The organism is Nocardioides sp. NPDC092400, from assembly GCF_040684155.1.
GTDB lineage: Bacteria > Actinomycetota > Actinomycetes > Propionibacteriales > Nocardioidaceae > Nocardioides.
Genome location: NZ_JBFBFJ010000002.1, coordinates 300,902 through 415,289 on the forward strand (window position 1 = coordinate 300,902; position 114,388 = coordinate 415,289).

Genomic DNA, 114,388 nt, shown 5'->3' on the forward strand with positions numbered 1-114,388 from the left:
GTCGAGGCGGCGCCGCTGGAGCGGATCGCCGCGGACCTGCTGCAGGTGACGATCAGCCCGCGCTCGCTGATGCACGGCGTCGAGGTCGGCGAGCTGCGCCTGCCCAAGGGGGCGGTGGTCTCGATGGTGATCCGGGACGGGGAGACCATCGTCCCCGAGCGGCGCACGGTCCTGCGCCGGGGCGACGACCTGCTCGTCGTCACGCCGCGCAAGGTGCGCGAGCAGACCGAGCAGCGGCTGCGCCAGGTCTCCCTGGGCGGCCGGCTCGGACAGTGGCTCGGCGAGCACGACCACGCGTCCGGCGCCGCGGACCTGCCCTGACCCCGCCGGCCCCGACCAGACGCCGCTAGTCGGGCGGGCTGCAGACGACGGAGTCGCGGCCGACCCGTATCGAGGTGCGGTCGGGACCGGCGAGCTCCTGGAACCGGTCGCCGACCACCACGGTGACGCCTGGGTAGTCCGACTCGCGCCGGACGACCCGGGTGTCCGGCCCGAGGCGGCGGGCCAGGAGCCGGACGGCCGGGTTCGCCGGCCCGTCGGTCCAGACCTGGGCGTAGTCGACCCGGGTGCCGCGCGCCGCGTTGCCGGTGTCGCCGGCCACGAAGCCGTCGTCGGTCAGCAGCTGCATGGACCGCCCGGCGAGCCCCTCGCGGCCGCTCGCGTTGAGCACGCTCACGACGACCTGGTCGGCGAAGAGCTTGCTCCCCGCCTCGACCTCGACGTCGGTGCAGACCGGGGTGTCCACGGCGCCGGGGAACGGCTTGGTCACCGCCGACCAGCCCCAGGCGGCGCCGGCGAGCAGCAGCAGCGCCAGCACGCCGATCGTGAGCAGGGTGCGCACCCGTTGGTCGAGTCCGTGGAGCACCTAGGCCGTCCCCTCGATGCTGTGCACCCGGGCGTGGAGCACGTTGCGCTGCTGCAGCGCGGCGCGCAGGGCGCGGTGCAGGCCGTCCTCGAGGTAGTACTCCCCCCGCCAGAGGACCACGTGGGCGAACAGGTCGCCGTAGAACGTCGAGTCCTCGTCCAGCAGCGCCGCGAGCTGCAGGGTGTCCTTGGTCGTGACCAGCTGGTCCAGGCGCACCTGCCGCGGGGGCAGCGCGGCCCACGCCCGGGCGCTGAGCCCGTGCTCGGGGTAGGGCCGACCGTCGCCCACCCGCTTGAAGATCACGTGCCGACCATAGCGATCGCGGCCCCGGTGCGCCCCTGCCCGCGGGAGTGGCGGCACCTCCCGCCGTGGCGCAGGGGGCGCGCCGCGTTCCGGGCTGGCTACGCTCGCGCCATGGCCGGCACCGAGCAGGACCTCGTCCCGACCGTCCGAGCGGGCTACGACTTCGAGGGGCCGGCGCTCGAGCTCGGCCGGCTGCTGGTCGACGCGGAGACGCTGACCGACGTGCCGGTGCGCATCCCGCTGGCCATGCTGAACCGGCACGGCCTGGTCGCAGGCGCGACCGGCACCGGCAAGACCAAGACGCTGCAGCTGATGGCCGAGCAGCTGAGCGCGGCGGGCGTCCCGGTCTTCGCCGCGGACGTCAAGGGCGACCTGTCGGGCCTGGCGACCGCCGGTGAGCGGTCGGACCGGGTCGTGGAGCGGGCGGCCTCGGTCGGCCAGGACTGGACCGGTCGGGCGTTCCCCGTCGAGCTGCTCGCGATCGGGGGCCTCGGCACCGGCGTGCCGCTGCGGGTGACGATCAGCGCGTTCGGGCCGGTGCTGCTCTCGAAGGTCCTCGGCCTCAACGACACCCAGGAGTCGAGCCTCGGCCTGGTCTTCCACTACGCCGACGAGGCGGGCCTGCCGCTGCTGGACCTCGCCGACCTGCGTGCCGTGGTCGCGCACCTGCTCAGCGAGGAGGGCCGCGCGGAGCTCAAGACGCTCGGTGGGCTCTCCACCGCGACCGCCGGGGTGATCCTGCGCGAGCTGGTCGCGCTGGAGGACCTCGGTGCCGAGGCGTTCTTCGGCGAGCCCGAGCTCGACACCGCGGACCTCCTGCGCACCACCGACGACGGCCGGGGAGTGGTGTCCCTGGTGGAGCTGGCCCAGCTGCAGGACCGGCCGGCGGTGTTCTCGACGTTCCTGCTCTGGCTGCTGGCCGACCTCTTCCACGACCTCCCCGAGGTGGGCGACGTGGACCGGCCGCGGCTGGTGTTCTTCTTCGACGAGGCGCACCTGCTCTTCCGGGACGCCTCGAAGGCGTTCCTCGAGCAGGTGGCGCAGACGGTGCGGCTGATCCGGTCCAAGGGCGTCGGCGTCTTCTTCGTGACCCAGAGCCCGACCGACGTGCCGGACGAGGTGCTGGCCCAGCTGGGCTCGCGCGTCCAGCACCAGCTGCGCGCGCACACGCCGAACGACGCCAGGGCGCTCAAGGCCACCGTGTCGACGTACCCGCACTCGGCCTACGACGACCTCGGCCGGGTCGTCACGGGCCTGGGCATCGGAGAGGCGGTCGTGACCGTGATGGACGAGCGGGGCGCGCCGACGCCGGTCGCGTGGACCCGGCTACGCGCGCCGGAGTCGCTGATGGCGCCGACCGACCCCGCCGCGCAGGCGGCGCTGGTCGCGGCGAGCCCGCTGCAGGAGCGGTACGGCGCCGCCGTCGACCGCGACTCGGCCCGGGAGCGGCTGGCCGCCCGCCCTCGAGGAGGGCGCGCGCAAGGCCGCGCAGGACCAGCAGGACCAGCGGGACCGGGTGCCGGAGGAGCCGGCGCCGAGGCCGACCCGCCGGCGCACCGGCCGGCGCAGCACCCGGGGCGAGCCGGACCTGGTGCGCGACGTCGTGGAGTCGAAGGTCTTCCGCGACGTCGTGCGCACCGCGGCCCGGGAGATCGCCCGCGGGATGTTCCGCACCGGCCGGCGCTAGCGCCGGGTCAGGCCGACCAGCGCAGGGAGTCGTCGACGAAGTCGGCGAGCGCGTGCACGCCGCGCAGGTCGTCGCGCTCCTCCATCAGCCGGGCGAGGGCCTGGGAGTGGCGCAGGCGCAGGGCGACGCGCTGGGCTCGGATCTGCTCGAGCCTCTGGTCGATGGTGGTGGCAGGGTCGAGCGTGGTGGGCTCCATGACGGCCTCCTCTACGGGCGGAACGGGGTGGCACCAGCGTGGAGGAGCCACGTCGCGGGCGGGTTGACGCACGGTTACGGGCAGGTTTAACGACAGCGGACCGCGGTGTGATCTACGTTGCACCGGTGACCAGCGACGTGGACGAGATCTGCCGGCTGAAGTACCGCTACCTGCGCACGCTCGACACCAAGCAGTGGGACGACTTCGAGCAGTGCTTCGTCCCGGAGGCGACCGGGGACTACAACGGCCTGGCCTTCGCCGACCGCGGCGCCCTGGTCGGCTACATGCGGGAGAACGTCGTGGAGGGGATGATCACCCTCCACCAGGCCCACCACCCCGAGATCACCGTGACCGGCGACAGCGCCACCGGCCACTGGTACCTCCAGGACAAGGTGATCGTGGAGGCGTTCCGCTTCGTCCTCGAGGGGGCGGCGATCTACACCGACCGCTACGTCCGCACGCCCGCGGGCTGGCGGGTGGCGCACACCGGCTACCGGCGCACCTACGAGATGACGTGGAGCATGGACGACGTGCCGAGCCTCAAGGTCAGCGGCCCGGGCTCCCACACCCACGCCTGAGCCGCCGGGCCCGGCTCACATCGTCATCTCGGTCCAGGCCGCCTGCACCACGTCGACGCCGCGGTCGCGGGTGAGCAGCCGGCCGCGGCCGGCGGGCGCCGGGGTGGGCCGCAGGTTGCCGAGGATCGGCCCCTCGTCCGGGCTGCCCGAGAGCAGCAGGCCGGGCATCGCCAGGTCGCGCATCGACTGGATGACGGGCTCGTAGAGGGCGCGCGACGCGCCGCCGGACCGCCGGGCGACGACCACGTGCAGGCCGACGTCGCGGGCCTGCGCCATCAGCGGCTGCAGCGCGGTGACCGGCGAGGACTGCTGGGTCGCGACGAGGTCGTAGTCGTCGACCAGCACGAAGACCTCCGCGCCGGTCCACCACGTGCGGTTGCGCAGCTGCTCGGGGGTGACGTCGGGGCCGGGGATCCGGTTCTCCAGGTACGTCGCGAGGTCCCGCAGCGCCGGCTGCGCCTGGGTCGCGGAGGTGAGGTAGTTGAGGAGGTACTCCTCGGGGACCTCGCCCAGCAGCGAGCGGCGGTAGTCCACGATCGCGATCTGCGCCTGCTTGGGGCTGCGGGTGCGCATGATCTCCTGCGCGTAGGCCCGCAGCACCGAGCTCTTGCCGGACTGTCCGTCGCCGAAGACCAGCAGGTGCGGCTCGGTGTCGGGGTCGAGCGCGACCGGCGCCAGCTCCTTCTCGTTGATGCCGAGCAGGACCCGCTTGTCGGTGACGTCCGCGGGCTCGACCGTGGTGTCCACGCGGGCCAGGCGGCGGACCTCGGCCAGGTCGATCCGCTCCGGCAGGAGCCGCAGCTTCGGGCCGTCGGGGCCGGGCCAGGCGGCGGCGACGCGCTTGACGAGGTCGTCGACGCCGTCGCCGAGGCTCTCGGTGTCGGGCGTGCCGTCGATGCGGGGGAGCGCGCCGAGGAAGTGCAGCTTGCCGGGCACGAGGCCGCGGCCCGGGCGCCCCGCGGGCACCAGCTGGGCGATCTTGCGGTCGATCTCGGAGTCCATGGCGTCGCCGAGGCGCAGCTCGAGCCGGGTGCCGAACATGTCGCGCATCGCGGCGCGGAAGTCCGCCCACCGCGTGGCGCCCGCGACGACGTGGAAGCCGAACGTCAGGCCGCGGGTGGCCAGCTGCTGGATCTCCAGCTCGAGGTCGTCGAAGTCCGCGCGGATGCTGCTCCAGCCGTCCACGACGAGGAACACGTCGCCGTAGCCGTCGTCGACGCGGCCGGCCGCCCGGCGGGACCGGTAGGTCTCGATGGAGTCGATGCCGTTGGCGCGGAAGTACGCCTCGCGCCGGTCGACGACCCCGCGGACCTCGGCGAGGATCCGTCGCACCACGTCCGGCTCCGAGCGGCTGCCGACGCCGGCCACGTGGGGCAGCGCGGTCATCGGCGCGAACGTGCCACCACCGAAGTCGAGGACGAAGAACTGCGTCTCCAGCGGCGTCGTCGTGAGCGCCATGCTCGTCACCACGGTGCGCAGCAGCGTGCTCTTGCCCGAACGGGGGCCACCGACGACCGCGACGTGGCCGCCGGCGCCGCTGAGGTTGACGGTGAGGGTGTCGCGGCGCTGCTCGCGCGGGCGGTCGACGGTGCCCAGCGGGACCACGAGCCCGCCGAGGTCGCGCCACGCCGGTGCGACGAGGCCGAGCTCGGGGTCCTCGACCAGGCCGGACATCAGCTCGTCGAGGGTGTCGGGGACGTCGAGCGGCGGCAGCCAGACCTGGTGGGCGGCCGGGCCCTGCCCGACCATGTGCGACACCGCGATGTCGAGCAGCGACTCCTGGCTCTCGTGCTCCACGACCGCCGGCTGCTGCTCGGGCTCGTCGGACTCGGGCGCGTCGAGGGTGAGCACCTCCGCCACCGTGAACGGCAGGATGCCCTGGACGTGGCCGCCCTCGTCGCGGCGGACCCGCTGGCGCCCGGTCGGCGGGCCCGAGACGTACGCCGCCTTGAACCGCAGCAGCGTCGTCGGGTCGGGCTTGAGGTAGCCCAGGCCGGGGACCGGCGGCAGCTCGTAGGCGTCGGGCACGCCAAGGACGCCGCGGGACTCCTGCGCGCTGAACGTGCGCAGGCCGACCCGGTAGGACAGGTGGGACTCCAGCCCGCGCAGCCGGCCCTCCTCGAGGCGCTGCGAGGCGAGCAGCAGGTGCAGGCCGAGCGAGCGGCCGAGGCGGCCGATCGCGACGAAGAGGTCGATGAACTCCGGCTTGGCCGACAGCATCTCGGAGAACTCGTCGACGACGATGAACAGCGACGGCAGCGGCGCGAGGTCCTCGCCGGCGCTGCGGGCCTTCTCGTAGTCGCGGACCGACGCGTAGTTGCCGGCGTCGCGCAGCAGCTCCTGGCGCCGCACCATCTCACCGGACAGCGCGTCCTGCATGCGGTCGACGAGCGTGAGCTCGTTCTCGAGGTTGGTGATGACCGCCGAGACGTGCGGCATCGCGCTCATCCCGGCGAAGGTCGCGCCACCCTTGAAGTCGACGAGCACCATGTTCAGCTGCTCGGGGCTGTGCGTCATCGCCAGGCCGAGCACGAGGGTGCGCAGGAACTCCGACTTGCCCGAGCCGGTCGCGCCGATCACCAGGCCGTGGGGGCCCATGCCCTGCTGGGCGGACTCCTTGATGTCGAGGTGGACCATCGCGCCGCCCTCGCCCAGCCCGATCGGCACGCGCAGCCGGTCGCGCGCCGGCCGGGTGCGCCAGGCGGCGCTCGGCTCGAAGCGGCGCACGTCGCCGAGGCCGAGCAGGTCCATGAAGTCGGTGGGACCGGTGATCTCGCCGCTGGTCGGCTCGACCACGCCGGAGGCGACCGTGTGCAGCGGGGTGAGCCGCCGGGCGCAGGCCTCGGCGCTGGCCAGGTCGCACTGGTCGGCGCGGGCCGGGATGGGCTCCTCGCGCAGGCGCAGCGCCAGCACCGGCTGCCGGCCCTCGCGGTCGGTGTGGCCCTCGACCTGGATCCGCAGCCGGGTGGCGTCCTCCAGCTCGTCCCACCGGGCCGGGAGGTCGAGGATCGTCATGCCGTGCAGGCCGTCCGGCGGGACGACGTGGTTGCCCGGCGGCAGCTCGCCGCCGTCGACCACGAGCAGGATGTGCGGCGTCGCCGGCCGCTCGTCGGCGCCGAACCGCGGCCGGTCGCTGAGGTCGGGCGGCAGCAGTGCGGCCAGGTCGGCCAGGTTGGTGGTCACCATCCGCATCGGGCCCACCGCGTCGGACTGCTGGGCGCTCTGGGCGTGCGGCAGCCACTTGACCCAGTCCCAGTGGGCGAGGTTCTGCTCCGAGGCGAGCACAGCGACCAGCAGGTGCTCGGGGGAGTGGAACGTCGCGGCGGTGCAGATCATCGCCCGGGCCAGGGCGCGGGAGGGCTCCTCGGGGCCGCAGACCTCGACCCGGTCGAAGGCCCGCAGGTCCACCGAGGCCGGCAGGTCGGGCTGGAGCCGGTGGACGACCAGCAGCCGGTGCAGCGCCGAGGCGGCGGCCGGGTCGACCTGGTCGATCGGCGCGCTCTCCGGCGGCACCAGGTCGACCGCGAGCGGCTGGGCGCAGGTGCCGTACCGCACCTGCAGGAAGCGGGGGTCGCTCGCGCCGCGCTCCCACACCCGCGAGCGCTCCTCGGCGATGACCGGCAGCGCGGAGGGGTCGGGGTGGTGCCAGGTCAGCGCGCGGCGCTGCTGGTCGGCGGACTCGCGGGCGAGCTTGCGGACGGTGGCGAGGTAGCGGAGGTACTCGGTCCGCGAGCCGGTGACCTGCTGGGCGCGCTGCTTCCGCTGCCGGTCGATCTGGACGACGATGAAGCCGATGGTCGCGAAGAGGAACATGCCGGCGGCGATGAAGCTGCGGCTGGAGTTGCCGCCCGACTGACCCGCCATCGTGGCCACCAGGACGATTGAGCCGAGGCTGCCGAGCATCGGGATCGCGTTCATGAGCACGCCAGCGGCACCCTCGTGCGGCTCGATCTCCGGCGGCGGCTGGAGCACGAGCTGGCCGGAGGGCATCTCCGGCTCCTCGGCGCGTGCCCCACGAAGCGTCGTACTCACCCAGGCTCCTCGATGGCCGTTGCGCGTCGAGCCGCGGTCGTGCGGCCCCCGCGGCATCGTGCCCGGGAGGGAGTCGCTCAATCCTGCTCGTGGTCGCCTGATGATAGGCAGCGGGCACGACGCCGGCCACCGACCCGGATACTCTCCTCGCCACCGGGCTCTGAAGCCGCACGCGTCGACCACGGAGGACCGATGGCCGGGGGAACCACCGACGTCCTGGCGCTCAGCGTCCACGGCTCCGCAGGCGTGGTCGACCTGGTCGTCCCCGCCGAGGCCGTGGCGCGCGACGTGGCCGCGGCGTACGCCGAGCAGGCCGGCCTGGCAGCCGTCCCGCGCCTGGCCCGCGCGACCGGCGCGACACTGTCCGACGACGTGGCGCTGGCCGACGCCGGCGTCGACGCCGGGACGGTCCTCGTGGCCCTGCTGCCCGGTGAGGGCGCGCCGACGGCCCCGGCGGCGGGCGGCCGCGGCCGAGCCCGTGTCCAGACCACCGCCGCCCACGGCCCCGGCGAGCCGGGCCCGCTCCCGGTGCTGTGGTTCGGCGTGTCCTCGGCGCTCGCCGGGCTGGCCGGCTGGCTCGCCGCCCAGGCCGGGCCCGGCGACCTGCGCGACGCCGCCGTGGTCCTGCTCGCCGTGGCGGCGGTCGTCGCCGTGCTCCCGGTGGGACGCCACGCCGGGCGGCGTGCCGTCACCGCACCGGCGTTCGCCGGCGCCGCCGCCTTCGCCGTCCTCTGGGACCCCGCTCCCGAGCGGCTGCCGACCGTCGTCGGCACCGCCGCCCTCGTGGCGGCCGTCGCGGCCGCCGTGGCCCGGTCGCTCGACCGACGCTCCGAGGAGGCGCTGCGGACCTGGATGGTCGTCGGCGGCGGGGTCTTCGTGGTGTCGGTGCTCGCCGCGCTGGCCGGGTTCTCCGAGCAGGTGGTCTGGGCGACGCTGCTCGTGGCCGCGGTGCTGGCGGCCCGGCTCGTCCCCGGCTGGGCGGTCGACGTGCCCGACCAGCTGCTCATCGACCTCGAGCGGCTCGCCGTGACCGCCTGGTCGGCCCGCGACCGGCCGACCGGGCGGCGGGGCCGCACCCTCGTCCGGCCGCGTGCCGTCGCCGAGGTGGCCGCCCGCGGCGCCCGGATCATCACCGCGGCCTCGGTGGCGGTCCTGGCCGTCGCCGCCACCTCCGCGCCACTGCTGCTGGCGACCGCCACGGTCCCGCTCGACCGGATCGGCGCCCGGGTGCTCGTCGGCGCGGCCGGCGCGACGCTGCTGCTCGCGGCGCGCAGCTACCGGCACGTCGCCGCGCGCCGCCTGCTGCGGACCGCCGGCCTCGCGTGCGAGGCAGCACTGCTGGTGCACCTGCTCGACGAGCTCGGGGGCGGGTGGGGGACCACGGTCGCCACGGCCGCGATCGCGGTCGCCGTGCTGCTGGTCGTCGTCGCGGTGGCGACCGGTCGCGGCTGGCGCTCGGCGTGGTGGTCGCGCCGGGCCGAGGTGCTCGAGGGCGTCTGCGGCGCGTTCGCCGTGGGTTCGGTGGTCGTCGCGGTGGGTCTCTTCCGTGCCCTGTGGGAAAGGACTTTCTGAGGTTTAGGGGGTGGGGCGCCGGGTAGATCGTTGCCTGTCCGCCCCGCAGGACCGGGTGGGCCTCAGATCTGCAGAGCACCACCTCGGGACGTCCCGGGGCCATCAGGGAAGAACCCATCCGGCGGCGACTGCCGCTGATCTACGTGAGGAGATGCGACATGTCGCAGGGGATGTACGGACAGGGCGAGAACACTCTCTCCCAGGCCGCGGGGATGGTGTCGGACGCACACGCCGACTTCAACAACCTCGCCAACACGCTCACCGGCCAGATCCAGGGCCTCCAGGGCAAGTGGGTCGGCCAGGGCGGTCAGGCCTTCTTCACCCTGCACCAGACCTGGTCGGAGAAGCAGAAGGTGATCGTCAACGCGCTCACCGACTTCGAGAACTCGCTGCAGTCCACGGAGAAGGACAACAAGTCCACCGACGAGGGGAACAGCGGCAACCTCTCCAACCTCACCTCCCGCCTGAGCTGACCCCCCGACCAAGGACTGAGGAGACATCGACATGAACCTCGACGGCATCCGCGTCAACCACGCCGGCCTCGACACCGCGGCCTCCGACCTCATGCAGGCCGTGAAGAACATCGACGACCGGCTCAACCGCCTCGAGAGCGAGCTCGCCCCGCTCCGCAGCGACTGGGACGGCCAGGCTCAGCAGGCCTACACCGTCGCCAAGCAGAAGTGGGACGGCGCCATCACCGAGATGCGCGACATCCTGTCCCAGACCAGCCAGGCCGTCAGCCAGTCGAACCAGGAGTACGCCGCCGCCGACAAGCGCGGCGCCGCGGCCTTCGACATCTGAGTCGGCGACCGAGCCGACCGACCATCCGGCACGTCCGGGTGGAGACGACCTCGAAGGGGTCGATGCCTCCGGGCGTCGGCCCCTTCGAGGTCTCCCTGCGCGCCGCCGCGCCGGCGCTAGGCTTCGCGCGGCCAACCGGCACGACCCCCTCGAGGAGACACGATGAGCCAGGCGTCCACCAGCACGTCCGGACTGGTCCGGGTGACGGTGGCCTCGGGCACGCGGCGGGTGGACCTCGTCCTCCCCGGCGCGGTGCCGGTCGCCGAGCTGCTCCCCGAGCTGGCCCGCAGCGTGGGCCTGCTGGACCCGGCCACGGTCTACGGCGGCTACCGGATCGTCACGGCCGAGGGCCGTCGGCTGGCCGGTGACTCCGGCCTGACCATCCAGGGCGTGGAGGACGGCGGGCTGCTCACCGTCTCCGCGGGCGTCGACGACGAGCCGCCACGGGTCTACGACGACGTCGTCGAGGCGATGACCGACGTGGTCGAGCGGGACCTCAAGCCCTGGGAGCCGGCCTCCGGGCGACGTACCGCCCTCGCCGCGGCCGGGTTGCTGATGGCCCTGGGCGCGGTCGCCCTGCTCATCCAGCGCGGGTCGCTCCTCGCCGGCGTCGCCGCCGGCGTCGTGGCCCTCGCCCTGGTCGCCGGCGCGATCGTGCTCTCCCGCGCGCAGCGCGAGCCGGAGGCCGCCGTCGCGGTCGCCTGGATGGGCGCGGCGTACGCCGCCGTGGCCGGCCTGATGCTCGTGACCGACGACTACCTCTTCGGCCTGCCGATGGCCGCCGCCGGCGGTGGCGCGCTGCTCGCCGGCCTGGTGTCCCTGCTGGGGCTCGGCGAGGGGCGCACGCTCGTCACGCCGCCCGTGGTCGTGGGCGCGGTCCTGCTGGCGACCGGACTGGTGATGGACGCGGTCGACGTCGACCACCGGGTCGTGCTGACCACGACGCTGGTGCTGGTGGTGCTGGCCGGCTCGGTCTTCCCGTGGCTCGCGCTCGGCGCGACCGGCACGAAGACCGAGCAGCTCTACACGGTCGCCGACATCACCGCCGACCCCGACGACGTCGACCCGCACCGGGTCCGGTCCGATGCCCGCGTGGCCCACGAGATCCTCATCGGCATCTCCTCGACCGTCGGGCTGCTGCTGGTCATCGCGGCCCCGCTCGCGGTGTCCCTCGGCCTCTCCGGCACGCTCCTCGCCGTCGTGGCCTGCCTCGTGGTCATGCTGCGCACGCGGCAGTACCGCACCGGCTCCGAGGTCCTCGTCGGACTCGTCTCCGGCATCGCCGGCCTCGTCGCGGTGGCCGTCGCGCTGCTGTGGCTGCACCCGGACTGGCGCCCCACCGCCGCGGTCGCGCTCGCCGCGACCGGCGCGGTCCTCCTCGCCGCCACGCTGCTCCCCGGCGAACCGTCCCTGCGGCGCGGCCGCCTCGGCGACCTCGCCGAGTCGCTGTGCCTGCTCTCGCTCCTCCCGCTCACGGTCGTGGCGACCGGCGTCTTCGCGGCCGTGCGGGGCTAGCCGCCGATGGCCACCAAGAAGGACCTCGTCGAGGCCCACTCCTTCAGCCGCCGGCGCCTGGTGACGGCGTTCGTCTCCGGTGCACCCGGTGGCCGCGAGGTCGAGCCCACCCGGCCGGGCCGCACGGTCATCGGCGGCGTGGCGCTCGCCATCCTGCTGGTCGCCGGCGCCGCGATCGCCTCGATCCTCAACCCGCGGGCGCCCAGCGACTGGACCGACGGCGGGCTGGTGGTCTCCAAGAAGGGCGGCGCGTCGTACGTCATCCTCGAGGGCGGGGACGACCCCGAGCTGCGACCGGTGATCAACCCGACCTCGGCCCAGCTCATCCTCGGCTCCGACACCGAGCCGAGCTTCGTGGACCAGTCGGAGATCGACAAGTACGTCCCCGGGGAGCCGATCGGCATCCTCGACGCGCCGGCGACCGTGCCGGACGAGGACATGCTGCTGGACGCCGACTGGACGGCCTGCACCGCCGAGGGCCGGGGCATCAAGGTCGACGTCTCCGCCGAGCAGCTCGTCACGCCGACGACCACCGCCGGCCTCCTCGTCGAGGCCGGCGGGCGGTTCTACCTGGTCGCGGAGTCCGAGCGCGCCGAGCTGGGCGACCAGACCCGCGCCTACCTCTACGCCGTGCCGGACCAGGGCGCCAGCGACCTGCTGCTGCAGCAGCTCGGGCTCGGGATCCGCGAGGAGGCCGTGCGGGTGCCCGAGCAGTGGCTCACGTTGTTCCCTGCCGGCGGCCCGCTCAGCTTCTCCAGCTTCGGGCTCACCGGCTTCGGCGAGCGCTCGCCCAACGCCGGCCAGGACGGCATCCCGACCGGGGCTCGGATCGGCGACCGCTACGAGTCCGGGGGCATCGAGCTGCTGCTCACGGCCGAGGGGCCGGTCAGCCTCGACCCCTTCGCAGCGGCGGTCTACGCCAGCGTCGAGAAGCCCGCGGGCTACGAGCCCCGCACCCTCGAGCCCGAGGGCGACCCCCAGCTGACCCAGGCGGTGCCCGCCTACCAGCGCGCCAACTGGCCCGCCGGGACCCTCGACGCCGTGCCCGGCGAGCAGTGCGCCGTGCTGCTGCCCGAGCCCGACGGCGCTCCGGTCGTGCACATCGGGACCGACCCCACCGCCGACGCCTCCGTCGAGGAGGCCGCGACCCCGCGCGGCAAGGTCGACCAGACGCTCGACGCCGGCCGCGGCGCCTACGTGCTCAGCGCCGGGTGGGACGAGCGGCGCGTCGGGTCGCCGCACTTCATCGACTCCAAGGGCATCTCCTACGCGCTGGTGGGCCGCGAGGTCGCGGACCGCCTCGGGTACGGCGACACCGACCCGCCGATCGTCCCCGACACCTGGGTCGAGCTGTTCGACCCGGGCGTGGCGCTCTCGGTGGACGCCGCCCTGTGTCCCCCCGAGCTGCCCGACAAGCGCCGAGGGTCGACGACGTGCGAGTGAGCCGGGCCGCGGTCGCCGGCGCGCTGGTGGCCGGGCTCGTCCTGGTCCCCGGCAGCCCGGCGCACGCCGAGACGGTCGACTGCCTGAGCACCGACCCCGAGGCACCGGTGCCCTCCTCGAGCACGGACCGCAGCCTGCCCCTCGACGCCCTCGGCATGTCCGAGGTCGAGGACTGGCTGGACACGCGCGCCGCCGGCCGGCGGGCCCGGCCCGGCGCCGGCGTGCGGGTGGCGGTGCTGGACTCCGGCGTGGCGCCGCGCGCCGTGCAGGCCGGGATCCCCGTCGTCCGGCAGGTCTCGTTCACGCGCGGCGGCGCGGTCGTCGACGACGCGCACGGCACCGCCGTGGCCGGCCTCATCGCCGGGCCGCCACGGCAGGGGACCGGCGGCGAGGACCTGCCGGTCGGCATCGCCCCGGGCGCGGAGATCGTCGACGTCAAGGTCTACGACGCCGCGCAGCCCGACGAGGGGCAGGACGGGGTGGAGCCGGCCAACCTCGTCGCCGGGCTCAACTGGGTCGCCGACAACGCCAGGGCGCTGCGGATCGGCGTCGTCAACGTGTCCCTCGCGGTGGGGGAGTACCCCCCGCTGACCCGGGCGCTGCGCCGGCTGGCCGCCGCCGACGTGGTCGTGGTCGCCGCCAGCGGCAACCGCCCCGAGGAGGGCGACCCGCTGTACGCCGAGTTCGGGCTGGAGGAGGGCCAGGACGCCCCGCCGCCCGGGCAGGACGCCGCCGGGCAGGTGTGGCCGGCGGCGTACCCCCGGGTGCTGGCGGTCAGCTCCACCGCCGACGGCAGCGGCGCCCCCGACGCGACCGACGTGGTCCTGCAGAACAGCGACATCGACGTCGCCGTGCCGACGTTCGGCGCCATCTCCTACGGCCTCGACGGAGGGACCTGCGGCCTGCCGTCGATCTACACCTCGTGGGCGGCCGCCGAGGTGAGCGGCATCGTCGCGGTGCTGCGCTCCGCCTTCGACGAGCGTGCGCCGCAGATCGTCGCGCGGCTGGTGGCGACCGCCAGCGGCACCCCCGACACCGCCGCGACCCGCAACGTGCAGACCGGCGCCGGCGTGGTGCAGCCCTACGAGGCGCTCGTGCGGCCGCTGCGCCCGTCGAAGGACGGGGAGCTGCGCCGCAGCACCAGCGACGACCGCGACGTGGAGCGGGCGACGGCGCCGCCCGAGGAGGTCGACCTGCTCGCCGGTGCCAGCGACCGCGCGCTGTGGTGGGGCCTGGTGGCCGGCGGGGCGCTGCTGCTCGCGCTCGTCCTGCGCCCGGTCCTGGCGCGCCGCCGCTCCTGAGGTCCCCCGGACGACGGACGGCGCCGCACCTTGCGGTGCGGCGCCGTCCGAGTGGCGGAGGATAGGGGATTCGAACCCCTGAGGGCTGTTAACCCAACCCGCTTTCCAAGCGAGCGCCATAGGCCACTAGGCGAATCCTCCGCGGAGGAGCGTACCGGTCACCTGCGACGCCGGTGAAATCCCCTCCGGGTGCGGGCGGTGCAGCCTGGTGTTGGTGACCTCGCGCCCCTCACCTAGACTGCGGGGCAACCCCCCGTGCGGCGGCATCTCGCCCAATCCCCCAGGGCCGGAAGGCAGCAAGGGCAAGTGAGCTCTGTCGGGTGCATGGGGGGCCTTTTCATGCCCGGGGGCCGATCCGGGGCGCGACGTCCCCCGGCGGGTCCGGCGGCCTGTCGGGATGTCGGCGCCGGTGGTTAGTGTTCTGGCGTGGAGTCACCCCTCGCGCTGTACCGCCGCTACCGGCCGGAGACGTTCCGTGAGGTCATCGGCCAGGACCACGTCACCGAGCCGCTGCGTGCGGCGCTGGCCAACAACCGGGTGAACCACGCCTACCTCTTCTCCGGCCCGCGCGGCTGCGGCAAGACCACGTCGGCACGGATCCTGGCCCGGGCGCTCAACTGCGAGCTCGCGCCGGTCGCCGACCCCTGCGGGCAGTGCGACAGCTGCCGGGACCTCGCCCGCGGCGGGCCGGGCTCGATCGACGTCATCGAGATCGACGCCGCCTCGCACGGCGGTGTGGACGACGCGCGCGACCTGCGGGAGAAGGCGTTCTTCGCGCCGGTGCGCAGCCGCTACAAGGTCTACATCATCGACGAGGCGCACATGGTGACCACGCAGGGCTTCAACGCCCTGCTCAAGCTGGTCGAGGAGCCGCCGCCCCACCTGCGGTTCATCTTCGCCACCACCGAGCCCGACAAGGTGCTGCCGACCATCCGGTCGCGGACCCACCACTACCCGTTCCGGCTGATCCCGCCGCGGCTGCTGTCCACCTACCTCTCCGAGCTGTGCGAGAAGGAAGGGGTCGCGATCGAGCCGGCGGCTCTGCCGCTGGTCGTCCGCGCCGGCGCCGGCTCTGCGCGCGACACGCTCTCGGTGCTCGACCAGCTCCTCGGCGGCGCCGGTCCGGGTGGCGTGACCCACCAGCTGGCCACCGGGCTGCTCGGCTACACCCCCGACACGCTGCTCGACGAGGTGGTCGAGGCGTTCGCCGCCGGCGACGGCGCAGCGGTGTTCGGGGTGGTCGACAAGGTGATCGAGACCGGCCAGGACCCCCGCCGGTTCACCGAGGACCTGCTGCGGCGGCTCCGCGACCTCGTCATCGTCGCCGCGGTCCCGGACGCGCCGGCTACCGGGCTCATCGACGTCTCCGAGGACCAGGGTGAGCGGCTGGTCGCGCAGGCGGCACGGTTCGGGGCCCACGACCTCAGCCGGGCCGCCGACATCGTGGCCACGGGCCTCACCGAGATGCGCGGGGCCACCGCGCCGCGCCTGCTGCTCGAGCTCATCTGCGCCCGGGTGCTGCTGCCGGGCGCCGACCACGCCGTCGAGGGCCTCGCGGCCCGCCTGGACCGGCTGGAGAAGCGGGTCTCGATCACCGGTGTGCCGACGGCCGCCGCCGCACCTCCGAGCACCCCCGTAGCCCCGGCTCAGGACCGGCCGGCGCCGCTCGCCCACGAGCCGGAGCCGGTGGTCCCGTCCCGTCCCGCGCCGCACGTCGCTCCCGCGACCACCGTCTCGCTGCCCGCGAGCCCGGAGCCGACTCCGACGCCCGAGCCGAGCCCGACGCCCGAGCCGAGCCCGACGCCCGAGCCGAGCCCGACGCCCGAGCCGAGCCCGACGCCCGAGCCGAGCCCGACGCCGGAGCCCACCCCGGTGCCGGAGCCCACCCCGGTGCCCGAGCCGACCCCGGTGCCCGAGCCGGCGCCCGTCCAGGAGTCGGCCGGCCCGACCCCGGCGACCCCGCCCGCGGCTGCGCCCGCAGCGGCGGAGCCGGGCGGTCTCACGCTCGTCGACGTGCGCCGGCTGTGGCCCGACATCGTCGAGGCGACCAAGCTGCGCCGCCGGGTCACCTGGATCCACCTGACGCAGAACGCCCAGGTCGTCGCCGTCGACGCCCGGACCCTCACGCTGGGGTTCGTCAACGCCGGGGCGCGCGACAGCTTCGACAACGGCGGCAGCGCGGAGATCGTGCGGCAGGCGGCGATCGACGTCGTCGGCGCGGACTGGCGGATCGAGACGATCGTCGACCCGGGCGCCCGCGCGGACGTCCCCCCGCCCCCGCCGCCGTCCGCCCCCACCGACCCGGCTCCCTGGGCCCAGCCGGGCCAGCCCACCGTGCCTGCGGTCCAGCCGGGGGCGCAGCCGGAGCCGGCGTTCCAGGAGGGACCGCCGCCGGGACAGGACGGCCCTCCGGCCTGGGCCGACGAGCCGACCGGCGCCGGCGGCGCCGGCGGCGCCGACAGGACCGCCGGGACCGAGCCGTCGTCCGCGGCTCCGCAGGCGGCGCCGCAGCCGCCGTCGCGCCCGGCCGCCGACCCCCAGTCGATCGCCGCCGCCCGGGCCCGCATCCAGCAGACGCGGACCGGCGGACCGGAGGCGCCGCGCGAGGAGGACCGGTACGACCCGGACGCCGACGCGCGCCCCGACGACCTCGACGCCGACCACGACGGGCTGGCCGGGGCGGACCTGCTCGAGCGCGAGCTCGGGGCGACGGTCATCGAGGAGATCCGGCACCAGTAGGCCGCCGACCCCGAGCGACCAGCGCCGCGCAAGACTGGACCGGGCAGCGAGCGCCCCCGACACCTCGCAAGCGACTCCCACAGGCAAGGACACCCGATGAGCCAGAACCCCTTCGACGCCCTCGGCGGCGGCGGACTCGACATGAACGCCCTCCTCCAGCAGGCCCAGCAGATGCAGGAGCAGCTGCAGGCCGCCCAGCAGCGGCTCGCCGACACCACCGTGCAGGGCTCGGTGGCCGGCGGTGCGGTGAGCGTGGAGGTCAACGGCGTCGGCGACCTCGTCGGGCTCTCCATCCAGCCCGGGACCGTCGACGGGGACGACGCCGAGAGCCTCGGTGACCTCTCGGACCTGGTGGTCGCGGCGTACCGCGACGCCAAGGCGCAGGCCGACGCGCTCGCCGGCGAGGCGCTCGGCCCGCTGGCCGGCGGCGGCGCGGGACCCGGCGAGGGCGGCCCGCTGGGCCAGCTCGGCTTCTAGGGGACGTCCGCACTTGTACGAGGGTGTCGTCCAGGACCTGATCGACGAGCTCGGCCGGCTGCCGGGCGTGGGTCCCAAGAGCGCGCAGCGGATCGCCTTCCACCTGCTGCAGGCCGACCCGGTCGACGTCCGCCGCCTCGCGGACGTCCTGATCGAGGTCAAGGCGAAGGTGAAGTTCTGCTCGGTGTGCTTCAACGTCTCCGAGGACGAGCGGTGCCGCATCTGCCGCGACCCCCGGCGCGACCCGTCGGTGCTGTGCGTCGTCGAGGAGTACAAGGACGTCGTCGCCATCGAGCGGACCCGGGAGTTCCGGGGTCGTTACCACGTGCTCGGCGGGGCGATCTCGCCGATCGACGGCATCGGGCCCGAGCAGCTGCACATCCGTGAGCTGATGCAGCGGCTGGCCGACGGCGCGATCACCGAGACGATCCTCGCGACCGACCCGAACCTCGAGGGCGAGGCCACGGCGACGTACCTCACCCGGATGCTGAAGCCGCTCGGCTTGCGCGTGACGCGGTTGGCGAGTGGACTTCCGGTCGGTGGGGACCTTGAGTACGCCGACGAGGTCACCCTCGGACGAGCATTCGCGGGAAGGCGGAGCGCAGATGACTGACCAGCAGACGACCGGCGGGCCGGACCCGACCACGCTGCTCGAGCAGGCGGTCCTGGCCGGCGCGCTGCCGCCGATGGACGAGCACCCCATCGACGTCGACAAGGCGCTCGCCGAGCTCGCCCGGCCGCTCCCCGGCGCCGCCGCCGCGGTCGCCCGGGTCGACGTCGCCACCCAGGACCTCGCCCAGCAGGTCGCCGACTCCGCAGCGAGCTTCCTGCTCGCGCTGCGCGAGATCTCCCGGGACGCCGAGGGCGGTGGCCGGGCGATCAGCCTGCTGCTGCTCGAGATCAGCCAGGTGCTGCTGGCCGGGGCCCGCCTCGGTGCCCAGCGCGACTTCACCCCGCGTGCGGCGTACCAGCCCGACGTCGGCCCGGAGACCGACCTCGACCCGATGCGGATGCGGCTCGCCGCGATCCTCGAGCCGGTCGACACCTACAGCCTGGTCTTCGACCCCTACGACCCCGAGGTCGTCGAGAGCCAGCTCTCCGACGACCTCACCAGCATCGCCAGCGACCTCGAGACCGGCCTGCGGCACTTCCGCCAGGGCAACTCCGAGGAGGCGCTGTGGTGGTGGCAGTTCTCCTACGTCTCCTCCTGGGGGAACCTGGCCGGTGCGGCGCTCAACGCGCTGCTCTCGGTGGTCTCCCACGACCGCCTCGACCACGAGGTGCCCGGCGAGGACGACGTGCTGGCGGCGGCCGATGAGATGCTCGGCGGGGGCGTCCGCACCGCTCGGTAGACTCGGCCGCGCCTTTCCCCCTACTCCCGAGGACGTCGTCGTGGGCATTGTCGTGCAGAAGTACGGCGGATCGTCGGTCGCCGACGCCGCCGGCATCAAGCGGGTCGCCCAGCGCATCGTCAACACCCGCAAGGCCGGCCACGACGTGGTCGTCGTAGTCTCCGCGATGGGGGACACCACCGACGAGCTGCGCGACCTCGCCGAGCAGGTCTCGCCGCTGCCGCCGCCGCGTGAGCTGGACATGCTGCTGACCGCCGGCGAGCGGATCTCGATGGCGCTCGTCGCGATGGCCATCGCCCAGCTGGGCCACAAGGCGCAGTCGTTCACCGGCTCGCAGGCCGGCGTGATCACCGACTCCGCCCACGGCAAGGCCAAGATCATCGACATCACGCCCGGCCGGATCGAGGCCGCGATCCGCGACGGGGCGATCGCGATCGTCGCGGGCTTCCAGGGCGTCTCGCAGGACACCAAGGACATCACCACCCTGGGTCGCGGCGCCTCCGACACCACTGCCGTCGCGCTGGCCGCCGCCCTCGGGGCCGACGTGTGCGAGATCTACAGCGACGTCGACGGTGTCTTCACCGCCGACCCGCGGATCGTCCCCGCGGCGCGCAAGCTCGACCGGGTCTCCACCGAGGAGATGCTCGAGATGGCGGCGTCCGGCGCGAAGATCCTCCACCTGCGGTGCGTCGAGTACGCCCGCCGCTACAACATGCCGGTCCACGTCCGGTCCTCCTTCTCCCAGAAGGAGGGGACCTGGATCATCCCCGAGCCCCGAGAGGGAGAAGAGCCCATGGAGCAGGCGATCATCTCCGGCGTCGCGCACGACCGCAGCGAGGCCAAGATCACCGTGGTCGGCGTGCCCGACAAGGTGGGCGAGGCGGCTCGGATCTTCGAGACGCTGGCCGCGACCGAGGTCAACATCGACATGGTCGTGCAGAACGTCTCGGCGGCCGCCACCGGCCTCACCGACATCTCCTTCACCCTGCCCCGCACCGACGGCCAGGCCGCCATGGGTGCGCTGGCGCGGATCCAGGACGAGGTCGGGTACGAGAAGCTGCTCTATGACGACCAGATCGGCAAGGTCTCGCTGATCGGCGCCGGGATGCGCTCGCACCCGGGCATCACCGCGAAGTTCTTCGCCTCCCTCGCCTCGGCCGGGGTGAACATCGAGATGATCTCCACCTCGGAGATCCGGATCTCGGTGATCGTCGACGAGGCGCAGGTCGACGAGGCCGTGCGCGCCACGCACACGGCGTTCGACCTCGACGCCGACGAGGTCGAGGCCGTCGTGTACGGCGGTACCGGCCGATGACCGCGATCGGGATCGTCGGCGCCACCGGCCAGGTCGGCGTCGCCATGCGCCAGATCCTCGAGGAGCGGGGCTTCCCGGCCGACGAGGTCCGCTTCTTCGCCTCGGCCCGCTCGGCGGGGACGGTCCTGCCGTTCGCCGGCCGCGAGGTGACCGTCGAGGACGCCTCCACCGCCGACCCGTCCGGGCTCGACATCGCCCTGTTCTCCGCGGGCGCGACCACCTCGCGCGCGCTCGCCCCGGCCTTCGCCGAGGCCGGCGTGGTCGTCGTCGACAACTCCTCGGCGTTCCGCAAGGACCCCGACATCCCGCTGGTCGTCTCGGAGGTCAACCCCGACGCGATGCAGCCGGTGCTCGACGCCGGCCGGGGCATCATCGCCAACCCGAACTGCACCACGATGGCCGCGATGCCGGTCCTCAAGCCGCTGCACGACGAGGCCGGGCTGGTCCGGATGATCGCCTCGACCTACCAGGCCGTCTCCGGCTCCGGCGTCGCCGGGGTCGAGGAGCTGGCCACCCAGGTGCTGGCGGCCGGCGAGAAGGCCCGCGAGCTCGCCTACGACGGCGAGGCCGTCGCGTTCCCCGAGCCGCAGAAGTACGCGCGGCCGATCGCCTACAACGTCCTGCCGATGGCCGGCTCGCTCGTCGACGACGGCTCGCACGAGACCGACGAGGAGCAGAAGCTGCGCAACGAGTCGCGCAAGATCCTCGGCATCCCCGACCTCCGGGTCTCGGGCATCTGCGTGCGCGTGCCGGTCTTCACCGGGCACTCGCTGGCGCTGAACGTGGAGTTCGAGCGGGCCATGACGGTCGAGCGCGCCCGTGAGCTGCTCGCCGGTGCGCCCGGTGTCGAGCTCGCCGACATCCCGACGCCGCTCCAGGCGGCCGGCAAGGACCCGTCGTACGTCGGTCGCCTCCGGCAGGACCCGGGCGTCGACGGCGACCGCGGGCTCGCGCTGTTCATCTCCAACGACAACCTGCGCAAGGGTGCGGCCCTCAACACCGTCCAGATCGCCGAGCTGGTCGTCGCCGCCCGCTGACGGCCTCCGACAGCACGAACGCCTCCGACCCTCGGGTCGGAGGCGTTCGTCGTCGTGGCGGCGTCCCGGCCGGGACCGGCTCGCGCGCGACTCAGTCGGCGTCGGTCTCGACGAAGGTCGTGGTGACCCAGTGGGAGAGCGCGAAACAGCCCACGGCGAGCAGCGGGATCACGATGACCATCGTCCAGCTGAAGAGCACCTCGATGAGGAACAGCAGGACGAGGACGGTGAGCAGGCCGACCGCGAGGAAGCTGGTGGAGCCGGGGTCGGCCACGCGGAACGCCTTGAGCAGGGCGGAGCCCGCCAGCACCATCGCCACCAGGATCGCGAGGAGGAGCAGGAAGCCGGGGTTGCCGCAGGAGCTGGTGCCCTGCGCGACCTCGCAGGCCCGCAGGCCGGCCCAGGTCAGCGCGACGGTGCCGAGGCCGACGAGCGCCCCGACGAGGCAGGCGGCGGCCATGCCGGTGACGAACGGCTCCCAGGGCTCGCGCGGCGCGGCGGGCTGCTCGGGCTCCTGCTCGGCCGGGGCGTGGTCGGCCGGCTCACGGAGGGCCTGCTCGACGAAGAGCGGCGGGGCGGGCTCGGCGGGCGGCGGCGGGCTCGCGGGTGTCGAGACCGGCACCCGCCGCGCGACGGGCTCCCGCACGGGCTCCCGGACCGGCGGGGCGGCCGGGGGCTCCACGACCGGCTCCCTGACCGGCTCCGGGGCCGGCTCGGGCTCCACGACGGGCGCCGGCGCCGCCACGGGCGGCACCGCTGCGGTGGGCGTCTGGTCCGGCTCGACGACGGGCACGTCGACCAGCGTCGGCTCGGCGTCCGCACGGTCCTCGACCTGCGGGGGCACCACCTCGGCGGGCCGCTCGTCCTTCTGCCGGCGCTTGCGACCGAACAGGCGGGGCGGCTCCAGGCTCGGAGCGTCCTTGTCGCGGTCCTCAGTCATGCCCGCCAGTCTGTCACGCGGCGAGGGCCGGGGAACGGCGAAGGACCCGGATCCCAGGTGTTCCTGGGTTCCGGGCCCTCTGCTGTCGGGCTGACAGGATTTGAACCTGCGGCCTCCTCGTCCCGAACGAGGCGCGCTACCAAGCTGCGCCACAGCCCGATCCGCGAGTCCGGGATCACCGGGCTCACGAGCACCGGAGCATACCGGAGCACCGCCGGCCGGCCCCAATCGGGCCGGTGGTGGCCGCCACGTGACCTCCAGGTGACCGCCACCTCAGCGGCGGGGGGCCTCCTGCGGCACCAGCGTGAGCAGGGTGGCCTCCGGGCGGCAGGCGACGCGGAACCGGACGTAGGGGCTGGTGCCCAGGCCCGCGCTCACGTGCAGCCAGGCCGAGCCGGGGTCGCCGGGCCGGGAGTCCGCGGGGTGGCGGTGCAGGCCCCGGGCGCGGGCCGGCTCGAGGTCGCAGTTCGTGGTGAGGGCGCGCCCGCCCGGCAGGCACACCTGGCCGCCGTGGGTGTGCCCGGCGAGGACGGCGTCGCAGTCGTCGGTCGCGAAGGCGTCCAGGACCCGCAGGTACGGCGCGTGCGCGACGCCGAGGCGGACGTCGGCGTGCCGGTCAGCGCCCGCCACCCCCGTGACGTCGTCGAGGCGGTCGTAGCCCAGGTGCGGGTCGTCGACGCCGGCGAAGCCGAACGTCGTGCCACCCACGGCCAGCGTGCCGGTGCGGTTGGTCAGGTCCAGCCAGCCCGCGCCGGTGAAGGCGCCGGCGAGGTCTCGCCAGGGCAGCTGGGGGGTGTCCGTGTGGCGGCGACCGTCGTCGGGCAGCAGGTAGCGCACGGGGTTGCGCATCGTCGGCTCGAAGTAGTCGTTGGAGCCCATCACGAAGACGCCCGGCACGGCGAGCAGCGGGGCGAGCGCGTCGAGCAGCGGGCCCACGCTGTCGCGGTGCGCCAGGTTGTCGCCGGTGTCCACCACGAGGTCGGGGCGGAGGTCGGCGAGGCCCGCGATCCACTCCAGCTTGCGGCGCTGCCCCGGCGTCACGTGCAGGTCGCTGAGGTGGAGCACCCGCAGCGGGCGGTGCCCCGGCGGCAGCAGCGGCACCTCCACCCGCCGCAGGACGTAGGCCCGCGCCTCGCACGCGGCGTACGTCGCCAGGCCGGCGCCGAGGAGCGCGCCCGCCCCCGTCACGGCGGCCAGCGAGCGGCCTGCGGCAGGGAGCGGGCTCATCTGCGCAAGGCTGCCACAATGACCCCATGAGCCAGCTCAAGGACCGCCTGCGCACCGACCTGACCACCGCGATGAAGGCGCGTGACGAGCTGCGCTCCTCCACCCTGCGGATGGTGCTCACGGCCGTCACCAACGCCGAGGTGGCCGGCAAGGTGCAGCGCGAGCTGAGCGACGAGGAGGTCGTCGGGGTGCTCTCCAGCGAGGCGAAGAAGCGCCGCGAGGCCGCCATCGCCTTCGACGACGGTGGGCGCACCGACATGGCCGCCAAGGAGCGCGCCGAGGCGAAGGTCCTGGCCGACTACCTGCCCGAGCAGCTCTCGGTGGAGGAGATCTCGCGGATCGTCACCGAGGCGGTGGAGTCCACCGGCGCCGCCGGCGAGGGGATGAAGGCCATGGGCAAGGTCATGGGCGTCGTGCAGCCGCAGGTCAAGGGCCGCGCCGACGGTGCCGCGGTCGCCGCGGAGGTACGCCGCCAGCTCGGCTGACGGCGTACCCGCCGGGTCACTCGTCGAAGTCGTCGTCCCCGAAGTCGTCGTCCCCGAAGTCGTCGCTGGTGGAGTAGGTCGTCGTCGACGACGGCGGGACGAACGACTCGACCGGCAGCTCGTCGAGGATCCCGCGCATCGCGCCGCCCCAGACCGGTGCCGCGTACGTCGAGCCGGAGGCGCCGTAGATCGTCGTCGGGCCGGTGCTGACGCCCTCGAGGCTCAGCGGCGTGCCCGACTCGTTCGCGCCGGCGATCATCGCGGCGGCGGCCATGTTCGGGGTGTAGCCCACGAACCACACGGCCTGGCCGTTCTGCGTCGTGCCGGTCTTGCCGGCGGCGTCGCGGCCGAGGGCCTGGGCGGAGGCGAAGCCGCCCTCGATGACGCCGCGGAGGATGTCGTTGACTGCGTCGGCGGTGGTCTCCTCCATCACCTGCTGGCACTCCGGCTCGTACTCCTTGAGCACGTTGCCGCGGGCGTCCTCGATGGCGGTGACCGGGTGGGCGTCGCAGTGCAGACCCCGCGCCGCGAAGGTCGCGTAGGCCTCGGCCATCTCCAGCGGGCTGGCGTCGGGGATGCCCAGCACGAACGTCGGGACCCGCTCCGGCAGGCCGTCGCCCTTGCCCTCGGGGTTGGTCAGGTCGACGCCCATGGCCTTGGCGAGCTCGTAGGGCTCGCAGATGCCGGTGCGCTGCTCGAGCTGGGCGAAGAAGGTGTTCACCGACTCGCGGGTGCCGGTGTACATGTCCTTGTAGCCCGACGTCGTCGAGTTGCCGACCGACCAGGTGCCGTACCCGTAGGGCTCGCCGTCGCAGTCCTCGTAGGCCGACTCCGGGATCTCCATCTGCTCGGGGGAGTTGAAGCCGGTGTTGGTGGGCAGGCCCTGCTCGATCGCCGCGGCGAGCACGAAGACCTTGAACGTCGAGCCGGGCTGGAAGCCCGAGGAGCCGCCGTACTTGTTGTTGACGACGTAGTTCAGGTACGTCTGCCCCTGGGACCGGTCGGCGCCCATCGGCCGGGACTGGGCGATCGCGCGGACCTTGCCCGTGCCCGGCTCGACCATGGCGAGACCGCCGATCGCCTGGGACTCGGGGTAGACCGCGCTGGTGACCGACTCGTCGGCCGCCGCCTGCGCCTGCAGGTCGATGGTGGTGCGGATCGTGAGCCCGCCGGAGAAGATCAGCTCCCGGCGCTGCTTGGCGTTCTTGCCGAGCGAGGGGTCCTTGAGCAGGTAGTTGAGCAGGTAGTCGCAGAAGAACGGCGCCCGGGCGTTGACGCAGCCGTTGGGCGTGGTCTGGGTGTCCAGGCCGAGCTTCTGCTTCTTGATCTTGTCGACCCGCTTCTCCTTGACGATGCCGAGCTGGGCCATCCGGTCCAGCACCACGTTGCGCCGCTCGAGGGCGCGGTCGGGGGAGTTGGTGGGGTCGTAGCCGGTGGGGTTCTTCACCAGGCCGGCGAGCAGCGAGGACTGCTTGAGGTTCAGGTCCGAGGCGTTGACGCCGAAGTAGTGGCGCGCGGCGGCCTGGATGCCGAAGGCGCCGTCGCCGAAGTAGGCGGTGTTGAGGTAGCGCTCCAGGATCCAGTCCTTGCTGTGGCGCTGCTCCAGCGCGACGGCGTACCGCAGCTCGCGCAGCTTGCGCGCGTAGCTGTCGTCGGTCGCCTCCTGGCGCTCCTTCTTGGTCTTCGCCTGGTCGACGAGGGTGAGCTTGACCAGCTGCTGGGTGATCGACGAGCCACCCTGCACGACGCCGGAGTTGGCCTGGTTGGTGATGAACGCGCGCAGCGTGCCCTTCAGGTCCAGGGCGCCGTGCTGGTAGAAGCGGTAGTCCTCGATCGCGACGATCGCCTTGACCATCGTCCGCGACACGTCGGCGAGCTGGACGTTGACGCGGTTCTGGTCGTAGAGCGTGGCGATGGTCTCGCCGTCCTCGTCGAGGACCTGGGTCCGCTGGGCGAGCGCCTCGGTCTCCAGCTCCGCGGGCAGCTGGTCCATGGTCTCGGCGACGTTCTTGGCCCCGATGCCGACCACGCCGGCGAACGGGATCGCCAGCCCGGCGACCACCACGCCCAGGACGGCCGCGACGGCGAGCATGACGCCGAGGTGGGAGGCGACCTTGGCCGGGGTCAGGTGCTCGGGGCGCTGCTCGCTCATGGCACCAGGCTACGCGAGCACGCGAACACCCCAGGCGCGCCTGACATCGGAGCACTAGTCATTTCGGACTATGCCACTTGGGCTGAACGTGTCTGTACCGGTTCCGCCCGTGGGCTTTACCTTGGAGGCCGAGGGGACATCCCAGGTAGGCGTCATGGGGACGCGCACCTATCTCGGAACAGATGTGGGGACATCATGTGGGTTGAGGACTGGACGCCGCGCGCTGCCTGCAGGTCGGCGCAGCCGGACCAGCTGTTCGTGCGCGGAGCCGAGCAGAACAAGGCCAAGCAGCTGTGCGCCGGGTGCCCCGTGCGCACCGAGTGCCTCGCGGAGGCGCTCGACAACCAGATCGAGTGGGGCGTCTGGGGTGGCATGACCGAGCGCGAGCGCCGGGCCCTGCTGCGCCGCCGCCCGAACGCCTCGTGGCGCTCGGTGCTGGAGACCGCCCGCGAGCAGTCGGCCACCGTGCCGGCCGCCCGCACCGCCTCCGTCTGAGGAGTACGGCGCGCGCGGCGCCGGGCCCTGACTTCTCAGGGGATCCCGGCGCTTCTCAGGGGATGCAACCCCTGAGGTGTGCCGGTTTCCCCGGGGGGCCGGGGAATCCGGCAGCCGCTCAGCCGCCCGCGAGCAGCCCGGCGACCCGGCGCAGCCCGTCGAGGTCGTGCACGTCGCCGGGCAGGGCGGGCACGACGGCCGTGGCGACGTGCGGGTGCGCCGCGGCGAACCGCTCGCGCAGCACCGCCTCGCGCTCGACCATCCGGGTGCGGTCGGCGTGCAGCCGCAGCAGTCCCGCGGTCAGCGACGTCGGGTCCACCGCGCGCAGCCGCGCCGCAGCGGCCATCGCCTCGTCGGCCGACACCGTGCCCTGGGGCGCGGGGCTGGCCCGGTTGACGACCAGCCCGGCCAGGGGCATCCGGTCCTCGCCGAGGCGCTCGACGAAGTACGCCGCCTCGCGCAGCGCGTCCGGCTCCGGCGCGGCCACCACGAGGAAGGCCGTCTCCTCGGCCTGCAGCAGCGCGTAGGTCTTCTGCGCGCGGGCCCGGAACCCGCCGAAGACGGTGTCCAGCGCGGCGACGAAGGTCTGCAGGTCGCGCAGCACCTGTCCGCCGAGGATTTTGGTGAGCGCGTTGGTGATCAGCCCGAACCCGGCGGTCATCAGCTTCGCCGGCCCGCGCGCGGGGGCCAGCATCAGCCGGATGAACCGACCGTCGAGGAAGCTCGAGAGCCGCTCGGGGGCGTCGAGGAAGTCCAGCGCGGAGCGCGAGGGCGGGGTGTCGACGACGATCAGGTCGTAGGTCCCCGACTGCCGGGCGTCGGCGTGGATCTGACCGAGCTTCTCCATCGCCATGTACTCCTGCGTGCCCGCGAACGAGCTCGACAGCGCGATGTAGAAGGGGTTCTCCAGGATCTGCCGGGCCTTCTCCGGCGTCGCCTGGCTGAGCACGACCTCGTCGAAGGTCCGCTTCATGTCCAGCATCATCGCGTCGAGTCGGCCACCCGCCGCGGGGTCGACCCCGGCGACCGGCCGCGGCGTGTTGTCGAGCATCTCGATGCCCATCGACTGCGCGAGGCGGCGCGCGGGGTCGATGGTCAGCACGACGACCTTCCGGCCGCGCTCGGCCGCGCGCAGGGCCAGCGCCGCGGAGGTGGTGGTCTTGCCGACGCCGCCGGAGCCGCAGCACACGATGATCCCGGTCCCGCGGTCGTCGAGGAGCGCGTCGACGTCCAGCGCGCCGGCGGCGCGGCTGCTCAGCGGCCCGACCCGCGTGCGCGCGCTCACGCCAGCCCCTGGGCGCGCAGCTCGCCGGCCAGCTCGTAGAGCCCGCCGAGGTCGACCCCGCCCGGCAGGCGCGGCAGCTCGTAGGAGGGTCGGTCCAGCTCGGCCACCACCGCCCGCTGGCTGTCCTCGAGGGCGCGGCGCTCGGCGTGGTCGTGGGCTTCGGCGAGCAGCCCGTCGACGAGGTCGTCGGTGGCGGCGAGCCCGGCGGTGGCCAGGTCCGCGGCGACCCGGCCGCGGTCCAGCGTGCCGGCCCGGGCGGCGGCGAGGTCCTCGGCGTCGAGGTCGCGCGGGCGGACCAGGTTGACCACGACGCCGCCGACCGGCAGCTGCGCGGCCTCCAGCTCGGCGATCCCGTCGACGGTCTCCTGCACCGGCATCTCCTCCAGCACGGTCACCAGGTGCACCGCGGTCCGCGGCGACCGGAAGAGGGTCATCATCGTGTCGGCCTGGTTCTTGACCGGGCCGACCTTGGCCAGCCCGGCGAGCTCGTCGCTGACGTTGAGGAACTGCACGATCCGGCCGGTCGGCGGGGCGTCGAGCACGACCGCGTCGTACTGCGTGGCGCCCTTGTTGCGGCTGTTGCGCTGCACCGCCTCGAAGACCTTGCCGGTCAGCAGCACGTCGCGGACGCCGGGGGCGATGGTGGTCGCGAACTCGATGACCCCGAACCGGTCGAGCGCCCGGCCGGCCCGGCCGAGCTTGTAGTACATCGAGAGGTACTCCAGCAGCGCCGCCTCCGGGTCGATGTGGAGGGCGTGCACCACGCCGGGGAGCGCTCCGGTGGCGTCGGGAAGGCCCGTGGCGATCCGGCGCTCGGCGTACGGCAGCGGGTCGACGTCGAACATCCGGGCGATGCCCTGGCGCCCCTCGACCTCGCACAGCAGCACGTTGCGCCCGGAGGAGGCGAGCGCGAGGGCGAGGGCGGCCGCGACGGTCGACTTGCCGGTGCCGCCCTTCCCGGTCACCACGTGCAGCTGCACCCGCGGCCAGTCGGTCATGGGGGCGAGCGTAGCCAGCGGCCGGCAGCACGGGTGATGATGCGGCGATGACCTCCGCCGAAGCCCCTGCCGACGGCCCGCACGACGGGCCCGGCGGCCCCGACGGGCCCGACGCCGTGCCCCGGTGGAAGGTCGTCGGCCCCGGCCTGGTCGTCGCCGCGACCGGCGTCGGTGCCGCGGACCTGGTGGCGACGCTGGTCGCCGGCGCCAAGTTCGGCTACACGCTGCTGTGGGTGGCCGTGCTGGGCGCGGTGATCAAGGTGGTGCTGGTCGAGGGAGCGGGCCGCTACTCCCTCGCCACGCAGCGGACGATCTTCGAGGGCTGGCGCAGCCTGGGGCGCTGGACGACGTGGTACTTCGCGCCGTACATCCTGGTCTGGGGCCTGGTGTACGGCGCCACCGCGATGTCGTCGACGGCGCTGCCGGTCGTGGCGCTCTTCCCCGACCTGCCGCTGCGGTGGACCGCGGTCGCGTTCGGCCTGGTCGGCCTGGCGCTGGTGTGGTTCGGCAGCTACGCGGCGTTCGAGAAGATCACGGCGGCGCTGGTGGGCGTCATGTTCGTGACCGTCGTCGGGGCAGCGGTGCTGACCCTGCCCAACCTCGGCGAGGTGCTGCTCGGGCTGCGGCCGGTCTTCCCCGACGACTCCGTGGTGAACGTGCTGGGCATCGCCGGCGGTGTCGGAGGCACGATCACGCTGGCCGCCTACGGCTACTGGCTGCGCGAGAAGGGCTGGCACACCCCGCGCTTCATGCGGGTGATGCGGATCGACAACGGCGTGGCGTACGTCGTCACCGGGATCTTCGTGGTGTCGATGCTGGTGGTCGGCGCGGAGCTGCTGTACTCCGCCGGGATCGCGCTCGAGACCGGCGACCAGGCGCTCGTGCAGCTCTCCGACGTGCTGGCCGACCGGTACGGCGAGGTGTTCGGCACGGTCTTCCTCGTCGGGTTCTGGGCCTCGTCGTTCTCCTCGCTCATCGGCGTGTGGAGCGGTGTCAGCCTGATGTTCGCCGACTTCGTCGGGAACCTGCGCGACCTGCCGTCGGGCCACCCCGACACCCGCACCGGCGGGCGGCTGTTCAAGGGCTACCTGCTGTGGCTGACGTTCCCGCCGATGCTCCTGCTGCTCCTCGACGAGCCGGTGGGGCTGATCCTCGCCTACGGCGCGCTGGGCGCGTTGTTCATGCCGTTCCTGGCGATCACGCTGCTCGTGCTGCTCAACAAGCGTCGGCCCGGCGCCCTCCCGCACTCCGACGTGCCGCAGCAGTGGCGCAACGGGTGGCTCTCCAACACCGGCCTGGTCGTCTGCGCGGTGCTGTTCCTGCTGCTCGGGGCCAACGAGCTGCGCGGCGTGCTGGCGCCGTACGTCCCCTTCCTGGAGGGTTGACCCGTGGCCAGGCCGAAGCAGGAGCTCGAGGAGCTGCTCGTCCCCGACGCCGCCGCGTGGCGGGCGTGGCTGGAGCAGCACCACGCCGATTCCCCCGGCGTCTGGCTGGTGCTGACCAAGAAGGGCGGCGAGGTCACCTCGCTGACCCGCGCCGACGCGCTCGACGAGGCGCTCTGCTTCGGCTGGATCGACGGCCAGGCGCGCAGCCGCGACGCCGCGTCGTCGCTGCAGCGGATGACCCGCCGCACCCCGAGCAGCCGGTGGTCGCAGGTGAACGTCGGGGTCGTCGCCCGGCTCGAGGCGGAGGGGCGGATGGCGCCCGCCGGCCGGGCCGCGGTGGAGGCGGCGCAGGCCGACGGGCGCTGGGAGGCGGCGTACGCACCGCCCTCGACCGCCGAGCTCCCCGCGGACCTGCTGGCGGCCGTCGCCGCCGACCCGCGGGCCCAGGCGATGTTCGACGTGCTGACCAAGAGCAACCGGTACGCGCTGGTCCACCGCCTCGGGGCGGTCAAGCGCGCCGAGACCCGGGAGCGCAAGATCGCGGAGTACGTCGCGATGCTGGCCCGCCAGGAGACGATCTACCCCCAGCGGGCCAGGCCCTGACCGGCTAGTCCAGCGCGAGGCCGGCCGCGGGGGCGACCCGCGCGGCCCGGCGCGAGGGCAGGACGCCCGCGAGCAGCCCGGCGGCGGCCGCGACGAGGACCACCACCAGCAGCTGGCCCCAGGGCAGCACCACGGCGGCGTCGTCGACGGCCACGTCGACCATCGTCCGCACCGCGACCCAGGCGAAGACCACGCCGATCACGGTGCCGAGCACCGTTGCCACCACCGAGAGCAGCACCGCCTCGGCGGCGAGCATCCGGCGCAGCTGGCGCCGGGTCAGCCCGAGCGCGCGGAGCAGCGCGTTCTCCCGTGCCCGCTCCAGCACCGAGAGCCCGAGCGTGTTGCCGATGCCGATCAGGGCGATCGCCACCGCGATCCCTAGCAGCGCGACCACGGCACCGGTGAGGACGTCGAGCTGCAGCTCCACCCAGGCCCGCTCGGCCAGGCCGTCGAAGAGGTCGGCGCCGGCGTTGGTCGCCAGGGCCCCGAGGTCGCCGGTGAGGTCCTCCACGTCGGCCCCGTCGTCCGCGCGGGCCCACACCGCCCGCGGCAGCGGGTCCCCGCCGAGGGAGGCGAGCGTGGCGGAGGAGACCAGGCCGGCCTCGCCCCAGCCGCTCCCGGTGCTGACCCGGAGCCGCTCGGTGCGGCCGTCGACGGTGACGTCCACGCGGCGCGGGACGTCCCCGCCGGGCAGCACGTCGTAGGGCAGCGTGATCACGCCGGCGCGGGGCCGGGTGACGGTGTCGTCGCGGATCACCCCGGCGGCGGGGCCGGGGTCGACGACGGGGAGGCGGCCGACGCCCTCGACCTCCGCCACGACGCCCTCCAGCGCGACCGCCTCGCGGACCCCGAGCGTCGCGCGGACGTCGGGCAGCAGGGTGCCGGCGAGCGGGTCGGCGGGCGAGGTCAGCGTCAGGTCGACGGGGTGGGAGGTGTCCATGTCGTCGGCGACCGCGCTGCGCGAGCTGGCGAGGCCGGTCAGCACCGCGGTGGTGAGCGTGACGCCGACGAGCAGCGAGGCGGTCGTGGCAGCGGTACGGCGGGGGTTGCGCACGGCGTTGCCGGTGGCGAGCCGGGCGGTGGTGCCGCGCAGGGGCGCCCCGGCGAGCCGGACGAGGGCGGGCACGACGAGCGGGCCGAGCACCAGCACGCCGGTGAAGGCGAGGGTGCCGCCGGCGACCATGACGCCCACGGAGTGACCGGCGATCGCGACGAGCAGGAGGGCGGCGCCGGCCACGACGGCCACCACGCCCGCCGCGGTGCGGAACCGGCCGGCGCCGGTGCGGAGGTCGACGCCGGTGTCGGGGCGCAGCGCGGTCAGCGGGCTGACCCGGACGACCGCGCGCGTCGGGAGCCAGGCGGCGACCACGGTGACGAGCAGGCCGACGGCGAACGCCCCGGCGTACCACTGTGGCGAGACGGTGGCCTCGCCCATCGTGCCGTCGGGGAGCCGTCCCCGGGCGACCGCGACGAGGGCCCGGCCCAGCAGCGTGCCGACGACGAGACCGAGGCCGGCCGACAGCACGCCGAGCGCCGCGGCCTCGAGGCGGACCGAGCGCAGGAGCTGGCGGCGGGTCGCGCCGACGCAGCGCAGGAGCGCGAGGTCGCGCTGCCGCTGGGCGAAGAGGATGGAGAAGGTGTTGGCGATGACCAGCACCGAGACGAACAGCGCGATGGCCGCGAACACCAGCAGCACGATCGCGATCACGTCCACCTCCTGGGTGATCTCGGCCTGCCGCTCCTGCACGAACTCGTCGGTCGGCTGCACGGTGGCCGAGGTGCCGCGCGCGGCCGCCCGGGCGCCGTCTCCGGCGTACGCCACGCCGTCGACGTACAGGCTCGACGTCCAGGGCTCGAGGTCGGCCCAGGGGAGGTAGAGCGCTGCGCCGGCCGACGCCGAGGGGCTGTCGACGAGACCGACGACCTCCGCCTCGAGCGCGCGGCTGCCGGCGCCCACGCGGACCCGGTCGCCGATCGCGAGCCCGTTGGACTTGGCGTCGTTGAGGTCGGCGACCGCCTCGCCGCTCCCGGCGGGCCAGCGGCCCTCCCGCAGGTCCTGCCAGCGCAGCGCCTCGTCGTCGGCGATCGGGGCGAGGTCGACGCGCTGGCCGACGACCCGGCCGTCGGCGGTCACCGGCTGGGTCACGAAGCCGAGCACGGCCGCGCTGTCACCGGTCGCCGCGGCACGGCGCACCACCAGCGCGGCGTCCTCGGCGGCGATCTGGGAGACCACGGCGTCGGACCCCCGGTAGGGCAGGCCGACGCCGGCGACCAGGCCGTCCTTGGTGGCGGCCGACAGCGCGCTGGTCACCACGACGAACGAGACGCCGATGACGACCGCGACCGCGGCGGCGACGTAGCGCCGCGCGTGGGTGCGCATCGAGGCCAGGAGCACGGTCCTCATCGCTCGCCCCGCAGGGTGGCGACGAGCTCGTCGGCCGACGGCTCGACGAGGTGGGCGCGGATCGCGCCGTCGGCGATCACGACCACGTCGTCGGCGTACGCCGCCGCGTCGAGCTCGTGGGTCACCATCACGACGGTCTGGCCGAGCTCGCGCACCGAGCGGCGCAGGAAGTCCAGCACCTCCGCGGAGGCGGCGCTGTCGAGGTTCCCGGTGGGCTCGTCGGCGAAGACGATGGCGGGCTCGGTGACCAGCGCGCGGGCGATGGCGACCCGCTGCTGCTGGCCGCCGGAGAGCTCGGCGGGCCGGTGGCCCAGGCGGTCGCGCAGGCCGAGCACGTCGACGACGAGGTCGTGCCGCTCGCGCGCCGCCCCGGTCAGCCGGCGACCGGCGAGCTCGAGGGGCAGCGCGATGTTCTGCCCGGCGGTGAGCATCGGGAGCAGGTTGAAGGCCTGGAAGACGAACCCGACGTGGTCGCGACGGAACAGCGTCAGCGCGGTGTCGTCCAGCGCCTCGAGCGCCCGCCCGGCCACCTCGACGGTCCCGGAGGTGGGGGCGTCGAGGCCGGCGAGGCAGTGCATGAGGGTCGACTTGCCGGAGCCCGAGGGGCCCATGACGGCGGTGAACCGGCCGGCCGGCAGGTCCAGGTCGACGCCGCGCAGGGCGTGGACGGCGGCGTCGCCGCGGCCGTGGACGCGGGTCAGGCCGCGTGCGCTGGCGGCCAGCGCGACCCGGTCCGGGGCGGTCGGGGGATGGGTGCTCGTGGTCATGGCACGAGCCTCGCCGCCGGAGGGGGTCGGGGTCGTCGGTCCCGGGGCGGGACCCGGCGTACGACTCAGGTCGTACGCGCGAGCCCGGTCTCGTACGCCAGGACGACCAGCTGCACCCGGTCCCGCGAGCCGGTCTTGGCCAGCAACCGACCCACGTGGGTCTTGACGGTCGTCTCCGCCACGACCAGCTCCGCGGCGATCTCGGTGTTGCTCAGCCCCCGCCCGACCAGCGTCAGCACCTCGCGCTCGCGCTCGGTGAGCGGCGCGAGCCGGTCGTCCCGCGCCTCCCGCTGACCCGGTCGGGGCTCCGCGTGCGGGTCGGGCACGACGGCCGCGAACTGCTCGAGCAGCCGTCGGGTGGTGCTCGGCGCGACGACCGAGTCGCCGGCGTGGACGGTGCGGATCGCGCCGAGCAGGTCCTCGGGGGCGGCGTCCTTGAGCAGGAACGCCGCGGCGCCGGCGCGGATCGCGGCGAAGGCGTACTCGTCGAGGTCGAACGTCGTGAGCACCAGCACGCGCGGCGCGTCGGGGCGCTCCGCGAGGCGGCGGGTGGCCTCCACACCGTCCAGCCGGGGCATCCGCACGTCCATGAGCACCACGTCGGCGCGGGTGACCGCCAGCCGCTCGAGCGCCTCGGCACCGTCGCCGGCCTCGCCGACGACCTCGAGGTCGGGCTGGCTGTCCACGAGCATCCGGAAGCCGCCGCGCACCATCTGCTGGTCGTCGACCAGGAAGACCCGGATCCGCTCGGCCGCCGTCACGCGGGGATCCTCGCAGAGACCGAGAAGCCGCCGCCGGTCCGCGCGTGCGCCTCGACCGAGCCGCCGTGCGCGCCGACCCGCTCGCGCATGCCGAGCAGGCCCAGCCCGCGGCCGTCGTCGGCGGCCGCCGCGCCGCGGCCGTCGTCCTCCACGAGCACCTCGACGGCCCGCCCGCCCGCGCTGCCGGTGACCGCGACCTCGATCCGGACGGCGACGTCGGGGCCGGCGTGCTTGCGGACGTTGGTGAGCGCCTCCTGGACCACGCGGTACGCCGTGAGGCCGACGCCGTCGGGCACCACGGCCGCGGGGTCGGGGAGCCGGGCCTCGACGCGGGCCCCGGCGGTCCGTGCCTCGGCCACCAGGGCGTCCAGGTCGGCCAGCCCCGGCTGCGGCCGCAGGGCGGGGGTGCCGCCGTCGTCCTCGGCGCGCAGCAGGCCGAGCATCCGGCGCATCTCCGTCAGCGCCTCCCGGCCGGTCGAGGCGACCGTCTCCAGCGTGCGGGCGGCGACCTCCGGATCGGTCCGCGCGGCGTACCGGGCGCCGTCGGCCTGCACCACGATCACCGACAACCCGTGGGCCACGACGTCGTGCATCTCCCGGGCGATCCGCGCGCGCTCGTCCGCGCCCGCGAGCGCCACCTGCTGGGCGGCCTCCCGCTCGACCCGCGCGCTGCGCTCGACCAGCGCGTCGACGTACGCCTGGCGCGTACGGCCCAGCGTCCCGAGCGCCCACGCCGTCGCGGCGATGGCGCCCAGGAACATCGTGTTGGCGACGACGGTCGACCACTGCGTGTCGGTGCCGGTGCCGCCCCAGTCCAGCGAGGCGGTCACCGCGGCGAGCGCGCTCACCGCCAGCGCGGCCCAGCCGTGCCGGGCCGGGGCGTGACGCGCGACGGAGTAGACCGCCACCGGCCACGCGACCTGGCCGAGGACCGGCTCGTCGACCGCGAGGACCTGCAGCACGTGGACCGCGGTGACGGCCCAGAAGACGGCGACCGGGTGGCTGCGCCGCCACAGCAGCGGGACGATCGCGGCGGCACTGAGCAGGAGGAACGCCAGGTCGCCGCCGAAGGCCGCCAGCGCCAGCGGGGCCAGGAGGCCGAGCACGAGCAGCCGGTCGAACCAGCGACGCCCCCGCGGACCCAGACGGCGCGGCGGCCGCTGGTCGGGCAGGGACGTGCTCACGACCGCGACCCTAGGCGTGCGGCCCCGGTCGGCGCGTCCGACCAGGGGATGACTCGCGAGCGACGGCGGCCCACCGCGCCGCGAGTAGGGTGCGGCCCATGACCAAGTGGGAGTACCTGACCGCGCCGATCCTGACGCACGCCGCCAAGCAGATCCTCGACAACTTCGGGGCCGATGGCTGGGAGCTCGTGCAGGTCGCGCCGGGGATGAGCCCGGAGAACCTCGTCGGCTACTTCAAGCGCCCGGTCGAGGGCTGAGCCGTGGGCGCGACCCCCGAGGAGCGGCTCGTCGAGCTGGGGCTGGAGGTGCCGGAGGTCGCGGCGCCGGTGGCGGCGTACGTCCCGGCCGTCCGCTCCGGCGACCAGGTCTTCACCTCGGGCCAGCTGCCGATGCGCCAGGGCGAGCTGCTGGTGACCGGCAAGGTCGGCGGGGAGGTCAGCGCCGAGGAGGCCTACGCCTGCGCCCAGCAGTGCGCCCTCAACGCGATCGCCGCGATCAAGGCGCAGGTCGGTGACCTGGCGAACGTCGAGCGCGTCGTCAAGGTGACCGCCTTCATCGCCTCCACGCCCGACTTCACCGGCCAGCCGGGGGTCGCGAACGGCGCCTCGGAGCTCTTCGGCAACGTCTTCGGCGACGCCGGCGTCCACGCCCGGTCCGCGGTCGGCGTGCCGGTGCTGCCGCTGGACGCGCCGGTCGAGGTCGAGGTCGTCGTCGCGGTCCGTCCGGGCGCATGAGGATCCCGCTGCCGCCGGTCCCGCTGCCCGAGCACCTGCTCGACGTCGCCCGGGAGTACGACGACGGCACGCGCGTCCCGGTGCAGCCGCGCGACGCGGCGACCGTGGTCCTGATGCGCGACTCGGCCGCGGGACCGGAGGTCTACCTTCTGCGCAGGCAGGTGTCGATGGACTTCGCCGGCGGCATGGCGGTCTTCCCCGGCGGCGGCGTGGACCAGCGCGACTTCGACGCCTCCGTCGCCTGGGCCGGCCCGGACGCGGCCGACTGGGCCCGGCGGCTCGGCACCGACGAGGAGCTGGCGCGGGCGCTGGTGTGCGCGGCGGTGCGCGAGACCTTCGAGGAGTCCGGCGTGCTCCTCGCCGGGGAGTCCGCGGAGACGGTGGTCGCCGACACGACCGGCGAGGACTGGGAGGCCGACCGGGTCGCCCTGGAGTCGCGCGAGCTCGCGATGACCGACTTCCTCAACCGCCGCGGGCTGGTGCTCCGCACCGACCTGCTCGGCACCTGGGACGGGTGGCTCACGCCGGTCTTCGAGCCCAAGCGCTACCGGACCTGGTTCTTCGTGGCGCTCCTGCCCGAGGGGCAGCGCACGCGCGACGTCTCGACCGAGTCCTCCTCGGTCACCTGGCTGCCGGCGGCCGTCGCGGCCGACCAGGCGGACGGTGGCGAGCTGGCGATGCTGCCGCCGACGTACCTCACGTGCCTGGAGGTGGGCACCCACGGCACGACCGCGGAGGTGCTGGCCGAGGCCGAGCAGCGGACGGTGGCCATGTTCACCCCGTCGGTCGAGCCGCTCGGGGACGCCTGGACGCTGTCCATGCCCGACCGGCTGCGGCCCCTGGTGGCCCAGCGCCGCCGCCCGTGAGCGGCTCCGCCACCGGCTGGGCCGGGGGGTCCTTCGGCGAGCGCGGGTCGTGCGTGCTCGCGCCCAACCCCGACCTGATGACGCTGGACGGCACCAACACCTGGGTGCTGCGCGAGCCGGGCGCGCGGCGCTCGGTCGTGGTCGACCCCGGCCCCTCGATCCTGGAGCACCTCGACGCGGTCGCGGAGACGGCCGGCGAGGTGGGCGCGGTGCTGCTGACCCACCACCACCTCGACCACTCCGAGGCGGCCCGGGAGTTCGCCGAGCGGATGGGCTGCGGGGTCCGCGCGCTCGACCCGGCGTACCGGCTCGGGTCCGAGGGCCTCGCCGACGGCGACGTGGTGGAGGTCGACGGCCTCGAGGTCCACGTCGTCGCGACCCCGGGCCACACCGCCGACTCGCTGTCGTTCCTGCTGCCCGCGGAGGGTGCCCTGCTCACCGGGGACACCGTGCTCGGTCGCGGCACCACCGTCGTCGCCCACCCCGACGGCCGGCTCGGCGCCTACCTCGACAGCCTCGACCGGCTGCACGCCCTGGCCGAGCGGGCCGAGGCGCGGACGATCTGGCCCGGTCACGGCCCAGTCATCGAGGACGCGCTCGGTGCCCTGGACTTCTACATCGGCCACCGGCGCGACCGGCTCGCGCAGGTCGAGGCGGCCGTCGCCGGACTGGCGGACGTGTCGGTCGAGGAGCTGCCGCGGCGGGTGGTCGAGGTCGTGTACGCCGACGTCGACCCGGTCCTGTGGGGCGCCGCGGAGCTCTCGGTCCGCGCCCAGCTCGCCCACCTCGCCGGCCGCTGACCAGCCGAGTCGGGGCGGCTCGACGGTCAGGGGTCCTGACCCGAGGGTCAGGCCCGGCTCAACGGGCGCGGCGGGACAGGCGCTCGACGTCCATGATGACCACCGAGCGCGGCTCGAGGCGGAGCCAGCCGCGGGAGGCGAAGTCGGCCAGCGCCTTGTTGACCGTCTCGCGGGAGGCGCCGACCAGCTGGGCGAGCTCCTCCTGCGTGAGGTCGTGGTGGACGTGCACCCCGTCGTCGGCGGTGCGGCCGAAGCGGTCGGCGAGGTCGAGCAGGGCCTTGGCGACGCGGCCGGGGACGTCGGAGAAGACGAGGTCGGCCACGACGTCGTTGGCCTTGCGCAGCCGGCCGGCGAGCTGGGTGAGCAGGCCGCGGGCGACCACGGGGCGCCCCTCGAGCCAGCGCAGGAGGTCCTCGTGGGAGAGCGAGGCGAACGAGGCGTCGGTCACCGCGGTGACGGTCGCCGAGCGCGGACCCGGGTCGAAGAGCGAGAGCTCGCCGAACATCTGGCCGGGGCCGAGGATCGCCAGCAGGTTCTCGCGGCCGTCGGAGGAGGTGCGGCCGAGCTTCACCTTGCCGTCGAGGACGATGTAGAGCTTGTCACCGGAGTCGCCCTCGTGGAACAGCACGTCCCCGCGGCGCAGCCGGCTCTCCGACATCGACGCCCGCAGCGCCGTCGCCGCCTCGTCGTCCAGCGCGCTGAACAGCGGCGCCTGACGAAGTACGTCGTTGTCCACGGGTCCTCCTCCTCGGCGATCCACCGGGCATGGGTCGCGTCCTCGGGAATCCTACTCAGTGCCGTTCCTCACAAGCACCATCGGCACGGCGGGTCGCCCGCGAGGATGGGCGGTTGCCGGTGCTCCGGGCGCGCTGTCGGTGGCGGTCCGTACCCTTGTCGCCGTGCCAGCCGAGGAGTCGCCGACCGCGCTGGTCCGGCGCGCCCGCAAGATCGACCGGGTCCTCGCGGAGACCTATCCCGACGCCCGGTGCGAGCTGGACTTCGCCAACCCCTTCGAGCTGCTGGTCGTCACGGTGCTCAGCGCGCAGACCACGGACCGGCGGGTCAACGCGGCGCGGCCGGCGCTGTTCGCGGCGTACCCCGACGCCCGCGCGATGGCCGCCGCCGACCGGGCCCACCTCGAGCAGCTGGTCGGCCCGCTGGGCTTCTTCCGCGCCAAGACCGAGTCGCTGCTGAAGCTGAGCGCGGCGCTCGTGGCCGACCACGGCGGCGAGGTGCCGCCGCGGCTGGACGACCTGGTCAAGCTCCCCGGCGTCGGCCGCAAGACCGCCAACGTCGTGCTGGGCAACGCCTTCGACATCCCGGGCATCACCGTCGACACCCACTTCGGCCGCCTGGTGCGCCGCTTCGGGTGGACCGAGGAGACCGACCCGGTCAAGGTCGAGCACGCCGTGGGGGCGCTCTTCCCCAAGCGCGACTGGACGATGCTGTCCCACCACCTGATCTGGCACGGCCGGCGGGTCTGCCACGCCAAGAAGCCGGCGTGCGGCGCGTGCCCGGTCGCGCGCTGGTGCCCGGCGTACGGCGCGGGCCCGACCGATCCCGAGGCAGCGGCCGCCCTGGTCAAGACCCAGGGCCCCGCGTGAGCGCCGACCGGCCGGTGCCGGGCCTGCCGGACTGGATGCGGCCGGTCGAGCAGGCCGTCTCCACCATCGAGGTCACCCACCTGACCCGCTTCGTCCCGCCGGAGGACTCCGACGCCCGCGAGGGTGCGGTGCTGATGCTCTTCAGCGAGGGTCCGCGCGGCGGCGAGGTGCTGCTGACCGAGCGCGCGCACGACATGCGCAGCCACCCCGGCCAGGTCTCCTTCCCCGGCGGCTCGATCGACCCGGGGGAGTCGGTCGTCGAGGCGGCGCTGCGGGAGGCCGAGGAGGAGGTCGGCGTCGTGCCGGGCTCGGTCGACGTCGTGGGGTGCCTGCCGCAGCTGTGGCTGCCGCCGAGCAACTTCGCGGTCACCCCGGTGGTCGGCTGGTGGCGCGAGCCCGCGCAGGTCTCGGTGGTGAGCCGGGCCGAGGTGCACGCGATCCACCACGCCGCGATCGAGGACCTCGTCGACCCCGAGAACCGCGTGACCGTGCGTCACCCGGTGGGCTACACGAGCCCGGGCTTCCTGATCGGCCCCGAGCGCGACGTCATCCTGTGGGGCTTCACCGGCGGGATCATCGCGCGGCTCTTCGACTACCTGGGCTGGACGCGCGCGTGGGACACCTCGCGGGTCCGCGACCTGCCGGCGTACATGCTGCAAGGTGACTCCCGCACCCAGCGGAACGCCCGCGCGGGCATGCTGGACATCGAGGAGCCCGATCGGTGAACGCGCTGGACTGGCTGCTGGTCCTGCTGGTGCTCGCGTACGCGCTCTCCGGCTACTGGCAGGGCTTCGTCACCGGCGCGTTCGCGACCACGGGGCTGCTCCTCGGCGGTCTGGCCGGCGTGTGGCTGGCCCCGGTCGCCCTCGGTGACGCGGCGCCCTCGCTCGTCGTGTCGCTGGGCGCGCTGTTCATCGTGATCCTGACCGCCTCGCTGGGCCAGGCGGTCCTGCAGTACGCCGGCGCGCGGATCCGCGACCGGATCACCTGGCAGCCGGTGCGGGCCATCGACGCGGTCGGCGGCGCGGCGCTCAGCGCGGCGGCCGTGCTGCTGGTGGCCTGGGCGCTCGGCGTCGCGATCTCCGGGTCGGCCATCTCCGGGGTCACCCCGCTGGTCCGCGGGTCGACGGTGCTCGCGAAGGTCGACGGGGCGCTGCCCGGCTCGGCCGGGAACGTGCTCGACACGTTCAACAACGTGGTCGGGACGACGTTCTTCCCCCGCTACCTCGAGCCGTTCGCGCCGGAGCGGATCGTCGAGGTGGGCCCCGGCCCGAAGCGGCTGCTGCGCGACCCCGACGTCGAGGCCGCCCAGCCCAGCGTGCTGAAGATCCGCGGGACGAACGGGTGCGGCCGCGGGATCGAGGGCTCGGGGTTCCTCTACGCCGACGACCGGCTGATGACCAACGCCCACGTGGTGGCCGGGGTCGCGGAGCCGGCGGTCGAGCTCGGCGAGGACACCGTCTCGGCGCAGGTCGTCTACTACAACAGCGAGCTCGACGTGGCGGTGCTGGCGCTCGACGACGGCGGGCTGCCGGTGCTGGACTTCGACGAGGACGCCCAGCCCAGGGACGGGGTGGCGATCCTGGGCTACCCCCAGGACGGGCCCTACAACGTCAACCCGGGCCGGATCCGTGCCGAGCAGCGGCTGCGCTCGCCCAACATCTACGGCGACGGCACCGTGATCCGCGAGGTCTTCTCGCTGCGCGGGCTGGTGCGCCCCGGCAACTCCGGCGGCCCGATCGTCTCCTCGCGCGGCGACGTCGTCGGCGTGGTGTTCGCGGCCTCGGTGACCGACAAGGACACCGGCTACGCGCTGACCGCCGAGCAGGTGGCCGACGCCCGCCGCATCGGCGTCACCAACACCGAGGCCGTGTCGACCGGCGACTGCGCGGGCTGAGCCGGCGGGGTGCAGGAATCCCCGGTTCCCCGGGGATTCCGGCGCTTCTCAGGGGAAGCATCGGCCGAGATGTGCCGGTTTCCCCGGCTCCCCGGGGAAACCGTCAGGCCGGTCAGCGCTCAGGCCTGGCCCTTGAGCGCGCGGGGGATCTCGCGGCCCTGCTCGATGGCCTTCTCGGGGGCACGCACCTGCTTGACCTTCTTCAGGCCGACGAAGCCGAGCAGGCCGGCGAGGAGCAGGTAGAAGCCGAAGACGATCAGGAACGCCCAGTGCAGCTCGAGGCCCTTGTCGTCCCAGTGGATGAAGTAGGCGATCGCGACCGAGAGCATGATGATCGCCAGCACCGCGACGAAGCCCGCGGCGGCGAACAGCCCGACGCCGATGCCGCCGGCCTTGACGCTCACCTTGAGCTCGGACTTCGCGAGCTGGATCTCCTTGGAGACCAGCGTCGAGATGTCGCGGCTCGCGTCGGCGACGAGACGACCGATGGTGGGGTCGCCGTCCTGCGGCGGCCTGACCGGATGCGACATTCGTTCGTTCCCCTTGCGTCGAGATGTGGCCCTGACCCTACAGAACCCCTCTGGGCGGGGATCAGTCGTCGTCAGTCCTGCTGGTAGACGTCCGGTACCCCGTCGGCGTCGGCGTCGCGCTCCTCGGCCTCGCAGATCCGCCGGTAGACCCGGTTGCGCGCGCGCAGCACCAGCGCCGCCAGGACGGTGGCCAGCAGCGAGCCGACGAGCACCCCGACCTTGACGTGGTCGTCCTGGGTGCCCTGGCCGAACGCCAGCTCTCCGATCAGCAGCGAGACGGTGAAGCCGATGCCGGCCAGCATCGCCATGCCGATCACGTCGACCCAGGACAGCTCCTCGTCGAGGTCGGCGCGGGTGAAGGTGGCCAGCAGCCAGGTGGAGCCGGCGATGCCGACGGTCTTGCCGACCACCAGGCCCAGCACGATGCCGAGCGCGACGGGGTCCCGGAGGGCCTCGAGGAAGCCGTCGACTCCGCCGACGGTGACGCCGGCGGCGAAGAACGCGAAGACGGGCACGGCGAACCCGGCCGAGAGCGGTCGTACGACGTGCTCGAGGTGCTCGGCCATCCCGGGGCCGTCGCCCCCGTCGCGGCGCAGCACCGGGACGGTGAAGCCGAGCAGCACGCCGGCGACCGTCGCGTGCACGCCCGACTCGTGCACCAGCACCCAGGTGACCAGGGCGAGCGGCACGAGCAGGAAGCCGGAGCGGACCCGCTTCTGGACGAGGAACGCGAACGCGGCGAGCGGCACCAGGGCCAGCGCGAGGAACGGCAGGTGCAGCTCGTCGGTGTAGAAGAGCGCGATGATCGTGATGGCCAGCAGGTCGTCGACCACGGCCAGGGTCAGCAGGAAGGTGCGCAGCCCCGCGGGCAGGTGGGTGCTGATCACCGCGAGGATCGCCACGGCGAAGGCGATGTCGGTGGCGGTGGGGATCGCCCAGCCGGCCAGCTCGCCGTCGTGGAGGAGGTTCCACCCGACGTACACGACGGCGGGCAGGGCCATGCCGCCGACCGCGGCTGCGACGGGCACGGCCGCGCGGCGCGGGTCGCGGAGGTCACCGGCGACGAACTCGCGCTTGAGCTCGAGGCCCGCGACGAAGAAGAAGATCGCCAGCAGGCCGTCGGCGGCCCAGGTGCCGATGGTCAGGTCGAGGTGCAGGGCCTCCGGCCCGACGCGGAAGTCGCGCGCCGCCTCGTACACGTCGGCCCAGGGGGTGTTGGCCCACACGATCGCGACGAGCGCGCCGACGATCAGCAGCATGCCGCCGGTGGTCTCCGAGCGGAGCACCTCGGCGATGCGGGTGTTCTCGAGCAGCGACGGGCGGACGAAGAGGCGGCCGCGCTGGGGGGAGGGCGTCGGGGTGGTCATGAGGCTCCAGGGGTCGCGGAACGGACGCCGACCAGACTTCCCGGCACACCCTGCGTCGAGCCTACCGTCACGGTCCGTGACGTCCGGCCCCCGTGGGCCGCCCGGGGCCCACCCCCGGACGGCCCTCACGGGTCAGTCGTCGGCGGCCTTGCCGGAGCTGAGCTTGCCCGAGATCAGGTCCATCACCGTCGAGTCGGCGAGCGTCGTGACGTCCCCGACCTCGCGCTGCTCGGCGACGTCGCGCAGGAGGCGCCGCATGATCTTGCCCGAGCGGGTCTTGGGCAGCTCGGGGACGATCATCACCTGGCGCGGCTTGGCGATCGCGCCGATCTCCTTGCGGACGTGGTTGCGCAGCTCCTCGACGATGTCCTCGCCGCCGTCGCCGGCCTCGTCGCGCAGGATGACGAACGCGCAGACCGCCTGGCCGGTGTCCTCGTCCTTGGCGCCGACGACCGCCGCCTCCGCGACCTTGGGGTGGGAGACGAGCGCGGACTCGATCTCGGTGGTGGAGAGCCGGTGGCCCGAGACGTTCATGACGTCGTCGACCCGGCCGAGGACCCACAGGTCGCCGTCGGTGTCCTTCTTGGCGCCGTCGCCGGCGAAGTACCAGCCCTGCTCGGCGTACCGCGACCAGTAGGTGTCCTTGAACCGCTGGTCGTCGCCCCAGATGGTGCGCAGCATCGAGGGCCACGGCTCGGTCAGGACGAGGTATCCGCCGGATCCGTTCGGGACCGACTCGCCCTCCTCGGTGACGACGTCGGCGGCGACGCCGGGGATCGGGATCATCGCCGACCCGGGCTTGCCGTGGGTCACGCCGGGGAGCGGGCTGATCATGATCGAGCCGGTCTCGGTCTGCCACCAGGTGTCGACGACGGGGGTACGGCCGGCGCCGACGACCTCGCGGTACCAGACGTAGGCCTCGGGGTTGATCGGCTCACCGACCGAGCCGAGGATCCGCAGGCTCGACATGTCGCGGGCGTCGGGGATCTCGCGGCCCTGCTTCATGAACGACCGGATCGCGGTCGGCGCGGTGTAGAAGATCGTGACGCCGTACTCCTCGATGATCTGCCACCAGCGGCCCCTCTCCGGGGAGTCGGGGGTGCCCTCGTAGAGCACCTGCGTCGCGCCGTTCGCGAGCGGGCCGTAGACGATGTAGGAGTGGCCGGTCACCCAGCCGATGTCGGCGGTGCACCAGTAGACGTCGGTCTCCGGCTTGAGGTCGAAGACCGCCCAGTGCGTGTAGGCGCAGCCGGTGAGGTAGCCGCCGGTGGTGTGCAGGATGCCCTTGGGCTTGCCGGTGGTCCCGGAGGTGTACATGACGTAGAGCGGGTGCTCGGAGTCGAAGGCCTCCCACTGGTGCTCGGTCGGGGCCTGCGCGACCGAGTCGTGCCACCAGACGTCGACGGCGTCGTCCCACTCGACCTCCTGGCCGGTGCGCTGGACGACCAGGACCTTCTCGACCGTGTGCCCGTCGCGGTCGGCGGCCTTCGCGCGGGCCTCGTCGACGGCCGGCTTGAGCGCGGAGGGCGCGCCGCGGCGGTAGCCGCCGTCGGCGGTGACCACGACCTTCGCCTGGCAGTCGGTCAGCCGGGAGGCGAGCGCGTCGGAGGAGAACCCGCCGAAGACCACCGTGTGCGGGGCGCCGATGCGGGCGCAGGCCAGCATGGTCACGACGGCCTCGGGGATCATCGGCATGTAGATCGCGACGCGGTCGCCGGTGCCGACGCCGAGGTCGGTCAGGGCGTTCGCGGCCTGGCTCACCTCGGCCTGCAGCTCGGCGTAGGTGATCGAGCGCTTGTCCTCGACCGGCTCGCCGACCCAGTGGATGGCCACCTTGTCGCCGCGGCCGGCCTCGACGTGCCGGTCGACGCAGTTGTACGCCGCGTTCAGCCGGCCGCCGACGTACCACTTGGCGAACGGCGGGTCGGTCCAGTCGAGGACCTGGTCCCACGTCTGGGTCCAGTCGAGCCGCTCGGCCTGCTCGGCCCAGAAGGCCTCCCGGTCCGCGGCCGCTCGCGCGTACGCCTCCTCCCGCAGGTTGGCGTGGGCCGCGAGGTCGGCCGGCGGCTCGAACCGACGGTCCTCCTTGAGGAGGTTGGACAGGGTCTCTTCGCTCACTTCAGGGCTCCTGATCGTCCGACGAGGGGTGGCCCTCGCCACAGTAGTGAAGGGTCGTGTGCCCCGGAACGCGGTGCGGCGCGTCCCGGGGCACACGACCGGGGGTGGGCCTCAGTGCTGGACGGCCTGCTCGGCGCCGGCGCCGGTGAGCGCACGGACCTCGAGCTCGGTGTAGCGGTCCTCGGCCGCCGGCTCCCGGCTGGTCACCGTCCCGAGCCAGCCGAAGAAGAAGCCGAGCGGGATCGAGACGATGCCGGGGTTCTCCAGCGGGAACCAGGAGATGTCGATGCTGGTCGGCAGCAGCGAGAGGTTCTTGCCGGTCGGGTCGAGCCCCTTGCCGGAGACCACCGGGGAGAAGATCACCAGCCCGACGGCCGAGATCAGGCCGCCGTAGATGCTCCACAGCGCGCCGCGGGTGTTGAAGCGGCGCCAGAACATGTTGTAGATGATCGTCGGCAGGTTCGCCGAGGCGGCGACGGCGAAGGCCAGCGCCACGAGGAACGCGATGTTCAGGCTCTGCGCGGGGATTGCCAGCAGGATCGAGACCAGGCCGATGCCGGCGGCCGCGAAGCGGGTCACCTTGATCTCCTGGTCCTCGGTCGCGGTGCCCTTCTTGATCACGGAGTTGTAGATGTCGTGGGCCACCGACGCCGACGAGGTCAGGGTCAGGCCGGCGACCACCGCGAGGATCGTCGCGAACGCCACGGCCGCGATCAGTGCCAGCAGGATGGCGCCTCCGGTCGACCCGGCCCCGCCACCGACGGACTCGGCGAGCAGGGGAGCGGCCAGGTTGCCGGACGCGTCGAGCTCACCGGACTCCCGCAGGCCCGGGATGTCGAGGAGCGCGGCAGCGCCGAAGCCGAGCACCAGCGTGAAGAGGTAGAAGACGCCGATCAGCCCGATCGCCCACAGGACCGACTTCCGGGCGTCCCGGGAGGTCGGGACGGTGTAGAAGCGGATGAGGATGTGCGGCAGGCCGGCGGTGCCGAGCACCAGCGCGATGCCGAGGCTGATGAAGTCGATCTTGCTGGTCGCGGTGGCGCCGTACTTCAGGCCCGGCTCGAGGAACGCCGAGCCCTGCCCGGAGTTGCTGGCCGCCGCGCCGAGCAGCTCGGAGAGGTTGAAGTCGAACTTCGCGAGCACCAGCACGACGATCAGCGCGGAGCCGGTCATCAGCAGGACGGCCTTGACGATCTGCACCCAGGTGGTGCCCTTCATGCCGCCGACGGTGACGTAGAAGATCATCAGCGCGCCGACGCCGAAGATGACGATGTTCTTGACCGCCTGGTCGTCGACGCCGAGCAGCAGCGCGACGAGCGCGCCGGCGCCGACCATCTGGGCGAGCAGGTAGAAGATCGACACCACGACCGTCGAGGTCGCCGCGGCCATCCGCACCGGGCGCTGCTTCATGCGGAACGCCAGCTGGTCGGCCATCGTGTAGCGACCGGAGTTGCGCAGCATCTCGGCCACGAGTAGCAGCGCGACCAGCCAGGCCACGAGGAAGCCGATCGAGTAGAGGAACCCGTCGTAGCCCGACAGCGCGATCGCGCCGGAGATGCCGAGGAACGACGCCGCCGACATGTAGTCGCCGCCGATCGCGAGCCCGTTCTGCACCGGCGAGAACGACCGGCCGCCGGCGTAGAAGTCGGCCGTGCCGGACGTCTGCCGGCTGGCCCAGAAGGTGATGCCGACCGTCAGCGCGACGACGGCGAGGAACAGGATCGTGGTGAGCACCTGGTCGTCCATCAGTGGTCCCCTCCCTCGTGGTGGCGGCGCGGGGAGTGGGTGCCGCGCTCGGCGACGTACTGCTCGTCGAGCTGGCGGGCCAGCGGGTCGAGCTTGCTCTCGGAGTAGCGGGCGTAGAGGAACGCCAGGCCGAACGTCGTCACGAACTGCAGCAGGCCGAAGACCAGCGCGACGTTGATGTTGCCGACGACCTTGGTGTCCATGAAGCCACCGGCGTAGTTCGACATCAGGATGTAGAGCAGGTACCAGGCCAGGAACGCGGCCGTGGCGGGCAGGACGAAGCCCCGGTAGCGCTTGCGCAGCTCGTGGAACTCCGGTGCGGCGGAGAGCTGGTCGTAGACCGGGTCGTGCCGGCCCGCCTGCTCCGGCACCTCGGGCGGTGTGGTCACCGAATGGCCCCTCTCGTGGACAGGTGTGATCGGCGTCACCGTAGGAGCGGGCGCGCGGGCGGTCGCGCGCGACGAACGGTCGCCGGGCCGGGGCCGGGGTCGCGGCGGGCCTGCGTCCGGGCCCGCCGTGAGGCGGTGAGGTCCGTGAGGCCGTGAGGACAAGTTGACGTCGGCGAACCAGCGGGCGGCGCCGGAGGTCATCTCCGGCGCCGAGGTTGGGAGCCATGACGACGACCGCACCCGCGACCGAGGTCGCTGCCGCCGCGACGCCGGCCGCCGCGCCGCCCGCCCCTCCCGCCCCTCCCGCACCGTCCGCGCCGTCCGCACCCGCGCGCCGTACCGGCCGGTGGATCGAGGACTGGCGGCCCGAGGACGCGACGTTCTGGGAGCAGACCGGCCGCGCGGTGGCCCGCCGCAACCTGGCCTGGTCGATCTTCGCCGAGCACCTGGGCTTCTCGGTGTGGCTGATCTGGAGCGTCAGCTCGGCGTTCCTGGTCTCGGCCGGCTTCGACTTCACCGCCCAGCAGCTCTTCCTGCTGGTGGCGCTGCCGAACCTGGTCGGCTCGCTGCTGCGGCTGCCCTACACCTTCGCGGTGCCGCGGTTCGGCGGGCGGAACTGGACGATGGTGAGCGCGGCGATGCTGCTGGTGCCGACGCTGCTGTTCGCCTACGCCGTGCAGGAGCCGACCACGCCGTACTGGGCCTTCTGCCTGATCGCCGCGACGGCCGGCTTCGGCGGCGGCAACTTCGCCTCCTCGATGGCCAACATCAACTTCTTCTACCCCGCCGCCCAGAAGGGCGCCGCGCTCGGCCTCAACGCGGCCGGCGGCAACCTCGGGGTCTCGCTGGTCCAGCTCCTCCTGCCCGTCCTCGTCGGCGGCGCGGGGATCTTCGGGCTGGTGCAGGCCTCCGACGGCGGCGTCCACCTGGAGCGGGCCGCCTGGGTCTACGCCGGGCTGGCGGTGGTGGCGACGTTCGCGGCGTGGCGCTGGATGGACAACCTCGGGACCGCGGTCTCCCGGCCGCGCGAGCAGCTGCGCGTCGTGCGGCACCGCCACACCTGGGTGATGGCGTTCCTCTACATCGGCACGTTCGGCTCGTTCATCGGCTACTCCGCGGCGATGCCGCTCCTGATCAAGCTCAACTTCTGGGTCCCCGGGCCCGGCGCCCTCGGCACCGGCGTCTACTTCGCCTACTACGCCTTCCTCGGCGCCCTGGTCGGCTCCGCGACCCGGCCGCTGGGCGGCTGGCTGGCCGACCGGGTCGGCGGTGCGAAGGTCACCCTCGGCGCCTTCGCCGCGATGATCGTGGGCACGCTGGCGGTGCTGTGGACGCTGACCCAGCTCAGGCCGAACCCGACGCAGGACCCGGCGATGGCGACCGACAACCGCTCCTGGTTCCCGTGGTTCCTCGCCTTCTTCCTCTGCGTCTTCGCCGCGACCGGCATCGGCAACGGCTCGACGTACAAGATGATCCCGGCGATCTGGCGCACCGAGGCCGAGCGCGCGACGACGGTGGGCACGCCCGAGCGGACCGCTGCGGTCGACGCCGCCACGAAGCAGGCCTCCGCGGCGATCGGCGTCATCGGGGCCGTCGGCGCGGTCGGCGGCTTCCTGGTCCCGCTGGCGTTCAGCTCGCCGTGGGTCGAGGACCCGATGTCGGCGACCAAGGGCGCGTTCGTCGTCTTCACGGCGTTCTACGTCGTCTGTGCCGCCGTCGTGCACGTCGTCTTCCTGCGCCGTCGCGCGGGGGAGGCCGGCGCGGTCCGGACGGCGATCTGAGTGACCACGGGCTCGACGCGGACCCACTGCCCCTACTGCAGCCTGCAGTGCGGCATGACCCTCGAACGGGTCGGCCGCACGCTGGAGGTGCGGCCCTGGCCGGAGTTCCCCGTCAACGAGGGCGCGCTGTGCCGGAAGGGCTGGACCGCGACCGGGCTGCGCGGGCACCGGGAGCGGCTGACCACGCCGCTGGTGCGCGACGCCGCGACCGGTGAGCTGCGGGCGGCCGGCTGGGACGAGGCGCTCGACCTCGTCGCCGAGCGGCTCCGGGCGGTGCAGTCCGCGCACGGCCGCGACGCCGTGGCGGCCTTCGGTGGCGGCGGGCTGACCAACGAGAAGGCCTACCAGCTCGGCAAGCTGGCGCGGGTCGCGCTCGGCACCAGCCAGGTCGACTACAACGGCCGCTGGTGCATGAGCTCGGCCGCCTCCGCGGGCAACCAGGCCCTCGGGATCGACCGGGGGCTGCCGTTCCCGCTGGCCGACGTGGAGCGGGCCGACGTCGTCGTGCTGGTCGGCTCGAACCTCGCCGAGACGATGCCCCCGGCGGCGCGGCACCTCGACCGGCTCCGCGAGCGGGGCGGGCGCGTCGTGGTGGTCGACCCGCGACGCACGCCGACCGCCGAGCGGGCCGACCTCGTCCTCCAGCCGGTGCCGGGCACGGACCTGCCGCTGGCCCTCGGCGTGCTGCACCTGCTCGACGCGGCCGGCGCCGTCGACGAGGAGTACGTCGCCACGCGGACGACCGGGTTCGACGCGGTCCGCAGGTCGGTCGCCGGCTGGTGGCCCGAGCGGGTCGAGCGGGTCACCGGCGTGCCCGCCGCGGAGCTGCGCGCGCTGGCCGACCTGCTGGCCGGCTCCCCGCGCGTGGTGGTGCTGACCGCCCGCGGGGCAGAGCAGCACAGCCAGGGCACCGCCACGGTGCTCGCCTGGCTCAACGTGGCGCTCGCCCTCGGGATGCCGGGAAAGGTCGGCGCCGGCTACGGCTGCCTCACCGGCCAGGGCAACGGCCAGGGCGGTCGCGAGCACGGCCAGAAGGCCGACCAGCTCCCGGGCTACCGGATGATCGACGACCCCGCCGCCCGGGCCCACGTCGCCGGGGTGTGGGGCGTCGACCCGGACTCGCTGCCGGGCCCCGGCCGGTCGGCGTACGAGCTGCTGGACTCCCTCGGCACCGACGAGGGCGCCCGGGCGCTGCTGGTGCTGGGCAGCAACATCGTGGTCTCCGCGCCCCACGCCACCCACGTCACCGAGCGGCTCGCCGCCCTCGACCTGCTCGTCGTCGCCGACATCGTTCTTTCCGAGACCGCGTCGCTGGCAGACGTCGTGCTGCCCGTGACCCAGTGGGCCGAGGAGACCGGCACCATGACGAACCTCGAGGGCCGGGTGGTGCTGCGCGAGCGCGCGGTCTCGCCGCCCGCGGGCGTGCGCACCGACCTCGAGCTGATGGCCGACCTGGCCGGGCGGCTCGGGTCGCCGGTGCCGTTCTCCGCCGACCCGGCCGAGGTGTTCGCCGAGCTCGGCCGGGCCTCGGCCGGCGGTCGCGCGGACTACGCCGGCATCACCCACGAGCGGATCCGGGCCGAGCACGGGGTGTTCTGGCCCTGCCCGGACGCCGACCACCCCGGGACCCCGCGGCTGTTCGCGGACCGCTTCGCCACGCCCGACGGTCGGGCGCGGTTCGTGGTGGTCGACCACGCCGGCGCCGCGGAGCAGCCGGACGCGGCGTACCCCCTCCACCTGACGACGGGGCGGGTCCTCGCGCAGTACCAGTCCGGCGCGCAGACCCGCCGCGTCCGCGACCTGCCCGACGACGGGCCCTTCGTGGAGCTGCACCCGATGCTGGCCGACCGGATCGGCGCGCGCGACGGCGAGCCGGTCGTCGTGACCACCCGGCGCGGGGAGCTCACGGCGCCGGCGCGGGTGGTCGCCACGATCCGCCCCGACACGGTGTTCGTGCCGTTCCACTGGGTCGGGGCGAACCGGCTCACCAACGACGCGCTCGACCCCTCCTCGCGGATGCCGGAGTTCAAGGCCTGTGCGGCGGCGGTGCGCGCATGAGCCGCGGGGGGACCCTCGAGCGGGTGGTCGTCGTCGGCGCCGGGATGGCGGCGGTCCGGCTGGCCGGCGACCTCGCGGGCGGCGGCGCCCACGACGTGGTGCTGCTCGGCGACGAGCCGCACGCGCCGTACAACCGGATCCTGCTCTCGGCCGTGCTGGAGGGCACCCACGACCCGGCGTCGCTCGCGCTGCCGCTGCCCGACGAGGTGGACCTGCGCACGGGCACCCGGGTCGTCGAGGTGCACCGGGCCGAGCGCGAGGTGGAGCTGGCCGACCGGACCCGGGTGGGCTACGACCGGCTCGTGCTCGCCACCGGCAGCGTGCCGACGCTGCCGCCGATCCGCGGCCTGGTCCGGGTCGACGGCCGACTCGACGACCGGGTGCACGCCTTCCGCAGCCTCGAGGACTGCCGCCGGCTCGACGCGGCCGTCCCGGCGGCGCGCCGCGCCGTCGTCGTCGGTGGCGGCCTGCTCGGCCTGCAGGTGGCCCGGGCCCTGAGCGTCCGCGGGCTGGCCACCGAGGTGGTCGAGGGCGGCGAGCACCTGCTGCGCAGCCAGGTCGGCCCGGCCGCCGGGTCCGTGCTGGCCCGCGGGCTGCGCCGCCTCGGCACCACCGTGTGCACCGGTGCGCGCGCGGTCCGGCTGACCCCCACGGGCGACACCTGCCGACTGAGCCTGGACAACGGCCACGCGCTGGAGGACCTCGACCTGGTCGTGCTCACCGCCGGCGGCCGGCCGAGCACCGCGCTCGCCCGCCGGGCCGGCCTCGCCGTACGTCGCGGGGTGGTCGTGGACGACCGCCTGCGCACCAGCGACGAGCGGGTCCACGCGATCGGCGACTGCGCCCAGCGCGGCGACCGCACGACGGGGTTCGTCGCTCCCGCCTGGGAGCAGGCCGAGGTGCTGGCCCGCCACCTGCGCGGCGAGGACCGGTCCTACGAGGGGTCGCGGGTCGTCGCCCGGCTGCGCGCCACCGACCTCGACGTCGCCGTGCTGGGCGAGCCGGAGCGGGCCGAGGGCGAGGTGGTCGAGGTGACCAACCCCGTCGTCGGCTCCCACCGCAAGCTGGTCGTGCGCGACGGGCGGATCGTGGCCGCGACCCTCGTCGGCGACCTCTCCCGCGTCGGCCTGGTCACCCAGCACTTCGACCGCGGCACCGTCCTCGGCCCCACCGAGCCGGCCGACCTGCTCCTGCCCGAGCGGCCCGCGGCCGGCGCGCCGAGCGCCGCCGCGGCCCTGCCCGACGACGCCGAGGTCTGCGCGTGCGCCGGTGTCACCGCCGGGCGCGTCCGCGCCTGCTCCTCGCTGGCCGACGTCACCGCCACCACCCGCGCCACCACCGGTTGCGGCGGCTGCGCCGCCACCGTCCGCGACCTGCTCGCCGCACGACCGTCCCTCAGCAGCATGGAAGGAACCCCCCGATGAGCCCCCACCTCCGCAAGACCCTCGTGGTCGTCGGCCACGGCATGGTCGGCCACCGCTTCGTGCAGGCGGCGATCGAGCGCGGCCTCACCGAGACCCACGACGTCGTGGTGGTCGGCGAGGAGCCGCGCCCGGCGTACGACCGCGTCGCGCTGACCTCGTTCTTCGAGGTCGGCGCCGACGCGCTGTCGTTCATGCCGGCCGGGGAGTACGACGACCCGCGGGTGCGGCTGCTGCTCGGCACGTCGGTCGTGGAGGTCGACCCGGCCGGGCGGACCGTGCGCCTCTCCGACGGCACCGCCGTCGCCTACGACGAGCTCGTGCTCGCGACCGGCGCCGCGCCGTTCGTGCCGCCGGTGCCCGGCCACGACCTGCCCGGCTGCTTCGTCTACCGCACGATCGAGGACCTCGAGGCGATTCGCGACGCGGCCGCCGGTGCGCGGACGGGTGCCGTCGTCGGGGGTGGCCTGCTCGGGCTGGAGGCCGCCAACGCGCTGCACGGCCTCGGCCTGGAGACCCACGTGGTCGAGATGGCGCCCCGGCTGATGCCGGTCCAGGTCGACGACGCCGGCGGCGCGACGCTGGCCCGCCACGTCGAGGGGCTGGGGCTGCGGCTGCACACCGGGGTCGCGACGAAGGCGGTCCTCGAGCGCGACGGCCGTGCCGCGGGGCTCGACCTCGGCGAGGCAGGCGGCAGCGTGGAGGCCGACGTCGTGGTGTTCTCCGCGGGCATCCGCCCGCGGGACGCCCTGGCCCGGGCCGCCGGGCTGGACCTGGCCGAGCGCGGGGGCGTGCTGGTCGACGAGCGGTGCCGCACCTCCGACCCGCACGTGTGGGCGGTCGGGGAGTGCGCGGCGCCGGCGGGACGGATGTACGGCCTGGTCGCGCCGGGCTACGCGATGGCCGAGGTCGTCGTCGACGCGCTGCTCGGCGGGCCGGGGGAGTTCACCGGTGCCGACATGTCCACCAAGCTCAAGCTGATGGGCGTGGACGTGGCGTCCTTCGGCGACGCGTTCGCGACCACCGCCGGTGCGCTGGAGCTGGTCCTGGCCGACGCCGTGGCCGGGCTCTACAAGAAGCTGGTCGTCTCCGAGGACGGTCGCCGGCTCCTCGGCGGGATCCTGGTCGGTGACGCGTCGGCGTACGGCGTGCTCCGCCCGATGGTCAGCTCCGGCATCGAGCTGCCCGAGAACCCCGAGGAGCTGATCCTCCCGGCCTCCCGGGGCGGCGCCGAGGTGAGCCTGCCCGACGACGCGCAAGTCTGCTCCTGCAACGACGTGAGCAAGGCCGACATCGTCGCGGCCGCCGCCTGCGAGGGCACGACGCGCGCCGGCGCCACCTGCGGCTCGTGCAAGCCGCTGGTCAAGAAGGTGGTCGAGGAGTACTACGCCGCGCAGGGCCGCACGGTCGACCGCAGCCTGTGCGAGCACTTCGCGATGACCCGCCAGGAGCTCTTCGACGTGGTCGCCGTCCACGGGTGCACCGGCTTCGACCAGGTCGTCGCCGGCCACGGCACCGGCCGCGGCTGCGACGTCTGCAAGCCCACCGTCGCCTCGATCCTCGCCTCCCAGCTCGGCCACCACGTGCTCGACGAGGGGCGCGCGGCGCTGCAGGACACCAACGACGCCTACCTGGCCAACATCCAGCGCAACGGCACCTACTCGGTCGTCCCGCGGATCCCCGGCGGCGAGATCACCCCCGAGGGGCTGATCGTGATCGGCGAGGTCGCCCGGGACTTCGGGCTCTACACCAAGATCACCGGCGGCCAGCGCATCGACCTGTTCGGCGCGCGGATGGAGGAGCTGCCGGCGATCTGGTCGCGGCTGGTCGACGCCGGCTTCGAGTCCGGCCACGCCTACGGCAAGTCGCTGCGCACGGTGAAGTCGTGCGTCGGCTCGACCTGGTGCCGGTACGGCGTGCAGGACTCGGTCCGGATGGCGATCGACCTGGAGCTGCGCTACCGCGGGCTGCGCTCGCCGCACAAGCTCAAGGGCGGCGTCAGCGGCTGCGCCCGCGAGTGCGCGGAGGCGCGCGCGAAGGACTTCGGGATCATCGCCACCGAGAAGGGCTGGAACCTCTACGTCGGCGGGAACGGCGGCGCCACCCCCGCCCACGCCCGGCTGCTGGCCGGGGACCTCGACGACGGGACGCTCGTGCGCTACCTCGACCGGTTCCTCATGTACTACGTCCGGACCGCCGACCGGCTGCAGCGCACCGCCCCGTGGATCGACTCCCTCGACGGCGGGCTCGAGCGGGTCCGCGAGGTCGTGGTCGACGACGCGCTCGGGCTCGGCTCGGAGCTCGAGGCGGCGATGGCCCGGCACGTCGACGGCTACCAGGACGAGTGGCGGGGCACCCTGGAGGACCCCGACAAGCTCGCGCGCTTCGTGTCCTTCGTCAACGCCCCGGACGTGCCCGACCCGCACATCGCGTTCCGCGCCGAGCGCGACCAGGAGGTCCCGGCGGAGCCCACCGGCCCGGTCACCCTCGGCGCGACGATCCCGGTCGGGGCGCCGCGGTGAGCGCGGGCGTCCCCACCACGGCGTACACGGTGGTGTGCGGGCTCGACCGGGTCCCGCGGGAGGGCGGGGTCTGCGCCCTGGTCGAGGGGCGGGCGGTGGCGGTCTTCCGGACCTGGGACGACGAGGTGTTCGCCCTGGACAACTACGATCCGTTCTCGCGGGCCTCGGTGCTGGCCCGTGGCATCGTCGGCACGCGCGGGGAGGTCCCGTTCGTCGCCTCGCCGATGCACAAGCAGGCCTTCGACCTGCGCACCGGGCAGTGCCTCGACGACGCGGCGGTCCGGGTACCGACGTACGACGTCGCCGTCCGCGACGGGACGGTCCTGGTGGGACCGGCCCGCCGGTGAACGGACCGGACGGGGCCGAGGAGGAGGGAGGGACCGTGGGCGAACCGCTCCCGCTGGCCGGCTACCGCATCGGCGTCACCGCCGCCCGCAAGGTCGAGGACCAGATCGGCCTGCTCGAACGGCGCGGGGCCGAGGTGGTGTGGGCGCCCGCGCTGTCGCTGGAGCCCAACCAGGTCGACGACGCCTCGCTGCGCGCGGCGACCGAGGAGGTCCTGGCGCGGCCGGTGGACATGTTCCTGGCGACCACCGGCATCGGGATGCGGACGTGGTTCGAGGCCGCGGACTCCTGGGGGCTCGGCGACGCGCTGGTCGCCGCCATCGGCAGGGCCGAGATCCTGGCGCGGGGGCCGAAGTCGGTCGGCGCGCTGCGCCGGCGCGGGCTGCGCGAGCTGTGGGCGCCGGCCTCGGAGTGCTTCGAGGACGTGCTCGAGCACCTGCGAGGCCGCTCGCTGGAGGGGTTGCGGATCGTCGTGCAGGAGCACGGCCAGTCGCTCTCCATGGTGGCCCACGCGCTGCGCCGGCAGGGCGCGGACGTCACCGTCGTCACCGTCTACCGCGTCGAGTCCGCCGAGGACCTCGAGCCGCTGTTCGGCATGATCGACCTGGTCGCCGACCGGGCGCTCCACGCGGTCACCTTCACCTCCGCGCCCGCCGTCGCCGCCCTGATGGAGGCGGCCGGCCCGACCGGCCGCCGCGACGACGTCGTCGCGGCCTTCCAGGCCGACGTGGTCGCCTCCTGCGTCGGACCGGTCACCGCCGCGGCCTTCGAGCTGTGGGGCGTCCCCACCATCCACCCCGAGCGGAACCGGCTGGCCGCGATGGTCAAGCAGCTCGAGACCGAGCTGCCCTCGCGCAGCGCCGGGGTCAGCATCGAGGTCGCCGGCCACACCCTGCTCCTGCACGGCGACGAGGTGCTGCTCGACGGCGCCGAGGTCCGGCTCTCCCCGGCGCCCTTCGCGCTGCTCCAGGCGCTCCTGGTCAATCCCGGCCACGTGGTCTCGCGGCGCGAGCTGCTCGCCGCGCTGCCCTCGGGCACCGCCGGCTCCGAGCACGCCGTCGAGATGGCGGTCGCCCGGCTGCGGGCCGCGCTGGGCACCCGGATCGTGCAGACGGTGGTCAAGCGCGGCTACCGGCTGGCGGTCACGCCGTGACCCTCCTGGTCACGGTCGCCCACGGCACGCGCACGGCCGCCGGGAACGACGTCGCCCGGGCGCTGACCACGGCGGCGGCCGAGCGGCTCGGCCTGCCCGGCGTGGCGGCGTACGTCGAGCTGGCGGAGCCGCTCCTCGCCGACGTCGCGGCCGACGCCGGCCGGCGCGGGGAGCCGGGCGTGGTCGTGCCGCTGCTGCTCTCGACCGGGATGCACGTGCGCTCCGACCTGCCCGCGATGGTGCGCGGCTCCGCGCTCCGGCTCGGCCGCCAGCTCGGCCCGCACCCGCTGCTGGTCTCCGCCATGGTCTCCCGGCTCGTCTCCGCCGGGGCCGTCCCGGGCTCCCCGGTGGTGATGGTGGCGGCCGGATCGACCGACCCGCTCGCCGTCCGCGACCTCGACCGGTCCGCCGATCTCCTCGGCCGGGCCTGGGGCGCACCGGTCCGCTGGGCCACTCTCACCGGCCTCGGCCCCCGCCCGGCCGACGTGGTGCGGCCGGGGGACGCGGTGGCGCCGTACCTGCTCGCGACCGGCTACTTCGACCGCCGCCTGCGGGACGACTGCCTCGCCGCCGGAGCCGCCGTCGTCGCCGACGTCGTCGGCCCGCACCCGCTCGTCGTGGACCTCGTCGTCGCCCGCGCCCGCGCCCTCGTCGCCGCCCGGCACTGGGAGCGACGCGCGGCCTGAGCGGTGGGCGCCTCGCCTTGCAGGAGTCACCGGTTCACCGGGGACTCCAGCACCACTCCGCGGCCTTCTCTGACGCTCCGCGGGTGTTGCGATGGCAGGGAGGCTTCAACATCCCAAGTTCACTTGGGATGTTGAAGCTTCCCTGCCTTTCCCACCACCAAGCCGCCGCACCACTACCCGCGGTCCAGGTCGAGCGCCTCGGGGGTGTGCAGCCGCACCATGAACCGGCCCGTGTGGGCGGGCACGCGGGAGCGGGTGGCCAGCGAGACGCCGACCATCGTGGCGACGGCGAGCGGCACCGACCAGGCGGCGGGCTGCTCGAGGAGCACCGACGGCCAGCCGGCGGGGGCGGCCGTGGTCAGGGTCAGCAGCACGGCCGCGCCGGAGCCGAGCCCGCCCACGGCCAGGCCCGCGACGGCGCCGGCGTCGGTGAGCCGACGCCACCAGATGCCGAGCAGCAGCAACGGGCAGAACGTCGAGGCGGCGACCGCGAACGCCAGCCCCACGGCCCGGGCCACGCCGACGTGCGGGGCGGCGAGCGCCATCAGCATCGGGACGACGACCGCCAGGACCGCGCCGAGGCGGAACGCCGTCACGCCGGCAAGCCGCCGGCCGCGGAACGGCCGGCCCGTGACGTCCTGCGAGAGCACGCCGGCGACCGCGATCGAGAGCCCCGAGGACGTCGAGAGGAACGCCGCGAACGCGCCGGCCGTCACCAGGCCGGTCAGCACCTCCCCGAGCAGCCCCGGGACCATCAGCCGCGGCAGTTCCAGCACCAGCACGTCGGAGCGGCCGGAGGCGGCCAGCTCCGCGGCGTAGGCCCGCCCGAGCGCGCCGTACACCGGCGGGAGGAGGTAGAAGACGCCGAGCAGGGCCAGCACGACGAGCGTCGTGCGGCGGGCGGCGCGGCCGTCGGGGTTGGTGTAGAAGCGGACGACCACGTGCGGCAGGCCCATGGTGCCGAGGAACGTCGCGAGGATGAGGGAGTACGTCACGTAGAGCCCCTGGCCGCCCCCGGAGGCCAGCGGGGAGGACCAGTCGCCCACCGCCGAGGACCCCGTCAGCGCGGGCGAGGCGCCGGGCCGCCCGTCGGAGAGCCAGACGACGGCGAGGACGGCGGCGGGCAGCAGGAGCGCCCAGAGCTTCAGCCAGTACTGGAAGGCCTGCACGAAGGTGATGCTGCGCATCCCGCCGGAGGTGACGTTGGCCAGCACGACGGCGCCGACGATGACCGGCCCGACCCACGTCGGCGCGCCCACCGCCGAGCGCAGGGTCAGGCCCGCCCCCTGGAACTGCGGGTAGAGGTAGAGCAGCCCGATCGCCACCACCAGCACCGAGCACACCGAGCGCACACCGGTCGACCCGAACCGCGCCTCGGCGAAGTCCGGCAGCGTGTAGGCCCCCGAGCGGCGGAGCGGGGCGGCCACCAGGACGAGCAGGACGAGGTACCCGGCGGTCCACCCGATCGGGTACCACAGCATGTCCGCGCCGAAGGTCAGCACGAGACCGGCGACGCCGAGGAAGGACGCGGCCGAGAGGTACTCCCCGCCGATCGCGCTGGCGTTGAGCCGCGGACCGACCGAGCGGGAGGCGACGAGGAAGTCGCTGGTGGTGCGCGAGAAGCGCAGGCCCCACGTCCCGATCGCGAGGGTGGCGACGGCGACCAGGGCGATCGCGACGACGCCCGGGACGCTGGTCACCCCTCGACCTCGCTCATCAGGTCCAGGAAGTCCTGCTCGTTGCGCTCCGCGCGACGCACGTAGCGCCAGCCCAGCACCACCAGGAGCGGGTACGCCGCCACGCCGAGCAGCAGCCACGGCAGCGGCGCCCCGAGCAGGTGGACGCCGGTCAGCCCCGGCCAGAGGTGGAAGGCCAGCGGCAGCGACCCGAGCGTCACCGCGAGCACCGCCAGCACCCGCACCGCCAACCACAGCTGCTCGCGCAGCAACGAGCCCATGTAGACCTCGCCCAGCCGGGTCTCGGCGTCGATGTCGCGCGTCCGCGCGGCAGGGGTGCGCCGGCGGGGCGGGCCGGTCACGCGCACCCGCTCGACCCGGACCCGCTCGGGCCGCACCCGCTCGACCCGCACCCGCTCCGGCCGGGCCGGGCGCTCGGGCGGGTGGCCGCTCATGCCCCCGACCGGCGCAGCAGGAGGTCGCGCAGCTGGCGGGTGTGCCGCCGGCTGACGCCGAGCTCGGTGCCGCCGGTGACCACGACCGAGCAGCGGCCGGCCTCCATCCGCAGCTCGGCCACGTGCCCGAGGGAGACCAGCAGCGAGCGGTGGATGCGCACGAACCCCGCCGCCGCCCACTCCTCCTCGAGCTGGGAGAGCGGGGTGCGCACGAGGTAGGAGCCGCCCGACGCCCCCTCGGCGCCGTCGGCCACGTGCAGCCGCGCGTAGTCGCCCTGCGCCTCGACGTGGCTGATCGCGACCCGGTCGACGAAGCGGGTGACCCCGCCCCGCTCGACCGCCACCTGCACGTCGTCGCGCGCCGGCGCCTGCTCCGGGACCGCCTGGCGCCCGCCGGCCGTCGCCTCGACCACGCGGCGTACCGCCTCCGCGAGCCGGTCCGCCCGCACCGGCTTGAGGACGTAGTCGACCGCCCGGACGTCGAAGGCCTCGACCGCGTGCTCCTCGTGGGCGGTGACGAAGACGATCGCCGGCGGCGTCCGGAACCGGCTGAGCACCTGGGCCAGCTCCAGCCCGGTCAGCCCCGGCATCTGCACGTCGAGGAAGACGACGTCGACGTCGACCTCCTGCAGCATCCGCAGGCCCTCCGTCGCCGAGTCGCTGGTCAGCACCTCGCGGACCCGGTCGTCCCGGGCCAGGAGCCAGGAGAGCTCGTCGAGCGCCGGCCGCTCGTCGTCGACGACCAGGGCCCTCACGGCCGGCCCCTCACGGGTGCACCCCGGGTGCGAACTTCGGCACCCGCACGACCACGCGGGTGCCGGCACCGGGCGCGGTCTCGACGACCAGCCCGTAGTCGTCGCCGAACGCGTTGCGCAGCCGCGCGTCGACGTTCCCCAGCCCGACGGAGTCCAGGGCCGCGTCACCGGCCAGCGCGCGCCGTACTCGCTCCGGGTCCTCGCCCACGCCGTCGTCCTCCACCTCGATGACGCACGCCTGCCCACGATCGTGCGCGGTGATCCGGATGTGCCCGACGCCCTCGGCCGACTCCAGGCCGTGCCGCACGGCGTTCTCGACGAGCGGCTGGACGCAGAGGAAGGGTACGGCGACCGGCAGCACCTCGGGGGCGATCCCGAGGGTCACCTGGAGCCGGTCGCCGAACCGGGCCTGCTCGAGCAGGAGGTACCGCTCGACCGACCGCAGCTCCTCGGCCAGGGTCGTGAACTCCCCGTGCCGGCGGAAGGAGTAGCGGGTGAAGTCGGCGAACTCCAGCAGCAGCTCGCGCGCCCGGTCGGGGTCGGTGCGCACGAAGCTCGCGATGGCCCCGAGGGAGTTGTAGATGAAGTGCGGGCTGATCTGGGCGCGCAGCGCCCGCACCTCCGCCTCGACCAGCCGGGTCCGCGAAGCGTCGAGCTCGGCGAGCTCGAGCTGGCCGGAGACCCACTGCGCGACCTCGTCGGTGGCGCGGGCCAGGCCGGCGGTGGGGTACGGCGCGAACGCCTGCAGCGTGCCGACGACGCGCTCCTCGACCACCAGCGTGGAGACCACCGCCGTCCGCACCGGGCAGCCCTGCTCCCGGCAGGCGAGGTCGGTGCGGTCGAAGCCGCGGGTGCCGCCGCGCTCGAGCGTGGCGGCGACCAGCGCGGGCACCTGCGGGCCGTGGTGCTGGCCGGTGCCGTCCCAGGCGAGCAGGCCGGCGGTGTCGGTGATCGCCAGCGCGGGGGTGCCCAGCAGGGCGCGCAGGTGCCGGATGCTCCGCTCGGCCGAGTCCGCGGTCAGGCCCTCGCGCAGCGCCGGGCTGGCCAGCGAGGCCGAGTGCAGGGCGCGGAACGTCGCCCGGTCGGTCTCGCTGCCGAGGTGGGTGCGGCGCCAGGCACGGACCACGGTGTCGCCCCGCTCAGCGGAAGTCGATGAGCAGCATGTCGGTGTCGGTGCCGTCCGAGATGGTGTCGGTCATCGGGTCGCGCTCGCCCTCCGGCTCCTCCTCCGCGGCACCGGCGGTCTCCTCGCGGACGACGGTCGCGCGGAAGCAGCGGGCCAGGTACGGCAGCTGCATGCCGTCCATGCCGCGCCCGAAGTCGTCGTAGAACGCCACCACCTCGGCGAGCCTGGCCTCGCGCTCGGCCTCCGGGAGGGTCGCGACGCCCGACCGGGACAGCGCGAGGTCGCGGATCGAGTGCCGGTCGACGACCTGCCAGTGCTTGAACGTCGCCTCGTCGACGAACCCGAAGAGCGGCGAGGTCACCACGGCGCCGGCCGGGTCCTCCTGCTGCTCCTGGGTGCCGAGCAGCTCCCCGAGCCGCCGCACCCAGGGGATCCGCGTGTCGGGGACGTTCCACACCAGCGCGAGCCGGCCGCCGGGGCGCAGCACGCGCGCGATCTCCGGCAGCGCCCGCTCGTGGTCGAACCAGTGGAACGCCTGGGCGCAGACGACCACGTCGATCGAGGCGTCCGGCAGCGGCAGGTCCTCGGCGGGCGCACCGGTGACCGGCACGTCGGGCAGGTCGCGCTTGAGCAGCTCGAGCAGGGCCGGGTCGGGCTCGGTGGCGTGCACGTCGTGGCCGAGGTCGGCCAGGACCTTGGTCAGCTTGCCGGTGCCGGCGCCGACCTCCAGCACGGTGCACCCGTCGGTGCCGGCAAGCCACGCGGCGGCCTCGCGCGGGTACGACGGCCGGCCGCGGTCGTAGGCGTCCGCGACGCCGCCGAAGGAGCGCCCGGGACCGTTCGCGGGGGACTGGTCTGCCATCGGGCCGAGGCTACCGGCTGCGTACCCTTCTCGCCGTGACCGCCGATCCCCTCGCCTGGCTGGTGTCCCTCGAGGGCGTGCCCTCCGCGTACGCCGCCGTCCGCGACGGCATCGACGTCATGCTCCGCGACCGCGGGCTGCGCAAGACCTCGCCGGAGACGACCGCCGAGTCGCTCCTGCGCGGAGCGCACGCGAGCGCCGTCCTCGAGGGGTCGGCCTCGACCATCGAGGAGGTCCGCGCGGGCGACGCCGACCCGATCGCGCAGGACGCGGTGCGCATCTCCACCGAGCTCCTCGGCCTCACCCCGCTGCTCTCCCGCGCCCCGCTGCAGGCCTTCGCCCGCCTGCACGCGCTGGCCGCCCGCGGCACGCTCGCCGACGACGAGCTCGGCCGCCCGCGCGACGCCGAGTCGGCCGCGCGCCTGCGCGACATCGCCTCGCTGCTGACCAGCACCACCTCGGCCCCGGCCCTCCTGGTCGCCGCGGTCGTGCACGCCGACCTGGTCTCCACCTCGCCGTTCCCCTCGCACAACGGCATCGTGGCCCGGGCCGTCGAGCGCCTCGTGCTGGTCGCCCGCGGGGTCGACGAGAAGTCGCTCGTCGTCCCGGAGGCCGGGCACCTCGCCAACCGCGCGGCGTACGAGTCGAACCTGCGCGGGTACGCCGGCGGCACCCGCAACGGCGTGCACTCCTGGCTGCTCTACGCGCCGGAGGCGTACGCCGCGGGCGCCGACGCCAGCCCCCTGCGCGACGGCACGTCCGGCTGAGGACCCCGGACATGCAGGTGGCACCCGGGCCCTGACTTCGACTCGAGTGCCACCGCTGACACGTTGACCATGGCTACCAGGCGTGCATCTCTACTGCTGCCGCGGAAGTCTTCCGAGTGCCAGCGCCCTGAAAAAGGGTGGATCGCCGCGTGGGTACCTCGGTCCCCGTGTACGTCTGTGGAGTTCTGCCCTCCGTTGTACGCCGGTCCGCGAGGACGATCAACCCTTGACTTCCGGGGCGCGGAGTGGGTGAGCAGGCCGCTCAGGCGCCTTCGCGTCGTCGGCGGGCGCTGGCCCACAGGACGCCGCCGACGGCGGCGATCCCACCGACGGCGAGCGCGGCGATGGTGGGGCCGGCCGGGGGCAGCGGCACCCGGCTGCGCAGCGCGACCGGCTTGACGAAGACCAGCACCGGCCAGCCGTTCGTCGTCGCCACCTTGCGCAGGTCACGGTCGGGATTGACGGCGTAGGGGTGCCCGACCGCCTCGAGCATCGGGACGTCGGTGATCGAGTCGCTGTAGGCGTAGCACTCGTCGAGGTCGTAGCCGCGCTCCTCGGCGAGCTGGCGGACCGCGTTCGCCTTCTCCTCGGCGTAGGCGTAGTACTCGATCTCGCCGGTGTAGCGGCCCTCGACGATCTCCAGGCGCGTGGCGACGACGTGGTCCGCGCCGAGCATCTCGCCGATCGGCTCGACGACCTCGCTGCCGGAGGTCGACACGATGACGACGTCGCGCCCGGCGAGACGGTGCTCCTCGATGAGCGAGACGGCCTCGTCGTAGACCAGCGGGTCGACCACGTGGTGCAGGGTGTCGCCGACGATCTCGCGGACCGTCGCGACGTCCCAGCCGCCGACGAGCTGGGAGAGGAACAGCCGCAGCTTCTCCATCTGGTCGTGGTCGGCGCCGCCGACGAGGTAGACGAACTGCGCGTACGCCGAGCGCAGGACCGCCCGCCGGGAGATCAGGCCGCCCGCCTGGAAGGGCTTGCTGAAGGCCAGCGTGCTCGACTTGGCGATGATGGTCTTGTCGAGGTCGAAGAAGGCCGCGGTCGGGCGGGACATGCCGCCATCGTAGGGCGCGGGGTGCAGCCCGGCAGGCGTCCACAGCAACCCGCGGAGTGGGGTTGTCCACAACGCCTCGCCGGCCGAGCCGGGGGCGACGGCGCCCCCGGGAACGGTTCCGGACATGCCTGCACCCCAGACCCCCGCCCCGCTGCTGGTCACCAGCGACCCCGCCCTGCTCGACGACCTGCGTCGCCTCGCCGCCGCGGCCGGCATCGAGGCCGAGGTCGCGCCCGACGCGGTCGCCGCGCTGCGCCGCTGGACCGCCCCACCGCTGGTGCTGGTCGGCGCCGACGTCGCCGGCGACCTCGCCCACCTCGGACCGGCGCGCCGCCCCGGCGTCCACCTGGTCACCTGGGGCCCGCCGGGCGAGGACGTCTACCGCGACGCGGTCGCGCTGGGCGTCGAGTCGGTGCTCGGCCTGCCCGGGGCGGAGGCCCGGCTCACCGAGGCGCTGACCGACCTCGGAGAGGGCGGGCCCGCGCCGGGTGTCGTGCTCGGGACGGTCGGCGGGTCCGGGGGCGCCGGAGCCACGACGTTCGCCTGCGCCCTCGGGCAGGTCGCGGCGAGGACGGGCCGGGCCGTGGTCGTCGACGCCGACCCGCTGGGGCCCGGGGTCGACCGGGTGCTCGGGCTGGAGGGGTGCGAGGGCTTCCGCTGGGACGCCCTGTGCCGCACGAGCGGCCGGCTCGGCGGGCGTGCGCTGCGCGAGGCGCTGCCCCGGCGGGGCGGGCTGGGGGCGCTCGGCTGGTACGCCGGCTCGACCGACCCGCTGCAGCCCGGCGCCCTCCGCGAGGTCCTCTCCGCGGCCCGGCGGGGCCACGACACCGTCGTCGTCGACCTGCCGCGCTCGGTCGACGCCATGACGGGGTCGGCCGGTGACGAGGTGCTCGCGCGCTGCGACCAGGTGCTCCTCGTGGTCCGCCCCACCGTGGCCGGGGTGTCCTCGGCGGCGCGGCTGTGCGCCCGGCTGCCCGACCGGGACCGGGTGCGGCTGGTCGTCCGCGGCCGGGGCCTCGAGCCGGGCGAGGTCGCGCGCGTCTGCGGAGCCCCCGTCGTGGCCGCGATGGCCGACCAGCGCGGCCTCGCGGAGTCGATCGACCTCGGCCTGGGACCGGTGCGCTCACCGCGCTGCCACCTCGGCCGCGCCGCCGAGGCGGTCCTCGCCCGGCTGGCCGTCCTCGGGGTGGCGGCGTGAGCCGGGCGGTCCTGCCCGGGGACGCCGTCCGTCCCGCGGCGGAGGGGGTGGGAGCGGACGTCGTCGACGCGGTGCGCGAGCGGCTCGCCCGGACGCCCGGCGACCTCACGCCGCACCGGGTGGCCGAGGCCCTCCGGGCCGCCGGCCGGCCCGTCGGCGACGCGACGGTGCTGGCGGTCCACGACGCGCTGCGCCGCGACGTCCTGGGCGCCGGACCGCTCGAGACGCTGCTGCGCCTGCCCGGCGTGACCGACGTCCTCGTCAACGGCCCCGACGCGGTGTACGTCGACCGCGGCGACGGCCTGGAGCGGACCGACGTGCGCTTCCCCGACGATGCGGCGGTGCGGCGGCTGGCGCAGCGCCTGGCCGGCCTCGGCGGACGGCGCCTGGACGACGCCGTGCCCCACGTCGACCTGCGGCTGGGCGACGGCACGCGCCTGCACGCCGTGCTGGCCCCGGTGGCCCGGCCGGGCACCACCGTCTCGCTGCGTGTGCCGCACGCGCGCACCTTCACCCTCGACGAGCTCGTCGCTGCCGGGACGCTCACCAGCGAGTCGGCCCGGCTGGTGCGGGCCGTCGTCGACGCCCGGCTCGCCTTCCTGGTCACCGGCGGCACCGGGACCGGCAAGACCACCCTGCTCGCGGCGCTCCTCGCCCTGGTCGACCCCACCGAGCGCCTGGTGGTCGTCGAGGACTCCTCCGAGCTGCGACCCGACCACCCCCACGTCGTCGGGCTCGAGGCACGGCCGGCCAACCTCGAGGGGGCCGGTGAGGTCGCCCTCCGCACCCTGGTGCGTCAGGCGCTGCGGATGCGCCCGGACCGGATCGTGGTCGGCGAGGTGCGCGGGGGCGAGGTCGTCGAGCTCCTGGCGGCGATGAACACCGGTCACGACGGCGGCTGCGGCACGCTGCACGCCAACTCCGCCGTCGACGTCGCCGCGCGGGTCGAGGCGCTCGCGCTCGCCGGCGGGCTCGACCGGGCCGCCGCGCACAGCCAGCTGGCCTCCGCCCTCGACGTGGTGCTGCACCTGGTCCGGCCGAGGGACGGCCGGCGCCGGCTGGCCCAGGTCGCGGTCACGCGGCGGCTGGCCGACGGCACGGTCGACCTGGTGCCGGCGGTCGAGGTCACCTCCGAGGGAGCGGTGCGGGCGGGTCCCGGCGCCGACCGGCTCGAGGACCTGCTCGACCGCCGGAGCGGGTCGTGACCGGTGCCGCCGTCGGGCTCGACGGCGCGGTGGTCGCCGCGGTCGCGGCTCTCGCCGCCGGGTCGGCGGTCCTCCTCCTCGTGCCGCCCGTGCCCCGGCTCGACCCCGCCGCCACCAGTGCCGCCACCGGTGCCGGCACCGCGGCCCACCGGGCCCTGCCGCTCGGCCTGACCGCGCCGCTCGCGGCGGGGCTGCTGCTCCTGGGCGCCGGGCCGGCGACCACCGCGCTGGCCGTGGTCGCCGTCCTCGCCGTCCTGGCCGGGCGCTCGCTGCTGACCACGCGACGCCGGCGGCGGGAGGTGCTCGCGACGGGCGAGCACGTGCTGGAGACCTGCGAGCAGCTGGCCTCGGAGCTGGCGTCCGGGCAGCCCCCGGGCGCGGCCCTCGACCGGGCGGCGGTCACCTGGCCCCCGCTGGGCCCGGTCGCCTCGGCGTTCCGGATGGGCGCCGACGTGCCGTCGGCGCTGCGGGCCGCCGGGGACCGGCCGGGCGCGGCCGACCTCCGGCTCGTCGCCGCCGCCTGGCAGGTGGCCTCGCGGACCGGGCAGGGGCTCGCCGACGCGGTCGACCGGGTCGCCGCCGACCTGCGGGCCGCGCAGTCCACCCGGCGGATCGTCCGCGGCGAGCTGGCCTCGGCCCGGGCCACCGCGCGGCTCGTCGGCTGCCTGCCGGTGCTCGCGCTGCTGATGGGCTCGGGCGCCGGGGGAGACCCGTGGGGCTTCCTCCTCGGGCACCCCGTCGGCCTGGCCTGCCTCGCCGCCGGGCTCGCGCTGGGCTGGGCGGGCCTGGCCTGGATCGAGGCCATCGCGCGTGACGTGGATGCCTCGACATGACGCCCACGGTCGCGCTCGCCGTGCTGGCCGCCGCCCTCGCCGCGGCGGTGCTGCTGCCCGGACGCGAACGGCTCCCCGCCGCTGCCGAGGTCCCCTCCGCGCCGGTCGCCGACGTCGGCTGGATGCGGCGCCGGCGGCTGCCCCTCGCGGTGCTCGCCGGCGTGGGCGCCCACCTCCTCCTCGGCGGGCCGGCCGGGCCCCTGGCCGGCCTGGTGGTCGCGGTCGTGGCGTGGGGGGTGCTCGGCCGGTCCGAGCCGCCGGAGGTTCGCCGCCGCCGGGCCGCCGTCCGCAGGGACCTGCCCCACGTGGTGACGCTCCTCGGGGCAGCGGTGCGGGCCGGGGCGGCGCCGGCCGAGGCGGTCGAGCTCGTGTGCCGAGCCCTGCCCGGACCCGCCGCCGACCGGCTCGCCCCGGCGGTCAGCCGGCTCGCGCTCGGCGTCGACCCCGGCACGGTCTGGGCCGGGCTCGGCGGCGACCCCGAGCTGGCGCCCCTCGGACGGGCGCTGGCCCGCGCCCACACCACGGGCGCCCCGGTCGTGGCGACCGTCGAGCGGCTCGCCGACGAGCTGGCGGCCCGCGCCCGGGCGGAGGTCGAGGACCGGGCACGCACGGTGGGGGTGCGGGCGGCCGTGCCGCTCGGCATCTGCCTGCTCCCGGCGTTCCTGCTCGTCGGGATCGTCCCGCTCGTCGCCGGCCTGCTCACCGAGCTCACCCGGTGAGCAGCCGGTTGCTCTCCACAGCGGCGGCCCCGGCCGGCCGCTCCACACCCGCCGCCCGGCGGGCCGCGCACCGACCGTCCCGACGACCAGGCTCGTCCGCACCCGGCCACGACCGTGGCCCGTTCCCGAGGAGCAACCCGTGACCCGCACGACCACGACCCGCAGGACCCGCACGACCACCACGCCCGCCACGCCCCGCACCCGTCCCGCCCGGTCCCGGCGGCGGCGGGAGGACGGCATCACGACCGCCGAGTACGCCGTCGGCACCGCGGCCGGCGCCGGCCTGGCGGGCCTGCTCTACAAGATGCTCAGCGGTGGCTTCGGCAACCAGCTGCTGACCACCCTGTTCGACCACGTGCTCGGCCTGCTCGGCATCGGCTGATGCGCCGCACCGACCGCGAGGGACGCGAGGGACGTAGGGGACGCGGGCGACGGGGCGAGCGCGGCATGGCCACCGCCGAGCTCGCGATGGTGCTGCCGCTCCTCGTCGCGGTGACCGCCGGCCTGGTCTGGCTGCTCGCGGTCGGTGCGGCCCAGGTCCGCGTCGTCGACGCGGCCCGTGAGACGGCCCGCGCCGCCGCGCGCGGTGACGACGACGCGAGCGCGGTCGCCCGCGGGCAGCGGGTCGCGCCGCCCGGCAGCAGCGTCACCCTCGGCCGGTCCGGGGGCGAGGTCGTGGCTGAGGCGTCCGGCCGCGTCCGGGGCCCGGGCGGGCTCTTCGACTTCCTGCCCGCCGTCCGGGTCAGCGCGACGGCCCACGCCCTCGACGAGGCGGCCGGCCCGTGACGCGGCGACCGGGGGAGCGCGGCTCGGCCACGCTCTTCGCCGTGGGCTGCCTCGCGCTGCTGCTCCTCCTCGGCTCGGCCCTCGGCGTCGTCGCCGCGATGGTCCGCGCCCACCGGACGGCCCAGGCCGCGGCCGACCTCGCCGCCCTGGCCGGCGCGACCACCGTCGGGGACGGCGACCCGTGCGCGGCGGCCGCGGGGATCGCGGAGCGCAACGGGGCGAGGGTCCTGGACTGCGCGGTCCGGGGCCGGGAGGTCCGCGTGGTCTCCGAGGCTCCCGGGCCGCGCTGGCTGGGACAGGTGGCCGACCTCAGCGCGGAGGCCCGCGCCGGCCCCGGCTGATCGCGCGGTCCGCGGGTCAGTGCCCGCCGAGGAGCACGTCGAGGAGCGCCGCGGCGCCGAGCTTGTCGAGGGGGTTGTTCTGGTTGCCGCACTTCGGCGACTGGATGCAGGAGGGGCAGCCCACGTCGCAGGCGCAGGAGCGGATGGCGTCGCGGGTGGCGGTCAGCCACTCCCGGGCTGCACCGAAGCCGCGCTCGGCGAACCCCGCGCCGCCGGGGTGCCCGTCGTACACGAACACGGTGAGCATGCCGGTGTCGGCGTGCAGCGCGGTCGAGACGCCGCCGATGTCCCAGCGGTCGCAGGTCGCGAACAGCGGCAGCAGGCCGATCGAGCAGTGCTCGGCCGCGTGGGCGGCCCCGGGCAGGTCCTGCCGGGTGAGGCCGGCCTCCTCGAGGGCGTGGTCCGGGACGGTCCACCAGACGGCGGCCGTGCGCAGGGAGCGGACCGGCAGGTCGAGCGGCTCCTCGCTCATGACCTCCCCGCTCGGCTGGCGCCGCTTGAGGAACGACACGACCTGGTGGGAGACGTCGACCTCGCCGAACGAGAGCCGGCAGTCGCCCCAGGTGCGGGACTCGCGCTCCCCGACGACGGTGATCTCGGTGACCTCCCGGGCGGTGGTGGAGTACGGCACCTCCGTCCGGTCGACGACGGCCACGTGCTCCTCGAGGTCTAGGTCGGCGACGAGGTAGGTCTCGCCGCGGTGGACGTAGACGGCGCCCGCGTGGGCCGTGCCGTGGGCGCTCGAGGCGTCGACCGTGCCGACCACGCGGCCGGTGCCGCCCTCCACCAGCTGCACCGGCCGACCGCCGGCGGAGCGGATGTCGGCGAGGTCGGCCGCGCGCCGCCGGTCGGTCCAGAACCATCCGCGCGGGCGCCTGCGCAGCAGCCCCGCGGTGGTGAGCTGGTCGACCACGGCCGGTGCGGTCGGGCCGAAGAGCTCCAGCTCCTCGGCCGTCAGCGGGATCTCCTGCGCGGCGGCGCACAGGTGGGGGCCGAGCACGTAGGGGTTGCCCGGGTCGAACACGGTGGCCTCCACCGGCCGACCGAGCAGCGCCTCGGGGTGGTGGACGAGGTAGGTGTCCAGCGGGTCGTCACGGGCGACGAGCACGCCGAGCGCGTCCTGCGCCCCGCGGCCGGCCCGGCCGACCTGCTGCCACAGCGCCGCCCGCGTCCCGGGGAAGCCGGCCATGAGGACCGCGTCCAGACCGCTCACGTCGATGCCGAGCTCGAGGGCGTTGGTGGCCGCCATCCCGGTGATGTCGCCGCGCCGCAGCGACTCCTCGAGGGCGCGGCGCTCCTCGGGCAGGTAGCCGCCGCGGTACGACGCGACGCGGCCCGGCAGCGAGGGGTCCACGTCGGCCAGGAGGTCGGCCGCGGTCATCGCCACCTGCTCGGCCCCCCGCCGGGACCGGACGAAGGCCAGGGTCCGGACGTCCTCGACGACCAGGTCGGCGAGCAGGTCCGCGGTCTCCGAGGAGGCCGCGCGGCGGACCGGGGCGCCGTTCTCCCCGGTGTAGGAGGTGAAGGGCGGCTCCCACAGCGCCAGGGACAGCCGGCCCCGTGGCGAGGCGTCGCCGGTCACGGCCAGCACGTCGAGGCCGGTGAGCCGGCCGGCGGCGACCTCCGGGTCGGCGACGGTGGCCGAGGCCAGCACGAACGTCGGCGTCGCGCCGTACGACGCGCAGATCCGCCGCAGCCGGCGCAGCACGTGGGAGACGTGTGCCCCGAAGACCCCGCGGTAGTGGTGGCACTCGTCGACAACGACGTACTGCAGGGAGCCGAGGAACTGCGCCCACCGCTGGTGCCCGGGCAGCAGCGAGCGGTGCAGCATGTCGGGGTTGGTCAGGACGTACTCGGCGTGGTCGCGCGCCCAGTCGCGCTGGTCGCGGCCGCTGTCGCCGTCGTGGGTGGTCACCCGGACGTCGAGCCCGAGCCCCGAGATCCCGGCGAGCTGGTCCTGGGCGAGGGCCTTGGTCGGGGCGAGGTAGAGCACCGTCGCCCCCCGCTGGCCGCGGCGACCCCGGCCGGACAGCACCGCGGAGAGCGCCGGCAGCTGGTAGGCCAGCGACTTGCCGGAGGCGGTGCTGGTGGCCAGCACGACGTGCTGCCCGGCGTGTGCGGCGTCCGCCGCGACGGCCTGGTGCTGCCAGGGCAGGTCGACGCCGCGGGCGCGGAAGGCGTCGACGACGGCCGGCTCGGCCCACTCCGGCCACTCGGCGGTCACGGCCGGTCGCGACGGGAGGGTCTCGAGGTGGGTCAGCCGGCCCTCGCGGCCGGGCACGGAGGAGAGTCGCGCGACCAGGTCGGCCACGGCGGGCCGGTGCTGCTGGGCGGTCGACGTCACTGGTCCAGTGTCCCAGGGACCGGGGACAGTGCCGACGAGGCAGCACCCCGGGCGGCACCCCACAGCCTTCTTTACTGTCTTTGTGCACCGTGCGGGTCGGCGTGGTTTCATAGTGCAGGCCGAGTGTCGGGACCGCATGCCCACCCCGTACTCTCGGCACCGACCGGACAGTGCCTCCAGGGAGAACACGTGGACCTGACTCTTGCGACGCGCGACGTCGATGGGACGACCATCGTTGCCGTCGGTGGCGAGATCGACGTGTACACGGCACCCAAGCTGCGCGACAAGATCACCGAGCTGGTCGCGGCCGGCGTGTACGACCTGGTCATCGACATGGAGGCCGTCGAGTTCCTCGACTCCACCGGTCTCGGCGTGCTGGTCGGCGGTCTGAAGAAGGTCCGCGCCCACGAGGGCTCGCTGCAGCTGGTGTGCACCCAGGACCGCCTGCTCAAGATCTTCCGGATCACCGGCCTGGCGAAGGTCTTCGTCATCCACGACTCCGCGGACGCCGCCCTCGCCGGCAGCTGATCCCGCCGGCCGCGGCGTTCCACGCCGCGCACCGCTGGCCCTCACGACCGTGTCCCGCTCGGGGCACGGTCGTCGTACGTCCGGACCCGAGGTCGTGACGACGCGCCTGTGACCCAGGTCACGTTGTGCTGCATGCCGGCAGCACGCCGTGCGTAGACTCCGGCTCGATCGTGACCTGGATCACGTCGACGTCGCTGCCGGCGCGATCGCACCCCTCAGCTCAGGAGGTAGCGCATGACCGGGATCCATCCCGCCGTCGCCGTGGAAGGAGGGAACCTCGTCCTCGTCATCGTCGTGGCGCTGATCGCGCTCGGCGCCATCGCGATGGCCGTGATGTTCCGTCAGGAGGTCCTCGCCGCCCCCGAGGGCTCGCCGAAGATGAAGGAGATCGCCACCGCGGTCCAGGAGGGGGCCAACGCCTACCTCCAGCGGCAGTTCCGCACGCTGGCCGTCTTCGCGGTCGTGGCCTTCTTCCTGCTGCTCGTGCTCCCCGCCGACGACACGGTCGTGCGGGTCTTCCGGTCGGTCTTCTTCCTGCTCGGCGCGGGCTTCTCCGCGGCGATCGGCTACCTGGGCATGTCGCTCGCGGTGCGGGCCAACCTCCGGGTGGCGGCCGCGGCGGAGACCACCGGGCGCGAGCCGGCGATGAACATCGGCTTCCGCACCGGCGCCGTGGTCGGCATGGCCACGGTCGGGCTCGGGCTGCTCGGCGCGAGCCTGGTGGTGATGATCTTCCAGGACGACGCGCCCGACGTGCTCGAGGGCTTCGGGTTCGGCGCGGCCCTGCTGGCGATGTTCATGCGGGTCGGCGGCGGCATCTTCACCAAGGCCGCGGACGTCGGCGCGGACCTCGTCGGCAAGGTCGAGAACAACATCCCCGAGGACGACCCGCGCAACGCCGCCACCATCGCCGACAACGTCGGTGACAACGTCGGCGACTGCGCGGGCATGGCCGCCGACCTGTTCGAGTCCTACGCGGTCACGCTCGTGGCCGCGCTGATCCTCGGCTCCCAGGCGTTCGGCGACAAGGGCCTGGTCTACCCGCTGCTCATCCCCGCCATCGGCGCGCTGACGGCGGTGGCCGGTGTCTACCTGTGCAAGCCGCGGGTGGGCGAGAACGGCCTGACCACCATCAACCGAGCGTTCTACCTCTCCGCCGGCATCGCCGCCCTGGCCTGCATCGCGCTGTCCTTCCTCTACCTGCCCACCGACTTCGCGGACCTCGAGAACGCCGGCGACAGCTCGCTGGACCTCCTGCTGGGCAACGCCGCGGACGGCAACCCCGCGCTGATCGGTGCGGTCGCCGTGACGATCGGCATCGTGCTGGCCGCGGTGATCCTGGCGCTGACCGGCTACTTCACCGGCACCGACTTCAAGCCGGTCAAGGACGTCGGCCGCACCTCGCTCACCGGTCCCGCGACGGTCATCCTGTCCGGCCTGTCGGTCGGGTTCGAGTCGGCGGTCTACACGACGCTGGTCATCGGGGCCGCCGTCTTCGGGGCGTTCCTGCTCGGCGGCGGCTCGCTGTCCATCGCGCTGTTCGCGGTCGCGCTGGCCGGCTGCGGCCTGCTCACGACCGTGGGCGTCATCGTCGCGATGGACACCTTCGGACCGGTCTCGGACAACGCCCAGGGCATCGCGGAGATGTCGGGCGACGTCAGCCCGGCCGGCGCGCAGATCCTCACCGAGCTCGACGCGGTCGGCAACACGACCAAGGCCATCACCAAGGGCATCGCGATCGCGACCGCCGTCCTCGCCGCGAGCGCGCTGTTCGGCTCCTACATCGGCTCGGCGATCGACTCCGCCCGCGACGCGGACCTCGACCAGGAGGGGACCGCGGACCTGATCCTCGGCTTCTTCGTCTTCAGCCCCGACGTCCTGGTCGGGCTGCTCATCGGTGTGGCGGTGGTCTTCCTCTTCTCCGGCCTGGCGATCAACGCGGTCGGCCGTGCGGCCGGTGCGGTGGTCTACGAGGTGCGCCGCCAGTTCCGGGAGATCCCCGGGATCATGGAGGGCACCGGCCGGCCGGAGTACGGCAAGGTCGTCGACATCGTCACCCGCGACTCGCTGCGGGAGCTCGCGACCCCCGGCATCCTGGCGATCCTCGCGCCGATCGCGGTCGGCTTCGGCCTCGGCGTCGGGCCGCTGGCGGGCTTCCTCGCCGGCGCGATCGGTGCCGGCACCCTGATGGCGGTGTTCCTCGCGAACGCCGGTGGCGCCTGGGACAACGCCAAGAAGCTCGTCGAGGACGGGCACCACGGTGGCAAGGGGTCGCCGGCCCACGAGGCGACGATCATCGGCGACACGGTCGGCGACCCGTTCAAGGACACCGCCGGTCCGGCTATCAACCCGCTCATCAAGGTGATGAACCTGGTCTCGCTGCTCATCGTGGGCGCGGTCGTCTCGCTGACCATGGGCGAGGACGCCAACCGGCCGCTGTCGGTGGTGATCGCGCTGGTCGCCGCCGCCGGCATCCTGGTCGCGGTGGTCATCTCCAAGCGCCGGTCGGTGGTCATCGGCGACGACGACGGCAACCCCACCCCGCCGGCGCCCCCGCCGCTGCCCCCGGCCGGAGCGGTCGACCCGGCCACCGGTCACCCGGTCACCGCCCCGGGCCACCCCGTCGGCCGACCTCCCGGTGAGCCCGTGGTCGACCCGGCGCCGACGCAGCCCTACCAGTCGCCGACGCCGTAGTCCCGGAACGGCACCAGCAGCACGAGAGCCCCCCGGCGCCGAGGCGCCGGGGGGCTCTGCACGTGGAGCGGGCTGCTACTTCAGCACGGTCAGCGTGACCACCTTGGACGTGGCGCCCTTGGTCGAGCCGTTGCCGGCGTACACGGCGCGCAGCTTGTGCTTGCCGGGGGCGAGCTTGGGCAGCTTGACCAGCTTGCTGCCGTTGTCCGCGGCGCGCACGACGTACTTCTTCACCTTCGTGCGGCCGTCGAGCACCGTGACGGTGCCTGCGGGCGAGGCGCCGGCGGCCCTCAGGGTGATCCGCAGGACGCTCTTGGTGCCCTTCGCGACCTTCTTCTTCGCCAGGCCGAGCTTCACCGTGCTGGCGGCCTTGGCGACCGTGACGGGGTCGGTGCTGGCGCGGCCGGGCTGGTAGCCGGTCCGGCTGGCGGCCACGACGGCCCAGACCTGCTTGCCGGCGTCGGCGGCGCCGGCGACGTACGTCGAGCCGGTCTGGCCGGCGATCGGCTGGTTCCCCCGCATCCACTGGTAGGCGAACTGCGTGGTGCCGGTGCCGCTCCACGTGCCCGGGTTGATCGAGAGCCGGCCACCGACCTTCGGCTGGCCCGTGACGGCCGGGGCGCTGACCGCGGTCGGGGCAGCCCCGAGCGCGGGGGTGACCGCGGCGCTGGTGGAGGTGCCGGACTGGTCGCCCTTGGTGCCCGTGGCGCGGACCGTGAGCGCCTTGAGGGCGTCCTCCGGGGCGACGGTGTAGGTCTGCTTGGTGGCGCCCGGGATGGCGACGCCGCTGCGCAGCCACTGGTACGTCGTGGTGGCGTCGGCGACGTCCCAGGCGGGTGCGACCGCCTCGAGCGTGGACCCGACCTGCGCGGCGCTCGACCGGATGGAGACCGGCGTGGTCGCCTTCGGGGCCGTGGCGCTGGCGCCCGGGAGCTGGAGCGCGGAGGTGATGGTGTCCAGCGGCAGGAAGCCGAGGAGCGTGGTGGTCACCTTGGCCGCGACCTGGCAGCCGGCCTGGGCCTCGGTCGGGACGAACTGCCAGGGGTCGGCCTGCGCGGGCAGCTCGATCAGGGAGCCGTCGCAGAGCCAGGAGACGTCGAAGGACAGCAGCTTCTGCAGGTCGAGCGGCAGGGCCTCGAACAGCGGCTTGGTGAGCGTGAGCACCTGGCCCACGCCCGGGATGGTGTCGAGCGACAGCGACGGCGGCGTGCTCGGCAGCGGCAGGCCCTCGAGGCCCGGCAGGGGCAGCCCGGGCAGCGGCAGGCCCGGCAGGCCCGGCAGTCCGGGCAGCCCCGGCAGGCCCGGGACCTCGGCCGCCGCCGGGCGGGCCGGCTGGGCCGGTGCCGCCTCGGCGGGCGTGAGTGCTGCTCCCGCGACCAGGCCGGTGCTGATCAGGGACGTGGTGGCGACGGCGCCCAGGGCGCGCTTCAAGGAATGCATGTTTCCCTCCCATGACGGCGCCCGGGACGGGGCGCCGGAACTGCTCTCTCCGCGCGCGACGGTACGGCGGAGCGTGACGTGGGACACACGGATCGGCCGCGTGCCCCTGCTGGTCTGGACCGGTCCGGAGGTGGTCACGCCCGCTTCCGGACCGTGAGCACGACGACCTTCGAGGTCGACGGTGCCGTGGTGGTCGAGCCGACGTACTGGACCCGGATGCGGTGCCTGCCGACGGCCAGCCCCCGCAGCCTGACCGTGCGGGTGCCACGCACGACGACCTTGGTCAGCACCCGCGTGCCGTCGAGGACGCGCACGGTGCCGGTCGGGGCGCCGGCGGCCGAGCGGACGGCGACCCGGAGCGTGACCTTCGCGCCCTTGCGGACCTCCGTGCGGCTGAGTCGCGCGACGGTGGTGGAGGACGACCGGGCGACCGTGACGGTGGGCGAGCTGGACGTGCCCTCCGCGAAGCCGGTCGCCCTCGCCGTGACGGCGACCGAGAGCGCGCGTCCGACGTCGGCGGGCCGGACGACGTACGTCGGGCCGGTGGCGCCGGGGATGGTGCTCCCGTCGCGCCGCCACGTGTAGGCGACCGCGGTGGCCGGGGCGCTCCAGGTGCCGGGGGTGGCGGTGAGCGTCCGCCCGACCGTGACGCCGCCCGCGGGCCGCGTGATCGAGGGCGGGACCGTCGCGGTCAGCGGCTCGGCGGCGCCGACGGTGACGGCCTGGGACGTCGCGGTGCCCGGGGTGTGGCCGGCGCGCGTGCCGGTGGCCCGCGCGGCGAGGGTGCGGCCGGCGTCGGCCTCGGTGACGGCGTACGACGCGGTCGTCGCGCCGGTGACCGGCTGGCCGTCGCGGAGCCACTGGTAGGTCGTGACGACCGGCCTGGTCCCCGACCAGGCGGGCGCCGCGACGGTGAGCGTGCTGCCGGGCCTGGGGTCGCCCGAGACGGCCGGTGCAGCCGCGGTCGGGGCGTCGCCGAGGAGGACCGTGACGGCGGAGCTGGTCGAGGTGGCGGGCTCGGGGGCACCGTCCCGGGTGCCGGTCGCGCGGACGGTGACCGCCTTGCCGAGGTCCTCGGCGGTCGGGGTGTACGACGCGGCCGTGGCGCCCGTGATCGCCGTGCCGCCGCGCAGCCACTGGTAGGTGGTGGCGACGTCGGTGGCGTCGGTGTCCCAGGCCGGTGCGGTCGCGGTGAGCGGTGCGCCGACCTTCGGGGTGCCGGCGACGGCGACCGGCTTGGTGGCGACCGGCGTCTGCGGCGCCACGCCCAGCGGCACGAGCACGGAGGCGGTGACGGCTTCGACCGGCAGGATGCCCAGGACCCGTCCGACGAACTTCGCGGCGACCTGGCAGCCGGCCTGGGCCTGGGTCGGCACGAAGGTGAGCTGTCCCTGCGTCCCCGGGATCGGGACGCCGTCGCACAGCCACTCGACGTCGGTGGCGACGAGGCTGTTCAGAATGTTCCAGACCGGCGCGGTGGCGGTCAGCAGCTGGCCCACGCCGGGCGCGCCGCCGAGGGTCGACAGCAGCGGCTGGGTGACGACGGAGAGGCCGCCCAGGATCGGGTCGAGGATCGGGTCCAGGATGCCGTCGCCGGTCTGCGGCCGGGAGACCGGCGCCGGCTGCGCCGGCGCCGCCGCGGCCGAGCCGGCGGTGCCGAGCGCGAGGCCCGAGGACAGCAGGGCGGTGGTGGCGAGCGCGCTCAGGGCGCGGTGGTGCGTGGGCATGCAGGTCCCTCCCCATCGGACGCCCGGGCTCCCGGCCGGACGCACAGCTGTGTCGCGACGTGTCACGCACGTCACGTTCTTCCCCGGGACGGAACCTAGGGCCAAGGACGGGTCTTAAGACAGGTCTTTGCCTCGGGATGGCCCGAACGGACTAGTCCATCCGGGCCATGCGGCAGGTGCTCGGTAGTCATCCGGACGAGCCATGTGGGAGGTCCGCCCGGACGTGGATGGCCCTAGAGTCGAGCCGGTGAGCACCTCTGCCTCCGACCTCCCGGCCCGCCTGCGCGCGGCGCTGACCGTGGCCGGCTTCACCTACGACGCCGTCGCCGAGCTGCTCGGTCCCAGCGCCCACGACGCCCTGGCCCGCAACGAGACGACCCCGGGGCTGCGGCGCACCCAGGGCGGCTTGCCGCTGGAGACGCTCGTCCGCCTCTTCCTGCTCCAGACGCCGGTCGGCCTCGCGGAGGCCCAGCGCGCGCTCCCGGACCTGGTGGACCGGATGGCCGCCGAGGGCCTGCTCGAGCAGACCGTCGGCGAGGTCGCCGCGCGCCTCGACGTGCGGCCGTACGCCGCGGACGGCCGCGACCTGTGGGTCGTCAGCGACCTGACCCCCGGCCTCGACGGCGGGCCGCAGGTGGTCGGCACCGACCACGTGCTCGGGATCAGCCCGGCCTCGACCTCGCTGGCCCAGCTGACGATCCGCGAGCCGTTCGGCCGGGCGCTCGACCTCGGCACCGGGTGCGGCGTGCAGGCGCTGCACCTCGCCACCCACGTGGGCCAGGTCGTCGCCACCGACGTCAACCGGCGTGCGCTGTGGGTGACCCGCTTCAACGCCGCGCTCAACGAGGTCGCCGGCAGCATCGACGTGCGCGAGGGGTCCTTCTTCGAGCCGGTCGCGGACGAGCGCTTCGACCTGATCGCCACCAACCCGCCGTTCGTCATCTCGCCGGCGACGGGCGAGCGCCTGGTCTACCGCGACTCCGGGCTGCCGGGGGACCGCGTCGTGGAGGACATCGTCCGTGCGGCGCCCTCGCACCTCGCCGACGGCGGCTGGTGCCAGGTCCTGGCCAACTGGGCCGTGCTCGACGGCCGCCCCTGGGACGAGCGGCTGGCACCGTGGATCGCCGACGACTGCGACGCGCTCGTCGTGCAGCGCGAGCTGCTCGACCCCTCGGCGTACGTCGAGCTGTGGCTCAAGGACGCCGGGCAGCACGGCGCGCCGGACTACCTGGTCCGCTACGACACCTGGCTCTCGTGGTTCGAGGAGCAGGGCGTGGAGGCGATCGGGTTCGGGTGGATCAACCTGCACCGGACCGGGCCGGGCGCGAGCCGGCGCACCTTCCTCGACTGGCCCTACGACGTCGAGCAGCCGATCGGCCCCGCGATCCGCGCCTGGGGCGACGCGGGCTCGGTGGAGGTCGGCGCGGAGGTGCGGCTCGTGGTCCGCGAGGACGTGCGCCAGGAGACCGTCGGCCCGGTGGGCGCCGAGGACCCGGAGACGATCGTGCTGCGCCAGCAGCGCGGCCTGCGGCGGGCCCGGCAGGCCGACACCGTCGAGGCGGCGCTGGTCGGTGCCTGCGACGGTGAGCTGAGCGTCGGCCAGATCCTCGACGCCGTCGCCCAGCTCACCGACCGCGACGCCGAGCAGACCCGGGCGACCTACCTGCCCGTCGTGGCCGAGCTGGTCGAGGAGGGCTTCCTCACCGCAGCTCGCCCGTGAGCGGCATCGCCTCCTGCTCGACCTCGCTGCCGAGGACGGCGTCGACGCGGAGCTCGAGCCGGGGCGCCTCGCCGCAGGAGGCCTCGACCACCTCGACGGTGCCGGAGGCGCCGCCCACGGCGCTGGACAGCTCGTTGGCCTCGCGGTCCCCGGCGAGGGCGAAGAAGAGGACGACCGGGTAGGTGTCCGAGCCACCCGGCCCGTCGACCGGCAGGTGCAGGACCCGGCCCGCGGGCAGCTTGTCGACCTCGCCCTCGATGAAGAGGTACGGCTCTGACAGGCCGCCGTCCGCGGTCTCGCCGGTGGTGCGGAAGGGCGACTGTGCGGTGATGGTGCCGCCCTCGCAGGTCACCTCGACCTCGTCGAAGGTGTGCGTCGTCCCGTCCGGCATCGTGGTGCTCAGCGTGCTCACCGGTCCGGGCTCGCGCTCCGTGGCCGGGTCGACCGCCCGGTCCGGCTCGCCGCCGGTGCTGACCGCGGCGGTGCCAACGACGGCCGCCACGGCGAGGGCGGCGACGCCCCCGGCGGCGCGGCGCCGGCGGCGGCGTACGGCGATCCGGCGGGCGACCCGCTGCGGGGCGTCGCCCGGCGGGTGCACCGCGGCGCCCAGCCGGTCGTAGGCGGCGGCGATCGTGCGGTCGTGCCCGGTGTCGTCGTTCATCGGTTCGCTTCCTCTCGTCGGGCCGGACCCGGGACGGCCGGGAGGTGGCCTGCGTGGTGGTCCGCGTGGTCGCGGGCGTGCTCGCGCAGGCGCTGGGTGCCGCGGGAGAGCTGGCTCTTCACGGTCCCCTCCGAGCAGCCCATCCGCTCCGCGATGCCACGGACGTCGAGGTCCTCGACGTACCGCAGCGCGAGGGCGGTGCGCTGCCGCGGGGTGAGCGTGGCGAGCGCCTCGACCAGCCACACGTCGACCGCGCCGACCTGCTGCACCGGCTGGCCGCGGTCGGCCCCGCCGAGCAGCGGCAGCTCGCGCCTCAGCCGGCGCACCCGATCGATGTTGAGGCGCACCATGACCGTCCGCACCCACGCCTCGGGCACGTCCGGCCGGCGGCCGTCCCACCGCTCGCCGAGGCGCGCGAAGGTCTCCTGGGTCAGGTCCCAGGCGTCGTGCGGGTCGCCGGTGAGCGCGTGCGCCAGCCGCAGGAGCGCGGCCTGGTGCACGGCCATGAAGTCGGCGAACCCGCCGAGGCCGGGTTCGGTCCCCGGTCCGCCTCCAGCCATGTGCCCTCTCCCGTCCGTCCGGTGTCCACTGTCCCCCTTCTGACGGTGACCGGGCCCGGAACGTTGAGGGAGAGATCGGTCTCGGGGCGCTGGTCCCCGGCCCCCGTCGGGGCGGCCGGGTCGACAGCACGCGCTACCGTGAGCGGCCGTGAGCCCCGGTGATCGTGGCTCCGTCCCAGGCAACGTGAGGAATGACAGGTCCGTGGCACACAAGTTGGTGATCGTCGAGTCCCCGGCGAAGGCCCAGAAGATCGGGGGCTACCTCGGTCAGGGGTACGTCGTCGAGTCCTCGATCGGGCACATCCGTGACCTGCCACAGTCCGCCGCCGACATCCCGGCCAAGATCAAGGACAAGTGGTGGGGCCGGTTCGGTGTCGACATCGACAACGGCTTCGAGCCCTACTACGTGGTCCCGAAGCGCTCCAAGGACCAGGTCAAGAAGCTCAAGTCGCTGCTCAAGGACGCCGACGAGCTCTTCCTCGCCACCGATGAGGACCGCGAGGGCGAGGCGATCGCCTGGCACCTCCTCGACGAGCTGAAGCCCAAGGGCATCCCGGTGCGCCGGATGGTCTTCCACGAGATCACCGAGCCGGCGATCCTCGCCGCGGCCGAGAACCCCCGCGAGCTCGACATGGACCTCGTCGAGGCCCAGGAGGCCCGACGCATCCTCGACCGCCTCTACGGCTACGAGGTCAGCCCGGTGCTGTGGAAGAAGGTCATGTCCGGCCTCTCCGCGGGCCGCGTGCAGTCCGTGGCCACCCGCCTGGTCGTCGACCGCGAGCGCGAGCGGATGCGCTTCCGCGTGGCGTCGTACTGGGACCTCGACGCGACCTTCGACGCCGGCTCCGAGCACGACCAGCGGATGTTCCCGGCCAAGCTGCACTCCGTCGACGCGGTCCGGGTCGCGCGCGGCTCGGACTTCGGTCCGGACGGGAACCTCAAAGCCGCCACCACCGATGGTGACCCCAAGCGACCGCTACCACTGCACGTGGACCGGACCCGCGCGGAGGCGCTGTCGCAGGCGCTGCAGGAGAGCACCTTCGAGGTGCGCTCGGTGGAGTCCAAGCCCTATCGCCGCTCGCCGTACGCGCCGTTCCGCACCACGACGCTGCAGCAGGAGGCCAGCCGCAAGCTCGGCATGAGCGCGAGCGTGACGATGTCGGTCGCCCAGCGCCTGTACGAGAACGGCTTCATCACCTACATGCGTACCGACTCCTCGACGCTGTCGGGGGCCGCGATCGACGCGGCACGGTCGCAGGTGCGCGAGCTGTACGGCGCCGAGTACCTCCCCGACGCCCCCCGCACCTACGCCGGCAAGGTCAAGAACGCCCAGGAGGCGCACGAGGCGATCCGCCCCGCGGGCGACACCTTCCGCACCCCCGGCCAGACCGGCCTGACCGGTGAGCAGTTCCGGCTCTACGAGCTGATCTGGATGCGCACCGTCGCCTCGCAGATGAAGGACGCCACCGGCCAGTCGGTCTCGGTCCGCATCGGCGGCACCGCCGCGACCGGCGAGGACGTGGTGTTCTCCGCCAGCGGTCGCACCATCACCTTCCACGGCTTCCTCAAGGCCTACGTCGAGGGCACCGACGACGGCGGCCAGAAGGACGACGCCGAGACCCGGCTCCCCGTCCTGGCCGAGGGCGACGCCCTCTCCGCGGCCTCGCTCGCCGCCGCCGGCCACGAGACCAAGCCGCCGGCCCGCTACACCGAGGCCACGCTGGTCAAGGAGCTCGAGGACCGCGAGATCGGCCGCCCGTCGACGTACGCCTCGATCATCAAGACGATCATCGACCGCGGCTACGTCTACAAGAAGGGCACGGCCCTGGTGCCGGCCTGGCTGGCGTTCTCGGTGATCCGCCTGATGGAGGAGCACTTCCCCCGGCAGATCTCCTACGAGTTCACCGCCCAGATGGAGGACGCGCTCGACGAGATCGCCGCCGGCCGCAAGGACCGCGGCACCGAGCTGGCGGAGTTCTACTTCGGCACCGGCGACGTCGAGGGCCTCAAGAAGCTGGTCGACGGGCTCGGCGACATCGACGCGCGCGAGCTGGCGACGTTCCCCGTCGGCGGCCCCGACTCCGGGATCAACCTGCGCGTGGGCCGGTACGGCCCCTACCTCGAGGGGCCCGACGACGAGGGCAACCCGATCGGCAAGCGGGCCAACGTGCCCGACGACCTGCCGCCGGACGAGCTGACGCTGGAGAAGGCCACCGAGCTCTTCGCCAACCCCGCCGGGGAGGAGATCCAGCTCGGCCGCCACCCCGAGTCCGGCCTGGAGGTCGTGGCGAAGAACGGCCGCTTCGGCCCGTACGTCACCGAGGTGCTCCCCGAGGACGCGCCGAAGTCGGCCAAGCCGCGCACCGGCTCGCTGTTCAAGTCGATGTCGCTCGACACGATCTCCCTCGAGGACGCCGTCAAGCTGCTGTCGCTGCCGCGGGTGGTCGGCACCGCCGAGGACGGCGAGGAGATCACCGCGCAGAACGGCCGGTACGGGCCGTACCTGAAGAAGGGCACCGACTCGCGGTCGCTGGCCTCCGAGGACCAGCTGCTCACGATCACCCTCGACGAGGCGCTGCGGATCTACGCCCAGCCCAAGCAGCGCGGTCGTGCCGCGGCCGCGCCGCCGCTCAAGGAGCTCGGCAACGACCCGGTCTCCGGGCAGCCGGTGGTCGTGAAGTCCGGCCGGTTCGGGGAGTACGTCACCGACGGGGAGTACAACGCGACCCTCCGCAAGGACGACACCGTCGAGTCGATCACCATCGAGCGCGCCGCCGAGCTGCTCGCCGAGCGGCGCGAGCGCGGCCCGGCCAAGAAGGGCGCGAAGAAGACGACGAAGGCGCCGGCCAAGAAGGCGGCGGCCAAGAAGACCACCGCCAAGAAGACGGCGACCAAGAAGACCACGGCGAAGAAGGCGACGGGGGCCGCGGCCAAGAAGGCCTGACCGGCGCCGCTCTCAGGAGTCCCGGACCGCCCGCCCGTGCGGGCGGCCGGGGTCGTCGTACGCCGGCTCCGGCTCGCCGGCGCGGTAGGCCTCCAGCTGCGCGCACACGGCCGTGCCGTAGAACAGCCCGGTCGCGCTCAGCCAGGACCACAGCAGCAGAGCCATGATCCCCGCCAGCGGCCCGTAGGTGTCGCCGAAGGACCCGCTGAGCCGCACGTACGCCGCCAGGCCGGCCGCCGCGAGCAGGCTGACCGCCACCGCGGTGGCCGAGCCGAGCGCGAGCCATGACAGCGCCGGCTGGCGTCGCCGCGGGGCGTGGTCGAGCAGCACCGCGATCGTCACGACGAGCAGCAGCAGGCCCAGGGGCCAGCGGGCGACGTCCCAGGCCCGGTCGGTGCCGGCGGACCAGCCGTAGACCTCGACCATCGCGTCCCCGAACGCCCCGCCCGCGACGAGCAGCAGGAACCCGAGCCCCACCGGCACCGCCAGCAGTGCGGTCAGCACCGCCGCGCGGCCGTACTTGTGCAGGGCGGGCCGGTCGCGGCGGATGCCGTAGATCCGGTTCGTCCCGCGCTCGACCTGTCCCATGGCGGTCGTCATCGACACCAGCGACAGCACCAGGCCCAGGGCGAGCGCGACCTCGCCGGCGTCCTCGCTGCTGTCGCCGCCGGCGACCGCCCCGGCGAGCGCGTCGCCACCGCCCTGCCCGGGCGAGACCTGCTGGACGGTCAGCGCGACGACCTCGGCCAGCCGCTGCTGGTCGAGGTCGGCGGTCAGCCCGGTGAGCGCCAGCAGGAACGGCACGACCGCGAGGCAGGCCTGCAGGGCGAGCGCGCGGCTGTTGGTGAACCCGTCGCCGTACCGGAACCGCACGAAGGAGTCGACCGCCACCCGCCGCAGCCCGTGGTGGCGGGCGAGGTGCCAGGCGTCCTCGGCGTCGAGCTCGTCGCCGTCCATCTCCGTGGTGACCGGGACGGTGCGCGCGGTGGTCATGGCGCGGGAGTCTGGCAGCCGCGGTCCGCGGCGCGCGCGGCGGCCGACGCCGCCCGGGTGCTCCTCAGGGGAAACCGGCACTCCTCAGGGGAAGCTTCCGCCGAGGAGTGCCGGAATCCCCGGGGCCCCGGGGAATCCTGCACGCCGCGTTGGCCGGTGTCGGTCGTCCCACGTAGGTTCGGGCCGTGCACTCACCCACCGGCGTCCTCGTCTGCTTCGAGGGTGGCGAGGGGTCGGGCAAGTCCACCCAGTCCCGGCGGCTTCGGGAGTGGCTGGAGGCCGAGGGGTACGCCGTCGTGCTGACCTTCGAGCCCGGCGACACCGAGGTCGGCAAGGTCCTGCGCCGGCTGGTCCTCGACCCGACGACCGGCGACCTCGACCCGCACACCGAGGCGCTGCTGTACGCCGCCGACCGCGCCGAGCACGTCGCGCGCCTCGTCCGGCCCGCCCTCGAGCGCGGGGAGGTCGTGGTGATGGACCGGTACGTCGACTCCTCGCTGGCCTACCAGGGCGCCGGGCGCGACCTCGACCTCGCCATGGTGGAGCGGATCTCGCGCTGGGCGACCGACGACCTGCGACCCCACCTGACCGTGGTGCTCGACCTGGAGCCCGAGCAGGGCCTGGGCCGGTTCGCCGAGCGGGACAAGATCGAGGGGGAGGGGCTGGAGTTCCACCGCCGGGTCCGCGAGGCGTTCCTGCGGATGGCCGAGGCCGACCCCGAGCACTACCTCGTGCTCGACGCCCGCGCCCCCGTCGACGAGGTCGCCGCCGCGGTGCGCGCCCGCGTCGAGCCGCTGCTCGGGCAGGCCGCACGATGACGGTCTGGGACTCCCTGGTCGGGCAGGCCCGGCCGGTCGAGGCGCTCGCCGCCGCCGCCCGCGGGCAGGGGATGAGCCACGCCTGGCTGTTCACCGGACCGCCGGGCTCGGGCCGCTCCAACGCCGCCATCGCCTTCGCGGCCGCCCTGCAGTGCGAGGACGCCGGCTGCGGCACCTGCCACTCGTGCCGCACGGTGCTCGCCGGCTCCCACGCCGACGTCGCGGTCGCGCGGACCGAGTCGGTGCAGTTCGTCGTCAAGGAGGCCCGGGAGCTGGTGCGCCGCTCGGCGCTCAGCCCGGTCGGCGGCCGCTGGCAGATCATCGTGGTCGAGGACGCCGACCGGTTCAACGAGCACTCCGGCAACGCCATGCTCAAGGCGATCGAGGAGCCGAACGCGCGGACCGTGTGGCTGCTCTGCGCACCGACCGTCGAGGACGTGCTGCCGACGATCCGCTCGCGGTGCCGCCTGGTCACCCTGGCCACGCCGGCCACCGCCGACGTCGCGGCGTTCCTCGCCCGCACCGACGCGGTCGACCCCGCGCTCGCGTCGTACGCCGCCCGCGCCAGCCAGGGCCACATCGGGCGAGCCCGCGCGCTGGTGCGCGACGAGGGCGCCCGGCAGCGCCGCAACGAGGTCGTCGGCATCCCCGCCTCGGTCACCGACCTCGGCCGGTGCATGCGGGCGGCGGCCCGGCTCGCGGAGGTCGCCAAGGAGGAGGCGGAGGCCATCACCTCCGAGCGGGAGGCGCGGGAGAAGGCCGAGCTCGACCAGGCCTTCGGCTACGAGGACCGCGGTCGACGCCCGCGCGAGTACGCCGCGGCGGCCAAGGCGCTGCAGGAGGACCAGAAGCGGCGCGCCAAGCGGCGCGTCCTCGACGTGGTCGACCGCGCGCTGATGGACCTGGTGTCGGTCTACCGCGACGCGATCGCGATCCAGACCGGCGCGCCCGGCGAGCTGGTCAACGCCGAGATCCGGGCCGACCTCGACGTGGTCGTCCGCACCTCGACCCCGGAGCTGAACCTGCGCCGGATCGGGTGGATCTTCGAGGCCCGCGAGCAGATGCTGGAGTTCAACGTCCCGGTCGCCCTCGCCCTGGAGTCGATGATGGTCGCGCTGCGCGTGCCGAGCCGAGGAGCCGCCTGATGAGCACGAGGACCGTCCGGATCGTCGTGCTGGTGCTGGTCGCCGCGCTCGTCCTCAGCGGCGTCGGGCTCGCCGTCGCCGGGCTCACCGGCGGCGACGGCTCGGGGTCCTCCTCGGGCGGTGCGGGCCGGTCCGTGCCCGCACCGACCACCACCCCCGCGCCCGGCGCGCAGGACCCGCCCCGGCCGGCCCTGCGGAAGTACTACGAGCAGGAGATCGCCTGGGCGGCCTGCGGGGACAACGAGTGCGCCCGGCTGACGGTGCCGCTGGACTACGCCGAGCCGGCGGGCGAGACGATCCAGATCGCGGTGCTGCGGGTGCCGGCCGGCGACCCGGAGCGGCGGATCGGCTCGCTGGTGGTCAACCCCGGCGGGCCCGGCGCGCCCGGCACGACGTACGCCGCGCAGGCCGGCCTCGCCTTCCGCGAGCCGCTGCGCGAGCGCTACGACGTCGTCGGCTTCGACCCGCGCGGCACCGGCTTCTCGACCGCCGTCGACTGCGTCTCCGACGAGCAGCTCGACGTCTTCCTCGCCGCCGACCCCGCCCCCGACGACCGCGAGGAGGCCGACGCCCTCGAGCAGGCGCAGCGCGCCTTCAACGCCGGCTGCGCCGCGGAGTCCGGAGCCCTCGCCGACCACGTCACCACCGTCGAGGCGGCCCAGGACATGGACGTCCTGCGCTCCGCGCTGGGGGAGTCGACGCTGACCTACCTCGGCGCGTCGTACGGCACGAAGCTCGGCGCGACCTACGCCGAGCTCCACCCCGACCGCGTCGGCCGGTTCGTGCTCGACGGGGCGGTGGACCCCACGCTCACCGCGCGCGAGCAGACCCTCGGCCAGGCGCGCGGCTTCGAGACGGCGATCCGCGCCTACGTCGAGGACTGCGTCGACAGCGGTGACTGCCCGCTCGGCGACTCCGTCGAGGCCGGCCTCCAGCGGCTGTCCGACTTCATCGACGAGGTCGACGCCGAGCCGCTGCCCACCGGCGGCGAGCGCGAGCTGGCCGTCGGCAACGCGATCACGGGGATCATCGCGCCGCTCTACAACCGCGACTACTGGTTCCTGCTCACCCGAGCGCTGACCGCGGCGTTCGAGGGCGACGGGTCGCAGCTCATGCAGCTCTCGGACCTCTACTCCTCGCGCGGACCCGAGGGCTACCAGGACAACAGCTCCGAGGCGATCCTCGCGATCAACTGCCTCGACGACCCCTCGGCGGTCGACCCCGACGACATCCCCGGGCAGGTGGCGGCGTTCGAGGAGGCCTCGCCGACCTTCGGCGAGGTCTTCGCGTGGGGGCAGGCCGGCTGCCTCGGTGTGCGGGCGGAGGCCACCGTGGAGACGCCGGAGATCGACGCCGCCGGGGCGCCGCCGATCCTGGTGATCGGCACGACGCGCGACCCGGCGACGCCGTACGCCTGGGCGGAGGCGCTGGCCGGCGAGCTGGAGTCCGGCGTGCTGGTCACCCGCGACGGCGACGGGCACACCGGCTACAACGTGGGCAACGCGTGCGTCGACGAGGCGGTCGAGGACTACCTCGTCGACGGCACCGTCCCCGAGGACGGGCTGCGCTGCTGACCGGTCGGGTCAGCTGATCAGCTCGTCGATCCGGGCGTAGGCGTCCGAGCTGCCGGCCACGACCCGGCTGGAGCGGCCGTCGACCGAGACCGGCACGTCGCCGACGAGCGTCACGCGCCGTACCTCGCGGCGGTGGTTGTCGAAGTCGGCCACGGCGTAGTGCTGGGTCGCCCGGTTGTCCCACATCGCGACGTCGCCCTCCTGCCACTGCCAGCGGACGGTGTTCTCCAGCCGGGTCACCCGGTCCTGGAGGAGCTTGAACAGCGCGCTGGACTCGGCGGTGTTCAGCCCCACGAAGCGCTTGACGAAGTGCCCCAGGACGAGCGAGCGCTCGCCGGTCTCGGGGTGCACGCGCACCACCGGGTGCTCCGTCTCGTAGTACGTCGCCCGGAACTGGCCGCGGTCGAGCGCGTCGCGGTCGGGGGAGTCGCCCTCGGGGTCCTCAGAGGTGGCGACGTAGTCGTACTCGTTGGTGTGCACCGCCCAGAGCCCGTCCACGAGGGCCCGCAGCGGCGGCGTGAGGGCGTCGTACGCCGCGACGGTGTTGGCCCAGACGGTGTTGCCGCCGTACGGCGGGATGGTGACGCCGCGCAGCACGCTGATCGCCGGGACACGGTCGACGAAGGTGACGTCGGTGTGCCAGCTGTTGGCCGCCATCCCCTTGGTCGCGTTGAGGCTGAGGACGTGCGCGCTGCCGGTGTTGACGGTCGGGTGGGCCGTGGTGAGCGTGCCCAGCTGCTCGGCGAAGGCCAGCTGCCCGGCGTCGTCGAGGTGGTCCTGGCCGCGGAAGAAGACCACCTTGTGGGCGAGCAGCGCGGCGCGGATGGTGGCGACGGCTTCGGGGTCGAGGTCCGCGCCGAGGCGGACCCCCTCGATCACGGCGCCGATGCGGCCACCGACCTTGCGGACGGTGGGGAGGTCGGACGTGGCGCGGGTGGGGCGGTCCAGGGTGCTGGTCATGCTTCCTCCTGCTAAGTCGAGTGAGTAACTAGACAATAACAGGGTCGCAGCCTTCGGGCGATCACCTCGGGTGGATGGGGTCGGCGATCGCCTGGATGCGGCGCGTGGCCAGCTCGATCATCAGCCGGGCGGCGGGGGAGAGGGTGGCGTCGGAGCGGTGGACGATCGCGAGGATGTCGTGCTGGCGGGGGCGCAGCGGGGCCCAGCCGGCGCGGGGGGCGAGGCGCGGGAGCAGCTCGTCGACGACGCCGCGCGGGACGACGCTGTCGGCCAGCCCCAGGCCGACCAGCTCGACGGCGGTCTCGACGTCCTCGACCTCGATCCGGGTGGTCGGGTTGCGGCCGGTCTCGTGCAGCATCTGCCGCAGCACGATCCGCGTGGAGTCGTTCGCCCGCCAGGTCGTCTCGGGCAGCACCAGCGACGCCTGGGAGAGCCGGTGGGCGGTGACCGGCGAGGCCACCCGCTCGGGGTCGGCGGAGATGTAGACCAGCTCGTCGCGGGCGACCGGCGTGATGGTCATGCCCTCGCTCGAGGCGGCCGCCACGGCGATCATCGCCGCCTCGAGCCGACCGCGCCGCAGGTCCTCCTGCACGTCGGTCGAGTTCTGGCCGATCAGCTCGACCCGGACGCCGGGGTAGCGCTCGAGCACGTCCGCGACGAGCCCGGCGCCGGCGTACAGCCGGGCGGTGCCGAACATGCCGAACCGGATCGTCCCCGTCTCCAGCGAGCGGGCGCCCTGCACCGCCCGCTCGGCCTCGTCGATCGAGGCCAGCACCCGCTCGGCGTACGGCCGGAGCGTGTCGGCCACGGTGGTCGGGACGACCCCGCGCCCGACCCGGCGGAACAGCTGCACGTCGAGGGACTTCTCCAGCGCCCGGATCTGCTCGGACACCGACGGCTGGGCGTACCCGAGCTCCTCCGCGGCACGAGTGAGCGAGCCCTGCTCGTACGTCGCGAGGAAGCATGTGAGCTGGTGCACAGAAAGCATAGGTCCAGCCTATGTCGACCGCAGGAAAGTCAGGCTACCCCTATGGCTGGACCTGATCCAGAATGGACTCAGCACCACTCCACCCGAGTCGAGAAAGGATCCGCCGTGTTCACCCACGTCTGCACCGCCTGCGCCAAGCGCCAGCTCATCTTCCCCTCCCAGGTCACGGCGGTCGCCGACAGCGAGCGCGGCCCGGTGGCGACCTTCACCTGCTGGTGCGGCGCCGAGCAGTCGGCGCTCTACGGCCTCGCCCCGGCCAAGGGCTCGACGGTCGTCCTCGCGGCCTGACCCACCGCTCCACCACCGGGCGTGTGCCGGTTTCGCCCCCGGCAGGCGGCGTCCGTATACTCTCCCGGGTTGCCCGGCAGGTCTCGACCGCGCCGGGCAGCGCGCCGCCTTAGCTCAGTCGGTAGAGCGTCTCACTCGTAATGAGAAGGTCGTCGGTTCGATTCCGACAGGCGGCTCCCCTCGACACGGCCCCCACCCCACCGGGTGGGGGCCGTGTCGCGTCCCCGCCGCTGCTCAGCCCGCGGCGTCGGCCACCAGCACGTCGACGCCCCGCAGGCGCCACGGTTCGAGGTCGCCGACCTCCTCGGTGACCAGCACGTCGATGGCGTCGGTGCCCAGGACGGCGTGCGGGGCGACCGATCCGTGCTTGGTGGCGTCGGCGAGGACGACGGTGCGGAGAGCAGCTCCTGCCATCGTCTGCTTCATCGCGGCGTCCAGCGGGTCCACCGAGGTGGCTCCCACCCCGGGGTGCAGGGCGCAGGCGCCCAGGAACGCCCAGTCGGCGCGGTGCGCGGCGAGCGTGGCGACGGCCGTGGGCCCCGCGAAGAAGCGCGAGTGGGGGTCCCACCGGCCGCCCGCCAGGACGAGCGTGACCTGCTCGTCGGCCTCGAGCAGCGCCGCGACGTCGAGGGAGTTGGTGACCACCTGCAGTGGGCGCACCTCGAGCGCGGCGGCGAGCGCGAGCACCGACGAGCCGGCGTCGAGGAACAGTGTCTGGCCGGGCTCGACCAGGCGTGCCGCGACGGTCGCGATCGCCGTCTTGGCGGCGCCGGCGACGTCGGCACGCGTCCGGAAGGGCATCCGGGCTGGGTCCAGGGCTACCGCCCCGCCGTGGGTCTTCTGCAGGTGGCCGGCCTCCGCGAGGGTGCGCAGGTCGCGGCGGACCGTGTCCTCCGAGACGCCGAGGAGCGCCGACAGGCCGGTCACCTCGACCTTGCCCCGGCGGTGCAGCTCCTGCAGCACGCGCGCCTGTCGTTCGCTCGCGAAAACCCGCACGTCTGCCGCTCCTTGTGCCGAGGTCTACTTGACTGTGCCGAAGTATGCAGGATTGACTGCCCGGGTGTCACGCGCCCCGCTCGCCCCCGCCCGCCGTTCCTCGTCGGCTCGTCTCGCGGTCACGGGCCTGGTGGGGTTCGCCGCCCTCGGCATGCTCGCCAGCGTCCTCGGGCCGACACTGCCGCTGCTGCAGGAGCGTCACCGGCTCGACGCGTTCGGTTCCTCGCTGCTCTTCGCCGCCTACGCCGCGGGCTCCGCGGCCGGTGTGGTGGGCGCCGGCTGGCTGCGCACCAGGGTCGCGCCGTCGTCGCTGCTGACCGGGGGAGCAGCCCTCCTGGCCCTGGGCTGCCTCGCGCTGCCCGTCGCCCCGACGGGCTCGCTCGCCCTCGCCGGCGTCCTGGTGGCCGGCATCGGGTTCGGGCTCGTCGACCTCCCGCTCAACACGGTGCTGGCCCGGTCCTTCGGCGAGGGCAGCGGCGCCGTGCTGATGGCCCTGAGCGCCGCCTTCGGGGTCAGTGCCGTGCTGCTCCCCTTCCTCGTGGGCAGGCGCCCCGACGACCTCCACGCGCCGTACCTGGTCTGCGGCGCCACGGCGCTGGTCCTGACCGCCCTCACCGCCACGCTCCGCCTCCCGCACCCCGGCGCGACCGGCCCGGCGGGGAGGCGGCACGGCCACCGCGGTGCGGTGCTCCTGCTCGCCGCGGTGCTGCTCGGGTACGTCGCGGTCGAGAGCGGCGTGGCCGGCTGGGAGACGACCCACCTCCGTGCGACGACCTCCCTGTCGGAGAGCGGCTCGGCCTCCGCGGTGTCCCTGTTCTGGATCGGGCTCATCCTCGGCCGGCTGGGCGCGGCGCCCGTCCTGCTGCGCCAGCCGCCGGGCCGCCTCGTCATCACCTGCCTGGTCGCCGGTGCCGCCAGCGCGGCCGCGGCGGCGCACGCGCCGTCCGCGGTCGTCGCCTACGCCGTGACCGGCCTGCTCATCGGACCGGTCTTCCCTGCCGTCATCGCATGGCACGCCTCCCTCGTGCCGGACGGCCGCGGGATCACCGGTGTCTTCGCGGCGGGCTTGGCCGGCCCGCTGGTCGGTGGTCCCCTCATCGGGCTGGCGGTGGGGGCGACGAGCGAGCACGCGGTCCCCTGGGTGCTCGCGGCGATGGCGCTCGCGGCCGCGGGGGTCGCCGTCGCGGTCGCCGTCACGGTCGCGGCGCGGGGCGTCGCGCCGAGCACGGCGCGGTCGCGTGCGAGCGGCCACGCGGCAGGTGCGTGACCGCGGTGGGCACGGCGGGGCCGGCACGTGCGACGTCTCTCGGAGCACAGCCGTTCCCCCGACCGGGTCGGGTGCAGCCGCAGCCGGCCTGGACACAGGCGGAGCACGCTCGCCCGACGAGCCATCCCCCGAGTGCCGCACCCCGCCGGATCAGCACCGAGACCAAGGCGTCGTTCGAGACCACCGAGCTGATCGCCTACGTGGCCGCCGTCGTCGGGGTCCTCATCGCCTCGGCGGTCGTCGACGCCTCGGACTTCGGCGCCCAGGAGGCGTGGTTCTACGTCACCCTGCTGACCATCGGCTACATGGTCAGCCGCGGGCTCGCCAAGTCGGGCAGCCGCGACTTCTACGACGACGACCGCGGTCGGCCGACGGGCCACGGTCAGCACTGACCGCGCGCCGTACCGCAGGACCGCCCCCGACGCGACGCGTCGGGGGCGGTCTGCGTACCGTGCGAGGCAGGTCCCACCCGGACCAGCCGCTCGCAGCCGTCGGAGGTGCCGTGATCGACGACCACCGCTCCGGCCCGCCGCCGTACGGCCCGGCCTTCGGTGCGCCGGCCGGCGGGCAGGCGGACGACGTCCGGCCCGCCACGACCGAGCGCCGTCGGAGGCGTCGGCGGGCGGCGGTCGCGGGCGGGGTCGGTGCCGGTGTGGTCGTGCTCGGCCTGGCGGCGACCGGGTTGCTGGGCGGGTCCGCGTCGTACGACGACGTCGACTGCGCGGGCCTGCGGGACCAGGCCGTGGCGGCGACGAACGAGCGGCCCGGTGCCCGGCTGCTGCGCGTCGACCGGTTCGAGGTGGCGACCGACCACCGCTCCGACTTGGCGGAGCAGGACCCCGACGACGACGGGCTGCGCCTGGTGCTGGCGTGCCGCGGGATCGGTCGGTTCCAGGGCGGCGTCGAGCAGGCCGTGGTGGTCCAGCTCTACGACACGGGCCGCGACGAGGAGCACCTCCGGGTCGTCCCGCAGGGGCGTCCGCGGTTCGACATCGACTCCGAGCTGGGGACGGCCCCGTGACGTCCCCGGTCGAGACCTGCCCGAAGCGGATGCGCTTCGGTCCGTGCGGCGGCGTGCGCGACGACGCGTCCTGCGAGCTCGACGCCCGGCCCTGCCCCTTCGCCCAGGAGCCGGCGGCGGTGGTGCCGTGGGACGGCGCGCCGGCCCACCCGGCCCACCCGACTACGCCGGGTGCCGACCGGAGCCGGCTGCTGGCGGCGGCGCGACGCGGCCCGGTGGTGCTGACCGACCTGACGGTGCCGGCGTACGACCCCGCCGCGGTGTCGCGGATCGCCGGGCTGCTCGCCGGGTCCTGCGACGGGCTGCTCGTCGGCGAGCACCAGAACCGGCCGGACCTCCCGCCGGTGATGATGGCGGACCTGGTCGCCGGGGCCGGGGGCGCGCCGTGGGTGACGCTCGCCTGCCGCGACCGCAACCGGGTCGTGCTGGAGCAGGAGCTCACCGGGCTCGCCGTCGCCGGGGTCGACGGCGTCCTCTGCGTCACCGGCGACGTGCGGGCGCCCGGGATCCGACCGGGGGTGACTCAGGTCTTCGACCTCGACGGCACGCAGCTGGCGGCCCTCGCCCGGGAGGCCGGGCACGCGGTCGCGGTGCCCGAGGCGCCGTCCGCCGCGCCCCGGCACGTCCGGCCGCGGCGCCTGGTGGAGAAGCAGCGGGCGGGCGCGCACCTGGCCGTGCTGAACCACGTGGCGTCGCCGGCCGACGTGGGGTCGTTCGTCGGGGCGGCCCGGGGGCTGGGGCTCACGATCCCCGTGGTCGCCGCGGTCGCCGTCTACACCGACGAGCGGTCGGCGCGCGTGCTGCAGCGGTTCCCCGGCCTGCACCTCGACGGCACGCAGGTGGAGGCGGTGCTCGGCGCTTCGGACGTGCGGGAGGCGGGTATCGAGGCGGCAGTGCGCGAGGCGAGGTCGCTGCTCGCGATCGACGGCGTCGTGGGCGTCAACCTGTCCGGTCTCGGCTCGAGCCAGGGCGAGCTGGCCGGCGCCCGGGTGAAGGCCGAGGTCGGCACACGGATCCGGGAGGCGTGATGAGCGAGCAGGACCCCATGGTCGACGAGTTCGACACGGTGGCGGCGTGGACGGTCGCCGCGGTCGAGGAGCTCGGCGCGGACCACGCCCTCCCGGCCGCGTGCCGGGGCAGCGGCAGTCCCGCCGCGCTCGACTGGCTCGCCGACGCGATCGGCGTGGGTGCCGGCTCGCGGCTGCTCGACTCCGGCGCGGGGGTCGGCGGCCCGGCGGCGTACGTCGCGCGCGAGCGGGACGCCGTGCCGGTGCTGGCCGAGCCGATGACCGGTGCCTGCTGGGCGGCCCGGCAGCTCTTCGACGCGCCGGTCGTCGCGGCCGACGGGCTGGCGCTGCCGTTCCCCGACGCGTCGTTCGACTGCGCCTGGTCGCTCGGCGTGCTGTGCACCGTCGAGGACAAGCCGGCCCACCTCGCCGAGCTGCGGCGGGCCGTCGTGCCCGGGGGCGGCGTGGGGCTGCTGGTGTACGTGCGGACCGTCGACGTCCTGCCGACCCAGCCCGAGGGCAACCACTTCCCCGACCACGACGAGCTGCTCGCCGCGGTGGCCGCCGCCGGCCTCGTGCTCGTCGACGAGGCCCGGCTCGCCGACCTCCCCGGCACGCCGGAGGACTGGCAGGCCGCCGCCGACGCCGTCGACGCGACGGTCGAGCGGGCCCACCGCGACGACCCCCGCTGGGCCCGCGCCCAGGCGCAGCAGGAGGAGATCGCCGACCTGATCGGCCGCGAGCTGGTGGTCGGCGTGCTGGTCGCCTGCCGCGCCGGCTGACCCGAGAGCCTCTCGGCGTGCCTTGCGACATCCCAGGTTCACTTGGGATGTTGACGCTTCCCTGCCGTTGCAACAGCAGGGAACCTTCAGAATCCCAAGTTAACTTGGGATGTTGCGCGTCACCCCAGCCCCAGTAGTCACACAAGCATCAGGGGCGGGAGACGCGAACGGCGCCCGCCACCGGCGAGGTGGCGGGCGCCGTCGTACGTCGCGTGGCGGCCGTCAGGCGACGGCGCCGCGGGAGCGCGTGCGCTCGGCGAGGGCGGCGAGGGCGGCGGGGAAGATCGACGCGGGCGGGGTGACCAGGCCGGCGCCGACCTGGCCGACGCCGGCGACGCGGCCGGCCATGCCGGTGTTGATCTGCGGCAGGATGCCGGTGCGGCACACGGCGGAGACGTCGATGCCGGTGGCGGCGCCCGCGAAGTCGAGGACGGGGATCGGCCAGCGGTTGTTCTCGCCGATGGTGATCTCGCGCATCCGGCGGCTGGTGGCCAGCGCGTCGGGGACGGTGCCGCCGACGAACCGGACGATCGCCGGGGCGGCCGCCATCGCGAAGCCGCCGATGCCGGCGGTCTCGGTGATCGCGGAGTCGCCGATGTCGGGGTTGGCGTCCTCCGGCCCGTAGTCGCCGAGGAAGAGGCCGTCGGCGAGCTGTGCGGGGCCGGTGAACCACTGGTCGCCGGTGCCGGAGACCTGGATGCCGAAGTCGGTGCCGTTGCGGGCCATCGCCACGACCATCGTGCTGCCCTCGATGTCGCGGCCGGCGTCGAGCGCGAGCTTGCACGCCGGCATCGCGACGTTGAGGAAGAAGTGGTCGTTGCCGCCGACGAAGGCCAGCGCCTGGGCGACGTCCTCGGCCGGCCGCGAGGAGCGGACCAGGTGCGGCGCGAGGTCGCGGAGCAGCATCAGGGTGCCGGCGCGGTTGCGGTTGTGCGCCTCGTCGCCCATCTGCAGCATCTGGCCGAGGATCGCGGTGGCGTCGATCGGGCCGGCCGCCTCGACGGCCTCGGCGAGCAGCGGGCCCAGCGAGTCGCGCATCCAGCGCAGCCGCTCGAGCACCTCGGCCGAGTAGGCGCCGTACCGCAGCACCTTGCCCAGGCCCTCGTTGAGCGAGCAGTAGGTGCGCCGGCCGGTGGCCGGGTCCTCGAGGACGAACATCCACATCGACGGGGAGACGACGCCGGCCATCGGGCCCACCGCGCTGCGGTGGTGGCACGGCTCGAGGGTCACCTCGGCGCCGGACTCGAAGAGCGCGACGGCGTCCTCGGGGTCCTCGACCAGGCCCTCGAACGCGGCCGCGCCCATGAGCGCGCCGCGCAGCGGCCCGGCGGTGCGGGCCCACTCGATCGGCGGGCCGGCGTGCAGGAACTGGCCCTTCTCCAGGCCGAGGAGCTCCGAGGCCGGGGCGACGCCGACGAGCATCGCCTGGACGTCGAGCATCCGGGAGACGGCGAGGGCGTTGGCGTCGCGGCGCAGCGGGTCGGCGGCCACGGTGGCGAGGTCGTCGACCGTGCCCTCCATCGGCGGCTTCCAGTCGACGCGCTCGACCGGTACGGCCTGGGCCTCGACCGCAGCGGCGAACATGTCGGCGCCCACGGCCGCGACGGCGGCGGGAGCCTGGCTGGGGATGGTGGCGTTCGCGGGCTGGTTCACAGCGTCCCTCCGGAGACGAGAGCAACCGCCCGGCGGGTGGCTGCGGCGTTGGACAGGTGGACCTCCGCGCCGGCGGCGGCGAGTGCCTCGGCCTGGCGCTCGAGGCCCTGGGGGTCGGCGGACGTGCCGACGCAGGCGACGACCACCGGCACCTCGCGGACGCCGCGCGCGGCGGCGATGGCGGGGGCCAGGTCGGCGGCGGGGTCGGCCTGGGCGCCGTGGCCGAGGACCACGTCGAGCAGGATCACGGCGGTCTCGGGGTCCTGGGCGACCTTCGCCAGGTGGTCGAGCCGCAGGGTCGGGTCGATCATCGGGTGCGCGCGGCCGCGGGTGAGCCCGTCGTCGCCGAAGTCGATCATCAGGTGACCGTCGGCGGTGAGGTCGGACCCGAGGGCCAGCTCGGGGGAGAGCGGGATGTTGCTGCGGACCGGCCCGAGCGACTGGGCGGCGAGGAGCATCGCCTCGTCGCACAGGGTGCCGCCGACGAACAGGCCGCGCAGGGCGGACCCGCCGGTGGCGGTGGCGGGCGTGCCCCAGGTCGGCCACTCGGGGACGGCCACGCCGAGGTCGGCGAGCAGGCCCTCGACCTGGGTGGTGATGTCGGGCTGGTCGCCGCCGAGCAGCGCGAACCGGACCGGCGTGCCCAGCCCTGCGGCGTACTCCTCCACCGCGGCGGCGACCTCGGGGGCCGGCGGCTTGGAGACGACGATGACCTGCTCGATCGAGGGGTCGGCGTCGAGACGGTCGAGCGCGGTCATCGTGGAGATGCCGCCGATCGCGGTGGACAGGTCACGGCCGCCGACGCCGAGCGCGGCGGAGACGCCGACCCCCGCGCGGTCGAGGAGCGCGAGGACCTGCTGGCAGCCGGTGCCGGAGGCGGCCACGATGCCGACGCGACCGGGCTCGGTGGTGTTGGCGAAGCCGAGGCCGACGCCGCCGACGACGGCCGTGCCGCAGTCGGGACCCATCACGAGCAGGCCGCGGCTGCGCGCGATCTGCTTCATGGCGAGCTCCTGCTCGACCGGGACGTTGTCGCTGAAGACCATGACGTCGGAGCCGGCGTCCAGGGCGTCCATCGCCTCGACGAGCGCGGAGGCGCCGGGCACCGAGACCAGCGCGAGGCCGCCGCCGGCGCGGCGCAGCGCCGAGCCGGTGGTGCGCGGCGCCGCGACGGTGGTGTCGCCCGAGGTCGAGCCCTTCCGGGCGGCGGCCAGCGCGGCGTCGACCGCGGCCAGGGCCGCGGGCAGCGCGGCCTCGTCGTCGAGCCGGAGCGCGACGACCATGTCGTTGGGGGAGGCCGGCGGGAGCGTGAAGCCCATGCCGGCGAGCACCTCCAGGTTGAGGTCGGTCGCCATCGCGACCTGGGCCGCGGCGACCCCGGGCGTGGCGGCGACGTCGCGGCTGACCTGCAGCAGGGCCACGCTGTCGGCGTACGCGCCGGGGCGGATCTCGACGTGCTCGACTGTCATCGAGTGGTTCCTTCGGGGTCGGGGACGGGCGGGACGGGAGTGGGGGGCGCAGGGCCGGGGTGGCTCAGGTGCCGAGCGCGAGGGTGGCGCCCAGGAGCATCCCGGCGCCGGAGGTGTGGCCGACGGCGGCCAGCCGCGAGGCTGCGGCGGCCACCCCCGACGGGGAGGCCGCGTCGCCGCGGGCGGCGAGCGCGAGCAGCAGCGCCCGGAACTCCGGGATGCACCCGCCCTCGATCGCGTCGACCAGCAGCGTGGCCGACAGGGCGGTGGTGCGGTGGGCGTGCCGGCGTACGGCGTCGGCGACCGCGTCGCGGTCGCGCTCCAGGCCGCGCGCGGCCACCAGCCAGCCCGCGACCACGTCGTCCCCGACGGGGGTGAGCCCGTCGCCGCGACCGAGCAGGTCCAGGACCGCCGCGCCGTCACCGGAGGCGAGCGCGGCCAGCGCCGCGGCGGGCAGCTGGTCGCGAGCGGGCGAGAGGTCGGGGAGGGTCGCGGCCAGCCGGGCGCCGGCGTCGGCAGACAGGCGGGGCACGTCGCCGGCGACCAGCCGGTCGACCGAGACCGCCAGTCCCGCCACGTGCAGCACGCCGTCGGCCACCTCGGCGGCGGCGCCCACCTCGACGGCGGGCAGGTGGGTCAGCGCGGTGGCGATGGTGGCCGGGACGTGCACGGCGCCGCGCGCGGCGACGCCGACGACCCGGTCGCCGAGAAGCACGTAGACCGCCTGCGCCCCGGCGTGCACCACCTGGCCCCGGCCCGGCGAGTCCTGCAGCCGACGCCGCAGCGCGGCGGTCCCGGCGCCCGCGACGCGGGTGGGGGACGAGGCGGGCAGTGGCACCCATCGGACGCTAACGGATCAACTAGGGTGCGCCGAATGGTGAGCATTGCCAACTCCGGCCCCGAGCCGATGCAAGAGTTGATAACGACGGCGGGCGAGGCTGCGTCCGACGTGCCCGGCGACCTGCCCGGCGACGTGCCCCGCGACGAGCCCCTCGACGTGGACGACCTGGCCGAGGCGCTGGCCCAGCAGGTGCTCGCCAACGCCGACCTCGGCGCGGTCGTCGACGCCATCCGCGCCGCGCTCCGCGCGGACGTCGCCGTCACCACGACCGACGGCCGCGAGCGGGTCACCCGGCTCTCGGAGATGACCCAGGCCAGCCTCGTCAAGGGCGACCTCGTCGACCCGACGGGGCGCCTGCGCGTGGAGCGGATCGGCGCGGAGGACACCGTGCTGCTCGACGGCTCGCGGGTGCACCGGCTCCCCGTGGCGACCCCGTCCCAGCCGCTCGGCCACCTGGTGGTCGTCGCCGGCCGCGAGCTGGACGACTCCGAGACGGTCGCCCTGCGGCGGGCCGCCACCGCCGTCGCCCTCTCGATCAGCCGGGAGCAGGCGGTCTCGGCGGTGGAGAACAAGTACCGCGGCGACTTCCTGCGCGACGTGCTGCTCGGCCGGGCGGGCTCGGAGGAGTTCGTCCGCGAGCACGTCGTGGGCTTCGGGTGGGAGCTCGGCGGGCCCTCGATCGTGCTGGTCGCCCAGCTGGATCCGCAGCCGGCCGGCGAGCCCGCGGGCACCGTGGAGGAGCAGCGCCAGTGGCAGGAGCGCTTCGCCGACGCCTGGCGCCAGGTGGTCGGCGCGGTCTCCAAGTCCGTCCCGGTCGCCGACTTCGGCTCCGAGGTGGTGACGGTGCTCCGGTCCCCGGGGATCCAGGCGGGCGCCCAGGCGGGCAACGAGCCGGGCTCGGACCTGGTCATGCGCCTGGTGCGCGCGGTCGCCGGCGACAAGGGCGGCGGCCGGCGTCCGTTCTCGGTCGGGGTCGGCCGGGTGACCTCCGACGTGCGCGGCCTGCCCGAGAGCTACGCCCAGGCCTACCGCGCCGTGGCCGTCGGCCGGCGCGTGCGCGGGGGTGGCACCACGACCTGGTTCGACGAGCTCGGCCTGCACCGGCTGATCGCGATGGTGCCCGACGACGTCGAGCTGCGGGCCTTCGCCAGCGACGTGCTCGGCGAGCTGGCCGGGCAGACCGAGGAGGCGGCCGCGCTGCGCGAGACGCTGCAGGTGCTGCTCTCCACGAACTTCAACGTCGCGGAGGCCGCGCGCGTGCAGTTCTTCCACTACAACACCATCCGCTACCGCGTCACCAAGCTCGAGCGGCTGCTCGGCCCGATCACCTCCGACCACAACCTGCGCCTCGACGTCGCGGTGGCCCTGAAGGTGCTCGAGGTCGTCGGCGGCTGACCCGCAGCAGAGGCTCGTCCGCGGACGGTGGGCGACATGTGTCGACGTTCCTGGGGTCCTTTCGGCGGAAGTGGCCATACAGAGCGTGACGTGGGCCTCAATAGGCTCGCTGTCCTCTCGGTTCCACCGTTGGCGAAGGGAACGCTCGCATGTCGATGTTCAAGTGGACGCAGGTCGATCCTGCGCCCGGTGAAGCTGTAGGACCGCTCCAGCGGCTGAGCTGGGGCAAGACGATCGGTCTGGGCGCCCAGCACGTCGTGGCGATGTTCGGTGCCACGTTCGTGTTCCCGCTGATCATGGGACTGGACGCGAACCTCGCGATCCTGTTCTCCGGCATCTGCACGATCCTGTTCCTGCTGGTCGTCAACAACAAGGTCCCCAGCTACCTGGGCACCAGCGGCTCGTTCGTCTCCGGTGTCTTCGCCATCCGGGCGCAGGGCGGCGACTCCGCCGACGTCACCGGCGCGATCCTCATCGCCGGTCTGATCCTGGCGCTCGTCGGCGTGGCCGTGCACTTCCTCGGCTCGGGTGCCCTGAAGCGCCTCCTGCCGCCGGCCGTCACCGGCGCCGTGGTCATGCTGATCGGCTTCAACCTCGCGCCGGTCGTGGCCAACACCTACTGGCCCCAGGACCAGTGGATCGCCCTGGCGACCGCCGCGTTCGTCGTGGTCGCCACGGTGCGGTTCCCCGGCTTCTGGTCGCGGATCTCGATCTTCCTCGCGCTGATCTTCGGCTACGTGCTGTCGTTCCTGGCCGACACGGTCTTCGGCCAGATCACCTCGCCCGACGGCACCGGCGAGGTCGTCACCCGCGACCGGATCAACCTGACCGGCCTCGGCGACGCGAAGTGGTTCGGCCTGCCGACCGGCGACCTCGCCGACGGCGTCAGCAAGGTCCACGCCCCCGACTTCTCGCTCACCTTCGCGCTGCTGGTGATCCCGGCCGTCATCGCGCTGATCGCGGAGAACACCGGCCACGTCCGTGCCGTCGCCGAGATGACCGGCGACGACCTCGACCCCTACATGGGCCGCGCCCTCGGCGCCGACGGTGTCGCCACGGCGTTCGCCAGCGCCTTCGGTGCGTCCCCGACCACGACGTACGCCGAGAACATCGGCGTCATGTCGGCCACCCGGGTCTACTCGACCGCGGCCTACTACGTGGCCGCCCTGGTCGCGATCATCCTGGGCCTCTGCCCGAAGTTCGGCGTGCTCCTCAACGCCATCCCCGGCGGGGTCCTGGGCGGCATCACCGTGGTGCTGTACGGCATGATCGGTCTCATCGGCGCGAAGATCTGGGTGGACAACCGCATCGACTTCGGCAACCCGCTCAACATGGTCCCGCTGGCCGCCGGCCTCATCGCCGGCATCGGCAACGTGACCCTGAAGATCGGCGACGACTTCGAGCTGAGCGGCATCGCGCTCGGCACGATCATGGTCATCGTCTTCTACCACCTGGTGAACATCGGCCGTCCTCGCGGCGAGCAGGTGCGCACCTCTGACGTGACGCACGCGCACTAGCACGGCGGCGGGCCGGCCCGGGCGCACGCCCGGGCCGGCCCGCATCATTCATTTTCTCGAAATACTGATGGGAAAGGCCGGTCCTCCACGGTGAAGCCAACGGCGTTCGACTACGCCCGTCCGGAGACGTTGGAGGAGGCGGTCCAGGCACTGGGCGGCCACCCCGACTCCAAGGTGCTCGCGGGGGGCCAGAGCCTCGTGCCGCTGATGTCGATGCGCCTGGCCGCGCCCGCGCTGCTCGTCGACATCAACGGGCTCCCGGGCCTCGACCACGTCACCGCCGACGAGACGGGGGTCCGCATCGGCGCCCTCGCCCGGCACGCGGACGTCCTCGCCTCCGCCGACGTACGTCGCGTGCAGCCCCTCGTCTCCCTCGCGCTGGCCAACGTGGCGCACCCGACCATCCGCAACCGCGGCACCACCGTCGGCTCGATCGTCCACGCCGACGCCGCCGCGGAGATGCCGATGGTCCTGCAGCTGCTCGGCGGCTCGGTCGACGTCGTCGGGTCCGCCGGTCGCCGCACCATCGCCGCCGACGAGCTCTACGTCGGGCCGCTCGAGTCGAGCCTGGCCCACGACGAGGTCGCCGTCGAGGCGTTCTTCCCCGCGCTGCCCGCCGGCTCCGGCGTGGCCTTCGAGGAGATCTCCCGCCGCCACGGCGACTACGCGATGTGCGGCGTGGCCGCCGTCGTCGCCGTCGAGGGCGACCGCGTCACCTCGGCCCGCGCCGGCTACCTCTCGGTCTCCGACGTGCCGACCGTGGTCGACCTGACCGACGCGCTCGCCGGCTCCGTCGACGACGCCGCGCTGGCCCGGGCCGCCGAGGCCGCCCTGGCGCAGCTCGAGCCGGAGACCGACATCCATGCCTCCGCGGCGTACCGCGCGCACCTGGCCAAGGTGCTCACCGCGCGCGTGCTGACCGCGGCCCACGACCACGCTCGGGAGGAGTGACCGTGGCTGAGAACACCGCTGAGAAGATCCACGACGTCCGGCTGGAGGTGAACGGCGTGACCCACGCCGTCGCCGTGCCGGCCCGACGCCTGCTGTCGGACGCCCTGCGCCAGGAGTGCGGCCTGACCGGCACGCACGTCGGCTGCGAGCACGGCGTCTGCGGCGCCTGCACCGTGCTGGTCGACGGCCGGCCGGTGCGCAGCTGCCTGATGTTCGCCGTCTCGGCGGTGGGCAGCGAGATCACCACCGTCGAGGGCCTTGCCGAGCCGGACGGGTCGCTCAACCCCGCCCAGCAGGCCTTCCGCGAGTGCCACGGCCTGCAGTGCGGCTTCTGCACCCCGGGCTTCCTGACCACGGTCACGGCCGGGATCAAGGAGAACCCCTGCCCGACCCACGACGAGGCCCGCGAGATGATCGCCGGCAACCTCTGCCGGTGCACCGGCTACCAGAACATCGTCAAGGCGGTCGAGCGTGCGGCGGAGATCGCGCGCGGCGACGCGCCCGCGGCCGCCCCGCCGGAGGGCGACGACGGCGGCCTCGAGGCGGCGACCGGTGAGACCGAGGTCGCCCGCGACGACGACGCATCGACGACGGGACTGGGCGCATGACCACGAAGCTGATGGGTGAGGCCGTCCAGCGGGTCGAGGACGACCGGCTGGTCCGCGGCGGCGGGCAGTACGTCGACGACATCGACCTCGGCGCGCTCCACCTCGCCGTCGTCCGCAGCCCCCACGCGCACGCCCGCATCCGCTCCGTCGACGTCGACGCCGTGCTGGACGTCGAGGGTGTCCACGCCGTGTGGACCTACGACGACCTCGACGGCGCGATGGCCGAGCCGCTGCCGCTGCTCATCCCGCACCCGACGCTGACCCACGGGCGCACGCAGTACGCCCTGGCCCGCGACGAGGTCAACTACGTCGGCGAGGCGATCGCGATCGTCGTCGCCGACGACCGCTACGTCGCCGAGGACGCCGTCGGCCGGGTCGTCGTCGACTTCGAGCTGCTCCCCGCCGTCGTCGGCGTCGAGGCCGCGCGCGCCGCGGAGAACCTCGTCCACGACGACGTCCCCGGCAACATCGCCGCCCGCTCGGTGCAGCAGAACGGCGACGCGGAGGCCGGGATCAAGGCCGCCCCGCACACGCTCTCGCTGGACTTCGACATCGAGCGCAGCGCCTGCATGCCGATGGAGGGCCGCGGCGTCACCGCGCGCTGGGACACCGCCAACGGCCGGCTGCAGGTGTGGACCTCCACGCAGACCTCGACCGGCGTCCGTGCCGCGGTCGCCGCCAAGCTCGGCCTCGACCTGCTCCAGGTCGACGTCATCACCCCGGACGTGGGTGGCGGCTTCGGCGTCAAGATCAACCACCCGTGGCCCGAGGAGCTGCTGGTCTCCCTGGCCGCGCAGCGCCTCGGCCGTCCGGTGAAGTTCACCGAGGACCGCCGCGAGCACTTCATCTCCTCCGCGCACGAGCGCGCCCAGCTGCACCACGTCGACGTCGGCTTCGACGACGAGGGCCGCCTGCTCGGGCTCGACGTGCGGTTCTGGCACGACCATGGCGCCTACACGCCGTACGGCCTGATCGTCCCGATCAACGCCTCGACCCAGCTGGTCGGGCCCTACAAGACCGGCCCCTACCGGGTCACGTTCGACTCGCTCTACACCAACACCGTGATCGTCACGCCGTACCGCGGGGCGGGCCGTCCGCAGGGCTGCTTCGTCATGGAGCGGACGATGGACGCGATCGCGGCGTACCTCGGCAAGGACCGCGCCGACGTCCGCGAGGTCAACCTGATCCAGCCCGACGAGTTCCCCTACGACCACGGCCTGGTCTTCCAGGACGGTCGCGAGACGATCTACGACTCCGGCGACTTCCCGGCGATGCTGGAGAAGATCAAGACGCTGGTCGGCTGGGACGACTTCGAGGCCTACCGCTCGGAGATGGCCGCGCAGGGCCGCCGCGTCGGCATCGGCCTGGCGGCGTACGTCGAGGGCACCGGCGCCGGCCCCTACGAGGGCGCGCACGTCAACATCGAGAGCTCGGGCAAGGTCAAGGTCGCCACCGGCCTGACCAGCCAGGGCCAGGGGCACCAGACCGCCTTCGCGCAGATCGTGGCCGACGAGCTCGGCGTGCCGTTCGAGGACGTCGAGATCACCACGGGCGACACGCGCCGGATGGCGTACGCCGTCGGCACCTTCGCCTCGCGCGCCGCGGTGATGAGCGGGTCGGCGATCCACCTCGCCGCCAAGCGCGCCAAGGAGAAGGTGCTGCGCCTGGCCTCCGACGCCCTCGAGGCGGACCCCGAGGACCTGCAGATCGTCGACGGCGTCGTCTCGGTCAAGGGCTCCCCGGGCACCTCGATCAACCTGGGCACGGTCGCGGTGCTGTCCAACCCGCTGCGCTACGCCTTCGACGAGGCGTCGAAGGCCGCGACGCAGTTCTCGGTCGGCGACGCCACCAAGCCGCCGGTCGCCGAGGACGACGAGCCGGGCCTGGAGGGCAAGGACTTCTACTCGCCGATCCGCTCGACCTTCGCCTCCGGCATGCACGCCGTGATCGTCGAGACCGACCCCGACACCGCCGAGATCACGATCCTCAAGTACGCCGTCGTCCACGACTGCGGCACGGTCATCAACCCGATGATCGTCGAGGGCCAGATCCACGGCGGCGTCGCCCAGGGAGTCGGCGGGGCGCTCTACGAGAAGATGGCCTACGACGAGTCCGGCCAGCTGCTCAACGCGTCCTTCATGGACTTCCTGATGCCCTACGTCACCGAGGTCCCCGACTCGATCGAGATCGACCACCTCGAGACCCCGTCCCCGCTCAACCCCCTGGGCATCAAGGGCGCCGGCGAGGCCGGCGTCATCCCCGGGTCGGCCGCCATCGCGGCCGCCATCGAGGACGCCGAGGGGCTCCCCATCACCGCCATGCCGATCTCGCCCTCGGAGCTCTTCGAGCTCCGGGCGAGGCACGCCTCGGCCACCACGACTCCTGAGGAGAACCGATGAAGATCGCCGGCCAGAACACCATCGCCGCCCCCGTCGAGAAGGTGTGGGAGGCGCTGCTGGACCCCCGCGTCCTCGTCGCCACCATCCCCGGGTGCGAGCAGCTGCAGACCACCGGTGAGAACGCGTACGCGATGACCGTCAGCGCGGGCGTCGCCGCGATCAAGGGCACCTACAACGGTGCCTGCACGCTCTCGGACCTGCAGCAGCACGAGTCGCTCACCATGGGCCTCAAGGGCGCCGGTGCGCCGGGCACGATCGACGCCACCGTCGGCGTGACCTTCGCCGGCGAGGGCGACCAGACCGTCCTGAGCTACGAGGCCGACGCGGTGGTCGGCGGCATGATCGGCGGCGTCGGCCAGCGGATGCTGACCAGCGTCTCGCGCCGGATGGCTGCGGAGTTCTTCGGCAACGTCGAGAAGGTCATCGCCGAGGGCCTCCCCAGCGCCGTTCCTGCCGCCGCTCCTGCGGCCGCCGGCGAGGCCCCCGCCGCGGCCGCGGCCGGCGGTGCCGCCGCCGAGCAGGGCGTCTTCGCGCCCGCGCCGAAGCAGAGCCGGGTCCCCGCCGCCGGCGGCGACCAGTCGTTCCTCGCCGGGGTCGCCCTCGGCGGCGCGCTGGTGCTCGCCGGCGTCGTCGTGGGCGGGCTGCTGGGCCGTCGCCGATGACCTCGGTCGACTCGACCGCCCGGGAGATGGCCGCGGCGGTGCGCCGTCGCGAGATCTCCGCCCGCGAGCTGCTCGACCTGCACCTGGACCGGATCGCCGAGCGCAACCCCGAGCTCAACGCGATCGTCTCGCTCGACGAGGAACGGGCCCGCCAGGGCGCCGCCGCGGCCGACGAGGCGCTGGCCGGCGGCGCGGAGGTCGGCCCGCTGCACGGGCTGCCGTTCGCCTTCAAGGACACCCACGCGGTGGGCGGGTGGCGCACGACGTACGGCTCGACGCTGCGCGCGGACCACGTGCCCGACCGCGACGAGCTGCTCGTGGAGCGGGTGCGCGGGGCCGGCGCGGTGACGATCGGCAAGACCAACGTGCCGGAGTTCGCGGCCGGGTCGCACACGTTCAACAAGGTCTTCGGCACCACGCTGAACCCGGTCGACCCGAGCCGCTCCGCCGGCGGGTCGAGCGGTGGCGCGGCGTGCGCGCTGGCCTCGGGCATGGTGCCGCTCGCCGACGGCTCGGACATGGGCGGCTCGCTGCGCAACCCCGCGTCGTTCTGCGGCGTCGTCGGCATGCGCCCGAGCCTGGGCCGGGTGCCGGAGTGGCCGCTGTACAACCAGTGGGAGACCACCTCGGTCGGCGGCCCGATGGCCCGCAACGTCGCGGACCTGGCGCTGCTGCTCTCCGTGTTGGCCGGCCCGGACGCCCGGGCCCCGCAGGCGCTGGGGGACCCGGGCGCGACGTTCGCCGACCCCCGGCCGGCGTCGCTGGGCGGCCTGCGGGTGGCGCTCAGCACCGACCTCGGCGGCGCGTTCGAGGTCGACCACGAGGTCGCGGCGGTCGTCGAGGCCGCCGGCCGCTCGCTCGCCTCGGCGGGCGCCGCGGTCTCGGGCGCCCACCCCGACCTCGGCCTGGCCGAGGACACCTTCCGCACGCTGCGTGCCTGGCACTTCCAGGCCAAGCTCGGCCCGCTGCTCGCCGAGCACCCGGAGGCGTTCAAGCCGTCGCTGGCCGACAACATCCGGGCGGGGGAGTCGCTCACCGGCGCGGACGTCGCCCGGGCCTACGCCCAGCGCACCGCGCTGTCGGAGACGATGCGGGAGTTCTTCGGCTCCTACGACGTGCTGGTGCTGCCGGTCTCGCAGGTGCCGCCGTTCCCGGCGGACCAGGAGTTCCCCTCCGACATCAACGGCCGGCCGATGGAGACCTACCTGGACTGGATGCGGTCGGCGTACTTCATCACCGTCACCGGCTGCCCGGCCATCTCGGTCCCCGCCGGCACCACCCGCGACGGCCTCCCCGTCGGCGTCCAGCTCGTCGCCCCCCACGGCGCCGACCTGCGGCTGCTCGAGGTCGCCCGCGCCGTCGAGGAGCTCGTCGCTCCCTGACCCGCGCCTGTTGGTCGAGCAGGGAGGCGCGCCAGCGCCGAGCGTCGTCGAGACCCGGTGAGGTGCCCGCGGTGCTGGGGACGGTCGCCGGTCTCGACGACGGCTCGCCAGGGCTCGCCTGCTCGACCAGCGGGCGGGCTCTGTTGGTCGAGCAGGGAGGCGCGCCAGCGCCGAGCGTCGTCGAGACCTGGTGAGGTGCCTGCGGTGCTGGGGACGGTCGCCGGGTCTCGACGACGGCTCGCCGGGGCTCGCCTGCTCGACCAGCGGGGAGGTGAGGTGCTTGCGGCGCTGGGGACGGTCGCGGGGTCTCGACGACGGCTCGCCAGGGCTCGCCTGCTCGACCAGCAGTACGTCGCCTGCTCGACCAGCGGCACGCCGTCGGCAGGGTCTGCCGACGATCTGCCGATCTGTCGGCAGAAGATGACGTCGTCCGGGGTCCCTCCCGGTGAGTTGAATGTCCGTCATGACAGCAAGGCGGATGAGGATCGGCATCGACACCGGCGGCACGTTCACCGACGTCGTGGCCTTCGACGAGGACAGCGGTGCGGTGGTCACCACCAAGACCCCGAGCACGCCGGCGAACCCGGCCGACGGGTTCCTGGCTGGCATCGACAAGGTGCTGGACCTGGCCGGGGCGAGCTTCGACGACGTCGTCGCGGTCAGCCACGGCACGACGGTCGCGACCAACCAGCTGCTCGAGGGCAAGGTCGACGCGCTCGGCTTCGTGACCACCGAGGGCTACGAGGCGATGCTCGAGATCGCCCGCCAGTCGGTGCCCGACGGCTACGGCAACTCCTACTTCTGGGTCAAGCCCGACCGGATCGTCCCCCGCGACATGGTCAAGGGGGTCGGCGGTCGCCTCGACCACACCGGCGCGGAGATCCGCCCCTTCGACGAGGACGGCGCCCGCCACGTCGCCCGCTGGTTCAAGGACCAGGGCATCGACACCCTCGGCGTGTGCTTCCTGCACGCCTACGCCAACCCGGCGCACGAGGAGCGGATGCGCGAGATCCTCGCCGAGGAGCACCCCGACGCGGTCGTGTCGATCTCCAGCGAGGTGCTGCGCGAGTACCGCGAGTACGAGCGCTCGATGACCACCCTCGTCGACGCCGCGGTGAAGCCGAAGCTCTCCCGCTACGTCAACAACATCAAGGACCGCCTGGCCGGCCAGAGTGGCCGCACCATCCCGTTCTACGTGATGAAGTCCAACGGCGGCGTGCTCTCGGCCGACGAGGTCGTGCACCAGCCGATCACCACCGTGCTCTCCGGCCCGGCCGCGGGCGCGCTCGGCGCGGCCCTGATCGCCAAGGTCGCCGGCTTCGACCGCGTGCTGACCTCCGACGGCGGCGGCACCTCGACCGACGTCTCCGTCGTGATCGACGGCGAGCCCACGCTGACCACCGAGGGCAGCGTCGGCGTCTACCCCTCCAAGATCCCGATGATCGACGTCGTCACCGTCGGTGCCGGCGGCGGCTCGATCGCCTGGCTCTCCCCCGAGGGCACCCTCAAGGTCGGTCCGCACTCGGCCGGCGCCGACCCGGGCCCGATCTGCTACCGCAAGGGCGGCAGCGAGGTCACGATCACCGACGCGCACGTCTTCCTCGGCCGGATCCCCCCGCACCTGCTCGGCGGCGAGATCCCGCTCGACGTCGACTCCGCCTCCTCGGCGATCCAGGAGCTGGCCGGCAAGCTCGGCATCACGCCGGAGGCCTGCGCCACCGGCATCCTGGAGATCTCGGCGTGGAACCAGGCGAACGCCCTGCGCCAGGTCACCGTCAAGCGCGGCCTCGACGTCCGCGACTTCACGCTCACGACGTTCGGCGGCTCCGGCTCGCTGCTGCTGTGCCGCCTGATGGACATCCTCGGCGTCCCGACCGTCCTCGTCCCGCCGAACCCGGGCAACGTCTCGGCGTTCGGCCTGCTCACCGTGGACGTCAAGAACGACTACGTGCAGACCCACGTCGCGCTCCAGGACGACCTCGACCCGGCCGTCCTCCAGCGCGAGTACGACGTGCTCACCGAGCGCGCCGCCGCGGCGCTCGCCAAGGAGGGCTTCGACCCCGAGCAGCACGTGTTCGTGCGCACCGCCGACGTGCGCTACTTCGGCCAGGCCTTCGAGGTCCGGGTCACGGTGCCCGAGGGCCCGGTGACCGCGGAGACGCTGGCCGCGGTGGCCGAGCGGTTCCACGCCGAGCACCACACGCTCTACGGCTACGACTTCGCGCAGGACCCGACCCAGCAGGTCGAGGTCGTCAACCTGCGCGTCTCCGGCGTCGGCCCGATCCGCCGCCCGGAGATCCCCAAGGCCCCGACCGACAAGGCGGCCCCGGAGCAGACCGGCACCCGCCAGGTCTGCTTCGACGCCGACGCCGGGTACGTCGAGACGCCGGTCTACTGGCGCCCCGACCTGCCCGCCGGCCAGGTGCTCGCCGGCCCGGTGATCATCGAGGAGTTCGGCTCGACCGTGCCCATCCACCCCGGCTTCACCGCCCGGGTCGACGACTACGCCAACATCGTGGTGACGAGGAGCGACGCATGACCACCGACACCCACCCGGGCACCTTCGCCGGTGCTCCGGACCTCGGCAGCCGCCGGGCCCCGACGCAGTTCCCCTTCGGCCCGCTGACCGACGACGCCGGTCGCGGCGCCGACCCGGTCCTCGTCGAGATCGTGCAGGGCTCGCTCGCCGCGGTCGAGCACGAGGTCGAGACGGCCATCGCGCGGACCAGCCGCAGCCCGATGATCCGCGACGCGCACGACTTCCGCGCCGGCATCCACGACCGGAAGCTGCGCAAGCTCACCGGCCGGTCGTACTCCGCCCTGGTGCACCCGGTCGCGCGTGACTTCCCGATCGAGGACATGAAGGAGGGTGACGTCTTCTTCCACAACGACGTCTACCTCTCCGAGGGCGGGATCGGCCACCTCCCCGACCTCTGCGTCACCGTGCCGGTCTTCGCCGGCCCGGAGGGCGAGCGTCGCGTGGTCGCCTTCGTCCAGGCCTTCGGCCACCACGACGACATCGGCGGCGCGGTGCCGGGCTCGATGCCCTCGCACGCCACCAGCGTCTACGAGGAGGGCCTCGCGGTCCCCCCGATCAAGCTGTGGGACGCCGGCGTCCCCAACCGGTCCGCCCTGGCGATCATGACCCGCAACTCCCGCATGCCGGAGTCGCTGGCCGCCGACCTCGACGCCGAGTGCTCGGCGTGCCTGATGGGCGCCCGCCGGCTCGGCGAGCTCTTCGACCGGTACGGCGTGGAGACCGTCGAGGCCTGCTTCGACGCGATCATCGACCGCTCGACCGAGACCTACCGGCGCGAGATCCTCTCCAAGATCCCGGTCGGGACCTGGACGTGGGAGGACTACGCCGAGCACGACGGCGTCGACGACCCGCAGCTGCACACCCAGCGGATCACCCTGACCCGCACCGCGGCCGACGACCCCGACGGCGAGCGCCTGGTGCTCGACTTCGCGGGCACCGGCCCGCAGGCCAAGGGCCCGATCAACCACTGCGGTGACTACTCCGACGGCGTCTTCCTCAAGAAGTGGCTCGCGCCGATCCTGCGCAACCTCGCCGACACCCCCGAGCGGATGGCCGAGCTCGACGTCAACGAGGGCGTCGTGCCGCTCATCGAGATGCGCTTCCCCGAGCCGGGCACGCTGCTGACGCCGATCTTCCCGGCGCCGACGAACGCCCGCACGTTCGTGATCCTGCGCCTGCTCGGCGTGCTCGCCGGCGTGATCGCCAAGGCGGTCGACGGCAAGATGCCGGCGGACCAGGAGACGATCCGCTACACCGGCGTGTACGGCGAGGACCTCGAGGGCCGTCCGTACCTCATGCGCGAGGTGCTCGGCGGCGGCTCGGGCGGTCGCTACTACGCCGACGGCGAAGACACCATCCACGTCGTCCCCGACAGCCGGAACCTCCCGACGGAGTTCACCGAGTCGCGCTTCCCGTTCCTCGTGGAGTCGCTCAGCCTCGCCGTCGACTCCGGCGGCGCCGGCCAGTTCCGCGGCGGCCTGGGCTACGAGAAGCACATCCGCATGCTCAAGGACGCGCACTTCATGTCCATCGCGGACCGCTCGATCCTGGCCTGCTGGGGCGTCAAGGGCGGCAAGGCGGGCACGCCGTTCCAGGTCACCATCGACCCCGACGGCCCGAACGAGCGCGAGGTCGACGCCCTCGCCGACTCCGAGCCGGTGAAGGCGGGGGAGACCATCCGCATCCGCACCACCGGTGGTGGCGGCTGGGGCAACCCGCTGGACCGCGACCCCGAGCTCGTCGTCCGCGACGTGCGCTGGCGCAAGGTCTCCCCGGCCGCGGCGCTCGCCGACTACGGCGTGGTGCTGACCGGCTCGGTCGACGACGACACGCTGTCGTACGACGCCGAGGCGACCACCGCGGAGCGCGCGGGCCGGCCGGAGCCGGTCGACGCGTTCTTCGACCGGGGCCCGGGCTACGGCACCCTCGCCGGTGGCGCCGCCTCGGCCGAGGTCGACCACCTCTGAGGCAGGACCCGATGCACGTCGCCGTCCTCGGCGGTAACGGCAAGACCGGTCGCGCCGTGGGCGCGGCCCTGGCCCGGGCGGGTGCCACCGCGCACCCCCTGGGCCGGGCCGCGTTCGGCGACCTCCCGGCGGCGCTCGCCGGGGCCGACGCCGTCCACGTCATCGCGCCGAACCTCCACCCCGACGAGCCGGCGTACGTCGCCACCGTGCTCGACGCCGCGGTCGCCGCGGGGGTCGACCGGGTGGTCCACCACTCGGTCGCCTCGCCGTACGCCCCCGCCATGCCGCACCACCTCGGCAAGGCCGTCGCCGAGGACCTCGTGCGGCGCTCCGGGCTGCGCTGGACGGTCCTGCAGCCCTGCGCCTACGTGCAGAACTTCGTGCCTGCCCTGCGGTCGGGCGGGGACCTCGAGGTGCCGTACGCCGTCGACACCCCCTTCGGGCTGGTCGACCTGCACGACGTCGCCGAGGCCACCGCGGCGGTGCTGACGACCGACGGGCACGCGGGTGCGACGTACGAGCTCGGCGGCCCGGCGCTGGTGAGCGTCGCCGACGTCGCCGCCGCTGCCGCCGACGTGCTCGGCCGGCCGGTGGCGGCGCGCCGCACCGATCCGGAGGCGTGGCGGGGCGAGGGGCTCGACGCCCGCGAGCAGGAGTGGCTGCGGGCGATGTTCGCCTACTACGACCGGCACGGCCTGCCGACCGGGCCGCTGCCGCTGGCCGCGCTGCTCGGGCGGGAGGGCCGGGCGCCCACCTCCCTGCGGGCCGCGCTGGCCCGCGACCTCGCTGGCACAAGTTGACAGCGCTCGCGGGTCGCGTCGGCGGATCCGCACGATGAACGAGGGTGAG

The 114,388-nt window shown here is 74.4% G+C and carries 100 protein-coding genes, 3 tRNA genes and 1 other RNA gene (1 of these 104 only partly in view); 66 read left to right on the forward strand and 38 right to left on the reverse strand.

Annotated elements, in window-relative coordinates; all coding sequences use genetic code 11:
* Positions 1-321 carry the 3' end of a potassium/proton antiporter gene (locus AB0N29_RS08975; RefSeq protein WP_302269126.1) on the forward strand. It extends 1,206 nt beyond the left edge of the window, so the window shows 321 of its 1,527 coding nt (coding positions 1,207-1,527); its start codon lies beyond the left edge, outside the window; the stop codon is at positions 319-321.
* A 25-nt stretch (positions 322-346) separates the two neighbouring features.
* Here the strand turns inward: AB0N29_RS08975 and AB0N29_RS08980 are convergent, their stop codons facing one another.
* Entirely contained in the window at positions 347-865 is a 519-nt protein-coding gene (locus AB0N29_RS08980) for a LytR C-terminal domain-containing protein (RefSeq protein WP_302269127.1), read from the reverse strand.
* Positions 866-1,168, reverse strand: coding sequence for a type II toxin-antitoxin system VapB family antitoxin (locus AB0N29_RS08985; RefSeq protein ID WP_364865945.1), 303 nt, complete (start codon positions 1,166-1,168; stop codon positions 866-868). It lies immediately after the preceding gene.
* 111 nt (positions 1,169-1,279) lie between these two features.
* On the opposite strand from AB0N29_RS08985, the gene AB0N29_RS08990 reads away from it, so the two are divergent.
* Together AB0N29_RS08990 and AB0N29_RS08995 are read left to right on the forward strand one after the other, a co-directional pair.
* Positions 1,280-3,118, forward strand: a complete 1,839-nt coding sequence (locus tag AB0N29_RS08990) for a helicase HerA-like domain-containing protein (protein ID WP_364865947.1) — start codon at positions 1,280-1,282, stop codon at positions 3,116-3,118.
* Between the two features lie 58 nt (positions 3,119-3,176).
* Positions 3,177-3,629: a nuclear transport factor 2 family protein gene (locus AB0N29_RS08995; RefSeq protein ID WP_302269132.1), complete on the forward strand. Its 453-nt coding sequence runs from the start codon at positions 3,177-3,179 to the stop codon at positions 3,627-3,629.
* A gap of 15 nt (positions 3,630-3,644) precedes the next feature.
* Here the strand turns inward: AB0N29_RS08995 and eccCa are convergent, their stop codons facing one another.
* A complete protein-coding gene (gene eccCa / locus AB0N29_RS09000; protein ID WP_364865949.1) occupies positions 3,645-7,619 on the reverse strand; it encodes a type VII secretion protein EccCa in 3,975 nt (1,324 codons plus the stop codon).
* Positions 7,620-7,853: 234 nt separating this feature from the next.
* Between eccCa and AB0N29_RS09005 the strand changes: the two genes are divergently transcribed.
* From AB0N29_RS09005 to AB0N29_RS09030, 6 genes are all read left to right on the forward strand, one after another.
* Complete coding sequence (locus AB0N29_RS09005; protein WP_364865951.1) at positions 7,854-9,233, forward strand: hypothetical protein; 1,380 nt, start codon at positions 7,854-7,856, stop codon at positions 9,231-9,233.
* Between the two features lie 158 nt (positions 9,234-9,391).
* Positions 9,392-9,706: a WXG100 family type VII secretion target gene (locus tag AB0N29_RS09010; protein ID WP_302269135.1), complete on the forward strand. Its 315-nt coding sequence runs from the start codon at positions 9,392-9,394 to the stop codon at positions 9,704-9,706.
* A 31-nt stretch (positions 9,707-9,737) separates the two neighbouring features.
* Entirely contained in the window at positions 9,738-10,034 is a 297-nt protein-coding gene (locus AB0N29_RS09015; protein ID WP_302269137.1) for a WXG100 family type VII secretion target, read from the forward strand.
* A 162-nt stretch (positions 10,035-10,196) separates the two neighbouring features.
* Positions 10,197-11,549 (forward strand): type VII secretion integral membrane protein EccD, encoded by a 1,353-nt coding sequence (gene eccD, locus AB0N29_RS09020; RefSeq protein ID WP_302269138.1) that lies wholly within the window; start codon positions 10,197-10,199, stop codon positions 11,547-11,549.
* Between the two features lie 6 nt (positions 11,550-11,555).
* Positions 11,556-12,992 carry a type VII secretion protein EccB gene (gene eccB, locus AB0N29_RS09025; RefSeq protein ID WP_364865955.1) on the forward strand — a complete coding sequence of 479 codons (1,437 nt, stop codon included), beginning with the start codon at positions 11,556-11,558 and terminating at the stop codon, positions 12,990-12,992.
* A complete protein-coding gene (locus AB0N29_RS09030; protein ID WP_364865957.1) occupies positions 12,983-14,293 on the forward strand; it encodes a S8 family serine peptidase in 1,311 nt (436 codons plus the stop codon). The genes eccB and AB0N29_RS09030 overlap by 10 nt, the downstream gene beginning before the upstream one ends.
* A gap of 52 nt (positions 14,294-14,345) precedes the next feature.
* Here the strand turns inward: AB0N29_RS09030 and AB0N29_RS09035 are convergent.
* Positions 14,346-14,434, reverse strand: a tRNA-Ser gene (locus AB0N29_RS09035).
* Positions 14,435-14,540: 106 nt separating this feature from the next.
* On the opposite strand from AB0N29_RS09035, the gene ffs reads away from it, so the two are divergent.
* The 7 genes from ffs (at position 14,541) to AB0N29_RS09070 (ending at position 21,213) form a co-directional block, all read left to right on the forward strand.
* Positions 14,541-14,630: signal recognition particle sRNA small type (gene ffs / locus AB0N29_RS09040), an RNA gene on the forward strand.
* 89 nt (positions 14,631-14,719) lie between these two features.
* A complete protein-coding gene (locus AB0N29_RS09045) occupies positions 14,720-17,032 on the forward strand; it encodes a DNA polymerase III subunit gamma and tau (protein ID WP_364865959.1) in 2,313 nt (770 codons plus the stop codon).
* A gap of 96 nt (positions 17,033-17,128) precedes the next feature.
* On the forward strand, positions 17,129-17,509 hold the full coding sequence (locus AB0N29_RS09050) for a YbaB/EbfC family nucleoid-associated protein (RefSeq protein ID WP_302269142.1): 381 nt from the start codon (positions 17,129-17,131) through the stop codon (positions 17,507-17,509).
* A 13-nt stretch (positions 17,510-17,522) separates the two neighbouring features.
* Positions 17,523-18,122: a recombination mediator RecR gene (recR, locus tag AB0N29_RS09055; RefSeq protein ID WP_302269144.1), complete on the forward strand. Its 600-nt coding sequence runs from the start codon at positions 17,523-17,525 to the stop codon at positions 18,120-18,122.
* Positions 18,115-18,861: a DUF5063 domain-containing protein gene (locus AB0N29_RS09060; RefSeq protein WP_364865962.1), complete on the forward strand. Its 747-nt coding sequence runs from the start codon at positions 18,115-18,117 to the stop codon at positions 18,859-18,861. The genes recR and AB0N29_RS09060 overlap by 8 nt, the downstream gene beginning before the upstream one ends.
* Positions 18,862-18,901: 40 nt before the next feature.
* Positions 18,902-20,176, forward strand: coding sequence for an aspartate kinase (locus AB0N29_RS09065; RefSeq protein WP_302269147.1), 1,275 nt, complete (start codon positions 18,902-18,904; stop codon positions 20,174-20,176).
* On the forward strand, positions 20,173-21,213 hold the full coding sequence (locus AB0N29_RS09070) for an aspartate-semialdehyde dehydrogenase (RefSeq protein ID WP_302269149.1): 1,041 nt from the start codon (positions 20,173-20,175) through the stop codon (positions 21,211-21,213). The genes AB0N29_RS09065 and AB0N29_RS09070 overlap by 4 nt, the downstream gene beginning before the upstream one ends.
* Before the next feature lie 91 nt (positions 21,214-21,304).
* Here AB0N29_RS09070 and AB0N29_RS09075 read toward each other — a convergent pair whose 3' ends face one another.
* The 3 genes from AB0N29_RS09075 to AB0N29_RS09085 form a co-directional block, all read right to left on the reverse strand.
* Positions 21,305-22,153, reverse strand: coding sequence for a hypothetical protein (locus AB0N29_RS09075; RefSeq protein ID WP_364865965.1), 849 nt, complete (start codon positions 22,151-22,153; stop codon positions 21,305-21,307).
* 85 nt (positions 22,154-22,238) lie between these two features.
* Positions 22,239-22,312, reverse strand: a tRNA-Pro gene (locus tag AB0N29_RS09080).
* A 114-nt stretch (positions 22,313-22,426) separates the two neighbouring features.
* Entirely contained in the window at positions 22,427-23,380 is a 954-nt protein-coding gene (locus AB0N29_RS09085; protein WP_364865966.1) for a metallophosphoesterase, read from the reverse strand.
* Positions 23,381-23,406: 26 nt separating this feature from the next.
* Between AB0N29_RS09085 and AB0N29_RS09090 the strand changes: the two genes are divergently transcribed.
* Positions 23,407-23,865, forward strand: coding sequence for a GatB/YqeY domain-containing protein (locus AB0N29_RS09090; RefSeq protein WP_302269152.1), 459 nt, complete (start codon positions 23,407-23,409; stop codon positions 23,863-23,865).
* Positions 23,866-23,881: 16 nt separating this feature from the next.
* Here the strand turns inward: AB0N29_RS09090 and AB0N29_RS09095 are convergent, their stop codons facing one another.
* Positions 23,882-26,017, reverse strand: a complete 2,136-nt coding sequence (locus tag AB0N29_RS09095; protein ID WP_364865968.1) for a transglycosylase domain-containing protein — start codon at positions 26,015-26,017, stop codon at positions 23,882-23,884.
* Positions 26,018-26,209: 192 nt separating this feature from the next.
* On the opposite strand from AB0N29_RS09095, the gene AB0N29_RS09100 reads away from it, so the two are divergent.
* Entirely contained in the window at positions 26,210-26,512 is a 303-nt protein-coding gene (locus tag AB0N29_RS09100; RefSeq protein ID WP_364866847.1) for a WhiB family transcriptional regulator, read from the forward strand.
* Positions 26,513-26,630: 118 nt separating this feature from the next.
* Here the strand turns inward: AB0N29_RS09100 and AB0N29_RS09105 are convergent, their stop codons facing one another.
* Together AB0N29_RS09105 and AB0N29_RS09110 are read right to left on the reverse strand one after the other, a co-directional pair.
* Positions 26,631-27,797 carry an ArsA-related P-loop ATPase gene (locus tag AB0N29_RS09105; RefSeq protein WP_364865971.1) on the reverse strand — a complete coding sequence of 389 codons (1,167 nt, stop codon included), beginning with the start codon at positions 27,795-27,797 and terminating at the stop codon, positions 26,631-26,633.
* Positions 27,794-28,795, reverse strand: coding sequence for an ArsA-related P-loop ATPase (locus AB0N29_RS09110; protein WP_302269156.1), 1,002 nt, complete (start codon positions 28,793-28,795; stop codon positions 27,794-27,796). Before AB0N29_RS09110 ends, AB0N29_RS09105 begins: the two co-directional genes overlap by 4 nt.
* Positions 28,796-28,842: 47 nt before the next feature.
* Here AB0N29_RS09110 and AB0N29_RS09115 point away from each other — a divergent pair, with 47 nt between their 5' ends.
* Positions 28,843-30,180 carry an Nramp family divalent metal transporter gene (locus tag AB0N29_RS09115; protein WP_302269157.1) on the forward strand — a complete coding sequence of 446 codons (1,338 nt, stop codon included), beginning with the start codon at positions 28,843-28,845 and terminating at the stop codon, positions 30,178-30,180.
* Between the two features lie 3 nt (positions 30,181-30,183).
* The gene (locus AB0N29_RS09120; protein WP_364865976.1) at positions 30,184-30,783 is read left to right on the forward strand and encodes a YdeI/OmpD-associated family protein; all 600 of its coding nucleotides are present in this window, start codon (positions 30,184-30,186) and stop codon (positions 30,781-30,783) included.
* A gap of 4 nt (positions 30,784-30,787) precedes the next feature.
* Here AB0N29_RS09120 and AB0N29_RS09125 read toward each other — a convergent pair whose 3' ends face one another.
* From AB0N29_RS09125 to AB0N29_RS09140, 4 genes are all read right to left on the reverse strand, one after another.
* Positions 30,788-33,187, reverse strand: a complete 2,400-nt coding sequence (locus AB0N29_RS09125) for an ABC transporter permease (RefSeq protein WP_364865979.1) — start codon at positions 33,185-33,187, stop codon at positions 30,788-30,790.
* Positions 33,184-33,954, reverse strand: coding sequence for an ABC transporter ATP-binding protein (locus AB0N29_RS09130; RefSeq protein WP_364865981.1), 771 nt, complete (start codon positions 33,952-33,954; stop codon positions 33,184-33,186). Before AB0N29_RS09130 ends, AB0N29_RS09125 begins: the two co-directional genes overlap by 4 nt.
* Positions 33,955-34,019: 65 nt before the next feature.
* Positions 34,020-34,715 (reverse strand): response regulator transcription factor, encoded by a 696-nt coding sequence (locus AB0N29_RS09135; RefSeq protein ID WP_364865984.1) that lies wholly within the window; start codon positions 34,713-34,715, stop codon positions 34,020-34,022.
* Positions 34,712-35,899, reverse strand: a complete 1,188-nt coding sequence (locus AB0N29_RS09140) for a sensor histidine kinase (RefSeq protein ID WP_364865986.1) — start codon at positions 35,897-35,899, stop codon at positions 34,712-34,714. Before AB0N29_RS09140 ends, AB0N29_RS09135 begins: the two co-directional genes overlap by 4 nt.
* 98 nt (positions 35,900-35,997) lie before the next feature.
* Between AB0N29_RS09140 and AB0N29_RS09145 the strand changes: the two genes are divergently transcribed.
* From AB0N29_RS09145 to AB0N29_RS09160, 4 genes are read left to right on the forward strand one after another with little or no spacing between them, the layout of a single operon-like run.
* The gene (locus AB0N29_RS09145) at positions 35,998-36,156 is read left to right on the forward strand and encodes a hypothetical protein (RefSeq protein WP_302269165.1); all 159 of its coding nucleotides are present in this window, start codon (positions 35,998-36,000) and stop codon (positions 36,154-36,156) included.
* Between the two features lie 3 nt (positions 36,157-36,159).
* A complete protein-coding gene (locus AB0N29_RS09150) occupies positions 36,160-36,633 on the forward strand; it encodes a RidA family protein (protein WP_364865989.1) in 474 nt (157 codons plus the stop codon).
* On the forward strand, positions 36,630-37,499 hold the full coding sequence (locus AB0N29_RS09155) for an NUDIX hydrolase (protein ID WP_364865991.1): 870 nt from the start codon (positions 36,630-36,632) through the stop codon (positions 37,497-37,499). The genes AB0N29_RS09150 and AB0N29_RS09155 overlap by 4 nt, the downstream gene beginning before the upstream one ends.
* Complete coding sequence (locus AB0N29_RS09160) at positions 37,496-38,299, forward strand: MBL fold metallo-hydrolase (RefSeq protein WP_364865993.1); 804 nt, start codon at positions 37,496-37,498, stop codon at positions 38,297-38,299. The genes AB0N29_RS09155 and AB0N29_RS09160 overlap by 4 nt, the downstream gene beginning before the upstream one ends.
* Before the next feature lie 58 nt (positions 38,300-38,357).
* Here AB0N29_RS09160 and AB0N29_RS09165 read toward each other — a convergent pair whose 3' ends face one another.
* Complete coding sequence (locus AB0N29_RS09165; protein ID WP_300950859.1) at positions 38,358-39,035, reverse strand: Crp/Fnr family transcriptional regulator; 678 nt, start codon at positions 39,033-39,035, stop codon at positions 38,358-38,360.
* A 163-nt stretch (positions 39,036-39,198) separates the two neighbouring features.
* Between AB0N29_RS09165 and nth the strand changes: the two genes are divergently transcribed.
* The 3 genes from nth to AB0N29_RS09180 are packed head-to-tail and all read left to right on the forward strand — an operon-like array spanning position 39,199 to position 41,800.
* Positions 39,199-39,903, forward strand: coding sequence for an endonuclease III (nth, locus tag AB0N29_RS09170; protein ID WP_302269169.1), 705 nt, complete (start codon positions 39,199-39,201; stop codon positions 39,901-39,903).
* Positions 39,900-40,628, forward strand: coding sequence for a CoA pyrophosphatase (locus AB0N29_RS09175; protein WP_302269170.1), 729 nt, complete (start codon positions 39,900-39,902; stop codon positions 40,626-40,628). The genes nth and AB0N29_RS09175 overlap by 4 nt, the downstream gene beginning before the upstream one ends.
* Positions 40,625-41,800: a MarP family serine protease gene (locus tag AB0N29_RS09180; protein ID WP_302269171.1), complete on the forward strand. Its 1,176-nt coding sequence runs from the start codon at positions 40,625-40,627 to the stop codon at positions 41,798-41,800. Before AB0N29_RS09175 ends, AB0N29_RS09180 begins: the two co-directional genes overlap by 4 nt.
* Positions 41,801-41,919: 119 nt before the next feature.
* Here AB0N29_RS09180 and AB0N29_RS09185 read toward each other — a convergent pair whose 3' ends face one another.
* The 5 genes from AB0N29_RS09185 to AB0N29_RS09205 form a co-directional block, all read right to left on the reverse strand.
* The gene (locus AB0N29_RS09185; protein WP_302269172.1) at positions 41,920-42,330 is read right to left on the reverse strand and encodes a phage holin family protein; all 411 of its coding nucleotides are present in this window, start codon (positions 42,328-42,330) and stop codon (positions 41,920-41,922) included.
* A 71-nt stretch (positions 42,331-42,401) separates the two neighbouring features.
* Positions 42,402-43,697 (reverse strand): Na+/H+ antiporter NhaA, encoded by a 1,296-nt coding sequence (nhaA, locus tag AB0N29_RS09190; protein WP_364865999.1) that lies wholly within the window; start codon positions 43,695-43,697, stop codon positions 42,402-42,404.
* A 132-nt stretch (positions 43,698-43,829) separates the two neighbouring features.
* Positions 43,830-45,815: an acetate--CoA ligase gene (acs, locus tag AB0N29_RS09195; RefSeq protein ID WP_364866002.1), complete on the reverse strand. Its 1,986-nt coding sequence runs from the start codon at positions 45,813-45,815 to the stop codon at positions 43,830-43,832.
* Between the two features lie 111 nt (positions 45,816-45,926).
* The gene (locus AB0N29_RS09200; protein WP_302269175.1) at positions 45,927-47,561 is read right to left on the reverse strand and encodes a cation acetate symporter; all 1,635 of its coding nucleotides are present in this window, start codon (positions 47,559-47,561) and stop codon (positions 45,927-45,929) included.
* The gene (locus AB0N29_RS09205; protein ID WP_364866006.1) at positions 47,561-47,950 is read right to left on the reverse strand and encodes a DUF485 domain-containing protein; all 390 of its coding nucleotides are present in this window, start codon (positions 47,948-47,950) and stop codon (positions 47,561-47,563) included. The genes AB0N29_RS09200 and AB0N29_RS09205 overlap by 1 nt, the downstream gene beginning before the upstream one ends.
* 224 nt (positions 47,951-48,174) lie before the next feature.
* Here AB0N29_RS09205 and AB0N29_RS09210 point away from each other — a divergent pair, with 224 nt between their 5' ends.
* The 7 genes from AB0N29_RS09210 to AB0N29_RS09240 are packed head-to-tail and all read left to right on the forward strand — an operon-like array spanning position 48,175 to position 57,916.
* Positions 48,175-49,731 carry an MFS transporter gene (locus tag AB0N29_RS09210; protein ID WP_364866008.1) on the forward strand — a complete coding sequence of 519 codons (1,557 nt, stop codon included), beginning with the start codon at positions 48,175-48,177 and terminating at the stop codon, positions 49,729-49,731.
* Positions 49,732-51,789 (forward strand): molybdopterin oxidoreductase family protein, encoded by a 2,058-nt coding sequence (locus AB0N29_RS09215; protein WP_364866010.1) that lies wholly within the window; start codon positions 49,732-49,734, stop codon positions 51,787-51,789. It abuts the gene before it with no gap.
* Positions 51,786-53,213, forward strand: a complete 1,428-nt coding sequence (locus AB0N29_RS09220) for an FAD-dependent oxidoreductase (protein ID WP_364866012.1) — start codon at positions 51,786-51,788, stop codon at positions 53,211-53,213. Before AB0N29_RS09215 ends, AB0N29_RS09220 begins: the two co-directional genes overlap by 4 nt.
* Entirely contained in the window at positions 53,210-55,732 is a 2,523-nt protein-coding gene (gene nirB / locus AB0N29_RS09225; protein ID WP_364866013.1) for a nitrite reductase large subunit NirB, read from the forward strand. The genes AB0N29_RS09220 and nirB overlap by 4 nt, the downstream gene beginning before the upstream one ends.
* On the forward strand, positions 55,729-56,079 hold the full coding sequence (nirD, locus tag AB0N29_RS09230) for a nitrite reductase small subunit NirD (RefSeq protein ID WP_302269183.1): 351 nt from the start codon (positions 55,729-55,731) through the stop codon (positions 56,077-56,079). Before nirB ends, nirD begins: the two co-directional genes overlap by 4 nt.
* Positions 56,080-56,114: 35 nt before the next feature.
* Positions 56,115-57,230: a uroporphyrinogen-III synthase gene (locus AB0N29_RS09235; RefSeq protein WP_302269184.1), complete on the forward strand. Its 1,116-nt coding sequence runs from the start codon at positions 56,115-56,117 to the stop codon at positions 57,228-57,230.
* The gene (locus tag AB0N29_RS09240) at positions 57,227-57,916 is read left to right on the forward strand and encodes a CbiX/SirB N-terminal domain-containing protein (RefSeq protein ID WP_364866016.1); all 690 of its coding nucleotides are present in this window, start codon (positions 57,227-57,229) and stop codon (positions 57,914-57,916) included. The genes AB0N29_RS09235 and AB0N29_RS09240 overlap by 4 nt, the downstream gene beginning before the upstream one ends.
* A 173-nt stretch (positions 57,917-58,089) precedes the next feature.
* On the opposite strand, the gene AB0N29_RS09245 is transcribed toward AB0N29_RS09240, so the two are convergent.
* The 5 genes from AB0N29_RS09245 to AB0N29_RS09265 are packed head-to-tail and all read right to left on the reverse strand — an operon-like array spanning position 58,090 to position 62,790.
* Entirely contained in the window at positions 58,090-59,616 is a 1,527-nt protein-coding gene (locus AB0N29_RS09245; RefSeq protein ID WP_302269186.1) for a cation acetate symporter, read from the reverse strand.
* Positions 59,613-60,047 (reverse strand): hypothetical protein, encoded by a 435-nt coding sequence (locus tag AB0N29_RS09250; protein WP_302269187.1) that lies wholly within the window; start codon positions 60,045-60,047, stop codon positions 59,613-59,615. The genes AB0N29_RS09245 and AB0N29_RS09250 overlap by 4 nt, the downstream gene beginning before the upstream one ends.
* Positions 60,044-60,802 (reverse strand): LytTR family DNA-binding domain-containing protein, encoded by a 759-nt coding sequence (locus tag AB0N29_RS09255; RefSeq protein WP_364866019.1) that lies wholly within the window; start codon positions 60,800-60,802, stop codon positions 60,044-60,046. Before AB0N29_RS09255 ends, AB0N29_RS09250 begins: the two co-directional genes overlap by 4 nt.
* 10 nt (positions 60,803-60,812) lie before the next feature.
* Positions 60,813-61,928: a histidine kinase gene (locus AB0N29_RS09260; protein ID WP_302269189.1), complete on the reverse strand. Its 1,116-nt coding sequence runs from the start codon at positions 61,926-61,928 to the stop codon at positions 60,813-60,815.
* Positions 61,929-61,941: 13 nt separating this feature from the next.
* Positions 61,942-62,790 (reverse strand): class I SAM-dependent methyltransferase, encoded by an 849-nt coding sequence (locus tag AB0N29_RS09265; protein WP_364866022.1) that lies wholly within the window; start codon positions 62,788-62,790, stop codon positions 61,942-61,944.
* Positions 62,791-62,825: 35 nt separating this feature from the next.
* Here AB0N29_RS09265 and AB0N29_RS09270 point away from each other — a divergent pair, with 35 nt between their 5' ends.
* Positions 62,826-63,557, forward strand: a complete 732-nt coding sequence (locus AB0N29_RS09270) for an oxidoreductase (RefSeq protein ID WP_364866024.1) — start codon at positions 62,826-62,828, stop codon at positions 63,555-63,557.
* Between the two features lie 262 nt (positions 63,558-63,819).
* Here AB0N29_RS09270 and AB0N29_RS09275 read toward each other — a convergent pair whose 3' ends face one another.
* On the reverse strand, positions 63,820-64,617 hold the full coding sequence (locus tag AB0N29_RS09275) for an HAD-IB family hydrolase (protein ID WP_364866026.1): 798 nt from the start codon (positions 64,615-64,617) through the stop codon (positions 63,820-63,822).
* A 124-nt stretch (positions 64,618-64,741) separates the two neighbouring features.
* Between AB0N29_RS09275 and ssd the strand changes: the two genes are divergently transcribed.
* The 7 genes from ssd (at position 64,742) to AB0N29_RS09310 (ending at position 69,699) form a co-directional block, all read left to right on the forward strand.
* Positions 64,742-65,815 carry a septum site-determining protein Ssd gene (gene ssd / locus AB0N29_RS09280; protein ID WP_364866028.1) on the forward strand — a complete coding sequence of 358 codons (1,074 nt, stop codon included), beginning with the start codon at positions 64,742-64,744 and terminating at the stop codon, positions 65,813-65,815.
* Positions 65,812-67,020 (forward strand): TadA family conjugal transfer-associated ATPase, encoded by a 1,209-nt coding sequence (locus AB0N29_RS09285; RefSeq protein ID WP_364866030.1) that lies wholly within the window; start codon positions 65,812-65,814, stop codon positions 67,018-67,020. Before ssd ends, AB0N29_RS09285 begins: the two co-directional genes overlap by 4 nt.
* The gene (locus tag AB0N29_RS09290; protein ID WP_364866032.1) at positions 67,017-67,853 is read left to right on the forward strand and encodes a type II secretion system F family protein; all 837 of its coding nucleotides are present in this window, start codon (positions 67,017-67,019) and stop codon (positions 67,851-67,853) included. Before AB0N29_RS09285 ends, AB0N29_RS09290 begins: the two co-directional genes overlap by 4 nt.
* The gene (locus tag AB0N29_RS09295; protein WP_364866034.1) at positions 67,850-68,572 is read left to right on the forward strand and encodes a type II secretion system F family protein; all 723 of its coding nucleotides are present in this window, start codon (positions 67,850-67,852) and stop codon (positions 68,570-68,572) included. The genes AB0N29_RS09290 and AB0N29_RS09295 overlap by 4 nt, the downstream gene beginning before the upstream one ends.
* 139 nt (positions 68,573-68,711) lie before the next feature.
* Entirely contained in the window at positions 68,712-68,954 is a 243-nt protein-coding gene (locus AB0N29_RS09300) for a DUF4244 domain-containing protein (protein WP_302269207.1), read from the forward strand.
* A complete protein-coding gene (locus AB0N29_RS09305; RefSeq protein ID WP_364866037.1) occupies positions 68,954-69,358 on the forward strand; it encodes a TadE family type IV pilus minor pilin in 405 nt (134 codons plus the stop codon). The genes AB0N29_RS09300 and AB0N29_RS09305 overlap by 1 nt, the downstream gene beginning before the upstream one ends.
* Complete coding sequence (locus AB0N29_RS09310; protein WP_364866039.1) at positions 69,355-69,699, forward strand: Rv3654c family TadE-like protein; 345 nt, start codon at positions 69,355-69,357, stop codon at positions 69,697-69,699. Before AB0N29_RS09305 ends, AB0N29_RS09310 begins: the two co-directional genes overlap by 4 nt.
* 16 nt (positions 69,700-69,715) lie before the next feature.
* Here AB0N29_RS09310 and AB0N29_RS09315 read toward each other — a convergent pair whose 3' ends face one another.
* Positions 69,716-72,043 (reverse strand): DEAD/DEAH box helicase, encoded by a 2,328-nt coding sequence (locus tag AB0N29_RS09315; RefSeq protein WP_364866041.1) that lies wholly within the window; start codon positions 72,041-72,043, stop codon positions 69,716-69,718.
* A 189-nt stretch (positions 72,044-72,232) separates the two neighbouring features.
* Here AB0N29_RS09315 and AB0N29_RS09320 point away from each other — a divergent pair, with 189 nt between their 5' ends.
* Both AB0N29_RS09320 and AB0N29_RS09325 read left to right on the forward strand, forming a co-directional pair.
* Entirely contained in the window at positions 72,233-72,571 is a 339-nt protein-coding gene (locus tag AB0N29_RS09320) for an anti-sigma factor antagonist (protein ID WP_302269211.1), read from the forward strand.
* Positions 72,572-72,805: 234 nt separating this feature from the next.
* Positions 72,806-75,265 carry a sodium-translocating pyrophosphatase gene (locus tag AB0N29_RS09325; protein ID WP_364866044.1) on the forward strand — a complete coding sequence of 820 codons (2,460 nt, stop codon included), beginning with the start codon at positions 72,806-72,808 and terminating at the stop codon, positions 75,263-75,265.
* Positions 75,266-75,340: 75 nt separating this feature from the next.
* On the opposite strand, the gene AB0N29_RS09330 is transcribed toward AB0N29_RS09325, so the two are convergent.
* The gene (locus tag AB0N29_RS09330; protein ID WP_364866046.1) at positions 75,341-76,705 is read right to left on the reverse strand and encodes an Ig-like domain repeat protein; all 1,365 of its coding nucleotides are present in this window, start codon (positions 76,703-76,705) and stop codon (positions 75,341-75,343) included.
* A 134-nt stretch (positions 76,706-76,839) separates the two neighbouring features.
* Positions 76,840-78,432, reverse strand: a complete 1,593-nt coding sequence (locus AB0N29_RS09335) for an Ig-like domain repeat protein (RefSeq protein ID WP_364866048.1) — start codon at positions 78,430-78,432, stop codon at positions 76,840-76,842.
* A gap of 247 nt (positions 78,433-78,679) precedes the next feature.
* Here AB0N29_RS09335 and AB0N29_RS09340 point away from each other — a divergent pair, with 247 nt between their 5' ends.
* Positions 78,680-80,152, forward strand: coding sequence for a methyltransferase (locus AB0N29_RS09340; protein WP_364866050.1), 1,473 nt, complete (start codon positions 78,680-78,682; stop codon positions 80,150-80,152).
* Here the strand turns inward: AB0N29_RS09340 and AB0N29_RS09345 are convergent.
* Both AB0N29_RS09345 and AB0N29_RS09350 read right to left on the reverse strand, forming a co-directional pair.
* Positions 80,133-80,813 (reverse strand): hypothetical protein, encoded by a 681-nt coding sequence (locus tag AB0N29_RS09345; RefSeq protein WP_364866052.1) that lies wholly within the window; start codon positions 80,811-80,813, stop codon positions 80,133-80,135. The two genes, AB0N29_RS09340 and AB0N29_RS09345, sit on opposite strands and share 20 nt — an antisense overlap.
* The gene (locus AB0N29_RS09350) at positions 80,810-81,373 is read right to left on the reverse strand and encodes a sigma-70 family RNA polymerase sigma factor (RefSeq protein ID WP_364866054.1); all 564 of its coding nucleotides are present in this window, start codon (positions 81,371-81,373) and stop codon (positions 80,810-80,812) included. The genes AB0N29_RS09345 and AB0N29_RS09350 overlap by 4 nt, the downstream gene beginning before the upstream one ends.
* A 202-nt stretch (positions 81,374-81,575) precedes the next feature.
* Here AB0N29_RS09350 and topA point away from each other — a divergent pair, with 202 nt between their 5' ends.
* A complete protein-coding gene (topA, locus tag AB0N29_RS09355) occupies positions 81,576-84,317 on the forward strand; it encodes a type I DNA topoisomerase (RefSeq protein ID WP_364866056.1) in 2,742 nt (913 codons plus the stop codon).
* 12 nt (positions 84,318-84,329) lie between these two features.
* Here topA and AB0N29_RS09360 read toward each other — a convergent pair whose 3' ends face one another.
* Positions 84,330-85,310 (reverse strand): YihY/virulence factor BrkB family protein, encoded by a 981-nt coding sequence (locus AB0N29_RS09360; RefSeq protein WP_364866058.1) that lies wholly within the window; start codon positions 85,308-85,310, stop codon positions 84,330-84,332.
* A 185-nt stretch (positions 85,311-85,495) separates the two neighbouring features.
* Here AB0N29_RS09360 and tmk point away from each other — a divergent pair, with 185 nt between their 5' ends.
* The 3 genes from tmk to AB0N29_RS09375 are packed head-to-tail and all read left to right on the forward strand — an operon-like array spanning position 85,496 to position 88,847.
* On the forward strand, positions 85,496-86,128 hold the full coding sequence (tmk, locus tag AB0N29_RS09365; RefSeq protein ID WP_364866060.1) for a dTMP kinase: 633 nt from the start codon (positions 85,496-85,498) through the stop codon (positions 86,126-86,128).
* A complete protein-coding gene (locus AB0N29_RS09370; protein WP_302269223.1) occupies positions 86,125-87,273 on the forward strand; it encodes a DNA polymerase III subunit delta' in 1,149 nt (382 codons plus the stop codon). The genes tmk and AB0N29_RS09370 overlap by 4 nt, the downstream gene beginning before the upstream one ends.
* Entirely contained in the window at positions 87,273-88,847 is a 1,575-nt protein-coding gene (locus tag AB0N29_RS09375; protein WP_364866063.1) for an alpha/beta hydrolase, read from the forward strand. Before AB0N29_RS09370 ends, AB0N29_RS09375 begins: the two co-directional genes overlap by 1 nt.
* A 9-nt stretch (positions 88,848-88,856) precedes the next feature.
* On the opposite strand, the gene AB0N29_RS09380 is transcribed toward AB0N29_RS09375, so the two are convergent.
* Positions 88,857-89,807 (reverse strand): TauD/TfdA family dioxygenase, encoded by a 951-nt coding sequence (locus AB0N29_RS09380; protein WP_364866065.1) that lies wholly within the window; start codon positions 89,805-89,807, stop codon positions 88,857-88,859.
* 61 nt (positions 89,808-89,868) lie between these two features.
* Entirely contained in the window at positions 89,869-90,795 is a 927-nt protein-coding gene (locus tag AB0N29_RS09385; RefSeq protein ID WP_364866067.1) for a LysR family transcriptional regulator, read from the reverse strand.
* A 105-nt stretch (positions 90,796-90,900) separates the two neighbouring features.
* Here AB0N29_RS09385 and AB0N29_RS09390 point away from each other — a divergent pair, with 105 nt between their 5' ends.
* Positions 90,901-91,083 (forward strand): hypothetical protein, encoded by a 183-nt coding sequence (locus AB0N29_RS09390; RefSeq protein WP_302269229.1) that lies wholly within the window; start codon positions 90,901-90,903, stop codon positions 91,081-91,083.
* 103 nt (positions 91,084-91,186) lie between these two features.
* Positions 91,187-91,259, forward strand: a tRNA-Thr gene (locus tag AB0N29_RS09395).
* A gap of 58 nt (positions 91,260-91,317) precedes the next feature.
* Here the strand turns inward: AB0N29_RS09395 and AB0N29_RS09400 are convergent.
* Complete coding sequence (locus AB0N29_RS09400) at positions 91,318-92,079, reverse strand: DeoR/GlpR family DNA-binding transcription regulator (RefSeq protein WP_364866069.1); 762 nt, start codon at positions 92,077-92,079, stop codon at positions 91,318-91,320.
* 64 nt (positions 92,080-92,143) lie between these two features.
* Between AB0N29_RS09400 and AB0N29_RS09405 the strand changes: the two genes are divergently transcribed.
* The 5 genes from AB0N29_RS09405 (at position 92,144) to AB0N29_RS09425 (ending at position 96,156) form a co-directional block, all read left to right on the forward strand.
* Entirely contained in the window at positions 92,144-93,346 is a 1,203-nt protein-coding gene (locus AB0N29_RS09405) for an MFS transporter (protein ID WP_364866071.1), read from the forward strand.
* Positions 93,347-93,417: 71 nt separating this feature from the next.
* On the forward strand, positions 93,418-93,738 hold the full coding sequence (locus tag AB0N29_RS09410; RefSeq protein WP_364866073.1) for a hypothetical protein: 321 nt from the start codon (positions 93,418-93,420) through the stop codon (positions 93,736-93,738).
* Positions 93,739-93,848: 110 nt separating this feature from the next.
* The gene (locus AB0N29_RS09415; protein ID WP_364866076.1) at positions 93,849-94,367 is read left to right on the forward strand and encodes a hypothetical protein; all 519 of its coding nucleotides are present in this window, start codon (positions 93,849-93,851) and stop codon (positions 94,365-94,367) included.
* Positions 94,364-95,395: a methylenetetrahydrofolate reductase C-terminal domain-containing protein gene (locus AB0N29_RS09420; RefSeq protein WP_364866078.1), complete on the forward strand. Its 1,032-nt coding sequence runs from the start codon at positions 94,364-94,366 to the stop codon at positions 95,393-95,395. The genes AB0N29_RS09415 and AB0N29_RS09420 overlap by 4 nt, the downstream gene beginning before the upstream one ends.
* Entirely contained in the window at positions 95,395-96,156 is a 762-nt protein-coding gene (locus tag AB0N29_RS09425) for a class I SAM-dependent methyltransferase (protein ID WP_364866080.1), read from the forward strand. Before AB0N29_RS09420 ends, AB0N29_RS09425 begins: the two co-directional genes overlap by 1 nt.
* Before the next feature lie 222 nt (positions 96,157-96,378).
* On the opposite strand, the gene AB0N29_RS09430 is transcribed toward AB0N29_RS09425, so the two are convergent.
* The 3 genes from AB0N29_RS09430 to AB0N29_RS09440 form a co-directional block, all read right to left on the reverse strand.
* Positions 96,379-97,809: a DUF1116 domain-containing protein gene (locus AB0N29_RS09430; protein WP_364866082.1), complete on the reverse strand. Its 1,431-nt coding sequence runs from the start codon at positions 97,807-97,809 to the stop codon at positions 96,379-96,381.
* Positions 97,806-99,278 (reverse strand): FdrA family protein, encoded by a 1,473-nt coding sequence (locus AB0N29_RS09435; protein ID WP_364866084.1) that lies wholly within the window; start codon positions 99,276-99,278, stop codon positions 97,806-97,808. Before AB0N29_RS09435 ends, AB0N29_RS09430 begins: the two co-directional genes overlap by 4 nt.
* 64 nt (positions 99,279-99,342) lie before the next feature.
* The gene (locus AB0N29_RS09440; protein WP_364866087.1) at positions 99,343-100,116 is read right to left on the reverse strand and encodes a DUF2877 domain-containing protein; all 774 of its coding nucleotides are present in this window, start codon (positions 100,114-100,116) and stop codon (positions 99,343-99,345) included.
* Between the two features lie 36 nt (positions 100,117-100,152).
* On the opposite strand from AB0N29_RS09440, the gene AB0N29_RS09445 reads away from it, so the two are divergent.
* The 10 genes from AB0N29_RS09445 (at position 100,153) to AB0N29_RS09490 (ending at position 114,339) form a co-directional block, all read left to right on the forward strand.
* Positions 100,153-101,514: a helix-turn-helix domain-containing protein gene (locus tag AB0N29_RS09445; RefSeq protein ID WP_364866089.1), complete on the forward strand. Its 1,362-nt coding sequence runs from the start codon at positions 100,153-100,155 to the stop codon at positions 101,512-101,514.
* Between the two features lie 149 nt (positions 101,515-101,663).
* Positions 101,664-103,031, forward strand: coding sequence for a solute carrier family 23 protein (locus tag AB0N29_RS09450; protein ID WP_302269241.1), 1,368 nt, complete (start codon positions 101,664-101,666; stop codon positions 103,029-103,031).
* A 90-nt stretch (positions 103,032-103,121) separates the two neighbouring features.
* Positions 103,122-103,982: a xanthine dehydrogenase family protein subunit M gene (locus AB0N29_RS09455; RefSeq protein WP_302269243.1), complete on the forward strand. Its 861-nt coding sequence runs from the start codon at positions 103,122-103,124 to the stop codon at positions 103,980-103,982.
* Between the two features lie 2 nt (positions 103,983-103,984).
* Positions 103,985-104,590, forward strand: a complete 606-nt coding sequence (locus AB0N29_RS09460; protein WP_364866093.1) for a (2Fe-2S)-binding protein — start codon at positions 103,985-103,987, stop codon at positions 104,588-104,590.
* Positions 104,587-106,989: an aerobic carbon-monoxide dehydrogenase large subunit gene (cutA, locus tag AB0N29_RS09465; protein WP_364866096.1), complete on the forward strand. Its 2,403-nt coding sequence runs from the start codon at positions 104,587-104,589 to the stop codon at positions 106,987-106,989. The genes AB0N29_RS09460 and cutA overlap by 4 nt, the downstream gene beginning before the upstream one ends.
* The gene (locus AB0N29_RS09470; RefSeq protein ID WP_364866099.1) at positions 106,986-107,651 is read left to right on the forward strand and encodes a carbon monoxide dehydrogenase subunit G; all 666 of its coding nucleotides are present in this window, start codon (positions 106,986-106,988) and stop codon (positions 107,649-107,651) included. The genes cutA and AB0N29_RS09470 overlap by 4 nt, the downstream gene beginning before the upstream one ends.
* Complete coding sequence (locus tag AB0N29_RS09475; protein WP_364866102.1) at positions 107,648-109,033, forward strand: amidase; 1,386 nt, start codon at positions 107,648-107,650, stop codon at positions 109,031-109,033. The genes AB0N29_RS09470 and AB0N29_RS09475 overlap by 4 nt, the downstream gene beginning before the upstream one ends.
* Positions 109,034-109,511: 478 nt before the next feature.
* Complete coding sequence (locus tag AB0N29_RS09480) at positions 109,512-111,572, forward strand: hydantoinase/oxoprolinase family protein (protein ID WP_364866104.1); 2,061 nt, start codon at positions 109,512-109,514, stop codon at positions 111,570-111,572.
* Positions 111,569-113,539 carry a hydantoinase B/oxoprolinase family protein gene (locus AB0N29_RS09485; RefSeq protein ID WP_364866107.1) on the forward strand — a complete coding sequence of 657 codons (1,971 nt, stop codon included), beginning with the start codon at positions 111,569-111,571 and terminating at the stop codon, positions 113,537-113,539. Before AB0N29_RS09480 ends, AB0N29_RS09485 begins: the two co-directional genes overlap by 4 nt.
* A gap of 11 nt (positions 113,540-113,550) precedes the next feature.
* Entirely contained in the window at positions 113,551-114,339 is a 789-nt protein-coding gene (locus AB0N29_RS09490; RefSeq protein WP_364866109.1) for an NmrA family NAD(P)-binding protein, read from the forward strand.
* Positions 114,340-114,388 lie beyond the last annotated feature (49 nt).

What these genes read in the sequence shown, in the direction of transcription:
- eccCa (WP_364865949.1), bottom strand. Translation starts at nt 7,619, where the DNA reads ATGCCCTCCGGCCAGCTCGTGCTCCAGCCGCCGCCGGAGATCGAGCCG.
- AB0N29_RS09050 (WP_302269142.1), top strand. Translation starts at nt 17,129, where the DNA reads ATGAGCCAGAACCCCTTCGACGCCCTCGGCGGCGGCGGACTCGACATG.
- AB0N29_RS09295 (WP_364866034.1), top strand. Translation starts at nt 67,850, where the DNA reads ATGACGCCCACGGTCGCGCTCGCCGTGCTGGCCGCCGCCCTCGCCGCG.
- eccB (WP_364865955.1), top strand. Translation starts at nt 11,556, where the DNA reads ATGGCCACCAAGAAGGACCTCGTCGAGGCCCACTCCTTCAGCCGCCGG.
- AB0N29_RS09370 (WP_302269223.1), top strand. Translation starts at nt 86,125, where the DNA reads ATGACGGTCTGGGACTCCCTGGTCGGGCAGGCCCGGCCGGTCGAGGCG.
- cutA (WP_364866096.1), top strand. Translation starts at nt 104,587, where the DNA reads ATGACCACGAAGCTGATGGGTGAGGCCGTCCAGCGGGTCGAGGACGAC.
- AB0N29_RS09475 (WP_364866102.1), top strand. Translation starts at nt 107,648, where the DNA reads ATGACCTCGGTCGACTCGACCGCCCGGGAGATGGCCGCGGCGGTGCGC.
- AB0N29_RS09490 (WP_364866109.1), top strand. Translation starts at nt 113,551, where the DNA reads ATGCACGTCGCCGTCCTCGGCGGTAACGGCAAGACCGGTCGCGCCGTG.
- AB0N29_RS09090 (WP_302269152.1), top strand. Translation starts at nt 23,407, where the DNA reads ATGAGCCAGCTCAAGGACCGCCTGCGCACCGACCTGACCACCGCGATG.
- AB0N29_RS09145 (WP_302269165.1), top strand. Translation starts at nt 35,998, where the DNA reads ATGACCAAGTGGGAGTACCTGACCGCGCCGATCCTGACGCACGCCGCC.
- AB0N29_RS09265 (WP_364866022.1), bottom strand. Translation starts at nt 62,790, where the DNA reads ATGGCAGACCAGTCCCCCGCGAACGGTCCCGGGCGCTCCTTCGGCGGC.
- AB0N29_RS09350 (WP_364866054.1), bottom strand. Translation starts at nt 81,373, where the DNA reads ATGGCTGGAGGCGGACCGGGGACCGAACCCGGCCTCGGCGGGTTCGCC.
- AB0N29_RS09325 (WP_364866044.1), top strand. Translation starts at nt 72,806, where the DNA reads ATGACCGGGATCCATCCCGCCGTCGCCGTGGAAGGAGGGAACCTCGTC.
- AB0N29_RS09095 (WP_364865968.1), bottom strand. Translation starts at nt 26,017, where the DNA reads ATGAGCGAGCAGCGCCCCGAGCACCTGACCCCGGCCAAGGTCGCCTCC.
- AB0N29_RS09345 (WP_364866052.1), bottom strand. Translation starts at nt 80,813, where the DNA reads ATGAACGACGACACCGGGCACGACCGCACGATCGCCGCCGCCTACGAC.
- AB0N29_RS09330 (WP_364866046.1), bottom strand. Translation starts at nt 76,705, where the DNA reads ATGCATTCCTTGAAGCGCGCCCTGGGCGCCGTCGCCACCACGTCCCTG.
- AB0N29_RS09250 (WP_302269187.1), bottom strand. Translation starts at nt 60,047, where the DNA reads ATGAGCGGCCACCCGCCCGAGCGCCCGGCCCGGCCGGAGCGGGTGCGG.
- AB0N29_RS09335 (WP_364866048.1), bottom strand. Translation starts at nt 78,432, where the DNA reads ATGCCCACGCACCACCGCGCCCTGAGCGCGCTCGCCACCACCGCCCTG.
- AB0N29_RS09445 (WP_364866089.1), top strand. Translation starts at nt 100,153, where the DNA reads ATGGTGAGCATTGCCAACTCCGGCCCCGAGCCGATGCAAGAGTTGATA.
- nirB (WP_364866013.1), top strand. Translation starts at nt 53,210, where the DNA reads ATGAGCCCCCACCTCCGCAAGACCCTCGTGGTCGTCGGCCACGGCATG.
- AB0N29_RS08990 (WP_364865947.1), top strand. Translation starts at nt 1,280, where the DNA reads ATGGCCGGCACCGAGCAGGACCTCGTCCCGACCGTCCGAGCGGGCTAC.
- AB0N29_RS09425 (WP_364866080.1), top strand. Translation starts at nt 95,395, where the DNA reads ATGAGCGAGCAGGACCCCATGGTCGACGAGTTCGACACGGTGGCGGCG.
- AB0N29_RS09360 (WP_364866058.1), bottom strand. Translation starts at nt 85,310, where the DNA reads ATGACCACCGCGCGCACCGTCCCGGTCACCACGGAGATGGACGGCGAC.
- AB0N29_RS09070 (WP_302269149.1), top strand. Translation starts at nt 20,173, where the DNA reads ATGACCGCGATCGGGATCGTCGGCGCCACCGGCCAGGTCGGCGTCGCC.
- AB0N29_RS09075 (WP_364865965.1), bottom strand. Translation starts at nt 22,153, where the DNA reads ATGACTGAGGACCGCGACAAGGACGCTCCGAGCCTGGAGCCGCCCCGC.
- AB0N29_RS09010 (WP_302269135.1), top strand. Translation starts at nt 9,392, where the DNA reads ATGTCGCAGGGGATGTACGGACAGGGCGAGAACACTCTCTCCCAGGCC.
- AB0N29_RS09085 (WP_364865966.1), bottom strand. Translation starts at nt 23,380, where the DNA reads ATGAGCCCGCTCCCTGCCGCAGGCCGCTCGCTGGCCGCCGTGACGGGG.
- AB0N29_RS09385 (WP_364866067.1), bottom strand. Translation starts at nt 90,795, where the DNA reads ATGCTTTCTGTGCACCAGCTCACATGCTTCCTCGCGACGTACGAGCAG.
- AB0N29_RS09220 (WP_364866012.1), top strand. Translation starts at nt 51,786, where the DNA reads ATGAGCCGCGGGGGGACCCTCGAGCGGGTGGTCGTCGTCGGCGCCGGG.
- AB0N29_RS09115 (WP_302269157.1), top strand. Translation starts at nt 28,843, where the DNA reads ATGACCTCCGCCGAAGCCCCTGCCGACGGCCCGCACGACGGGCCCGGC.
- AB0N29_RS09380 (WP_364866065.1), bottom strand. Translation starts at nt 89,807, where the DNA reads ATGACCAGCACCCTGGACCGCCCCACCCGCGCCACGTCCGACCTCCCC.
- AB0N29_RS09005 (WP_364865951.1), top strand. Translation starts at nt 7,854, where the DNA reads ATGGCCGGGGGAACCACCGACGTCCTGGCGCTCAGCGTCCACGGCTCC.
- AB0N29_RS09305 (WP_364866037.1), top strand. Translation starts at nt 68,954, where the DNA reads ATGCGCCGCACCGACCGCGAGGGACGCGAGGGACGTAGGGGACGCGGG.
- AB0N29_RS09450 (WP_302269241.1), top strand. Translation starts at nt 101,664, where the DNA reads ATGTCGATGTTCAAGTGGACGCAGGTCGATCCTGCGCCCGGTGAAGCT.
- eccD (WP_302269138.1), top strand. Translation starts at nt 10,197, where the DNA reads ATGAGCCAGGCGTCCACCAGCACGTCCGGACTGGTCCGGGTGACGGTG.
- AB0N29_RS09470 (WP_364866099.1), top strand. Translation starts at nt 106,986, where the DNA reads ATGAAGATCGCCGGCCAGAACACCATCGCCGCCCCCGTCGAGAAGGTG.
- AB0N29_RS09200 (WP_302269175.1), bottom strand. Translation starts at nt 47,561, where the DNA reads ATGGACGACCAGGTGCTCACCACGATCCTGTTCCTCGCCGTCGTCGCG.
- AB0N29_RS09435 (WP_364866084.1), bottom strand. Translation starts at nt 99,278, where the DNA reads ATGACAGTCGAGCACGTCGAGATCCGCCCCGGCGCGTACGCCGACAGC.
- AB0N29_RS09375 (WP_364866063.1), top strand. Translation starts at nt 87,273, where the DNA reads ATGAGCACGAGGACCGTCCGGATCGTCGTGCTGGTGCTGGTCGCCGCG.
- AB0N29_RS09130 (WP_364865981.1), bottom strand. Translation starts at nt 33,954, where the DNA reads ATGACCACGAGCACCCATCCCCCGACCGCCCCGGACCGGGTCGCGCTG.
- ssd (WP_364866028.1), top strand. Translation starts at nt 64,742, where the DNA reads ATGCCTGCACCCCAGACCCCCGCCCCGCTGCTGGTCACCAGCGACCCC.
- AB0N29_RS09060 (WP_364865962.1), top strand. Translation starts at nt 18,115, where the DNA reads ATGACTGACCAGCAGACGACCGGCGGGCCGGACCCGACCACGCTGCTC.
- AB0N29_RS09110 (WP_302269156.1), bottom strand. Translation starts at nt 28,795, where the DNA reads ATGACCGACTGGCCGCGGGTGCAGCTGCACGTGGTGACCGGGAAGGGC.
- AB0N29_RS09015 (WP_302269137.1), top strand. Translation starts at nt 9,738, where the DNA reads ATGAACCTCGACGGCATCCGCGTCAACCACGCCGGCCTCGACACCGCG.
- AB0N29_RS09275 (WP_364866026.1), bottom strand. Translation starts at nt 64,617, where the DNA reads ATGTCCCGCCCGACCGCGGCCTTCTTCGACCTCGACAAGACCATCATC.
- AB0N29_RS09485 (WP_364866107.1), top strand. Translation starts at nt 111,569, where the DNA reads ATGACCACCGACACCCACCCGGGCACCTTCGCCGGTGCTCCGGACCTC.
- AB0N29_RS09210 (WP_364866008.1), top strand. Translation starts at nt 48,175, where the DNA reads ATGACGACGACCGCACCCGCGACCGAGGTCGCTGCCGCCGCGACGCCG.
- AB0N29_RS09185 (WP_302269172.1), bottom strand. Translation starts at nt 42,330, where the DNA reads ATGTCGCATCCGGTCAGGCCGCCGCAGGACGGCGACCCCACCATCGGT.
- AB0N29_RS09125 (WP_364865979.1), bottom strand. Translation starts at nt 33,187, where the DNA reads ATGAGGACCGTGCTCCTGGCCTCGATGCGCACCCACGCGCGGCGCTAC.
- nhaA (WP_364865999.1), bottom strand. Translation starts at nt 43,697, where the DNA reads ATGACCACCCCGACGCCCTCCCCCCAGCGCGGCCGCCTCTTCGTCCGC.
- AB0N29_RS09155 (WP_364865991.1), top strand. Translation starts at nt 36,630, where the DNA reads ATGAGGATCCCGCTGCCGCCGGTCCCGCTGCCCGAGCACCTGCTCGAC.
- AB0N29_RS09480 (WP_364866104.1), top strand. Translation starts at nt 109,512, where the DNA reads ATGAGGATCGGCATCGACACCGGCGGCACGTTCACCGACGTCGTGGCC.